This window comes from Amycolatopsis sp. NPDC101161 (assembly GCF_044768185.1).
Classification (GTDB): Bacteria; Actinomycetota; Actinomycetes; order Mycobacteriales; family Pseudonocardiaceae; genus Amycolatopsis.
Map to the genome: position 1 here is coordinate 334,592 of NZ_JBIWPI010000005.1, position 113,421 is coordinate 448,012.

Annotated in this window: 97 protein-coding genes, 1 tRNA gene and 2 pseudogenes (1 of these 100 running past the window's edge); 61 read left to right on the plus strand and 39 right to left on the minus strand. The window is 71.1% G+C overall.

The window, feature by feature from the left end; genetic code table 11:
* Window positions 1-62: 62 nt before the first annotated feature.
* Window positions 63-135 (minus strand) — tRNA-Ala (locus ACIRSS_RS35005).
* 275 nt (window positions 136-410) lie between these two features.
* On the opposite strand from ACIRSS_RS35005, the gene ACIRSS_RS35010 reads away from it, so the two are divergent.
* From ACIRSS_RS35010 to ACIRSS_RS35055, 10 genes are all read left to right on the plus strand, one after another.
* Window positions 411-2,588 (plus strand): RICIN domain-containing protein, encoded by a 2,178-nt coding sequence (locus ACIRSS_RS35010; protein ID WP_400902645.1) that lies wholly within the window; start codon window positions 411-413, stop codon window positions 2,586-2,588.
* Between the two features lie 149 nt (window positions 2,589-2,737).
* Window positions 2,738-3,307 carry an HdeD family acid-resistance protein gene (locus tag ACIRSS_RS35015; protein ID WP_400902647.1) on the plus strand — a complete coding sequence of 190 codons (570 nt, stop codon included), beginning with the start codon at window positions 2,738-2,740 and terminating at the stop codon, window positions 3,305-3,307.
* A gap of 13 nt (window positions 3,308-3,320) precedes the next feature.
* The gene (locus ACIRSS_RS35020; protein ID WP_400902650.1) at window positions 3,321-4,250 is read left to right on the plus strand and encodes a ribonuclease Z; all 930 of its coding nucleotides are present in this window, start codon (window positions 3,321-3,323) and stop codon (window positions 4,248-4,250) included.
* Between the two features lie 10 nt (window positions 4,251-4,260).
* Window positions 4,261-5,913: an FAD-dependent oxidoreductase gene (locus ACIRSS_RS35025; RefSeq protein WP_400902652.1), complete on the plus strand. Its 1,653-nt coding sequence runs from the start codon at window positions 4,261-4,263 to the stop codon at window positions 5,911-5,913.
* Window positions 5,910-7,331: an ATP-binding protein gene (locus ACIRSS_RS35030; RefSeq protein ID WP_400902654.1), complete on the plus strand. Its 1,422-nt coding sequence runs from the start codon at window positions 5,910-5,912 to the stop codon at window positions 7,329-7,331. Before ACIRSS_RS35025 ends, ACIRSS_RS35030 begins: the two co-directional genes overlap by 4 nt.
* Window positions 7,331-8,824, plus strand: coding sequence for a carboxylesterase/lipase family protein (locus ACIRSS_RS35035; RefSeq protein WP_400902657.1), 1,494 nt, complete (start codon window positions 7,331-7,333; stop codon window positions 8,822-8,824). Before ACIRSS_RS35030 ends, ACIRSS_RS35035 begins: the two co-directional genes overlap by 1 nt.
* 83 nt (window positions 8,825-8,907) lie before the next feature.
* On the plus strand, window positions 8,908-9,984 hold the full coding sequence (locus ACIRSS_RS35040; RefSeq protein ID WP_400902659.1) for a hypothetical protein: 1,077 nt from the start codon (window positions 8,908-8,910) through the stop codon (window positions 9,982-9,984).
* Window position 9,985: 1 nt separating this feature from the next.
* Window positions 9,986-11,113: a toxic anion resistance protein gene (locus ACIRSS_RS35045; protein WP_400902662.1), complete on the plus strand. Its 1,128-nt coding sequence runs from the start codon at window positions 9,986-9,988 to the stop codon at window positions 11,111-11,113.
* Window positions 11,110-12,720, plus strand: a complete 1,611-nt coding sequence (locus ACIRSS_RS35050; RefSeq protein WP_400902664.1) for a substrate-binding domain-containing protein — start codon at window positions 11,110-11,112, stop codon at window positions 12,718-12,720. The genes ACIRSS_RS35045 and ACIRSS_RS35050 overlap by 4 nt, the downstream gene beginning before the upstream one ends.
* Entirely contained in the window at window positions 12,717-13,283 is a 567-nt protein-coding gene (locus tag ACIRSS_RS35055) for a hypothetical protein (protein WP_400902666.1), read from the plus strand. Before ACIRSS_RS35050 ends, ACIRSS_RS35055 begins: the two co-directional genes overlap by 4 nt.
* Window positions 13,284-13,343: 60 nt before the next feature.
* On the opposite strand, the gene ACIRSS_RS35060 is transcribed toward ACIRSS_RS35055, so the two are convergent.
* From ACIRSS_RS35060 to ACIRSS_RS35070, 3 genes are all read right to left on the minus strand, one after another.
* A complete protein-coding gene (locus ACIRSS_RS35060) occupies window positions 13,344-14,156 on the minus strand; it encodes a hypothetical protein (protein WP_400902668.1) in 813 nt (270 codons plus the stop codon).
* Window positions 14,157-14,737: 581 nt separating this feature from the next.
* Complete coding sequence (locus ACIRSS_RS35065; RefSeq protein WP_086675346.1) at window positions 14,738-14,992, minus strand: hypothetical protein; 255 nt, start codon at window positions 14,990-14,992, stop codon at window positions 14,738-14,740.
* 243 nt (window positions 14,993-15,235) lie between these two features.
* Entirely contained in the window at window positions 15,236-16,138 is a 903-nt protein-coding gene (locus ACIRSS_RS35070) for an ornithine cyclodeaminase family protein (RefSeq protein WP_400902671.1), read from the minus strand.
* 42 nt (window positions 16,139-16,180) lie between these two features.
* Here ACIRSS_RS35070 and ACIRSS_RS35075 point away from each other — a divergent pair, with 42 nt between their 5' ends.
* From ACIRSS_RS35075 to ACIRSS_RS35090, 4 genes are all read left to right on the plus strand, one after another.
* Window positions 16,181-16,792, plus strand: coding sequence for a pentapeptide repeat-containing protein (locus tag ACIRSS_RS35075; protein WP_400902674.1), 612 nt, complete (start codon window positions 16,181-16,183; stop codon window positions 16,790-16,792).
* A gap of 29 nt (window positions 16,793-16,821) precedes the next feature.
* Window positions 16,822-17,421 carry a sulfite oxidase-like oxidoreductase gene (locus ACIRSS_RS35080; protein ID WP_400902676.1) on the plus strand — a complete coding sequence of 200 codons (600 nt, stop codon included), beginning with the start codon at window positions 16,822-16,824 and terminating at the stop codon, window positions 17,419-17,421.
* Window positions 17,391-18,134, plus strand: coding sequence for a ferredoxin reductase (locus ACIRSS_RS35085; RefSeq protein WP_400902679.1), 744 nt, complete (start codon window positions 17,391-17,393; stop codon window positions 18,132-18,134). The genes ACIRSS_RS35080 and ACIRSS_RS35085 overlap by 31 nt, the downstream gene beginning before the upstream one ends.
* A 126-nt stretch (window positions 18,135-18,260) precedes the next feature.
* A complete protein-coding gene (locus tag ACIRSS_RS35090) occupies window positions 18,261-20,846 on the plus strand; it encodes a fibronectin type III domain-containing protein (RefSeq protein WP_400902682.1) in 2,586 nt (861 codons plus the stop codon).
* Window positions 20,847-20,854: 8 nt separating this feature from the next.
* Here the strand turns inward: ACIRSS_RS35090 and ACIRSS_RS35095 are convergent, their stop codons facing one another.
* Together ACIRSS_RS35095 and ACIRSS_RS35100 are read right to left on the minus strand one after the other, a co-directional pair.
* The gene (locus ACIRSS_RS35095) at window positions 20,855-23,257 is read right to left on the minus strand and encodes a LuxR C-terminal-related transcriptional regulator (RefSeq protein ID WP_400902685.1); all 2,403 of its coding nucleotides are present in this window, start codon (window positions 23,255-23,257) and stop codon (window positions 20,855-20,857) included.
* The gene (locus tag ACIRSS_RS35100; protein ID WP_400902688.1) at window positions 23,254-24,384 is read right to left on the minus strand and encodes a molecular chaperone DnaK; all 1,131 of its coding nucleotides are present in this window, start codon (window positions 24,382-24,384) and stop codon (window positions 23,254-23,256) included. The genes ACIRSS_RS35095 and ACIRSS_RS35100 overlap by 4 nt, the downstream gene beginning before the upstream one ends.
* Window positions 24,385-24,687: 303 nt before the next feature.
* On the opposite strand from ACIRSS_RS35100, the gene ACIRSS_RS35105 reads away from it, so the two are divergent.
* The 3 genes from ACIRSS_RS35105 to ACIRSS_RS35115 all read left to right on the plus strand — a co-directional run bounded on the left by ACIRSS_RS35105 (window position 24,688) and on the right by ACIRSS_RS35115 (window position 28,786).
* Complete coding sequence (locus ACIRSS_RS35105) at window positions 24,688-25,701, plus strand: IniB N-terminal domain-containing protein (protein ID WP_400902691.1); 1,014 nt, start codon at window positions 24,688-24,690, stop codon at window positions 25,699-25,701.
* Window positions 25,702-25,802: 101 nt separating this feature from the next.
* Window positions 25,803-27,587, plus strand: a complete 1,785-nt coding sequence (locus ACIRSS_RS35110; RefSeq protein ID WP_400902694.1) for an isoniazid inducible protein IniA — start codon at window positions 25,803-25,805, stop codon at window positions 27,585-27,587.
* Window positions 27,584-28,786 carry a GTPase gene (locus ACIRSS_RS35115; protein WP_400902697.1) on the plus strand — a complete coding sequence of 401 codons (1,203 nt, stop codon included), beginning with the start codon at window positions 27,584-27,586 and terminating at the stop codon, window positions 28,784-28,786. The genes ACIRSS_RS35110 and ACIRSS_RS35115 overlap by 4 nt, the downstream gene beginning before the upstream one ends.
* Before the next feature lie 88 nt (window positions 28,787-28,874).
* Here ACIRSS_RS35115 and ACIRSS_RS35120 read toward each other — a convergent pair.
* Both ACIRSS_RS35120 and ACIRSS_RS35125 read right to left on the minus strand, forming a co-directional pair.
* Window positions 28,875-29,155: pseudogene (locus ACIRSS_RS35120) on the minus strand (IS481 family transposase); the annotation flags it as partial.
* A pseudogene (locus ACIRSS_RS35125) lies at window positions 29,047-29,414 on the minus strand (RidA family protein). The pseudogenes ACIRSS_RS35125 and ACIRSS_RS35120, both read right to left, overlap by 109 nt.
* Before the next feature lie 36 nt (window positions 29,415-29,450).
* Here ACIRSS_RS35125 and ACIRSS_RS35130 point away from each other — a divergent pair.
* The 3 genes from ACIRSS_RS35130 to ACIRSS_RS35140 all read left to right on the plus strand — a co-directional run bounded on the left by ACIRSS_RS35130 (window position 29,451) and on the right by ACIRSS_RS35140 (window position 31,905).
* On the plus strand, window positions 29,451-29,753 hold the full coding sequence (locus ACIRSS_RS35130) for a winged helix-turn-helix transcriptional regulator (RefSeq protein ID WP_400904007.1): 303 nt from the start codon (window positions 29,451-29,453) through the stop codon (window positions 29,751-29,753).
* A gap of 65 nt (window positions 29,754-29,818) precedes the next feature.
* The gene (locus ACIRSS_RS35135) at window positions 29,819-31,363 is read left to right on the plus strand and encodes a long-chain fatty acid--CoA ligase (RefSeq protein ID WP_400902700.1); all 1,545 of its coding nucleotides are present in this window, start codon (window positions 29,819-29,821) and stop codon (window positions 31,361-31,363) included.
* On the plus strand, window positions 31,363-31,905 hold the full coding sequence (locus ACIRSS_RS35140; protein ID WP_400902703.1) for a TetR/AcrR family transcriptional regulator: 543 nt from the start codon (window positions 31,363-31,365) through the stop codon (window positions 31,903-31,905). Before ACIRSS_RS35135 ends, ACIRSS_RS35140 begins: the two co-directional genes overlap by 1 nt.
* On the opposite strand, the gene ACIRSS_RS35145 is transcribed toward ACIRSS_RS35140, so the two are convergent.
* Window positions 31,902-32,297: a TIGR03618 family F420-dependent PPOX class oxidoreductase gene (locus tag ACIRSS_RS35145; protein WP_400902706.1), complete on the minus strand. Its 396-nt coding sequence runs from the start codon at window positions 32,295-32,297 to the stop codon at window positions 31,902-31,904. The genes ACIRSS_RS35140 and ACIRSS_RS35145 overlap by 4 nt on opposite strands.
* Before the next feature lie 155 nt (window positions 32,298-32,452).
* Between ACIRSS_RS35145 and ACIRSS_RS35150 the strand changes: the two genes are divergently transcribed.
* Both ACIRSS_RS35150 and ACIRSS_RS35155 read left to right on the plus strand, forming a co-directional pair.
* Entirely contained in the window at window positions 32,453-33,658 is a 1,206-nt protein-coding gene (locus ACIRSS_RS35150) for a glycosyl hydrolase family 8 (RefSeq protein WP_400902709.1), read from the plus strand.
* Window positions 33,659-33,727: 69 nt separating this feature from the next.
* Window positions 33,728-34,309 (plus strand): NADAR family protein, encoded by a 582-nt coding sequence (locus tag ACIRSS_RS35155; RefSeq protein WP_400902712.1) that lies wholly within the window; start codon window positions 33,728-33,730, stop codon window positions 34,307-34,309.
* 165 nt (window positions 34,310-34,474) lie between these two features.
* On the opposite strand, the gene ACIRSS_RS35160 is transcribed toward ACIRSS_RS35155, so the two are convergent.
* Window positions 34,475-35,458, minus strand: a complete 984-nt coding sequence (locus ACIRSS_RS35160; RefSeq protein ID WP_400902714.1) for a Gfo/Idh/MocA family protein — start codon at window positions 35,456-35,458, stop codon at window positions 34,475-34,477.
* Window positions 35,459-35,554: 96 nt separating this feature from the next.
* On the opposite strand from ACIRSS_RS35160, the gene ACIRSS_RS35165 reads away from it, so the two are divergent.
* Genes ACIRSS_RS35165 through ACIRSS_RS35185 form a run of 5 tightly spaced genes read left to right on the plus strand, consistent with a single transcriptional unit; the run spans window position 35,555 to window position 40,276 of the window.
* Window positions 35,555-36,502 carry an ABC transporter substrate-binding protein gene (locus tag ACIRSS_RS35165; protein ID WP_400902717.1) on the plus strand — a complete coding sequence of 316 codons (948 nt, stop codon included), beginning with the start codon at window positions 35,555-35,557 and terminating at the stop codon, window positions 36,500-36,502.
* On the plus strand, window positions 36,489-37,367 hold the full coding sequence (locus ACIRSS_RS35170) for an amino acid ABC transporter permease (protein WP_400902720.1): 879 nt from the start codon (window positions 36,489-36,491) through the stop codon (window positions 37,365-37,367). Before ACIRSS_RS35165 ends, ACIRSS_RS35170 begins: the two co-directional genes overlap by 14 nt.
* Window positions 37,360-38,127 (plus strand): amino acid ABC transporter ATP-binding protein, encoded by a 768-nt coding sequence (locus ACIRSS_RS35175; RefSeq protein ID WP_400902723.1) that lies wholly within the window; start codon window positions 37,360-37,362, stop codon window positions 38,125-38,127. The genes ACIRSS_RS35170 and ACIRSS_RS35175 overlap by 8 nt, the downstream gene beginning before the upstream one ends.
* On the plus strand, window positions 38,124-39,842 hold the full coding sequence (locus tag ACIRSS_RS35180) for an aminotransferase class V-fold PLP-dependent enzyme (protein WP_400902726.1): 1,719 nt from the start codon (window positions 38,124-38,126) through the stop codon (window positions 39,840-39,842). The genes ACIRSS_RS35175 and ACIRSS_RS35180 overlap by 4 nt, the downstream gene beginning before the upstream one ends.
* A 44-nt stretch (window positions 39,843-39,886) precedes the next feature.
* Window positions 39,887-40,276: a hypothetical protein gene (locus tag ACIRSS_RS35185; RefSeq protein WP_400902729.1), complete on the plus strand. Its 390-nt coding sequence runs from the start codon at window positions 39,887-39,889 to the stop codon at window positions 40,274-40,276.
* On the opposite strand, the gene ACIRSS_RS35190 is transcribed toward ACIRSS_RS35185, so the two are convergent.
* Window positions 40,261-40,617, minus strand: a complete 357-nt coding sequence (locus tag ACIRSS_RS35190) for a hypothetical protein (RefSeq protein WP_400902731.1) — start codon at window positions 40,615-40,617, stop codon at window positions 40,261-40,263. The genes ACIRSS_RS35185 and ACIRSS_RS35190 overlap by 16 nt on opposite strands.
* 179 nt (window positions 40,618-40,796) lie before the next feature.
* On the opposite strand from ACIRSS_RS35190, the gene ACIRSS_RS35195 reads away from it, so the two are divergent.
* The 6 genes from ACIRSS_RS35195 to ACIRSS_RS35220 all read left to right on the plus strand — a co-directional run bounded on the left by ACIRSS_RS35195 (window position 40,797) and on the right by ACIRSS_RS35220 (window position 46,466).
* A complete protein-coding gene (locus ACIRSS_RS35195) occupies window positions 40,797-42,383 on the plus strand; it encodes an alpha/beta hydrolase (protein ID WP_400902733.1) in 1,587 nt (528 codons plus the stop codon).
* A gap of 154 nt (window positions 42,384-42,537) precedes the next feature.
* Window positions 42,538-43,437, plus strand: coding sequence for an ABC transporter ATP-binding protein (locus tag ACIRSS_RS35200; RefSeq protein WP_400902736.1), 900 nt, complete (start codon window positions 42,538-42,540; stop codon window positions 43,435-43,437).
* Window positions 43,434-44,165 carry an ABC transporter permease gene (locus tag ACIRSS_RS35205; protein ID WP_400902739.1) on the plus strand — a complete coding sequence of 244 codons (732 nt, stop codon included), beginning with the start codon at window positions 43,434-43,436 and terminating at the stop codon, window positions 44,163-44,165. The genes ACIRSS_RS35200 and ACIRSS_RS35205 overlap by 4 nt, the downstream gene beginning before the upstream one ends.
* A 57-nt stretch (window positions 44,166-44,222) precedes the next feature.
* Window positions 44,223-44,843: a hypothetical protein gene (locus tag ACIRSS_RS35210; RefSeq protein WP_400902742.1), complete on the plus strand. Its 621-nt coding sequence runs from the start codon at window positions 44,223-44,225 to the stop codon at window positions 44,841-44,843.
* The gene (locus ACIRSS_RS35215; RefSeq protein WP_400902745.1) at window positions 44,840-45,151 is read left to right on the plus strand and encodes a transcriptional regulator; all 312 of its coding nucleotides are present in this window, start codon (window positions 44,840-44,842) and stop codon (window positions 45,149-45,151) included. Before ACIRSS_RS35210 ends, ACIRSS_RS35215 begins: the two co-directional genes overlap by 4 nt.
* 1 nt (window position 45,152) lies before the next feature.
* Window positions 45,153-46,466, plus strand: a complete 1,314-nt coding sequence (locus ACIRSS_RS35220; protein ID WP_400902748.1) for a DNA polymerase IV — start codon at window positions 45,153-45,155, stop codon at window positions 46,464-46,466.
* 3 nt (window positions 46,467-46,469) lie between these two features.
* Here the strand turns inward: ACIRSS_RS35220 and ACIRSS_RS35225 are convergent, their stop codons facing one another.
* The 5 genes from ACIRSS_RS35225 to ACIRSS_RS35245 all read right to left on the minus strand — a co-directional run bounded on the left by ACIRSS_RS35225 (window position 46,470) and on the right by ACIRSS_RS35245 (window position 51,962).
* Window positions 46,470-47,555, minus strand: a complete 1,086-nt coding sequence (locus ACIRSS_RS35225; protein WP_400902751.1) for a glycoside hydrolase family 88 protein — start codon at window positions 47,553-47,555, stop codon at window positions 46,470-46,472.
* Between the two features lie 70 nt (window positions 47,556-47,625).
* Window positions 47,626-48,294, minus strand: coding sequence for a FadR/GntR family transcriptional regulator (locus ACIRSS_RS35230; protein WP_400902754.1), 669 nt, complete (start codon window positions 48,292-48,294; stop codon window positions 47,626-47,628).
* A gap of 2 nt (window positions 48,295-48,296) precedes the next feature.
* A complete protein-coding gene (locus tag ACIRSS_RS35235; RefSeq protein ID WP_086671686.1) occupies window positions 48,297-49,322 on the minus strand; it encodes an ABC transporter permease in 1,026 nt (341 codons plus the stop codon).
* A 64-nt stretch (window positions 49,323-49,386) separates the two neighbouring features.
* Window positions 49,387-50,925 (minus strand): sugar ABC transporter ATP-binding protein, encoded by a 1,539-nt coding sequence (locus ACIRSS_RS35240; protein ID WP_400902758.1) that lies wholly within the window; start codon window positions 50,923-50,925, stop codon window positions 49,387-49,389.
* 62 nt (window positions 50,926-50,987) lie between these two features.
* Window positions 50,988-51,962: a substrate-binding domain-containing protein gene (locus tag ACIRSS_RS35245; RefSeq protein ID WP_400902761.1), complete on the minus strand. Its 975-nt coding sequence runs from the start codon at window positions 51,960-51,962 to the stop codon at window positions 50,988-50,990.
* A gap of 369 nt (window positions 51,963-52,331) precedes the next feature.
* Between ACIRSS_RS35245 and ACIRSS_RS35250 the strand changes: the two genes are divergently transcribed.
* Window positions 52,332-53,453 (plus strand): CapA family protein, encoded by a 1,122-nt coding sequence (locus tag ACIRSS_RS35250; protein ID WP_400902764.1) that lies wholly within the window; start codon window positions 52,332-52,334, stop codon window positions 53,451-53,453.
* 193 nt (window positions 53,454-53,646) lie between these two features.
* Here the strand turns inward: ACIRSS_RS35250 and ACIRSS_RS35255 are convergent, their stop codons facing one another.
* The 4 genes from ACIRSS_RS35255 to ACIRSS_RS35270 are packed head-to-tail and all read right to left on the minus strand — an operon-like array spanning window position 53,647 to window position 57,603.
* Window positions 53,647-54,663: a family 2 encapsulin nanocompartment cargo protein polyprenyl transferase gene (locus ACIRSS_RS35255; RefSeq protein WP_400902767.1), complete on the minus strand. Its 1,017-nt coding sequence runs from the start codon at window positions 54,661-54,663 to the stop codon at window positions 53,647-53,649.
* Window positions 54,660-56,039 (minus strand): family 2B encapsulin nanocompartment shell protein, encoded by a 1,380-nt coding sequence (locus ACIRSS_RS35260; RefSeq protein ID WP_400902770.1) that lies wholly within the window; start codon window positions 56,037-56,039, stop codon window positions 54,660-54,662. Before ACIRSS_RS35260 ends, ACIRSS_RS35255 begins: the two co-directional genes overlap by 4 nt.
* Window positions 56,036-56,200, minus strand: coding sequence for a hypothetical protein (locus ACIRSS_RS35265; RefSeq protein WP_400902773.1), 165 nt, complete (start codon window positions 56,198-56,200; stop codon window positions 56,036-56,038). Before ACIRSS_RS35265 ends, ACIRSS_RS35260 begins: the two co-directional genes overlap by 4 nt.
* The gene (locus ACIRSS_RS35270) at window positions 56,200-57,603 is read right to left on the minus strand and encodes a family 2B encapsulin nanocompartment shell protein (protein WP_400902776.1); all 1,404 of its coding nucleotides are present in this window, start codon (window positions 57,601-57,603) and stop codon (window positions 56,200-56,202) included. The genes ACIRSS_RS35265 and ACIRSS_RS35270 overlap by 1 nt, the downstream gene beginning before the upstream one ends.
* A 413-nt stretch (window positions 57,604-58,016) precedes the next feature.
* Here ACIRSS_RS35270 and ACIRSS_RS35275 point away from each other — a divergent pair, with 413 nt between their 5' ends.
* From ACIRSS_RS35275 to ACIRSS_RS35285, 3 genes are all read left to right on the plus strand, one after another.
* Window positions 58,017-58,781, plus strand: coding sequence for a hypothetical protein (locus tag ACIRSS_RS35275; protein WP_400902778.1), 765 nt, complete (start codon window positions 58,017-58,019; stop codon window positions 58,779-58,781).
* Window positions 58,778-60,067: a DUF6923 family protein gene (locus ACIRSS_RS35280; RefSeq protein WP_400902781.1), complete on the plus strand. Its 1,290-nt coding sequence runs from the start codon at window positions 58,778-58,780 to the stop codon at window positions 60,065-60,067. Before ACIRSS_RS35275 ends, ACIRSS_RS35280 begins: the two co-directional genes overlap by 4 nt.
* A gap of 92 nt (window positions 60,068-60,159) precedes the next feature.
* A complete protein-coding gene (locus ACIRSS_RS35285; protein WP_400902784.1) occupies window positions 60,160-61,722 on the plus strand; it encodes an esterase-like activity of phytase family protein in 1,563 nt (520 codons plus the stop codon).
* Here the strand turns inward: ACIRSS_RS35285 and ACIRSS_RS35290 are convergent.
* Entirely contained in the window at window positions 61,719-62,735 is a 1,017-nt protein-coding gene (locus ACIRSS_RS35290) for an autoinducer 2 ABC transporter substrate-binding protein (RefSeq protein ID WP_400902787.1), read from the minus strand. The two genes, ACIRSS_RS35285 and ACIRSS_RS35290, sit on opposite strands and share 4 nt — an antisense overlap.
* 514 nt (window positions 62,736-63,249) lie before the next feature.
* On the opposite strand from ACIRSS_RS35290, the gene ACIRSS_RS35295 reads away from it, so the two are divergent.
* Entirely contained in the window at window positions 63,250-63,705 is a 456-nt protein-coding gene (locus ACIRSS_RS35295; protein ID WP_400902790.1) for a DUF4396 domain-containing protein, read from the plus strand.
* 35 nt (window positions 63,706-63,740) lie between these two features.
* Here the strand turns inward: ACIRSS_RS35295 and ACIRSS_RS35300 are convergent, their stop codons facing one another.
* The 3 genes from ACIRSS_RS35300 to ACIRSS_RS35310 all read right to left on the minus strand — a co-directional run bounded on the left by ACIRSS_RS35300 (window position 63,741) and on the right by ACIRSS_RS35310 (window position 69,459).
* Window positions 63,741-64,976: a glycoside hydrolase family 88 protein gene (locus ACIRSS_RS35300; protein WP_400902792.1), complete on the minus strand. Its 1,236-nt coding sequence runs from the start codon at window positions 64,974-64,976 to the stop codon at window positions 63,741-63,743.
* Window positions 64,977-65,223: 247 nt separating this feature from the next.
* Window positions 65,224-66,438: a hypothetical protein gene (locus ACIRSS_RS35305; protein ID WP_400902795.1), complete on the minus strand. Its 1,215-nt coding sequence runs from the start codon at window positions 66,436-66,438 to the stop codon at window positions 65,224-65,226.
* 87 nt (window positions 66,439-66,525) lie between these two features.
* Entirely contained in the window at window positions 66,526-69,459 is a 2,934-nt protein-coding gene (locus ACIRSS_RS35310) for a BTAD domain-containing putative transcriptional regulator (protein ID WP_400902798.1), read from the minus strand.
* Between the two features lie 112 nt (window positions 69,460-69,571).
* On the opposite strand from ACIRSS_RS35310, the gene ACIRSS_RS35315 reads away from it, so the two are divergent.
* The 3 genes from ACIRSS_RS35315 (at window position 69,572) to ACIRSS_RS35325 (ending at window position 73,686) form a co-directional block, all read left to right on the plus strand.
* Window positions 69,572-70,228, plus strand: a complete 657-nt coding sequence (locus tag ACIRSS_RS35315; RefSeq protein WP_400902801.1) for an SH3 domain-containing protein — start codon at window positions 69,572-69,574, stop codon at window positions 70,226-70,228.
* Window positions 70,229-70,260: 32 nt separating this feature from the next.
* Window positions 70,261-71,832: an alkaline phosphatase D family protein gene (locus ACIRSS_RS35320; RefSeq protein ID WP_400902803.1), complete on the plus strand. Its 1,572-nt coding sequence runs from the start codon at window positions 70,261-70,263 to the stop codon at window positions 71,830-71,832.
* Window positions 71,833-72,204: 372 nt separating this feature from the next.
* On the plus strand, window positions 72,205-73,686 hold the full coding sequence (locus ACIRSS_RS35325; protein ID WP_400902806.1) for a glycoside hydrolase family 28 protein: 1,482 nt from the start codon (window positions 72,205-72,207) through the stop codon (window positions 73,684-73,686).
* A 55-nt stretch (window positions 73,687-73,741) separates the two neighbouring features.
* On the opposite strand, the gene ACIRSS_RS35330 is transcribed toward ACIRSS_RS35325, so the two are convergent.
* On the minus strand, window positions 73,742-74,929 hold the full coding sequence (locus tag ACIRSS_RS35330) for a glycoside hydrolase family 105 protein (RefSeq protein ID WP_400902809.1): 1,188 nt from the start codon (window positions 74,927-74,929) through the stop codon (window positions 73,742-73,744).
* A gap of 398 nt (window positions 74,930-75,327) precedes the next feature.
* Between ACIRSS_RS35330 and ACIRSS_RS35335 the strand changes: the two genes are divergently transcribed.
* Window positions 75,328-77,100: an alpha-L-fucosidase gene (locus ACIRSS_RS35335; RefSeq protein ID WP_400902812.1), complete on the plus strand. Its 1,773-nt coding sequence runs from the start codon at window positions 75,328-75,330 to the stop codon at window positions 77,098-77,100.
* Here the strand turns inward: ACIRSS_RS35335 and ACIRSS_RS35340 are convergent.
* A complete protein-coding gene (locus tag ACIRSS_RS35340) occupies window positions 77,079-78,311 on the minus strand; it encodes an MGH1-like glycoside hydrolase domain-containing protein (RefSeq protein WP_400902815.1) in 1,233 nt (410 codons plus the stop codon). The genes ACIRSS_RS35335 and ACIRSS_RS35340 overlap by 22 nt on opposite strands.
* Window positions 78,312-78,370: 59 nt before the next feature.
* Here ACIRSS_RS35340 and ACIRSS_RS35345 point away from each other — a divergent pair, with 59 nt between their 5' ends.
* Window positions 78,371-79,849 carry an ROK family protein gene (locus ACIRSS_RS35345; RefSeq protein ID WP_400902818.1) on the plus strand — a complete coding sequence of 493 codons (1,479 nt, stop codon included), beginning with the start codon at window positions 78,371-78,373 and terminating at the stop codon, window positions 79,847-79,849.
* Window positions 79,850-80,142: 293 nt separating this feature from the next.
* Window positions 80,143-82,074 (plus strand): protease pro-enzyme activation domain-containing protein, encoded by a 1,932-nt coding sequence (locus tag ACIRSS_RS35350; RefSeq protein WP_400902821.1) that lies wholly within the window; start codon window positions 80,143-80,145, stop codon window positions 82,072-82,074.
* A 53-nt stretch (window positions 82,075-82,127) separates the two neighbouring features.
* Here the strand turns inward: ACIRSS_RS35350 and ACIRSS_RS35355 are convergent, their stop codons facing one another.
* Window positions 82,128-83,678, minus strand: a complete 1,551-nt coding sequence (locus ACIRSS_RS35355; protein ID WP_400904008.1) for a sensor histidine kinase — start codon at window positions 83,676-83,678, stop codon at window positions 82,128-82,130.
* 240 nt (window positions 83,679-83,918) lie between these two features.
* On the opposite strand from ACIRSS_RS35355, the gene ACIRSS_RS35360 reads away from it, so the two are divergent.
* From ACIRSS_RS35360 to ACIRSS_RS35370, 3 genes are read left to right on the plus strand one after another with little or no spacing between them, the layout of a single operon-like run.
* Window positions 83,919-85,280 (plus strand): purine-cytosine permease family protein, encoded by a 1,362-nt coding sequence (locus tag ACIRSS_RS35360; protein ID WP_400902824.1) that lies wholly within the window; start codon window positions 83,919-83,921, stop codon window positions 85,278-85,280.
* Window positions 85,281-85,324: 44 nt separating this feature from the next.
* A complete protein-coding gene (locus ACIRSS_RS35365) occupies window positions 85,325-85,996 on the plus strand; it encodes an SDR family NAD(P)-dependent oxidoreductase (protein WP_400902827.1) in 672 nt (223 codons plus the stop codon).
* Complete coding sequence (locus tag ACIRSS_RS35370) at window positions 85,993-86,988, plus strand: S-adenosylmethionine:tRNA ribosyltransferase-isomerase (RefSeq protein WP_400902830.1); 996 nt, start codon at window positions 85,993-85,995, stop codon at window positions 86,986-86,988. Before ACIRSS_RS35365 ends, ACIRSS_RS35370 begins: the two co-directional genes overlap by 4 nt.
* A gap of 662 nt (window positions 86,989-87,650) precedes the next feature.
* On the opposite strand, the gene ACIRSS_RS35375 is transcribed toward ACIRSS_RS35370, so the two are convergent.
* Window positions 87,651-88,034 (minus strand): hypothetical protein, encoded by a 384-nt coding sequence (locus ACIRSS_RS35375; protein ID WP_400902832.1) that lies wholly within the window; start codon window positions 88,032-88,034, stop codon window positions 87,651-87,653.
* Between the two features lie 20 nt (window positions 88,035-88,054).
* Complete coding sequence (locus ACIRSS_RS35380) at window positions 88,055-88,471, minus strand: hypothetical protein (protein ID WP_400902835.1); 417 nt, start codon at window positions 88,469-88,471, stop codon at window positions 88,055-88,057.
* Window positions 88,472-88,655: 184 nt separating this feature from the next.
* On the opposite strand from ACIRSS_RS35380, the gene ACIRSS_RS35385 reads away from it, so the two are divergent.
* The 6 genes from ACIRSS_RS35385 to ACIRSS_RS35410 all read left to right on the plus strand — a co-directional run bounded on the left by ACIRSS_RS35385 (window position 88,656) and on the right by ACIRSS_RS35410 (window position 93,659).
* On the plus strand, window positions 88,656-89,714 hold the full coding sequence (locus tag ACIRSS_RS35385) for an ABC transporter substrate-binding protein (protein ID WP_400902838.1): 1,059 nt from the start codon (window positions 88,656-88,658) through the stop codon (window positions 89,712-89,714).
* Window positions 89,715-89,733: 19 nt separating this feature from the next.
* Window positions 89,734-90,525 carry an ABC transporter ATP-binding protein gene (locus ACIRSS_RS35390; protein ID WP_400902840.1) on the plus strand — a complete coding sequence of 264 codons (792 nt, stop codon included), beginning with the start codon at window positions 89,734-89,736 and terminating at the stop codon, window positions 90,523-90,525.
* A complete protein-coding gene (locus ACIRSS_RS35395) occupies window positions 90,512-91,396 on the plus strand; it encodes an ABC transporter permease (RefSeq protein ID WP_400902845.1) in 885 nt (294 codons plus the stop codon). Before ACIRSS_RS35390 ends, ACIRSS_RS35395 begins: the two co-directional genes overlap by 14 nt.
* 78 nt (window positions 91,397-91,474) lie before the next feature.
* Window positions 91,475-91,807: a DUF1761 domain-containing protein gene (locus ACIRSS_RS35400; RefSeq protein ID WP_400902848.1), complete on the plus strand. Its 333-nt coding sequence runs from the start codon at window positions 91,475-91,477 to the stop codon at window positions 91,805-91,807.
* Window positions 91,804-92,619: an SMP-30/gluconolactonase/LRE family protein gene (locus ACIRSS_RS35405; RefSeq protein WP_400902851.1), complete on the plus strand. Its 816-nt coding sequence runs from the start codon at window positions 91,804-91,806 to the stop codon at window positions 92,617-92,619. Before ACIRSS_RS35400 ends, ACIRSS_RS35405 begins: the two co-directional genes overlap by 4 nt.
* A 98-nt stretch (window positions 92,620-92,717) precedes the next feature.
* Window positions 92,718-93,659, plus strand: a complete 942-nt coding sequence (locus ACIRSS_RS35410) for an acyl-ACP desaturase (RefSeq protein WP_400902854.1) — start codon at window positions 92,718-92,720, stop codon at window positions 93,657-93,659.
* Window positions 93,660-93,798: 139 nt separating this feature from the next.
* Here ACIRSS_RS35410 and ACIRSS_RS35415 read toward each other — a convergent pair whose 3' ends face one another.
* Window positions 93,799-95,370 carry a DEAD/DEAH box helicase gene (locus ACIRSS_RS35415; RefSeq protein ID WP_400902857.1) on the minus strand — a complete coding sequence of 524 codons (1,572 nt, stop codon included), beginning with the start codon at window positions 95,368-95,370 and terminating at the stop codon, window positions 93,799-93,801.
* Window positions 95,371-95,606: 236 nt separating this feature from the next.
* Here ACIRSS_RS35415 and ACIRSS_RS35420 point away from each other — a divergent pair, with 236 nt between their 5' ends.
* Genes ACIRSS_RS35420 through ACIRSS_RS35435 form a run of 4 tightly spaced genes read left to right on the plus strand, consistent with a single transcriptional unit; the run spans window position 95,607 to window position 99,184 of the window.
* Window positions 95,607-97,313, plus strand: a complete 1,707-nt coding sequence (locus ACIRSS_RS35420) for an acyl-CoA dehydrogenase (RefSeq protein WP_400902860.1) — start codon at window positions 95,607-95,609, stop codon at window positions 97,311-97,313.
* Between the two features lie 41 nt (window positions 97,314-97,354).
* Window positions 97,355-98,125 carry a 2-keto-4-pentenoate hydratase gene (locus ACIRSS_RS35425; protein ID WP_400902863.1) on the plus strand — a complete coding sequence of 257 codons (771 nt, stop codon included), beginning with the start codon at window positions 97,355-97,357 and terminating at the stop codon, window positions 98,123-98,125.
* Between the two features lie 29 nt (window positions 98,126-98,154).
* Window positions 98,155-98,766, plus strand: a complete 612-nt coding sequence (locus ACIRSS_RS35430; RefSeq protein ID WP_400902865.1) for a VOC family protein — start codon at window positions 98,155-98,157, stop codon at window positions 98,764-98,766.
* A 4-nt stretch (window positions 98,767-98,770) separates the two neighbouring features.
* Complete coding sequence (locus ACIRSS_RS35435; protein ID WP_400902868.1) at window positions 98,771-99,184, plus strand: hypothetical protein; 414 nt, start codon at window positions 98,771-98,773, stop codon at window positions 99,182-99,184.
* A gap of 58 nt (window positions 99,185-99,242) precedes the next feature.
* On the opposite strand, the gene ACIRSS_RS35440 is transcribed toward ACIRSS_RS35435, so the two are convergent.
* Window positions 99,243-101,627 (minus strand): Tex family protein, encoded by a 2,385-nt coding sequence (locus tag ACIRSS_RS35440; protein ID WP_400902871.1) that lies wholly within the window; start codon window positions 101,625-101,627, stop codon window positions 99,243-99,245.
* Window positions 101,628-101,772: 145 nt separating this feature from the next.
* Between ACIRSS_RS35440 and ACIRSS_RS35445 the strand changes: the two genes are divergently transcribed.
* Entirely contained in the window at window positions 101,773-103,248 is a 1,476-nt protein-coding gene (locus tag ACIRSS_RS35445; protein WP_400902873.1) for a chitinase, read from the plus strand.
* Window positions 103,249-103,303: 55 nt separating this feature from the next.
* Here ACIRSS_RS35445 and ACIRSS_RS35450 read toward each other — a convergent pair whose 3' ends face one another.
* Window positions 103,304-104,446 (minus strand): epoxide hydrolase family protein, encoded by a 1,143-nt coding sequence (locus tag ACIRSS_RS35450; RefSeq protein WP_400902876.1) that lies wholly within the window; start codon window positions 104,444-104,446, stop codon window positions 103,304-103,306.
* Between the two features lie 61 nt (window positions 104,447-104,507).
* Between ACIRSS_RS35450 and ACIRSS_RS35455 the strand changes: the two genes are divergently transcribed.
* Window positions 104,508-105,020: a CGNR zinc finger domain-containing protein gene (locus ACIRSS_RS35455; protein ID WP_400902879.1), complete on the plus strand. Its 513-nt coding sequence runs from the start codon at window positions 104,508-104,510 to the stop codon at window positions 105,018-105,020.
* Between the two features lie 3 nt (window positions 105,021-105,023).
* On the opposite strand, the gene ACIRSS_RS35460 is transcribed toward ACIRSS_RS35455, so the two are convergent.
* The 3 genes from ACIRSS_RS35460 to ACIRSS_RS35470 all read right to left on the minus strand — a co-directional run bounded on the left by ACIRSS_RS35460 (window position 105,024) and on the right by ACIRSS_RS35470 (window position 109,291).
* Window positions 105,024-106,682, minus strand: a complete 1,659-nt coding sequence (locus ACIRSS_RS35460; protein WP_400902882.1) for a GMC oxidoreductase — start codon at window positions 106,680-106,682, stop codon at window positions 105,024-105,026.
* Window positions 106,682-108,145 (minus strand): flavin-containing monooxygenase, encoded by a 1,464-nt coding sequence (locus ACIRSS_RS35465; protein ID WP_400902885.1) that lies wholly within the window; start codon window positions 108,143-108,145, stop codon window positions 106,682-106,684. Before ACIRSS_RS35465 ends, ACIRSS_RS35460 begins: the two co-directional genes overlap by 1 nt.
* 75 nt (window positions 108,146-108,220) lie before the next feature.
* Window positions 108,221-109,291, minus strand: coding sequence for a winged helix DNA-binding domain-containing protein (locus tag ACIRSS_RS35470; RefSeq protein WP_400902888.1), 1,071 nt, complete (start codon window positions 109,289-109,291; stop codon window positions 108,221-108,223).
* Between the two features lie 103 nt (window positions 109,292-109,394).
* Between ACIRSS_RS35470 and ACIRSS_RS35475 the strand changes: the two genes are divergently transcribed.
* Window positions 109,395-110,450 carry an AraC family transcriptional regulator gene (locus ACIRSS_RS35475; RefSeq protein WP_400902891.1) on the plus strand — a complete coding sequence of 352 codons (1,056 nt, stop codon included), beginning with the start codon at window positions 109,395-109,397 and terminating at the stop codon, window positions 110,448-110,450.
* On the opposite strand, the gene ACIRSS_RS35480 is transcribed toward ACIRSS_RS35475, so the two are convergent.
* Window positions 110,371-111,042, minus strand: coding sequence for a TetR/AcrR family transcriptional regulator (locus ACIRSS_RS35480; RefSeq protein ID WP_400902893.1), 672 nt, complete (start codon window positions 111,040-111,042; stop codon window positions 110,371-110,373). The genes ACIRSS_RS35475 and ACIRSS_RS35480 overlap by 80 nt on opposite strands.
* A 171-nt stretch (window positions 111,043-111,213) precedes the next feature.
* On the opposite strand from ACIRSS_RS35480, the gene ACIRSS_RS35485 reads away from it, so the two are divergent.
* Window positions 111,214-111,525, plus strand: a complete 312-nt coding sequence (locus ACIRSS_RS35485; RefSeq protein WP_400902896.1) for a hypothetical protein — start codon at window positions 111,214-111,216, stop codon at window positions 111,523-111,525.
* A 4-nt stretch (window positions 111,526-111,529) separates the two neighbouring features.
* On the opposite strand, the gene ACIRSS_RS35490 is transcribed toward ACIRSS_RS35485, so the two are convergent.
* The 3 genes in view from ACIRSS_RS35490 to paaI are tightly spaced (each overlapping or abutting the next) and all read right to left on the minus strand, a layout consistent with a single transcriptional unit that may run on beyond the window.
* Window positions 111,530-112,123, minus strand: coding sequence for a TetR/AcrR family transcriptional regulator (locus tag ACIRSS_RS35490; protein WP_400902897.1), 594 nt, complete (start codon window positions 112,121-112,123; stop codon window positions 111,530-111,532).
* Entirely contained in the window at window positions 112,120-113,397 is a 1,278-nt protein-coding gene (paaK, locus tag ACIRSS_RS35495) for a phenylacetate--CoA ligase PaaK (protein ID WP_400902899.1), read from the minus strand. Before paaK ends, ACIRSS_RS35490 begins: the two co-directional genes overlap by 4 nt.
* Window positions 113,394-113,421: the 3' end of a hydroxyphenylacetyl-CoA thioesterase PaaI gene (paaI, locus tag ACIRSS_RS35500; RefSeq protein ID WP_400902902.1), read on the minus strand. 389 nt of this gene lie beyond the right edge of the window; only the last 28 of its 417 coding nucleotides appear in the window; its start codon lies beyond the right edge, outside the window; it ends in the stop codon at window positions 113,394-113,396. The genes paaK and paaI overlap by 4 nt, the downstream gene beginning before the upstream one ends.

Below are 113,421 nucleotides of genomic sequence, written 5' to 3' on the forward strand. Positions count from 1 at the left end.
GGGAACGCAGAAAACCCCTCCGACCAGCCAAAACGACTGAAACGAAGGGGTTTCGTACGATGTGGAGCTAAGGGGACTCGAACCCCTGACCCCCTCACTGCCAGTGAGGTGCGCTACCAGCTGCGCCATAGCCCCGGAGCGAAGCTCGGCTCCGCATCTCGTGTGTCCATACATTACACCCCGCCCAGCCACCCTCCACGCGGGGGTCCCCACAGTCACTCCATGCCACTGACCTGCGTCTTCACACCTTATTTTTAGTCGTGTATTGACTCCCGGATGTGGCCGCCGTTACATTTTGCGCGGTTGTGACGCCGAGGTCCCCGCCCGTTACGCCGCGTCTACCCAGACCGGGCACGCCTCTGCCGTTTCCTGCTCTACGAACGCCGCTCACGCGGCAGAGGAGGTTTCGCATGAAGAGGACGCTGGTGCTGCTGTCCGCGGCATTATCCCTGGTCGCGGGCGCCGCGGCCGTCCCGAGAGCCCAAGCCGCCGTCACCCCGGACGGCTGGTACACCGTGACCGCCGCCAACAGCGGGAAGTGCGTCGATGCCCGGGCCGCCGGGACCGCCGACGGCACCGTCGTGCAGCAGTACTCCTGCAACCAGACCGCCTCGCAGCAGTGGCAGTTCCAGTCGACCGGTGACGGCTACTTCCGGGTGAACGCCCGCACCAACCCGGCCGCGGCCTGGGATGTCACGAACGTCTCGACCGCCGATGGTGGCCTCGTGCAGCTCTGGACCTACGGAGGCGGCGCCAACCAGCAGTGGCAAGCCGTCGACGAGGGGAACGGCCGCTACCACTTCGTCAGCCGCAACAGCGGGAAGTGCCTCGACGTGCCCGGTGCCTCCGCCGCCGACTCGGTGCAGCTGCAGCAGTACGCCTGCAACGGCACCGCCGCCCAGTCCTTCACCCTGAACCCCGTGAACACGACCCAGCCCGGCCAGCCCGACTTCGGCCCGAACGTCGTCGTCTTCGACCCCTCCATGTCGAGCTCGGCCATCCAGAGCCGGCTGAACAGCATCTTCAGCCAGCAGGAGCGCAACCAGTTCGGCAGCCAGCGCTACGCCGTCATGTTCAAGCCGGGCACCTACGCCAACGACGTCAACGTCGGCTTCTACACGCAGGTCCTCGGCCTCGGCCTGAGCCCCGACGCCGTGACGATCAACGGCGCCGTGCACGTCGAGGCCGACTGGTTCCCGCCGCAGAACGCCACGCAGAACTTCTGGCGCGGCGCCGAGAACCTGTCCGTGAACCCGAACGGGGGCGCCGACCGCTGGGCCGTCAGCCAGGCCGCGCCCTACCGCCGCATGCACGTCCGCGGCGACCTGCAGCTCGACGACGGCGGCTGGGCCAGCGGCGGCTGGATCTCCGACACCAAGATCGACGGCCAGGTCCGCTCCGGCTCGCAGCAGCAGTGGATCTCCCGCAACTCGCAGTTCGGCAGCTGGAACGGCTCGAACTGGAACATGGTCTTCGCGGGCGTCCAGGGCGCCCCGGCGAACACCTTCCCGAGCCCGCCCTACACCACCGTCGGCCAGACGCCGGTCGTCCGCGAAAAGCCGTTCCTCTACATCGACGGCGCCGGCAACTACCAGGTCTTCGTCCCGAGCGTGAAGACCAACGCGGCCGGCACGACCTGGGCGAACGGCACCGCGCCGGGCACCTCGCTGCCGATCGACCAGTTCTACATCGCCAAGCCCGGCGCCACCGCCGCGGACATGAACGCGGCGCTCGCCGCCGGGAAGAACCTGCTGGTCACGCCCGGTGTCTACCACCTGAACCAGGCGCTGCACGTCACCCGGCCGGACACCGTCGTGCTCGGCCTCGGCATCGCCACGCTGGTGCCGGACGGCGGCGTCACCGCGATGAACGTCGACGACGTCGACGGCGTCAAGGTCGCCGGCCTGCTGATCGACGCCGGCACGACCAACTCGACCACCCTCATGCAGGTCGGCGCGGCCGGCTCGGCCGCCGACCACACGGCGAACCCGACGTCGCTGCACGACGTCTTCTTCCGGATCGGCGGCGCCGCCGTCGGGAAGGCGACGAACAGCCTGGTGGTCAACAGCAACAACGTCATCGGCGACCACATGTGGATCTGGCGCGCCGACCACGCCGACGACAACGCCTACGTCGGCTGGACGACCAACACCGCCGACAACGGCCTCACGGTCAACGGCAACAACGTGACGATGTACGGCCTGTTCGTCGAGCACTACCAGAAGACGCAGGTCGTCTGGAACGGCAACGGCGGCCGGACGTACTTCTTCCAGAACGAAATGCCCTACGACGTGCCGAACCAGGCCGGCTGGATGAACGGGTCGAGCAAGGGCTACTCCGCCTACAAGGTGGGCCCGAACGTCACCAGCCACGAGGCGTGGGGGCTGGGCAGCTACTGCTACTTCAGCACCAACCCGTCCGTGGCCAGCGCTCACGCGTTTGAGGCGCCGAACACCGCGGGTGTCCGGTTCCACGACATGGTGACCGTGTCGCTCAACTACCAGGGCACGATCACGCACGTCATCAACACCACGGGTGACACGACCCCGGCCGGCACCAAGCCGGTCAACCTGGTCGGCTACCCCTGAGCAACCGGCGTGCGCCGTGGTGGCGGCCGCGGCGCACGCCGGTCCTAAGTGTCCGGACACAGTGGACGCGTGGCCCAAACGGGTGGTGAACCGAGCCGGCCAGGCCTTTTGCCGCGATACTGGGTGCCCCGACACCCGAGGAGCGACTCATGACCTCCTTCGCAGCCTTCTCCGTCGTCGAACCCCGCCAAGCCTGGCCGATCGCCGCCGTCCGCGGCGTGTTCGCCCTGCTCTTCGGGCTCTTCGCACTGATCTGGCCGGGCGAGACGGTGCTCGTCCTGGCGATCCTGTACGGCGTGTACGCGATCGTCGACGGCATCGGCGCCCTCATGCAGGCCTTCCGCGGAGGTGACACCGCGCACCGCGCCGCCTACGGAATCCTCGGCGCGCTCGGCATCATCGCCGGAATCCTCGTCCTCGTCTGGCCCGGAATCACGGTTCTGCTGCTGGCCCTGCTGGTCGGCCTGTGGGCGATCGTCACCGGCGTCGCGGAGATCGCCGCGGCGATCCGGCTGCGCAAGCAGATCCAGGGCGAGGCGTTCCTCATCGCGGCCGGTGCGCTCTCCGTGATCGCCGGCATCCTCATCGTGATCAACCCGATCGCCGGCGCGTTCGGCATCGCGCTGCTCGTCGGCATCTACGCGCTGATCTACGGGATCATGCTGCTGGTGCTGGCCTTCCGGTTGCGCAAACTGGGGGACACCACCCCCGCCGCCTGAGTAGCGTGCGGGGGTGTCGACCCGCGAACTGGTGGTGCTGGGCACCGCGAGCCAGGTGCCCACGCGCCTCCGCAACCAGAACGGCTACCTCCTGCGCTGGGACGGCGAGGGCATCCTCTTCGACCCCGGCGAAGGCACCCAGCGCCAGATGCTGCGGGCGGGCGTGGCCGCCACGGACGTCACGCGCCTCTGCGTCACGCACTTCCACGGCGACCACAGCCTCGGCCTGCCCGGCGTGATCCAGCGGCTCTCCCTGGACAAGGTCCAGCACCCGGTCCACGCCCACTTCCCGGCTTCCGGTGCCCACTACTTCGAGCGGCTGCGGCACGCGACGTCGTTCTACGAGACGGCTGACCTGCGCGAACACCCGATCGCCGAGGACGGGCCGATCGCCGTCGGGGCCAAGTTCACCCTCGAAGCCCGGCGCCTGAGCCACCCCGTCGAGGCCTTCGGCTACCGGCTGACCGAGCCGGACGGCCGCACGATGCTCCCCGGCAAGCTGAAGGAACACGGCATCAGCGGCCCGGACGTCGGCAAGCTCCAACGCGAAGGGCGGCTGGGGACCACCAAGCTGGAAGACGTCAGCACGCCCCGGCCGGGCCAGCGCTTCGCGTTCGTCATGGACACCCGCCTCTGCGACGCGGTGTACGCCCTCAGCGAAAACGCCGACATGCTCGTCATCGAGGCGACGTTCCTCGCCGACGACACCCGGCTGGCGAAGGACTTCGGCCACCTGACCGCGCGGCAAGCGGCCCGCGTCGCCGCCGAATGCGGTGTCCGCCAACTGGTCCTGACGCACTTCTCGCAGCGCTACCCCGATCCGGCGCGCTTCCTGGAGGAGGCGAAAGCCGAGTTCGACGGCGAAATCGTCGTGGCCGAGGACCTGGAGCGGGTCCAGGTGCCGAAACGCCGGTCCTCCCCAGCGGACCACCGGGCGCCGTAGGCTGCACCTCGTGAGCCAGCCGATCCTGACGACCGTCGACGACGATCCCGCCGTGTCCCGCTCGGTCGCCCGCGACCTGCGGCGCCGGTACGGGAAGGACTACCGCGTCATCCGTGCCGACTCCGGCATGGACGCGCTCGAAGCGCTGCGCGAGATCAAGCTGCGAGGCGACGCCGTCGCGGCCATCCTCGCCGACTACCGGATGCCGCAGATGGACGGCATCGCCTTCCTCGAGAAGGCGATGGACCTGTTCCCGCACGCCCGCCGCGCCCTGCTGACCGCCTACGCCGACACCGACGCCGCGATCCAGGCGATCAACGTCGTCGACGTCGACCACTACCTGCTCAAGCCGTGGGACCCGCCGGAGGAGAAGCTCTACCCGGTGATCGACGCGCTGGTCGAGACCTGGAAGGCGGTCGGCGACCGGCCGGTCGAGGAGGTCAAGCTCATCGGCCACCGGTACAACTCGCCGTCGTTCCAGATGCGCGACTTCCTCGCCCGCAACGCCGTGCCGTACCGCTGGTTCTCCGTCGACGACGACGAAGGCCGCCGGATCCTGCAGGCCGCCGACGCCACCGAGCAGGACATCCCGGTCATCGTCACCCCGGACGGCACGGTCCTCAAGAACCCCAGCGGCGGCGAGATCGCGGACGCGGTCGGTTTGTCGACCCGCCCGGCGCAGGAGTTCTACGACCTCGTCGTGATCGGCGGCGGCCCGGCCGGCCTCGGCGCGGCCGTCTACGGCGCGTCCGAGGGCCTGCGCACGGTGCTCGTCGAGAAGAAGGCCACCGGCGGCCAGGCCGGCACCAGCTCCCGCATCGAGAACTACCTCGGCTTCCCGGACGGCGTCTCCGGTGCGCAGCTGACCGACCGGGCGCGGCGCCAGGCGCAGAAGTTCGGCGCCGAGGTGCTGACCGCGCGCGACGTCGTGGGCCTCGAAGCGCGCGGCTCGTCCCGGGTCGTCACCTTCGGCGACGGCAGCGAGATCGCCGCGCACTCGGTGATCCTGGCCAGCGGCGTCACCTACCGCGCGCTGGACGCCGAGGGCATCGAGGAGCTCACCGGCCGCGGTGTCTACTACGGCTCGGCCGCGACCGAGGCGCCCGAGTGCAAGGGCGAGCACGTCTACATCGTCGGCGGCGCCAACTCCGCCGGCCAGGCCGCGGTGTTCTTCTCCCGGCACGCCAGCGACGTCACGATCCTCGTCCGCGGCGAGTCGCTCGAGTCGTCGATGTCGCACTACCTGATCGAGCAGATCGCCGGCATCGAGAACATCCACGTCCGCACGCACACCACGGTCAAGCAGGCCCACGGCGACGAGCACCTCGAGCGGCTCACGCTGTGCGAGAACGGCGTCACCGAGACGGTCGACAGCGGGCACCTGTTCATCTTCATCGGTGCCGCCCCGCGCACCGACTGGCTCGGCGAGGGCATCCACCGCGACGAGCACGGCTTCGTGTGCACGGGTCCGGACCTGACGGCGAACGCGCAGCGGCCGGCCGGCTGGCCGCTCGACCGTGATCCGTACTACCTCGAGTCGTCGATCCCCGGGGTGTTCGTGGCCGGTGACGTGCGGTCCCAGTCGGTCAAGCGGGTGGCGTCCGCGGTCGGCGAGGGCGCGATGGCCGTGACGCTGGTACACCGGTACCTGGAGGAACAATGAGCGCACTGCCGCGGGAAGAGCTTCGCGGGCTCTTCCTTTTCGAACACCTTTCCGAGGCGCAGCTCGACTGGGTCGTCGACAACGCCGTGCTCGAGGAGTACGAGGGCGACTCGACGATCATCAGCGAGGGCGGCGAGGCGACCTGCTTCTACGTCCTGCTCGGCGGCGCCATCCGGATGACGCGCCTGGTCAGCGGCACCGAGGTGGAGACCAACCGGTCCGACCAGCGCGGCGCCTACTTCGGCGCGACGCAGTTCTTCGTGCACCAGGACGACGACCACCGCTACGGCGCGACCGTGCGGGCGCTGTCCGACGTCACGCTGCTCGCGCTGCCGTCGAAGGAGTTCTCCGTCGAGTTCCGCAGGTGGTTCCCGATGGCGACGCACCTGCTGGAGGGCATGTACCTGGGGTGGCGCAACAGCGACACCGTGATCGGGTCGCGGCGCCGGCTGCTAGCCCTCGGCGAGCTCTCGGCCGGCCTGACGCACGAGCTGAACAACCCGGCCGCGGCCGCCGTCCGGGCGACGTCCGCCCTGCGCGAACGCGTCGCCGGCATGCGTCACAAGCTCGCCTTCCTGGCCAAGAAGGACATCGAGCCCGAGCTGCTCTACCAGCTCATCGACGTCCAGGAACGCCTGGTCAAGCAGGTCGCGCAGGCGGAGAAGCTGACCGCGATGCAGCAGGCCGACCGCGAGGACGAGATCGGCGACTGGTTCGACGACCGCGGCATCGACGGCGGCTGGGACCTCGCCGACATCTACGTCCGCGCCGGCCTGACCACGGTCGACCTGGACAACGTGCTGGAGCAGGTGGGCGACACCTTCATCGACGGCGCCGTCCGCTGGCTCGCCTACGCGCTCGAGACCGAGATGCTGATGGGCGAGATCGAGGACTCCACCACGCGGATCTCCGCGCTGGTCGGCAAGGCCAAGCAGTACTCCCAGATGGACCGGGCGCCGCACCAGTGGGTCGACGTCCACGACGGCCTCGACTCCACGCTCGTGATGCTGTCCGGCAAGATCGGCGGCGGGATCCGCGTCGTCAAGGAGTACGACCGCAGCCTGCCGAAGATCCCCGCGTACCCTGCCGAGCTGAACCAGGTCTGGACGAACATCATCGACAACGCCCTGGGCGCGATGAAGGGCGAGGGCACGCTGACGCTGCGCACCTGGCGCGTCGACGACCAGATCCGCGTCGAGATCGGCGACACCGGCCCCGGCATCCCGGCCGACATCAAGCCGCGGATCTTCGAGCCGTTCTTCACGACCAAGCCGGTCGGCGAGGGCACCGGGCTCGGCCTGGACATCTCGTGGAAGATCGTCGTCGAACGCCACCAGGGCGACCTGCGCGTCGAGTCCGAGCCCGGGAACACCCGGTTCGAGGTCTGCCTGCCGACGGTCGAGCAGGCCTCGCTCTGATGGCATCCGTCCCGACGGTCACGACCGAGCTCGGGGCGCTGGTGGGGCTGGCGGGCGACGGCGTCCGCGTCTGGCGCGGGATTCCGTACGCCCGTCCGCCGGTCGGCGAGCTGCGGTGGAAGGCGCCGCAGCCGCCGTCGCTGTCCGGCGGTGTGCACGTCGCGACGGAGTACGGGCCGCACGCGATGCAGTCGCCGGACCCGATGAACCCGGCCGCCGTGTGCGACGAGGACTGCCTGTACCTCAACGTCTGCACGCCCGAGGGGCCCGCGCCCGACGGCGGGTGGCCGGTGCTGTTCTGGCTGCACGGCGGCGGCTACCGGGTCGGGCACGGCGAGCAGCTGGGCGACGGCGAGGAGTTCGCGCGCGCCGGGATCGTCGTCGTCACGATCAACTACCGGCTCGGCTCGCTCGGCTTCCTGCACCTCGCCGGGATCTTCGGCGAGTCCGAAGCGGACGCCGGGGTGTGCGGGTTCCTCGACCAGGTCGAGGCCCTGAAGTGGGTGCGGCGCAACATTTCCGCGTTCGGCGGCGACCCGGAGCGGATCACCGTCTACGGCGTCTCGGCGGGCGCGAAGAGCGTCGGGAACCTGATGGGCAGCCCGCTGGGCCGGGGGTTGTTCGCGCGGGCCATCAGCAGCAGCGGTGGCGCGGACCACGTGGCGACGCCGGACGCCGGGACCGCGCTGGCGCGGCGGCTCCTCGACGAAGTCGGCTGCCACGACCTGGGCGCGCTCAGGGCGTTGCCCGCCAAGGAGTTCGTCGAGGCGCAGGAACGCATCCTGTCCGGACTGCAGGCGCTGTGGCTGTGGCGCCCGACGCTGCACCCGCGCGTGCTGCCGGAGGTGCCGGTCGAGCCGATCCGCCGGGGGAGCGCGGCCGGAATCCCTTTGCTAGTCGGCTGCAACAGCAACGAGGGCAGCACGTACGCGCTGATGCTCGGCGACGACGTCGCGACGGCGCCGGCTTCCGGTGTGCTCGAAGGCATCCTCGGCCGCGAAGGCACTTCGCACCTTCTCGAGACGTACCTTCGCCGCGTCCCCGACCTGAAGTCCGCGAAGATCGCCGCGATGGGCGACGAGCGCTACGGCATCCCGACGCAGCGCCTGGCCGACGCGCAGTCCGCGCACGCGCCCGTCCACCGCTACCGCATCGACATCGCCGCGCCCGGCGTCCCCGAACAGCTCGACGGCGGCCACGGCACCGAGACGACGATGGCGTGGAAGACACCGCTGCCGCTCGCTTCGCAGGGCTCAGCTGTCAACCCGAAGCGTGAGCGCGCCGCGTTGCTCATCCACCGCGCCTGGGTGCGGTTCGTCCGCGACGGCGTCGCGGACGCCGACGGCCCCGAGTGGCCGCCCTACGGGCCCGAACTCCGGCCGGTGCTGGTTTTCCGGGAAGACACCGATCTGGTGCTCGATCCACGCTCCGACGAGCGGAAAGCCTGGGGCGACACGGAATGGGCGTCGGGGACCTGGTTCCCGGTGACCTGAGACCGTTCCTTCACCCGCCGTTCACTTCGAACCGGCTCGCTCCCGCGTCCAATGAGCGAAAGCCCGTCGAGGGGAGTGGCTGAGTGAAACGCCGGGTGTCGATCGGACTGGCCGTGGTGCTGCTGCTGGCCGTCGTGGGGGTGATCATCTGGGGTCGCGGTGACGACAGCGCCGCGGGCTCCACGACGACCGTGCGCGGGGTGATCGGTTCGGAGAAGCAGGCCTTCTTCACCGACCAGCGCGTCGTCGACGCCTTCGCGCGCCACGGCCTGAAGGTCGAGGTCGACACGGCCGGGTCGCGGCAGATCGCGACGACCGTCGACCTCGGGAAGTACGCGTTCGCGTTCCCCTCGTCGTCGCCCGCGGCGCAGAAGATTCAGCGCGACCGCAAGGTGACCACGGTGTACACGCCGTTCCAGTCGCCGATGGCCGTCGCCTCCTTCGAACCGATCGTTTCCTTGCTGCGGGCCAACGGGGTCGTGCACAAGGGCGCCGGCGACTACGACGTCCTCGACATCGCGAAGTACCTCGACCTGGCGAAGGCCGGCACGCGCTGGGACCAGCTGCCCGGCAACACCGCCTACCCGGCCCGCAAGAACGTCCTGGTCACGACGACCGACCCGCGCGAGTCGAACTCCGCGGCGATGTACCTGTCGATCGTTTCCTTCGTGGCCAACGGGAACGCCGTCGTGAGCACGCCGGAGCAGGAGGCGAAGGTGCTGCCGACGGTGGCGAAGCTGTTCCTCGACCAGGGGTACACGCAGAGCAGCACCGAAGGGCCGTTCGAGGACTACTTGTCGGCGGGCATGGGCAAGACGCCGCTGGCGCTGATCTACGAGTCGCAGTTCGTCGGCCGCGTGGTGAGCGGCGACGGCTCGATCCGGCCCGACATGCGGATGCTCTACACCGCGCCGACGGTCTACTCGAAGCACACGCTGGTGCCGTTGACCGGCGACGGCGACAAGGTCGGGCAGCTCCTCGCGACCGATCCCGAGCTGGGCAAGCTCGCCGCGACCTTCGGGTTCCGCACCACGAACCCGCAGCTGTTCGCCGAGGTCGCCGCGCCGGCGCACGCGCCCGCCGATCTCGTGGACGCCGTCGAACCGCCGTCGTTCGAAACGCTCGAGCGGCTGCTCGACGCCGTCGGCAAGCAGTACTGACATGGACTTCTCGCTCACCCCGCCCGAGCCGGTCGCGGCGATCCCCGTCGAGCGTGCGGCCGGACTGATCACGCTCAGTTCCGAAACCCGGTCGGTAGTCACCGTTCGCGCTTCGGAGTTCGCGTCCCGGCTCGAAGCTCTCGACGTCCGTTCGCCGGAGTTCACCGACCTCCTCGACGAGCTGCTGACCGTCGGCGAAGCCGACATGCGCGCGGCGGCCGGCGTCGCGGGAACGATGCTCGACCGGTCGTTGCGCAGCGCGGCGTCGCCGCAGGACGGCGTCACGACGAGCCTCGCGAGCCTGCGCCGGACCGTCGCCGAGCTGGACCCGGCGAAGCTGCCACTGACCGGCCGGAAGCTGCTGGGGGTGTTCCCGGCCGCGGCCGGCGCGAAGCGGGCGCTGGACCGCTACCGCGCGGCGAACGAGCCGGTCAACGCCCTGGTCGTCGACCTGCGCGGCCGCCAGGACGTCCTGCGCCGCGACAACGCCGCGATCAAGGGCGAGCGCGAGCGGCTGTGGAAGGTGATGGGGAAGCTCGCCGAAGCGGCCGCCCTCGCCGAGGCCGTCGACAGCGCGATCGAAGCGCAGGCCGGCGTCTTCGACCTGACGGATCCGGGGCGCGCCAACGCGTTGCGCGCGGACGTGCTGTACCCGATCCGGCAACGGCACCAGGACCTGCTGACGCAGCTGGCGGTCAGCGCGCAGGGCTACCTCGCGCTGGACCTGGTGCGCAAGAACAACGACGAGCTGATCCGCGGCGTCGAACGGGCGGTGTCGACGACGGTGTCCGCGCTGCGGGTCGCGTTGCTGGTCAGCGGGGCCCTGGCGAGCCAGCGGGACGTCCTCGACGAGGTCGCGGCGCTGCAGGCGACCACCGACGGGCTGATCCGCGCCAACACCGAGCTGCTGGACCTGCAGTCCGCGGAGATCCGCAAGGCGAGCAGCGACCCGGCCGTCGCGACCGAGACGATCCGCGCGTCGTTCGACCGGATCTACGCCTCGATCGACGCGATCGACGGGTTCCGCGCCGACGCCGTCCGCACGATGGCCGCGACCGTCGAGTCGCTGTCCGGCGAGATCCGCCGCGCCGAAGACCACTTGCGGCGTTCGCACGAGGGGGAAGCATGAGGAAAGTCTGGGCGCTCGCCTTGAGTGCTTTGTTGCTGGCGGGGTGTTCCGACTCGTCGTCCGCGCCGCTGGGCGAGCCCGAGCCGGGGACGTTGCGGATCCTCGCGGGCAGCGAGCTGGCGGACATGCAGCCGGTGCTCGACGCGGCCGCGCAGGCCACCGGTGTCAAGGTCAAGTTCACCTTCACCGGCACCCTGGAAGGCGCCGAAGCGCTGGCGAACGGCAGCGTCGACGGCAAGTACGACGCCGTGTGGTTCTCCTCGAACCGTTATCTCGCGGGCATTCCCGAGGCGGCGAAGCGGCTCGGCAACCAGGTCAAGATCATGAGCTCGCCGGTGGTGCTCGGGCTGGCGTCTTCGGTGGTGCAGCGGCTGGGCTGGGCGGGCAAGCCGGTCAGCTGGGGCGAGATCGCCGCGCAGGCCGGGAAGAAGGCGTTCAGCTACGGGATGACGGACCCGTCGGCGTCGAACTCCGGGTTCTCGGCGCTGGTCGGCGTCGCTTCGGCGCTGGCCGGCGCGGGCAACGCCATCGACGCCCAGCAGATCGCTTCGGTGACTCCGCAGCTGACGCAGTTCTTCAGCGCCCAGGCGCTTTCGGCCGGCTCGTCGGGCTGGCTGTCGGACGCCTACACGCGGCGCGCGACCGGCCAGGACCCGGGGCAGAAGGTCGACGGGCTGATCAACTACGAGTCCGTGCTGCTCTCGGCGAACGCGTCCGGGAAGCTGCCCGAGCCGTTGACGCTGGTCTACCCGAGCGACGGCGTCGTCACGGCGGACTACCCGCTTTCCCTACTGGCTTCCGCCGGTGACGACGCGCGGTCGGCGCACCAGCGGCTTTCGGACTACCTGCGCACGCCCGACGTCCAGAAGCGGATCATGGACACGACGCAGCGGCGGCCGGTCGTGCCGGGGGTCGCGCTGGGGCCGCAGTTCACGGCGCGCGACCTCGTCGAGCTGCCGTTCCCGGCGACGCAGCAGGCCGTGGACGCGCTGCTCCAGGCGTACTTCGACAAGATCCGGCGGCCGTCGCGGACGCTGTACGTGCTGGACACGTCCGGGTCGATGAAGGGCGACCGGATCGATTCGCTGCGGAACGCGCTCGTCGGGCTGACGGGCGCGGACACGTCGTTGACCGGCCGGTACCGGCGGTTCCGCAGCCGGGAGGAGGTGACGATGCTGCCGTTCAACACGGTTCCTTCGCGGGCTTCGACGTTCACCGTGCCGGAGCAGGATCCAGCGGCCGAGCTGGCGCGCATCAAGGCGTTCGCCGAGGGGTTGACGGCCGGCGGCGGGACGGCGATCTACGACAGCCTTTCCGAGGCCTACCGGGTGCTGGAACCGTTGGCGTCGCGCGATCCGGACCGGTTCACCTCGATCGTCCTGATGACCGACGGCGAGAACGCGAACGGCTCGTCACTGTCCGACTTCCAGGCGTCGTTCGGGTCGCTGCCGCCGGCGATGAAGCAGGTTCCGGTGTTCACCGTGCTGTTCGGGGAGGGCAGCGGCGACGAGCTGGCCCAGGTCGCCGGGGCCACCGGCGGGAAGGTGTTCGACGCGCGCAAGGTCCAGCTGTCCGACGTGTTCCAGGAGATCCGCGGGTACCAATGATGCTGCGTTATCTGGGGTCGAACAAGAACCTGCTCGGCTGCGTCGGTGGCCTGGTCGGCGTCGTGCTGTACGTGACCGGGGTGGTCGGGTGGTTCTGGCCGTTCGTCGTGGTGGCGTTGTACTTGGCGGGTGCTTTGCTGGCGCCTTCCGAGAAGGTCCGGTTGGTGCCGGACACTTCGGCCGAGCTGCGTTCTTCTTTGGAGACCTTGCTTTCGCGGGTCTCTTCGCAGGCGTCGCGGATGCCCGCGTCTACTGTGGACACCGTGGGCCGGATCGCGGCTATCTTGCGGGACCTGCTGTCGGATCCCGCGCGGCTGGCCGCTGATCCCGATCTCCAGCACGCTGTCGTTCGTCTTGGACGGACCGATTTGCCGCTGTCGCTGGAGACTTACCTGAATCTACCGTGGTGGTTCGCTTCGCGGCGGGCCGGCGCGGGCGAGGAACTGGTGGCCCAGCTGGGTTTGCTCGAGGCGGAGGCGCACCGGGTGGCCGAGCGGTTCTACGCCTCCGAGGTCGACCGGCAGGCCGATCACACGCGGTATCTGCGCGACCGGGACGTGTGAGTTTCCGGCCCTACCCTTGTGAGTGATGACGTTCGAACGCGCGTTCGAGTAGCTTCGAGTTCATGGACGCGAACCGAGTTTCGGCAAGGTCAGGGTCACCGCTGCGGTGGTCAACCAGCTCAGCAGATCGGCGAGAGGAATGCGGGAAAGCCGTTCCGGCCACTCTTCCGCGACGGTGTGCAGCACGAGTTCGTCGTGCCGAGGTTCCACCTTGGTCAGCTTCGTGCCGGGTGGGAGTTCCGGCAGGGGAAGCACGATGGGGTGAAAGCGCTTCGGTGGGCGGAGCTGCCGCTGTCCGATGTGGAGAGTCCGCGGGACGAGCACGACGGCGTCGTCTTCCACCTGGGCTTCCAGTGTCAGGTGGCCCCAGTGGGGTTTCTTGGCCCAGTGGATCTGGAGCAGGCCGCTGTCCGCCGGGGCGGCCACGATCCCGGGCCGGACCTTCGCCACCCTTTCGCGGAGCACGTCCGCGGAGACGGCGATCCGCAGCTCCACGCGGGCCGGCTTGGCGGCGGGCGTGGGAAGTGAGCGGAGGCGGACGTCTTCGGCGAGCACGGTGACCCGGCGCAGCGGAATGCTGCCCCCTTCGGGTTCGGGCCAGTCGACGTCTTCGGCGACGATGCGCACGTCGCCGACGCGTCCGGTGGCCAGCCGCAGGCTGTCGGCGGGGTAGTCGAGCTCGGCGAGCGTCAGGCCGACTTCGCGGTCCCCGACCTTGGCGGTCAGTCGCCGCCCGACGAGCTGCTCGGTGACGGTCCGCACCAGCGCGGCGGGGGTGACGGGAACGTTCGGGAGCAGCGAACGCCCAGCGGCGGCCAGCCCGGCCAGCTCAGGCCAAGGTGACCAGCCGTCGAACCACCTGCCGTCAGTCATCAGTCCAGTGTCGCTGACGGCGGGGAAGGGTGCCGAGGGCAGGTAACGCAAAAGGAGGTTTCTCACCCGGCGGTTATCCGTGGGGGCAGGTATTTGCTGTGCATGGCGGGGCCCGTGATCGCCTCGGACGCTGCGCCTGTGCTACCGGCTGCTGGCCGTGGTGCACGGCCAGCTCGCCGCCGAAATCCCCGCCGGCTGGCAGGTTCGCGAGGTAGTGGGGGTGTTCGTTCCTGCGTGGCGGCCGGAGTTCCACGAGCGAGGCTCAACCTCGCGCGGCGGCCGGTGACCATGGCGGCGGCCGCGGGTGCTCGTGCGCGGCCCGTGAGTGCCACAGCGGCGCCCCCCGGGCGGCATGTGTGCCCGTATGGCGGCTGCTGTTCCCGGTTGCGCCCAGGAAGCGGGCGTGTCCGCGCCAGCCGTTGTGCCACACCGGCCGCGCGCGGGATCTCGCACCCGCGTCCCGCCTTTCGGGCCGCGTCAGGACGTGGTCCGCCGGCAGGTGGCAGATCGTGAGCCACCTGCCGCCACCGGAGGGGGCAGTGACGGCAGGTGGCAGCTCGAAGGGCGACGTCGCCCGCCGGTCACCGGCCCGCGAAGCGGGCGATGATGCCGGTGACGACCAGCCAGAACACCGCGGCCAAGCCGAAGTCGAGGATGACCTGCAGGCTGCCGTTGTCCACGTTGAACAGCCCCGGCCAGAACAACGCGAGAGGGACCGCCAACGACTTGATGAAGATGAAGAAGGCGTTGCCGGCATTGGCACCGGCGAGCACCATGATCATGTAGAGAACTTCGATCCCCGCGAAGATCGCGCCGATCGCCGTGATGACCCGCACGGCCGTGTTCCGTCTGGTGGTGGTTCGCCAAGGAGACATGTCCGGAAAATTCCCGGAACGGGTGACCGATCAAACGCTCAATCCCCAAGATTGCGCCGTTCGGCCGCTCCTCGTCGCTCTCCGCCGCTCCATTCGGACGCTCCGTGAGCCCTCAGCGCGTCCCAGCAACCCAGTCTCGCGTCGCGAGGCGCGCGCGTCTGGCCGCCGGCGGTGCGTCGCCGAGCTGGACCGGCCAGCCGCCCGTCACCGCATCCCGGCGTCACCCAGCAACTTCGCGATGGCCCAGTCCTGCACCGCGAGGCCCACCGACTTGAACACCGTCCGCCCACTCACCGCCGGCGGCCTGCGCAACGCATCCCCGAGCTCGACCAACGAAGACCGCGCCACCAACCCGTTGTCCACCGCGTGGATCACCTCACCGGCCTCCTCGAGCACCGCCTCGACCTGATCCACCACCACGCACTCCGCACGCCGGAGCAACTCGGCCGGAAGCTCCCGCATGGAAGGCAGGTACGACCCGATCGCATTGACGTGAACCCGCGGCGGCAAGTCGTCCACATCGAACAGAGGAGTCGACGATGACGTAGCACAGCAAACGATCTCCGCGTCGGAGACGGCGTCCGCGGCCGACGACGCCACCCGCGTCGCCACAGCCGGGAACTCGGCGCTCATCCGCTCCGCGAAGGCGTGCGCGCGCGGCTGCGAGCGGCCGAACACCGCCAGCCGGCTCAGGGGGCGGACCGCGGCCACCGCGCGTACCTGGTCGGCGGCCTGTGCGCCCGTGCCCAGGAGCGCCAGGCGGCCGGCGGACGGCGGGGCCAGCAGGTCCGTCGCCACACCCGACGCCGCGCCCGTGCGGAGCGTTGTCACCTCGATCGCGTCCGCGACGATCTGGCCCGCGGCCGTGTTCCACACGAGCGTTCCGAGGATCATCGGGGTTCGGCCGGCGACCAGGCTGAGCGTCTTCACCACCGTTGTCGACGTCGGTGTGTGGCACGCGCTCATCACCAGCGTCGTGCCGCCGCCGAAGGACAACCGTTGTGGCACCACGAAATGGCCGGCGGCGAGGTCGAGGAAGGCCCCGCGCACCGCGTCGATCGCGGCGGTCATCGGCACGGCCGCCCGGACGGCGTCGGCATCGAGCATGTGCGGACCCTTCGACATCGGCGACCCGGCTAGCCTGACGGGGTGTCCGATGCCGCGCAAGATCCACCCGTGGAAGAACAGCGGTTCGTCCGCGACGACTGGTACGGAGAGGAGATCACCGGACGGCACTACGTGCGCTGCGAGTTCCTCGAGGTCGACCTCTCGGAGGCGCAGACGCGGAACGCGGTCTTCACCGACTGCGTGTTCGGGAACGTGCGGTTCAACGCGTCCCGGCACACGGACTCCGCCTTCACCGGCTGCGCCTTCAAGCGGTGCAACTTCTTCGACGCCGAGTTCACCGGGTGCAAGCTCGTCGGCGCGACGTTCAGCGAGTGCGAGCTGCGGCCGCTGCGGGTCACCGGGGGCGACTGGTCGTTCGCCGGGCTGGCGGGGGCCGACCTGCGGTCGGTCGCCTTCCACGGGGTGCGGATGCGCGAAGCCGACCTCACCGGGGCGAACTGCGGCGACGCCGTGTTCGCCGACGTCGACCTCTCGGGCGCGATGCTGCACGCCGTCAAGCTGCCGCGCGCGGAGCTGCGGGGCAGCGACCTCTCGGCGCTCGACCCGGTGAACGCCGACCTGGCCGGCGCGATCGTGTCACCCGAACAGGCTGCGGTGCTCGTCACGTCGCTCGGGCTGCGCGTCCGGGCGTAGGCTCGGGCCGACCGGGAAGGGAGGGCCGCATGGGCGTCGTGACCCCGGGGTTCCACGGCCGGGCTCGCAGCGGCAACCCGCGGCTGCCACCCGGGCAGTACCTCGCCGAGGACTTCCCCGTGCTGTCGGCCGGGCCGACTCCGCGCGTGCGCACCGAGACGTGGGAGTTCACGGTCACCACCGAGACCGGCGAGAAGCACGCCTGGAACTGGGCCGAACTGATGACCCTGCCCAGCGAGAAGCCCACGGTCGACATCCACTGCGTGACCCAGTGGTCCAAACTGGACACCCGCTGGCGCGGCGTCGCGGTGGACACGCTCGTCGGCGGGCTCGACACGTCCGCCGACTACGTCATGGTGCACTCCTACGGCGGCTACACGACGAACCTGCCGCTGGCCGACCTGCTCGACGGCCAGGCCTGGATCGCCTACGAGTACGGCGGCAAGCCGCTGACCCCCGAGCACGGCGGCCCGGCGCGGCTGCTCGTGCCGCACCTGTACTTCTGGAAGTCCGCGAAGTGGGTGCGCGGCCTGGAGCTGAAGACCCGGGACGAGCCCGGCTTCTGGGAGAACGTCGGCTACCACGACTACGGGGATCCATGGCGCGAACAGCGGTATCAGGGCGACTAGCCTGGCGGGTCGCCCGCCTGGCCGAAATCCGAGACGAGACGCCGACGGCCCGCACGCTCGTCTTCGACCTGCCCGGCTGGCCGGGTCACCTGGCGGGCCAGCACGTCGACGTCCGGCTGACCGCCGCCGACGGCTACCGCGCGCAGCGCAGCTACTCGCTCGCCGCGCCCGCCGATGGTGACCGGGTCGAGCTGACGGTCCAGCGCGTCGCCGACGGTGAGGTGTCCGAGCACCTCACCGGGCCGTACGCGGTCGGCGACCCGGTCGAGATCCGCGGCCCCGTCGGCGGCTGGTTCGTCTGGCGGCCGACAGACCCCGAGCCGGTCCTGCTCGTCGCGGGCGGTTCGGGCATCGTGCCGCTGATGGCGATGGTCCGGGCGCGCCGGGCGGCCGGCGTGCGGACGCCGTTCAAGCTGATCTACTCGCTGCGCACCCCGGCCGAGCAGTACTACGCCGATGAACTTCGCACGCCGGTGGCGGGCCTGGACATCACCTACGTCTACACGCGCGAGCTGCCGGAGGGCCGCCCCGGTATCCCGCGGCGCATCGACGTGGCGACGCTCAACACGGCGGGCTGGCCGGCGGAGTTCGGAGCGGCGTGCTTCGTCTGCGGCCCGACGGGCTTTGTCGAGACCGTGGCCGACATCCTGGTCGCGCTCGGCCACGACCCACACCGCATCCGCACCGAGCGGTTCGGCCCCAGCCGCGACTAGCGGGCCACCCATCTGATGAATAGGTGACAAGACGCCCCGCTGAGCGGGAACTTGTCGACATCGGCCGTCAGAGATCCTATGTTTCGTCTCATGCTGACGAAGTGGGGCTCAATGCGGTGCCGCACCGTGGTGACCGTTCTCCTGGGGGCGGGCGCGCTGCTCGCCGCGACCGGCCCGGCCGCCGCCGCGGATCCGGACTCCGCTGATCGCGATGTCTACGTCTCGCCCACCGGCTCCGACCACGCTCCGGGCACCGCGTACCGGCCCGTGCGGACCGTCGGCAAGGCACGCGACCTCGTGCGCCAACGCGCGCCGCACCTGACGCGCGACCTCACCGTGCACCTCGCTCCCGGCGTCTTCCGGCTGGCGGAGCCGCTGCGCCTGGACACCCGGGACTCGGGCGGCAACGGCCACCGCGTCATCTGGCAGGGCAGCGGCGACACCGAACTGAACGGCGGGGTGCGCGTCACCGGCTGGCGGCCGGTCCCGGGCCGGCCCGGGCTGTTCGCCGCGGCCGCGCCCGCGGGGCTCGACAACAGCCGGCAGCTCTACGTCGACGGCGTCCGCGAACAACGCGCGCGCGGCCCGCTACCGGTGACCGTGAAGGCCACCGCCACCGGCTACACCGCGAGCGCCGATACCCTCGCGCACTGGCGCAACCCGAAGGACATCGAGTTCGTCTACACCGCCGGCGAAGCACTCTGGAACATCCAGCGCGACGGCCTTGGCCAGTGGACCGAGCCGCGCTGCCCGCTCGCCGCGGCCGACGGCACGACCGTCACCATGGCCCAGCCATGCTGGGACAACTCGACCAAACGCGTGCTCTTCCCGGACATCCCCGGCCGCAGCGTCAACATGGTCGGCCCGGCCGACCTCACCAACGGCCGGCACCCGACGTACGCGGAAAACGCCTTCGAGCTGCTCGACACCCCGGGCGAGTGGTACCTCGACCGGGCCGCCCACGTCGTCTACTACCTGCCGAAGCCGGGTCAGGACCTGCGCCGCGCCGACGTCGAGGTGCCGGTGCTGGAGAAGCTCGTCGACGCGCGGGGAATCCACGACGTCGCCTTCCGCGGGCTGCGCTACTCCTACGCGACGTGGCTGACGCCGTCGTCGCCGGAAGGCTTCTCCGAAATCCAGGCGGGCTACACGATCACGGGCGCCGACGGCTGGGCGACCCAAGGGCTCTGCCAGTTCGTCCCCGGCGGCACCTGCCCGTACGCGTCGTGGACGCGCGAGCCCGCGAACGTCGCCGTGTCGCACGGGCAACGCGTCGAGTTCAGCGACAGCGTGTTCGCGCACCTCGGCGGCGCCGGGCTGGACCTCATCGACGGCACCAAGGAATCGCAGGTCCGCGGCGACATCTTCACCGACATCTCGGGCAACGGCGTGCAGCTCGGCGGAGTCGACAAGCCGACCACGGACACCGACGCCGACGTCGTGCGCGACATCGCCGTGACCGACAACCACCTCTACGGCCTGCCGCGCGAATTCCACGGCGGCGTCCCGATCGTCAACGGCTACACCGTGCGGAACACCCTGTCCCACAACCAGATCGACCACGTCGGCTACTCGGCGATCTCCGTCGGGTGGGGCGGCTGGCCGGACAAGATCCAGCGCCCGGCGACGCCGAACCTGTCGCACGACAACGCCGTCTCCGACAACCTGATCTTCGACTACATGCTGATGCTCGACGACGGTGGCGGCATCTACACCCAAGGCATCACCGGCACCTCCCTCGACGACGGCGAGAAGGTCACCGGCAACGTGATCCACGACCAGTGGGGGCTGGGCAAGGGCGTCTACACCGACAACGGCAACACCTACGAGACGATCCGCGGCAACGTCCTGTACCGCACGGCGTACTTCAACGTCGGCACGGTGCACGTCGACTACCGCGACGGCCTCGGCAACAACGACCCGACGCTGACCGAGGGCAACTACTGGGAGCAGGGCGACCGGGACAAGGTCGACAAGGGCGCGATCACCCGTGGCAACACGATCCTCGGTACCCCGTCCGACGCACCGCCGGCGATCGTGGCGAACGCGGGCCTGGAACCGGCGTACCGCGGCCTCCTCACCCGCCGGGTCGGCGGATCCGCCCCGGCCGAAGCCCCGTCGCGAGTGGGCACGTTCGCGGCCGTCGGGAAGCTCTACGCCACCTGGAACCCGACCTTCGCGTTCAACAACGCCCCGGTGACGGACTACGTCGTCACCGCCGCGGGCGGCGGCCGCACCTTCTCGACGTCGATCTCGGCAGCCGACTTCGCGAAGCGCGCCTACGCGGAGGTGCCCGGCCTGACGGACGGGACGGCGTACACGGTCACGGTCGCGGCCCGCAACGCTTACGGCACAAGCGAACCCTCGCTCGCCGCGGCCCCGGTGACCCCGGGCCCGAAGGCGGGAACGCCACCGGGAGTCCCGACGAGCGCCCGGGCCTTGCCGAGCGCTACCGCGGCGTCGATCCGCTGGAACCCACCCGCGGCCACGGGGGACACCCCGGTGCTGGGCTACACGATCACGGTCTCCGACGGCCGCACGATCACCGTGGAGGGCCGCGACGCCCTGGTGACCCAGCCGACGATCAAGGGCATGACGAGGGTCGTGGACAACCTGAAGCCGGCGACGGCGTACACGTTCACGGTGGCGGCGGTGACGGCGACCGGAACCGGCCCCGCCGCCACCTTCACCGCGACGACTTCGGCGGCCTGACAGGAAAGCTAAGGGGCGTCGGGCCGGGAGAGCAGCTCTCGCAGGGTCGCGAGCAGCTCGCGCCGGTCCGACGCCCCCAGCTTGCCGCGGATGCGGGCCATGTGGTGCTCGACCGTCTTGCCCGAGATGAACAGCTTCGACCCGGCCTGCTTGTACGTCAGCCCTTCGACGACCAGCCGCGCCACTTCGAGCTCGCGCTCGCTCAGTGCCGCGAGCCCCGTCCCCGCCGCCGCGGGCTCGGTCGTCCCCGGCTCGCGGCGGGCCGCCGTGCCCTGGAACTGGCGGGCCGCCTCCAGCAGCTGGACCATCGCCTTGCGGTCGGACGTGCGGATCGCCGCCTGGCCCGCCAGGCGGGCCGCGTCCCAGCGCAGGCCGAGGTCGTGCATCTCCGCCGCCGCGGCCGCGATGCCGTCCGGGGCGAACTGGCCGCCCAGGACCGACAGCCAGCACTGGGCCGCGGTCGCCAGCGCGCTCGGGTAGCGGCCGCAGTGGGCGTGCGTCGTTAACGTCGCCAGGTGCGCCTTCGCCGCCTCCGCGTCCTCCAGCGTGATCGCCGCGTGGAGCTCGTGCCACACCAGCGAGACCGTCCACAGTGGAGGTTCGCCGAGCCGGGCCAGCAGCGCGTGGGCGCGTTCGAGCTGGCCCGAGATCTTCGCGAACGCTCCGGTGCGGGCGGCCGCGATCGCCAGCTCGCCCAGGGGCAGCAGGCCGAACAGGTCCGTCTGCTGCCGCATCGAGGCCTGGTACGCGCGGTTCCACGACCGCTGCAGCCCGACGAGGTCGCTCGCGCGCCGCGCCAGGCCGAGCTCCAGCGTCGCGAAGAACAGCTCGTCGCGCGCTTCGAGGGTCCGTCCGGCCACGGCGTCGCGGTGCTCGGCCGCCGTCGCGAGGTCGCCCGCCGTCATCGCCACCCAGCCCAGCAGCAGCCGGTGGCGGACGGCCAGGAGGTCGCCGCCGATGCCACCGTCGAGGGCCCGCGTCAGCACCGACTCCGCCAGCGCCAGCTCGCCCGTGTGCAGCGCCGCGAGCGCGGCCAGCGCCGCCGGGCTGTCCGGCAGCAGCGTGCCGCCCAGCGCCGGCTCCAGCATCGCCGCCGCGCCGAGCAGCGTCGACAACGTCTCCGTCGCGCAGCCGGCCACCGAATCGGCGATCCCGCGGGCCATCCGGGTGGCCGCGCCGGCGAACAACGTCGGCGCCACACCGGGGGCGGGGGAGTCGAGGAGCCGCTGGGCGCCGGCCAGGTCGCCGGTGCCGACGAGCGCGATCGCCGCGAACGCGTCGGCCCCGGCCCAGGCGCCCGCGCCGTCCGGGGAGGTGCGGGACGCCCAGTGGTACAGCTCCGCGCTGCGGGCCAGCTCGCCGCGGTGCGCCAGCACGGTCGCTGCGATCGCCGCGCCGGCCGCGCGGGTCCCGGCGTCCGGGTCGCCGAGCATGCCGTCGCCGAGGCGCAACGCCGTGTCGAGGTCGCCCGACAACGCCGTCGCGCGCGCCCAGCCCGTCGTGACGGCGGAGGAGCGGTCGCCCGCTTCGGCGGCCGCTTCGAACAGCCGCGTCGCCAGCCGGGCGTCCGCGGGCAGGGCTTCGGCGGCCGCGGCGGCGAACGCGGCCGCGGCGGACGCGCCCGCGCTGCCCGTGCCGAGCAGCGACCGCGCCAGGTCGAGCACCGGCAGGCCGTTCGCCAGCTGCAGCTCGACCAGCCGCTGCACCGTCGTGAGCCGGCGCGCGGGCGGCCCGAAGTCGCGGACGGCGGCCGCGGCCAGTGGCGGCAGCGTGTCGTCCGGGCCGAGCAGCCCGGTCGCGCGGGCGGCGTCGACGATCGCGGGCAGCCGGTCGGGCTCGCGGTCCAGCAGCGCGCACAGCAGGTCGAGGTTGCGCCCCGCCCCGGCTTCGGCCGCGATCAGGTAGCGCAGGACGTCGTCGTCGAGCTCGTCCAGCTCCGGCCGGAAGTCCTCCAGCCGGCCGAGCAGCTCCCGCTCGGCCAGCCGCGGCACGCCGCCGCTGCGCGCGTGCAGCTGGGCCGCCGCGTCGGGGTCGGCGGGCGCACCGGTCACGGCCGTCATCAGCCGCGCGACGTCCTCGACGCCGAGCGGGCCGAGCTGCAGCAGCGTCCAGGCGGCCGACACGGGGGCCGGCCGGTGTGCGACGACGATCGGCCCGTCGGCGCCGGTGAGCAGCTCCTCGAGCTGGTCGGGGGCCAGCCGGTCGGCGTCGTCGACGAGCAAGGCCTCGACACCGGCTTCGCGGTAGCAGCGGTCGAGCGCGGCGAGCAGCACGCTCTTGCCGTAGCCGCCGGGCGCGACGACGGCGAGCCGCAGCGGCGTGGCCGGGGCGGCCGCGACCTGGTCGAGCAGCTGCCGGGCGGCCGGGTGCACGGGGACGAGCGGGGGGACCTGCGTGAGCAGAGTGTTCAACAGTGACCTTCACCGGAGGGGGCGCCGGGGCGGGCGCAGTGGCTCGGGGCGGGGGACGGGTCGGGGCCGGCGGTGGCTTCGCGGGCGGTGAGGGTGATGACGACGGCCGAGACGGCCGCCGCGAGGACGAGAACGGCGGCGGCGAGGGGGCGCCGCCGCCGGAACAGGTTCAGCGGGGTGGCGCGCTCGGGCAGCTCGAACGGCGTGATGTCGACCGGCGGCCGGGGTGGCCGCTCGCCGAGGTCACCGAGCGTGTCCACCTGGGGGAGCAGGGTGGTCTCGACGGCGGGGGGTTCGTGCGGGGCACCCCGGTGGTCGGCGCGCAGCGCCGCGAGGGCGGCCGCGCCGAGCGCGGTGGCCGCCGGCGGAACCGGTCCCGCGAACACCGGGCACGGCGGCCGGGCGGGCAGCGCGTGCGGCGGGACGTCGCCGCAGAAGACCACGCCGGCGAGCCCCTTGGGGGACGTCGAAGCCGCGCCGGCGAGGGCGAACAGCGTGCTGAGCGCCGCGGCCGGGGCCACGCCTTCGGCACTGGACGCGGGCTGCCACCCGCTCGCGCCGGTGGCCGTGGCCAGCGTGACGTTCACGCCGTCCGCGCCGAACTCGCACACCCCGGCGAACTGCGCGCCGGGGCCGGGGACGGGCAGGTGCGCGCCGAGCGCCGCGATCGAGCCGGGGACCAGCGTGACCGCGGTGAACCCGGCGTCGGCCAGGGCGCGGCGCAGCACGTCGCGGCGGTAGCCGCCCCAGTCGCCGGGGTGGGTCAGCACCAGGTGCTGCGGGGGTCCGCCGAGCAGGTTCGCGGCGTGCTCGGCGATGCCTTCGACGAGCACGGTGGTCAGCGTCTCTGGCGGGAACGGCTCGCCTTCGACGAGCATCGGCACGTCGTCGCCGATCCGCCGGTGGAAGCCGGTGAGCAGCCGGGACGGGACCCGGGCGCCCGCCTGCGCGGCCGCGTCGCCGGTGAGCAGGTACCCCTCGTCGTCCAGGAACAGCGCGGACGCGGCGGCCGGGGTCCGTTCACCCAGCCAGAGGGGTTCGGGCTCGCCCCAGCCGGGGCCTTGACGTCGGCAGGTCGCGGCGTGGGTCCGCCCCTGTGCCACATCGATCCCGAGGACGTAGGGCAACGGCGCTTCCTCCTCACCTCGCGGGGGCCGATCGGGGGTGCGGAATCCCCCTAGGGCTCCGGGCATCCTCACCCAAACGGGTTAGTCAAGCAAGTGGTTGGAGGGATTAAACCCAACTGAGTGCGTCTCGGATGAGCCCCTAACTCCCTAACGATGACATATCGATCCCCTATCGGCTGACTGGCCCGCGACTCGGAGTGATCCCCGATGTGCGTGGGGGGACCGGCTCCCTAACTTGATGTCGGAGCAGCGGTCCCTGCGGTCGCTGCTGTCCCCCGAACCACCGGACCAGGAGAAATCCCCATGGACTCCGTGCAGACGTTGCACGACTTCGCTCTGAACCTGCTCAACGACCCGACCGCGCTCGCGGCCTTCGGGACGGACCCGCAGGGCGCCCTCGCCGCCGCTGGTCTCGGTGACGTCAGCGCCGCCGACGTGCACGAGGTCATCCCGCTGGTGCTCGACTTCGTGCCGGTCGACAGCCTCCCGGCCGTCGGTGGCCTCCCCGCTGTCGGTGGCCTCGGCGACCTGGCCCCGGTCGGCACCGACGCCCCCGGCATCCAGGGCGCGATCGACCAGCTCACCGCCCTCACCGCGGGCCTCGGCCTGCCGGCCGCCCCGGAGCTGCCGGGTGTCGGCGACCTCGGTGTCGGCGAGCTGCCGGCCGTGGGCCAGCTGCCCGCCGTCGGCGCGCTCCCGGGCGTGAACGACGTCACCAACGCCGCCAACGTGACCGCGCTCGCGGGCAACGTGACCGGCGCCGTCCTCGGTGGCGACCTGGCGAACGGCCTCGACTCGGCCGCGCTGACCAACCTCACCGCCGCGCCGGCGTACCTGACCGACGCCAACCAGATCGCGCCGCTGACCACGCTGGCCGAGCAGCCGGTCGTCGGGGCCGTCGGCACCGCGCACACGATCGGCACCGAGGTGCTGAGCACCGCGTCCGGCCCGGCCAACGAGGTCGCTTCGCACGCCGGTGACCTCACCGGCACCGTGGGCCACCTCACCGGCTCGGTGACCCACGTCGGTGACTTCACCGGCATCCTCAAGGGCACCAGCGACCTCGACGTGAAGCACGTCACCGGCGAGGTCAGCCACGCCGTGCACGGTGTCACCGACGTCACCGGCGTCGTGAGCAACGCCACCGGCATCAACGTCGACCACAACGCCGTCGGCGGCGTCGGCGAGCTCGCCAGCGGCAACGCCTCCGCGGTCCACGACGTGGTCTCCGACGTGGCGGACGTCAGCCACAACGCGCTGGGCAACCTGCACATCGGTGACGTGGCGTCGAACAACGACATCCACATCGGGCACTGATCCCCGAACCGGTCACCGGTGCCCGTCCCGCGGTCTGGGTGCAGCCGCGGGACGGGCACCCGGTGTGCGCACGGGGAGTAAACCGGGGACACTCGTCCGCTGTGACCGCACCGGCTTGGCTCGAAGTGCTCAACGAGACGCTGGACGCGTGCCGCACGCACGGCCGCGCAGATCTCGCCGAGCGCCTCCGCAGACGTCGAGACGCCCCCGAGGGGCAGATCCGCCTCGGCGTGCTCGGCTTCCCCAAACAGGGCAAGGGATACCTGCTCAACGCGGTGCTGAACGCGCCCGTGTGCGCCGTCGGCGACGCCGCGACCCCCGAAGTCCCCACCGAAATCGGCTACGCCCCCGAACCCGCCGCCACCCTGGTCAGCCGCTCCCTCGAACGGACTCCCGTCGCGGTCGAACGGCTCAGCGGTGAGCTCGGCGCCCGGCCGGCCGGCACGCTCAGCCGCGTCGAGGTCGGCGTGCCGCGGGAGCTGCTTTCCGCCGGGCTCGTCCTGGTGGACACCCCGTCGGTCGGCGACCCGCGGTCGCCGCGCACCGCCGCCGCGCTCGACCTGCTCGCCGAAGCGGACGCCGTGATCCTCGTCTCCGACGCGACCGCGCCGCTCAGCGCGGCCGAGCTCGCGCTCGCCCGGCACGTGCGCACCTGGTGCCCGCACGTCGTGCTGGCGCTCACCAAGATCGACGCCTCGCCCGGGTGGCGGGCGGTCGCCGAACGCGACCGCGGGATGCTGGCCGAGGCCGGCGTCGACGCGGCGGTCCTGCCGGTTTCGGCCGTCGTGCGCCAAGCCGCCGCGAAGGCGGGTGACGCCGAGCTCAACGCGCGTTCGGGCTTCCCCGAGTTACTCACGTGGATCGCCGAACAGGCCGCGCGGCCGCCGGAGCAGTCCCGCGCGCTGCTCGCCGCTGTCGGGGTCCGCGCCGCCGCGGCGGAGCTCGTCGAGTCGCTGCGCGACCGCATCGAGGCTGCCGGGCAGGACGCCGGGCTCGGCCAGGCCGCGCTGCTGCAGCGCGCGCAACGCCGGGCCGACGACCTGCGGCGGCAGAACACCCGGTGGCAGAACCTGCTTTCCGACGAGATCACCGACCTCATGGGTGACGTCGAGTACGACCTGCGCGAACGCACGCGCAAGATCGTCAACACCATCGACCAGACCTTCGACGAGGGCGACCCGGCGAAGGTGTGGGACGAGTTCGCGCCGTGGCTGGACAACGCGCTGGCCGAGGCGATCGAGACGAACTACGCGTGGCTGACCGAGCGGGCGCAGTGGACCGCGCAGGCGGTCGCGGCGTGCTTCGGGGCGCAGTACGACCACGCGCTGCCCGACCTGCCGCTCGACGGCTCGGGCGTGGAAAGCCTCGACGACGTCCGGCGCCCGAAGATCGAGAAGTTCAAGATCGGCCAGCAGGCCTTCACCGGCCTGCGCGGCTCGTACGGTGGCGTGCTGATGTTCGGCCTCGTGACGAGCCTGCCGTGGCTGGGCCTGCCGCTGATCAACCCGGTCTCGATCAGCGCCGGCGCGGCGTTCGCGGTGAAGACGATCCGCGACGAGGGCGGGATGCGGCTGCAGCGTCGCCAAGCCGTCGCCAAGCAGGCCGCCCAACGGCACGTCGACGACGTCTTCCTGCGGTTCAGCAAGGAAAGCCGCGACGCGATCCGCGTCGTGCAGCGGCGGCTGCGCGACCACTTCACCGGCCTGGCCGAGGACCTCGCGGACGAGCTGACGCGCGAACGCGAGACGATCATGGCCGGCTCGGCCGAGCGCGAACGCAAGACCGGGCACATCCGCCGGGAGATCGACCGCCTGGCCGCGCTGCACCAGCGCGCGGGCGAGCTCGGCACGATCGCCGGGCGGAAGCGGCGGGAGCTTTCGGCGTGACCCAGGACGTCCGCGACCTGCTGCACGCCGCGGCCGGGCTCTACCGCGAAGACCCGCGCGCTTCGGCACTCCTGCACGACTGCCTCGACCGGCTCGAGCAGCCGCTGCGCGTCGCGTTCACCGGGGCGCCGTCTTCGGGCAAGTCGACGCTCGCCGCCGCGCTCGGCGAATGGCCGACGCGGGCGCTGCGCGACCTCGTGCTGCTCGACGACCCCGGACCGGCCGACGACTTCCCGGACGCGACCGTCCGGCTCGTGCGGCACCTCGAGCCGGACGAGCTCGCGGCGGCGCACCCGCCGGGCGGCTCGGCCTTCGCGCGGCAGAGCGCGGTCAACTCGGTGCTGGTGCTGTCCCGCGCCGACGAGGTCGGCGCGGGCCGGATCGACGCGTTGCTGACCGCGAAGCAGCTCGCGCGCCGGGCGTGGCGCGAAGACCCGCTGTGCACGGGGTTCCTGGGCGTGATCGCCGTCGCGGGCCAGCTGGCCTACGGCGGGCGGTCCCTGCGTGACGACGAGTTCGACCTGCTCGCCGCGTTCGCCGCGGTGCCGCGTGAAGAGCTGGAACGGCACGTGCTTTCGGTGGACTCGTTCACCGACCCGGCGTTCCCCGGCCCGATCCCGGTCGAGACGCGGCGGTCGCTGGTGGTCCGGTTCGGCATGTTCGGCGTCCGGCTGGCGCTGACGCTGATCCGCACCGGCTGCGACGACCGCCTCAAGCTGTCGGCGGAGCTGGTCCGCCGCAGCGGTCTCGGCGAGCTGCGGGACACCCTCGCCGGGTGTTTCGTCGCGCGCGCGGAGGCGTTGAAGGCGCGCACGGCGGTCATCCGGCTGGAGGCGTTGCTGGCGGCCCAGCCCCGCCCGGGCGGCGACCGGCTGGTGTCCCGGGTGGAGCGCTTCGCGGCGGCCGCGCACGACTTCCGCGAGCTGCGCCTGATCGCGGACATCACCGGCGGCCGCACGGCGTTGTCCGGCGAGCCCGCGGAAGAGGCGATCCGCTTGCTGGGCGCGCAGGGCACGGCCCCGGCGGACCGGCTGGGCCTGGAGCCGGACGCGGACCCGGCCGACATCTACGACGCGGGCCTGGACGCGCTGCGCCGCTGGCGCCACGAGGCCGAGCGGCCGGACAAGCCGCACGCGGAGCGGACGGCGGCGCACGTCGTGGTGCGGTCGACCGAGGGACTTTTGGCGTTGTTCGCCTAGCTGGTAAGGCCGGGTCCGTTTCGGAGTGATCCCCAGCTCAGCGCAGGCCTCGCGCCAGGCGTGGAACCGGTCGGCATCGCGGCGCTTGCCCCGGTGTCGCGGCCCGGTTGCGGGCGCCTTGGGCGCGGCCGACGAACCGGTGTGATCGTGTGCGTAGCGGCGCGGCGGTTCGCCGGTGACCCGGTCGATCCGGGACAAGCGGTTGATCCGGCAGCGGGTCAGCACCGCATGCACCGTCGAGGCGGGCAATCCGAGCCCGCCTAGAGGACCGCGGTGGCTTCGATCTCGACCAGGTGCTCGGGGACGTCCAGCGCGGCCACTCCGATCAGCGTGGCCGGCGGTTTCGCGGTGGTGCCCAGTTTCCTGGCGGCGCGCGCGATCCCGTCCAGCAGCTCCGGCATCCCGTCCGGCGTCCAGCCGACGACGTAGTACGTCAGTTTCGCGATGTCGTCGAACGAACCGCCGGCCGAGGCCAACGCCGTGGCGACGTTGAGCGTGCACTGCTCGACCTGCGTCGCGAGGTCGCTTCCGGCCGCCCAGTCGACCTGCCCGGCGACGAGCTTCGTGCTCGACGCGATCGCCACTTGGTGTACACGTCGATCTCAGGCAGCTCCGGCAGGTTCAGGATGCGGACCTCTCCCGCGCGGATTCCCTCGCCCGCGAGATCTTCTCCGACGTCGCCAACAAGTGGGCGTTCCTGATCATCGAGACCCTCGGCGACCACACCCTGCGCTTCAGCGAACTGCGCGACGCCGTCGAGGGCATCAGCCACAAGATGCTCACCCAGAACCTGCGGATGCTGGAGCGCAACGGTCTCGTCGAGCGCGAGGTGCACCCGAGCGTGCCGCCGTGGGTCGAGTACACCCTCACCGAACCGGGGCAGGGCGGCCCGGCACCGGTTCGAAGCCTGACGCGGCAAGAAGAAACCGATCGCGCGGCCGCCTCGGCGGTCACTGTCCGGTGTTGACTCCCGGCCGGTCGCGACGCACCATAGACCGGTCTATGGTCAGCGCCGGCCGAAGGAGCACCGCCATGCCCGAAGACGTCCGCCCCCGGGTCCGGTTGTTCGGCGAGCTCCTGGCGCACTGGGCGCGCGAACGCCCCGGCGACACCGCGCTGATCTTCGGCGACCGGCAGTGGGCCTGGGCCGAGTTCGACGAGCGCGTGCAGCGGCTTTCGGGCGCGCTGACCGCCGCCGGGGTCGGCAAGGGCGACCGCGTCGCCTTCGTCGACAAGAACCACCCCGCCTGCCTGGAAACGACTTTCGCGGCCGCCGGGGTCGGTGCCGCCGACGCCGTGGTCAACTGGCGGCTCTCCGGCGACGAACTCGCCTACGTCCTCAAGGACGCCGGCGCGAAGGTCGTCTTCGTCGGCGCCGAGCTGGTGCCCGCGCTCGACGCCATCCGCGACCGGCTGCCCGCCTTGGAACGCGTGATCGTCGTCGGCGGTGAGCACGACGAGTACGAGGCCTTCCTGACCAGCGCGGCGCCGTACACCGCGTCCGACCTGGACGAAGACGACGGCGTCCTGATCATGTACACCAGCGGCACCACCGGTTTCCCCAAGGGCGCGGTGTTGACCCACCGCAGCGTCATCGCGCACGGCCTCGCCGCCGGCACGGCGTTCCCGATCGGGGCCGGCGACGTCAACCTCGTCGCCATGCCGCTGTTCCACGTCGGCGGCAGCTGCTACGCCGTTTCCGGGTTCCTCTACGGCGAACCGTCCTACCTGACGCGCGAGCCCGACGCGGCGTCGCTGTTCGCTGCACTGCAGGCCGGGATCACGCACGCTTTCCTGGTGCCCGCCGTGGTCGCCGGGATCGCGCAGGCCGGCGAGGCCGCGCTCAAGGCGTTCTCGCGGCTGAAGTACCTCTGCTACGGCGCTTCACCGATGCCGCTCCCGTTGCTGCGCACCGTGCTCGCGGCCTGGCCGGACGTCCGGTTCGCGCAGGTCTACGGCATGACCGAGCTGTCCGGCGCGGTCACCGCGCTGGACCCGGAGGCCCACCGGGACACGACGCGCCCCGAACGGCTGGCGTCGGCGGGCACCGCACTGTCCGGTGTGGACATCCGGATCGTCGACCCCGTCACTCAGGAAGACGCCGAAGTCGGTGAAGTCTGGATCCGCACCCAACAGCGGATGGCCGGCTACCTCGGCAAGCCGGAGGCCACCGCAGAGACCATTGTGGACGGCTGGGTGCGGACCGGCGACGTCGGGCGCCTCGACGACGGCGGCTTCCTGTTCCTCGAAGACCGCGTCAAGGACATGATCATCACCGGCGGCGAGAACGTCTACTCGCCCGAGGTCGAGCGCGTCGTCGCGGAGTTCCCCGGCGTCACCGAGGTGGCCGTGATCGGCGTGCCGGACGACCGGTGGGGAGAGCAGGTCAAGGCCGTCGTCGCCGGCGACCAGCTCGACGCCGACAAGCTGATGGAGTTCTGTCGCGAACGGCTGGCCCACTACAAGTGCCCGCGCAGCGTCGACGTCGTGGAAGCGTTGCCGCGCAACGCGACCGGCAAGATCCTCAAGCGTTCACTGCGCGAGCCGTACTGGCGGGACCGGGACCGGAACGTCTGATGCCGGCGGTGACGCGGCAGGCGTACTTCGAGGCCGCGCTGGACCTGCTGGCGGAGCACGGGTTCACCGAGCTGAACGTGGGCCGGCTCTGCCGCGCCCTCGGCGTCACGAGCGGGTCGTTCTACCACCACTTCGGCGGCTGGCCGGGGTTCGTCGAGCGGCTTCTCGAGCACTGGGAGAACCGGCAGGTGCTCATCCTGCGGGAGCGGAACTTCGGGACGGGCGGGCCGTCGGCGGACTTCGCCGCGCTGATGGACCTGACGCTCGGGCTGCCGCACGAGGCCGAGGCCGCCATCCGCGCGTGGGCGGCGAACGACGAAACCGTGCGGGCGGCGCAGAAACGCGTCGACTCCGCGCGGCTGCGGACGGTCGGGACGGCGGTCAAGGGCATCGTCGGCGACGGCGACCTCGCGCGGACGCTGACGTCGCTGGGCATGGCGATGCTGGTGGGCCACCAGCAGCTCGCGTCGGCGGGGGAGCACAGCGAACTGGCGACGCTGCTGGCGGAGTACACCCGGCTGGTGCACGCCCGCGCGTGCTAGGCGTTGCCGAGGACCCGGGTCACCGTGATCTCCAGGACCACGCGCTGCGGGTTCGGCTTGGGCTGCCGGTAGCGGGCGGCGTAGCGGTTTTCCGCGTCCCGCACGGACTCCGGGTCGTCGCGCAGCACCGCGCGTCCCTCCAAAGTGGACCACTTCGGGCCTTCGAGCTGGCAGACCGCGACGGGCACGCCCTCGGCGCCCGCGGCGCGGACCATCCGGGCCTTGACGGACGTGCCGAAGGTGATCACGCGCGCGAGTCCGGTCTCGAAGTCCACGGTCACGCCGACCGCGACGACGTGCGGGGTGCCGTCCGGCCGGACCGTGGTGAGGGTGGCCAGCCGGCGCTCGGTCCAGAACGCGCGGAAGTCGGGGCCGCGGTCGTCGATCATCATGGGTCCACGCTAGTCCGTCCGGGTGCCTCGGCGGGGTGCGGGACCACTCACGGTCATAGTAAGGAAAGTTTCCTAACAGTCTTGACCTCCTCTTGAACCTTCTGTCACGCTCACATCGCCCTCGCCGCAGCCAACGATGTCCTTACGGAGGAGCGATGAAGAAGATCGTCCGGGCGGTGGTGGCTACGGCCGCGCTGGCCGCCGGGCTGCTGAGCGTGCCCACGACCGCCTCCGCGGCCGGCACGCCGTACGTGCCGGGGACCCTGCGGCCGTCCGTCTCGCAGGCCACGCAGGACGCCGCGCTGCAGAAGTACTACGACTTCTGGAAGAAGAACTTCCTGACGACCAAGTGCGGCAGCGGCACCTACGCCGTGCTGTCCAAGGACGCCGACCACTCCTTCGTCGCCGAGGGCGAGGGGTACGGCATGACGATCTCGGCGATGATGGCGGAGAAGGACCCGCAGGCCCGCGCGATCGTCGACGGGATCCTGAAGTTCGTGAAGGCGCACCCGTCGGTCAACAACAAGGACCTGCACGCGGCCGAGCAGGATTCGAACTGCAAGAGCGTCAACGGCAGCGACTCCGCCACCGACGGCGACCTCGAAATCGCTTACGGCCTGCTGATCGCGGACAAGAAGTGGGGCAGCACCGGCTCGGTCAACTACAAGGCCGAGGCCGTCCGGATCATCAACGCGATCAAGAAGAGCGAGGTCAACGGCACCACGAAGTTCACGCTGCTCGGCGACTGGGGCAACGACGCGCAGTACAAGAACAGCTCGCGTTCATCGGACTGGATGCCGGGCCACCTGCGCGCGTTCGCCGCGGCGACCGGCGACAGCTTCTGGGACCAGGTGCGGACGCGCTCGGAGACGGCGGTGAGCCAGCTGCAGTCGTCGTACGCGCCGAACACGGGCCTGCTGCCGGACTTCGTGGTGAGCACGAACTCGACGCCCAAGCCGGCGCCGTCGAACTTCCTCGAGGGCCCGTACGACGGCAAGTACAGCTGGAACGCGTGCCGCGACCCGTGGCGCCTGGGCGCGGACGCGATTTCCGTCTCCGGCAGCGCGGCGACGGCGCAGGTCCGCAAGATGAACACGTGGATCAAGTCGGCGACGGGCGGCGACCCGGCCAAGATCCAGAGCGGCTATTCCTTGTCGGGTTCGAAGACGGAGAGCGGCCAGCACCCGTGCTTCACGGCGCCGTTCGCGGTGGCGGCGATGACGGACGCGGGCAGCCAGGCGTGGCTGGACAAGCTGTGGACGGCGATCTCGACCTGGTCCCCGGACGCGACGGACTACTACGGGACGGGCATCACGATCCAGGTGTTGCTGATCTTGAGTGGCAACTACGTGGCTGCATAGGTTGCGAACCGGCTGCCTCGTGCCGTATTTCGGGTGCGTGGCGGCCGGTCTGTGCGTGAGACTGGCGGCATGACCGGTCATCCGCGCAGCGTCGAGGAGCTGACCCGCGCGCTCGACGCGGGGAAGCGGTTCAAGTACGTCCACTTCTGGGGGCACCAGCCGCCCCGCGGCGGCGGGGTGGGCGCGGGGTGCTTCAGCCAGTGGTGGCCGGCGCCGTTCGTGGTCGACGGCCATCGGTTTGCCACCGCCGAGCACTACATGATGTGGCGCAAGGCGAAGCTCTTCGGCGACGACGAAGTGGCGGCGCAGGTGCTCACCGCGGTGCACCCGAAGCAAGCCAAGGACTTTGGCCGCCGGGTGCGGCGGTTCGACGAGGAAGCTTGGGTGGCGCACCGCTACGGGATCGTGGTCGAGGGAAACGCCGCGAAGTTCGCCCAGCACCCCGAGCTGGGGCAGTACCTGGGCGGGACCGGCAGCAGGGTGCTCGTCGAAGCGAGCCCGGTCGACCGGGTGTGGGGCATCGGCCTCGCGGCGGACGATCCGCGGGCCGAGAAGCCGCGCGCTTGGCGGGGCCTCAACCTCCTCGGCTTCGCGCTCGCGGACGTCCGGGCTCAGCTCGGTTCGCGTACCGGCAGCCCCGCCGCCCGGTAGATCTCGGTCATCGCGCACCACGCCTGGGGGGCTGGCGGCCGGGTGCTCGCCGAAGCGAGTCCGGGCGACTGCTTCTGGGGCCGCGGCGGACGATCCGCGGGCCGGCAAGCCCCGCGCTTGGCGGGGCCTCAACCTCCTCGGTTTCGCCCTCGCGGACGTCCGGGCTCAGCTCGGTTCGCGTACCGGCAGCCCCGCCGCCCGGTAGATCTTGTCGATCACCGTCATCGTCTCCACCGCGTCCGCCGCCGATGTCTTCACCGGCGTTCCCTCCAGGACCGCTGCCGCGAACGCGTCCAGCTGGTACTCGTACGTTGCCCGGCGGGGGAACTTCTCCGTGCGCCGCGCGCCGTCGGTTCGGACCGTGAACCGGTGGTACGCCTGCGGCATCAACGGGTTGACCACCCGGATCGACCCGCGTGAACCGGTCACCGCGGCGCTGATCCGGAGTACCGACGACGACCACATCGAGCACGTCACCCGGCCCGAGTGGCCCGACGGGTACGCCAGCTCCGCCGTCATCGCGCGGTCGACCTGGGGCGACCGCAGCTTCGCGGACGCCGAGACCACCGAAGGCGTCTCGCCGCCGAACAACCGGGCCATGTGGACCGCGTAGCACCCGGCGTCCATCGTCGCGCCGCCCGCCAGGGCGTAGTCGTACCTGATGTCCGAGAACTTCGGCAGTGGGAAGCACACCGCCGTCTCCACGTGCTCGAGCTTTCCCAGCTCGCCCGATGCCACGATCTCCTCCACCCGCAGCGCCAGCGGGTGGTAGCGGTAGTGGAACGCCTCCATCACGACGCGGCCCGAGGCGTCGGCCAGCGAAGCGATCTCCCGGGCCTCCTCCGCGTTCGCCGTGAACGGCTTCTCGCACAACACGTGCTTGCCCGCCTCCAGCGCGGCCCGCGTCCACTTGCCGTGGAGGCCGTTCGGCAGCGGGTTGTACACCGCGTCGATCTCCGGATCCGCCAGCAGCTCCTCGTAAGACCCGTACGCGGCCAGGATCCGATGCCGGGAAGCAAACGCTTGCGCGCGATCGAGAGACCGCGCGGCGACGGCCGTCACCGAGACCGAAGAGTTCGAAGAAGCGGGCTTGACCAGGGCAGCGGGGGCGATGCGAGCCGCCCCCAGGACGCCGATCCGCAGGCTCATGCCGCGAAGCTAGCACCGAATTGGATTTCAACAGCCAGTTGACCTCTTCAACAACGAGTTGTAGCGTTCCGGCCAGCCGAACAGTGGAGGTCCGTTATGTCCCGTTGTCGTGCCGCACAGGCAGTGCTGCTCGCGAGCCTGGCCGTCCTCGTGACGGCCTGCGGTGGTGGTCCGGACGGCGCGGGCGGGACGTCGCAGGCCGCCGGCGCGCCCGCCTCCGGCATCCCGGACACCGCCGCCATCGTCCAGGGCGTGCAGAAGGACGCCCAGCTCAACGCGGCCCTGCCGGACAACGTCAAGCAGGCGGGCCTGCACCTGGCGTCGAACCTGCAGTCCGCGCCCAACAACTTCTACGCCGCCGACGGCAAGACCCCGATCGGCTACGAGGTCGACCTCGCCAAGGCCATCGCCGCCAAGCTCGGCGTCCCCGTGACCCACCAGGACATGGCGTTCGGCTCGCTCATCACCAGCCTCCAGTCCGGCCGCATCGACCTGACCATGGCCGGCATGAACGACACCAAGGCCCGCCAGGCGCAGATCGACTTCGTCGACTACTTCACCTCGGGCATCACGATCATGATCCGCAAGGGCAACCCGGACGGCATCACCGGCCCGGACACCCTCTGCGGCAAGAACGTCGCCGTCGTGCAGGGCACCAGCCACCAGAAGTTCGCCGAAGCGCAGAGCACCAAGTGCACGCAGGCCGGCAAGCCCGCGCTCACCGTCACCGCGACCGACAGCGACAACCAGAACCAGAACCAGCTGCGCACCGGCCGCGTCGCCGCGATCCTCAACGACCTGCCCAGCGCCGTCTACATCTCGCGGACGGCAGGCGACGGCAAGTTCTTCGAGGTCGTCTCGGGCGAGCCGATCGAGGGCGGGCCGTACGGCATCGGCGTCAACAAGCAGAACACGCCGCTGCGCGACGCCGTCCAGAAGGCGCTGCAGGCCCTGATCGCCGACGGCACCTACGGCAAGATCCTGCAGGCGTGGGGCGTCGAGCAGGGCGCGATCAAGGAGGCCGCGGTCAATGGCGGCTCCTGAGCCACTGCCGATCGTCCGGCTCCGCCACTGGGGCCGGTGGGTTGCTGCCGTGATCATCCTCGCGCTGCTCGTCCTGCTGGGCATCGCGCTCGGCAACGCGCAGATCGCGTGGAGCCAGGTCCCGGACTTCGTCTTCTACAAGGTGATGGCGACCGGCCTGCTCAACACCGTCGTGCTGGCGGTGCTGTCCCAGGCCGTCGCGATCGTGCTCGGCATCGTCATCGCCCTGCTGCGCCGCAGCGCGAACCCGGTCGCGCGGTGGTTCGCCGCCGGCTACATCTGGATCTTCCGCGGGCTTCCGGTGCTGCTGCAGATCCTGCTCTGGTACAACCTGGCGCTCGTCTTCCCGGTGATCGACATCCCGTTCCTGGTCCACGAGCAGACGAACGTGCTGATCAGCGCGTTCACCGCAGCGTTCCTCGGCCTGGCGCTCAACGAAAGCGCGTATATGGCCGAAATCGTCCGCGCCGGGCTGAACAGTGTGGACAGTGGCCAGACCGAGGCGGCGAAGTCGATCGGCATGACGCCGGCCGCGACGCTGCGCCGGGTCGTCCTGCCGCAGGCCATGCGCGTGATCATCCCGCCGACCGGCAACGACTTCATCAACATGCTCAAGGGCACGTCGATGGCGTCGGTGATCGGCGTGACCGAGCTGATCCACGCGGCCAACAACATCTCGTCCAACAACCTCCTGGTGATGGAGACGCTGCTGGCCGCGGCCGTCTGGTACATGGTCGTCGTGACCGTCGCCGGGGTCGGCCAGCACTACCTGGAACGCTCGTTCGGGCAGGCCGACCGCGGGCCGCTTTCCCGCGCGGGCAAGGCGTTGCGCGGGGTGCCGTTGGTGAGGAGTGCCCGTGTCTGAACCGCTGTTGCGCGCTGTCGGCGTCAAGAAGTCCTACGGCCACACCGAAGTCCTCGGCGGCATCGACCTGGACGTCCACAAGGGACAGGTCGTCTGCCTGCTCGGGCCGTCCGGCGCCGGTAAGAGCACGTTCCTGCGCTGCATCAACCACCTCGAGACGATCGACGCCGGCCAGATCTGGGTCGACGGCGAGCCGATCGGCTTCCGGCAGCGCGGCGGGAAGCTGTACGAGCTGCGCGAACGCGAGGTGGCGCGCCAGCGCCGGGACATCGGCATGGTGTTCCAGCGGTTCAACCTGTTCGCGCACCGCACCGCGCTGGAGAACGTCGTCGAGGGGCCGATCCGGGTGCTCGGGGTCAAACCGGACGAAGCCCGCAAGCAGGGGCTCGCGCTGCTGGACCGCGTCGGGCTCGCGCACCGCGCCGACGCCTACCCGGCGCAGCTGTCCGGCGGGCAGCAGCAGCGCGTCGCGATCGCCCGGTCGCTGGCGATGAAACCCAAGCTGATGCTGTTCGACGAGCCGACGTCGGCGCTCGACCCGGAGCTGGTCGGGGAGGTGCTGGAAGTGATGAGTACGTTGGCGGGGGAGGGGATGACGATGGTCGTCGTGACGCACGAGATGAGCTTCGCCGCGGAGGCCGCCGACGAGGTGGTGTTCCTGGCCGACGGCGCGGTCGTCGAGACGGGACCGCCTGATCAGGTCCTCAGCGCGCCGAAGCACGAGCGCACCCGGCAGTTCCTGGCGAGGATCCTCGCGTGACGCGGATTTCGCCCCGGTACCTGCTCCAGTTCGACGAGCCCGCCGGCTACCTCGACTTCGCCCGGTTCGGCCCGCCGTCGCACGCGGTGCTCGACACGACGGCCGCCCTGCTCGACCAGGCCACCACGGCCGGTCCGTCCACAGTGGACGAGCTGATGCGGCAGGAGATCCGGGCCAAGGCGGCCGCGGCGCGGCTGTCCGGTTCGGACACCGACCACACCGTGCTGCTCCCGAACACCAGCCTCGGGCTGTTCCAGGCCGCGTTCCACAGCGCCGGCGAAGTGCTGGTGTCGGCGGCGGAGTTCCCCGCCAACACCTACCCGTGGGCGCGCGCCGAACAGGCCGGGCGGCTGCGCGTCCGCCGGCTGACCAGCGGTTACGTGACGCCCGAGCGCGTCGCCGAAGCGCTGACGCCGGAGATCACGACGGTCAGCGTCAGCGCGGTCGACTTCCGCACCGGCTTCCGCGCCGACCTCGCGGCCCTGCGCGACGTCGTCGGCGACCGGCTGCTGGTCGTCGACGGCATCCAGGGCTTCGGCGTGGTCGAGGAGCCGTGGGAGGTCGCCGACGTCCTGGTCGTCGGCGGCCAGAAGTGGCTGCGCGCGGGCTGGGGGACCGGCTTCGCGGTGCTCTCCGACCGCGCGTTGGAGCGGATGGACCCGGTGCTGTCGGGCTGGACCGGCGCGCGCGACCCCGGCCTGTTCGACGACGAGATCCACCCGCCGGACGCGACCGCGCAGGCCTGGTCGATCTCCAACCTCAGCCCGATCACGTCCGGCGCGTTCGCCGAGGCCCTCGAACTGGTCGAGGACGCCGGCGTCGGTGCCATCGCGGCTCGGATCGCCGAGCGGCTGGGCGCGTTCGAGGACGTGCTCGCGTCCTGCGGCGCCGAAGTCGTCTCGGCTCGTGAACGGCGGGCGGGAATCCTGGCGTTCACGCTGCCCGGCCACCCCGCCGAGCAGGTCGGGGCGGCGCTGGCGAACGCGGGGATCGCGGCGACCGTGCGGCCCGAGCACGTCCGGCTGTCACCGCACGCGTCGACGCCCGCGGCGGCCGCCGACCTGCTCCGGGAAGCGTTGGAGACGCTGACGAAACCGCGCGAACCGCTGGTCGTCCCGGCCGCGGGCGCGACGACGCACGAGGTGCTGACGGCGTTGGTGCCGGCGATCCCGGGCCTCGCGGCGATGCTCGGGCCGGGCAACGAGGTGCTGCTGCACGACCTCAGCCGGCTGCCGGACTCGATCGTCGCGATCGCGGGCGACCTGACCGGCCGCAGCGTCGGCGGCCCGATGACGGACCTGCTGCTCGGCTTGGTCCGCCGCGGCACGACCCAGGACCTGACGAACTACCGCACGCACGGCCCGGACGGCCGCGCGATCCGGTCGTCGACGCTGTTCCTGCGCGACGCCGACGGGGTCGCGGTCGGCTGCCTGTGCGTCAACAGCGTCGACGCGTCGGCTTCGGCGGGCGGCAACGGGGAGCCGGAGACTTTCCCACCGGACGTCGACAGCCTGCAACGGTTCCTCGTCGACCGTGCGGTGACGAAGGCGGGGATCCCGGTGGACCTGATGAAGAAGCGGCACAAGGCGGCCGTGGTCCGGGAGCTCGACGAAGCCGGTTATTTCCTGATCAAGGACGCGGTCGACCACCTGGCCGGCCGCCTCGACGTCACGCGGTACACGATCTACAACTACCTCAACGAAATCCGTGCCTGATCGGGGCCTTGCCCACGATCGTCCGGGAGCGCACCATGGCGCGCATGACCGAACCGGACACTCGGCGCGCGGTGCTCAGCATCGAGGCGCCGGACGCCGACGAGGAGGAGCTGGACCGCCTCGCCCGCCGGTTGCGCGCGGAGCTGGGGGAGCTGGACGTCGACCTCCACGCGCTGCCGGCCGAGGCCCCGGCGGGCGCGAAGGCGGCGGACCCGGTGACGGTGGGCTCGCTGCTGGTGGCGTTCAGCGCGGCGGGCGGCGTGTTCCCGGGCCTGGTGGAGACGCTGAAGGAGTGGCTGGGCCGCCAGGCGGGCAAGCACAAGATCAAGGTGACGATCGACGGCGACACGGTGGAACTGGAACGCGCGACGACAGCGGAGCGGCAGCAGCTGATCGAGGCGTTCGTCCAGCGGCACGCTCAGGGAGCCGGGTAGGCGCCGATCGGGCACCGCCAGCCGGTCTTGGCGTCGGTCCAGCAGGCCGCACCATCGACCACGGCCGCCACGGCGGGACGCGCGGTGCCGGGAACCGGCGGCAGCCCGACGCGGAGGTTGTCGGCGACGAAGTCCTGGAACCGATCGGCGACGTCGCACAGCGCGCGAGCCGGGCTGTCGTGCCGGGCCGCGAAGCCGAAAGCGGTCCCGTCGGCCGCCGTGAGCAGCACCCGGTAAGCGTCCTCTTCGGCCGACACCGACCAGGTCACCGCGCGGATCCACGCGGCGGATTCCCGGTCCGGTGCGCCCGCGGCGAAGTCGCGAGCCACGTCGCCGAACATCGAGGCTCCTCTCGACCGGTCCCTCCATTTAGGACTTCCGCCTCACCGTAGAGCGCCCCGGACGCCCGGTGCATCCGATTTCCGCCTTTAGTAGGGCCGTGCCCGCTTGCCCTGCCCGAAGACCCGTGCCCGGGTCTAGGGTTCTCCCGCCCGAAGTCGCAGGGGAAAGGGAGAAAACAGTGAGACGTGCCGTAATCGCCGCGGTCGTCGCCGCGGTGGCGTCCGCGCTCGTGGCCGCGCCGGCCGCGAGCGCCGCCGCACCGGCCGCGACCGCCGCGCCGGCCGCCGGGACGATCGCCTGGGGGCCGTGCACCGATCCCACGCTCGTCGCCGCCGGTGCCGAATGCGGGTTCCTGAGCGTGCCGCTCGACTACTCGAAGCCGCACGGCGACCGGATCCAGCTCGCCGTCGACCGCGTCAAGCACAAGGTCCCCGACGCGCAGTACCAGGGCGTCATGCTGACCAACCCCGGTGGCCCCGGCGGTTCCGGCCTGCTGCTGGCCACCCGCGGGCCGCGCGTGCCCAACCACGCCGGGGACGCCTACGACTGGATCGGCTTCGACCCGCGCGGCGTCGGCTCGAGCAAGCCCGCGCTGAGCTGCGACCCGAACTACATGGACTACAACCGGCCGGTGTACGCGCCGTTCACCCCGCAGCTGGAGAAGACCTGGCTCGCCCGCTCGAAGGGCTACGCCGAGGCCTGCGCGAAGAACAACCCGAAGGCCCTGCTGGAGAACATGAAGACGACCGACACGGTCAAGGACATGGACTCCATCCGCCAGGCGCTCGGGCAGAAGCAGCTGAACTTCTACGGCTACTCCTACGGCACCTACCTCGGCCAGGTCTACGGCACGCTCTACCCGAAGAACGTGCGCCGGATGGTCCTCGACTCGACCGTCGACCCGCGCGGTGTCTGGTACGGCGACAACCTGAACCAGGACGTCGCCTTCGACAAGAACATCCTCATCTGGTTCGGCTGGCTCGCCCAGCACGACGACGTCTACCACCTCGGCAAGACCCAGGCCGCGGTGCAGCGCGTCGTGAACGAGCAGCTGCTGAAGACGTCCTTCAACCCCGCCGGCGGCGTGATCGGCCCGGACGAGATCCTCGACGTCATCCAGCAGGCGAGCTACTACCAGCTGCGGTGGACGCTGCTGGGTGACGCGCTGTCCCGGTTCGTCAACAAGGGCGACTGGCAGAACTGGAAGACGCTGTTCGAGGCCTTCGGCGGCCGCGGCGACGACAACGGGTACGCCGTCTACCTCGCCGTCCAGTGCACCGACGTCCAGTGGCCGCAGAGCTGGAACCAGTGGAAGCGCGACAACTGGCAGACGTTCGCCAAGGCGCCGTACTTCACCTGGCAGAACGCCTGGTTCAACGCGCCGTGCCTCTACTGGCCCGCCAAGGCCGGCAAGCCGACCGACGTCGACGGCAAGGGTGTGCAGAGCGTCCTGATGATCGACGAGACGCTCGACGCGGCGACGCCGTACCCGGGCAGCCTCGAGATCCGCAGCCGCTTCCCGGGCGCTTCGCTGATCGCGGAGCCGGGCGGCACCAGCCACGCGATCACCCCGCGCGGCAACGCGTGCGTCGACAACAAGATCGCCGACTACCTGGCGACGGGCGCGCTGCCGGCTCGCAAGCCGGGCCGCACGGCCGACGTCGAGTGCGCCCCGCTGCCGCAGCCGACGCCCCCGGCGCCGACCGCGGCCAAGGCCGACGTCGCGGCCACGCAGGGTCTCGTGTCCGGGCGGTTCACCGGCTGACCTGCGAAAACCACTCCTGGACGGGGTGTCGGGCCCAGTGCCCGGCACCCCGTCTTTTTCGCTTTCTCACACCGGGGGCTTTGAACCTGAGTGGACTTTGTGTTACAAAGTGCGAGTCGAGTTTGCGTTTCAAAGTTCAGAAGGGAGGGACGCCATGACTGGGGGACCGGCGTTCACACTGCGGGGCCTGACCAAACGGTTCGGTGGGGTCACCGCCGTCGACGGGGTGTCCGTCGAAGTCGCCCGCGGGGAGGTCGTCGCGCTGCTCGGGCCGAACGGCGCGGGCAAGTCGACCACCGTCGACATGCTGCTCGGGCTGACCAAGCCGGACGCGGGAGGCGTCACCGTCGAGGGTGGCAGCCCGCGCGAGGCCGTCGACCGGGGGCTCGTCGGCGCCATGATGCAGAACGGCGCCCTGCTGGGCGACGCCACGGTCGGCGAGATCGTCGACCTGATCGTCTCGACGCACGCGAACCCGCTGCCGGCGAGCGAGGTGATCGCCCGCGCGGGCCTGGAGAACCTCGTGAAACGCCGCTGCGGCAAGCTGTCCGGCGGCGAACGCCAGCGCGTCCGGTTCGCCCTCGCGCTGGCCGGCGACCCGAAGCTGCTCGTGCTCGACGAGCCCACCGCCGCGATGGACGTCGACGGCCGGCGCGCGTTCTGGGCGGCCATCCGCGAGTTCGCCGCCGGCGGCCGGACCGTGCTGTTCGCGACGCACTACCTCGCCGAGGCCGAGGACTACGCCGACCGCGTCGTGCTGATGCGCCACGGCGTGGTCGTCGCCGACGGGCCGGTCGCCGAGGTCCGGGCCGCGGTGTCCGGGCGGGTGCTCAAGGCCGCCGTCCCGGGGGCCACCGAAGCCGACCTGGCGCGGCTCGCCGGCGTCACGAGCGTCCAGCTGCGCTCCGGCCGCGCCGAGCTGGCCTGCGCCGACTCCGACGCCGCCATCCGGGCGCTGCTGAAGGAGTTCCCGGGGGCGTCCGACATCGAAATCACCGCGCTCGGGCTCGAAGAGGCCTTCCTGGCGCTGACCGCCGAGGAGGCCGCCGCGTGAACACCACCTACCTGAGCCTGGAGATCAAGCGGATCGTCCGCAGTCCCCAGTTCACGATCTTCACCATCGGCATGCCGCTCGCGATGTTCCTGCTCTTCGGCTCGATCTTCGGCAAGTTCGTCACGCCGAACGGGCTGGCGTCGAACGTCCAGACCATGATCAACCTGGCCGCGTACGGCGCGAGCGGCGGCGCGCTGTTCACCGGCACCCGGGTGGCGCAGGAACGCACCGACGGCTGGCAGCGCCAGCTGCGCCTGACGCCGATGCGCGGCCCGGGCTACCTGGTCGTCAAGGTCATCTCGGCGATCGCCGTGGCGCTGCCGGTGCTCGTGGTGCTGTTCGTCGCGGGCCTGGCGATGGGCGTCGAGATGACGGCGGCCCAGTGGGGCCTGGTGCTGGTGTCGCTGTGGCTGGGCGTGCTCCCGTTCGCCGTGCTCGGCCTGGCCATCGGTCTGTTCGGCAAGGGCGACACGGTCGGCGCGGTCACCGGCGCGCTGATGATGCCGCTGGGCATGCTCGGCGGCCTGTGGATCCCGCTGTGGGCCCTCCCGGACTGGATGGCCACCCTGGCGCACTTCTTCCCCACGTTCTGGCTCGGCCGGCTCGGGGTCGAACCGCTGGTGCACGCGGGCGGGATGGCCCTCGCGGTCGTGGTGCTGGCGGGCTGGCTGGTCGTGCCCGCACTGGTGGTCGTGCGCCGGTTCCGGCTGGACACGGCCAGGTTGTGAGTGCTTGTTAACCTCCGTGCAGTACTGAGGGGTCTGCGCGGACGAAGGGCGGAGAGGGTGGACGACGAGCCGTTGTCGGCGGAGGAGTCGCTGAACCTGATCGCCCAGCAGAACCGGCGCAACCGCCGGGAACTGGGCGGAGGCCCCGCGCGCATGCTCGCCGCGTGGGCCTTCGCCTGGATCGTCGGGTGGGGCTTCACCTACTTCGCGACGCAGACCGCGAGCGTGCCCGGCTGGATCGGCGGGGTGCTCGTCGCGGTGCTGTTCGTCCTTGCGATCACCTACACCGCCTACGTGAGCGCGCGGGCCGGCCGGGGGATCCGCGGCCCGTCGAAGACCGTCGGCGCGATGTACGGCTACAGCTGGGCGCTCTCCACGATCGGGCTGACCGTCATCGACATCCGGGTCACGCAGTTCGGCGCGCTGACCTCCGACCAGGTGTCGCTGCTCTGGTCGGGCACCTGGCTGCTGCTGACCGGGGTCATGTACCTCGCCGGCGGCATGCTCTGGCAGGACAAGCTGATGTACGGCCTGGGCGCGTGGATGATCGTGTCGGCCGCGCTGAGCGTGCTGGTCGGGTTCCCGGCGAACTTCCTGGTGCTCGCGATCTGCGGCGGCGGCGGGTTCCTGCTCGGCGCGATCGTCTACTTCGTGCGCGAGAAGTCCGGGCGCCGATGAGCGAACTGCCGCAGCTCGACCCGGTCATCCACGCCCAGGCGCGGCTGCGGGTCACGGTCGCGCTCGCCGGGCTGCACGCCGGCGACCAGATCACCTTCCCGCGCCTGCAGCAGCTCCTCGACATGACCGCCGGCAACCTCTCGACGCACCTGCGCAAGCTCGAGGACGCCGAGTACGTCGAGATCACCAAGGCCTACGAGCACCGCACGCCGGTCACGCTGGTCAAGCTGACCGCGGCCGGCCGGGCGGCGTTCGAGAGCTACACCAAGGCGCTGCACCAGCTGCTGGACGCCACCGGCGGGGACTGACGTGGCCCGCTGGGTGATCCACCTCGACCTGGACGCCTTCTACGCGTCGGCCGAGCAGCTCACCCGCCCGACGCTGGCCGGGCGCCCGGTGCTCGTCGGCGGCACCGGACCCCGCGGCGTCGTCGCGGGCGCGAGCTACGAGTCGCGCGCGTTCGGCATCAAGTCGGCGATGCCGATGGCTCAGGCCCGGCGGCTGCTCCCGGCGAACGGCGTCATCGTGCCGCCGCGGTTCCGCGTGTACGAGCGGCTCAGCCAGGAGGTCTTCGCCGTCGTCACGTCGGTGGCGCCGCTGCTGGAGAAGATCTCCCTCGACGAGGCCTTCGCCGAGCCGCCGGCGCTGGCCGGGGCCTCCTTCGACGACGTCACGGCGTTCTGTGCCTCGCTGCGGGCCCGGATCCGGGCGGAGACCGGGCTGGTGGCGTCGATCGGCGCGGGCAACGGCAAGCAGATCGCCAAGATCGCCTCCGACGAGGCCAAACCGGACGGCCTGCTGGTGGTGCCGCAGGGCACCGAACGCGAGTTCCTCGCGCCGCTGCCGGTGCGCGCGCTGTGGGGGATCGGGCCGGTGGCCGAGGGGAAGCTGCGGTTCATCGGCGTCCAGACGCTCGGGCAGCTGGCGGCACTGTCCGAACAGGACGCCGTCGCGACGCTGGGCGGGGTGGTCGGCCGCGACCTGCGCCGCCTGGCGACGGGCTTCGACGACCGCCCGGTGGCCGACCGCGGCGAGACCAAGCAGGTCAGCGCGGAAACGACGTTCGACACGGACATCATCGACCTGGCGACGCTGCGCGCCGAGGTGCGGCGGATCGCGGTGGGCGCGCACAAGCGGCTGGTCAAGGCCGAGCGGGTGGCCCGCACGGTGGTGATCAAGCTGCGGCACACGGACATGCACACGGTGACCCGGTCGGAGACGATCTCGGCCCCGACCGACGACCTGGCCGAGCTGTCGGCGGTGGCGGAAAGGCTGCTGCTCGACCCGGCGGAGTTCGGCGGGATCCGCCTGGCCGGCGTCGCGTACAGCGGATTGTCGGTGCCGCACCAGGACGCGCTCTTCACCCTGGCGGCGCCTTCGGTGCCTTCGACGTCGACGGTGGTGTCGTCCGCCCCGGCGCCGGCGGCGGCCCCGCCTTCGGAGTGGCGCCAGGGCGACGACGTGGTCCACTCCGAACACGGCACGGGCTGGGTGCAAGGCGCGGGCCACGGCCGGGTGACGGTCCGCTTCGAGCACCGGACGAGCGGTCCCGGTGTCGCGCGCACCTTCCTCCAGTCGGACCCGGCCTTGACCCGCGGCGATCCCGGGGACTGCCTCAAGTAGGCCCTACTCCGCCGAGCAGCCCTGCAGCTTCGCCACTTCCTGGCCGGCGATCAGGAACGCGCCGACGCCGAACGCCGACGTGTCGGTCGCGTGAGCCGTCGCCGGGCGGTCGCCCACCGGCTGGACGTAGCCCACCAAGCCGTTGGGCTGCAACGCCTTCGTCGACAGCGCCGTCCACGCCTTGTCCACCACCGGGCGGTAGCGCGACGCGTCCAGGACGCCCGCCGTGATGCCCCAGCCGATGCCGAACGTGAAGAACGCCGTGCCGCTCGTCTCTGGACCGCCGTGGTCCCACGGGTTCAGCAGGTCGGCGTTCCAGAAGCCGTCCCGGCGCTGGACCAGGGCCAGCGTGGCCGCCATCTTCTTGAACACCCGCAGGTACTCCGGCCGGCGCGGGTCGTCCGCCGGCAGCACCTGCAGCACCTTCGTCAGGGCCGCGAACGCCCAGCCGTTGCCGCGCGACCAGAACACGCCCGAGCCCTTGAACCGCTCGTCGCGGTACCACAGGCCGGTGAACTCGTTGAACAGCTTGTGTTCCGCCGTCCGGTACAGCTTGTCCATCGCGTCCAAATAGGACGGATCCTTGTCGATGAGGCTCATCCGCGCGAACGACGGCATCGCCATGTTCAGCGCGTCCACGTAGTTCCAGTAGTCGCGGTGTCCCGCCTGCACCGACGCGACTTCGTCCTTGATGCGCGTGCGGATCGAGTCGAGCGAGATCTCCGGGTGGAAGTAGGTGTAGAGGTCCAGGTACGCCTCGCCGGCGGCCTGGTTGTCCGGGAAGAACGGCCGCTTCGGGTCGAGCGGTAGCTGGTAGCCGTTGGCCTGCGCCCACGGCAGCGTCTTGTGGTTCGACTGGCCGGTGGTCCGGACCAACGCCAGGTTGCCGACGTGGAACGTCGCGTTCTGCCAGTCCGGCGCCGCGAGGTTCGTGCCGTTGGTCACCCAGTAGTTGCCGGCGGCGACCATCTGGCCGGTGATCGGGCAGGCCGGGGTGGTCTCCGCGGTGGCCGCCGGAGCGGAGAGCAGGCTGCCTGCCACCGCGGCGGCCGCGAGCACGCCAAAGCCACGAATACCCGGGAAACGCATGGAAGCGTCCTCCTCAGCACGTCATGGCGGCGGTCATCCGCAGCGAGTGAAGCGCTTCCCGCTGGACGTGTCAAGGTGCCGGTGAGCGGTACGGCGCAACGGTTTCCAGCAGCCGGCGGGCCGCGGACTCGGCGCCGTCGGCGTTCTTCGCGAGCACCAGCGTCAGCACCCGGGAATGCGCGACGAGCTCCGGCGGCTCGCCGTGCGCCCGCAGCGCCGCGACGACCGGGACTTGCAGTTGCGCGATCAACGCGTTCCCGGACGCGCGGATCAGCGCCGCGTGGAACCGTGAATCGGCCTCCCGGAACGCTTCCGCGTCGGCCCGTTCGACCGCGTCGGCCATCAGCTCGTAGGCCGCGGCCATCGCCGAAAGCTCGTCCGGACGCCGGTGCTGCGCGGCCATCCGCGCCGCCTGCGGCTCGATCGCCAGCCGCAGCTCCGCCAGCTCACGCAGGTGCCGGGGCCGGTCGGGCCCGTTGACGCGCCAGGCGATGACGTCCGGGTCGATCGCGTCCCACGCGTCGGGCGGCAGCGTCCACGTGCCGACCCGCGGCCGCGCGGTGACCATGCCCTTGGACTCCAGCACGCGCAGCGCTTCGCGCACCACCGTCCGGGACGCGGCGAAGCGCCGGCCGAGCTCCTCGGGGACGAGCGGCTGCCCGTCCCCGAGGACGCCTTCGACGATGAGCCTGCCCAGTTCGTCCACGATCCGGGCGTGGAGGTTCCGCGGCGCGCCCACCGCTACTCGGGCAGGCCGACGCGACGCTCCCCGCTGCGCAGCTGCTGCAGCACGACCGCGATCACGAGCAGGGCGCCGTGGGCGACGTTCTGCCAGAACGGGTTGATGCCCAGCCCGGACATGCCGTTGTCGAGCACGCCCAGGATGACCACCGCGAGCACGGTCGAAATGATCGATCCGCGGCCGCCCTTGAGCATCGTGCCGCCGAGCGCGGCGCCGGTGACGGCCTGCAGCTCCAGGCCCTCGGACCCGGAGACCGGCTGGCCCGAGCCGGTGCGCGCGGTGATCAGGATGCCCGCGACCGCCGCGACCACGCCGGCCAGCGCGTACACGCCGATGATGTACCGGTTGATGTTGATGCCGGCCAGCCGCGCGGCGGTGTCGTTGCCGCCGATGGCGTAGACGTTGCGGCCGATGTCGGTGTACTTCAGCAGGAAGTGCAGCAGCGCCGCGACGATCAGGAACACCCACACCAGCGACGGCAGGCCCAGCACGGATCCCTTGGCCAGGAAGATGAACAGGTCGTCGCCGCCGGTGTAGCCCTGCGACTTGCCGTCCGAGATGACCTGCGCGACGCCCTTGTAGGTGGCGAGCATGGCCAGCGTCGCGACCACCGGGTTGACCCGGCCGAAGATGATGATCATGCCGTTGATCAGGCCGCAGACGATGCCGATGCCGATCGCGGCGAGGATGCCGACCTCGGCGTTGCCGGTCGAGGTGAACACCATCGCGGAGATGACCGACGCGAGCCCGGCCATCGAGCCGACCGAGATGTCCAGCGCGCCCAGGATGATCACCAGCGTCTGGACCAGGGCCAGCAGCCCCATGATGGTGATCGCGCTGCCGATGAGCAGCAGGTTGTTGGTGCGCAGGAAGTTGTCGTTCAGGATGCTCAGCAGGACGATCAACGCGATCAGCGTGATGATCAGGCTGGAGTTCTGCACGCCGATGCCGGTCAGCACCCGGCGCGCGGCGCTCGGTTGTGCCGGAGCGGCCGGGGCCGAGGTTTCCTTGGTGGGGGTGCTCATGCGCCGACCTCGCTGACGCTCGGCACGGCTACAGCTGTGTCATTCGATTCGTTCGCAAGCTCACTCATGCGCCGATCTCCTGGGCTTCTTCCACGGCTGGTTCGGTTTCGGGGATGGCGAGGGTCAGCACGGCTTCCTCGGTCGCGTCTTCGCGGCCGATCTCGCCGGCCAGCCGCCCGGCCCGCATGACGAGGATGCGGTCGGCGAGCGTCAGCACCTCGGGCAGGTCGGAGGAGATGACCAGCAGCGCGATGCCTTCCGCGGCGAGGCCGTCGATGATCCGGTAGATCTCGGCCTTCGCGCCGACGTCGACCCCGCGGGTCGGCTCGTCGAGGATCAGCAGCTTCGGCCGCCGCGCGAGCCAGCGCGCGAGGACCGCCTTCTGCTGGTTGCCGCCGGACAGCTTGCGGACTTCCTGCTCCATCGACGGCGTCCGCACGCGAAGCTCGTTGATGTACTCCTCGACGAGCGCGCGTTCCTTCGCCCGCTTCACCACGCGGAAGCGGCGAAGGCGGTCGAGGACGGCGATGGAGACGTTGTCGCGTACGGACCGCTGCATGAGCAACGCGTCCGTCTTGCGCTCTTCGGGCGCGAAGCCGATGCCCGCCTTCACGGCGTCACCGGGGTTGTGCGCGCGCAGGCGCTTCCCGTCGAGCGTGACGGTCCCGGACCGGATCGGCAGGTCGCCGACGATCGCGCGGGCCAGCTCGGAGCGTCCCGCGCCGACCAGCCCGGCCAGGCAGACGACCTCGCCCGCGCGGACCTGCAGCGAGATGCCGGTGACGTCGTCGGTCGTGACGTCGTCGAGCTTCAGCACGACGTCGCCGGTGTCCTGCGTGACGCGGCGCTCGAGAGCCGAGAGGTCGCGGCCGATCATCATCCGGACCAGGCCGGGCTCGTCGGTCTCCGCGACCTGCTGGACGCCGACGAGCTTGCCGTCGCGCAGCACGGCGACGCGGTCGGCGAGCTGGAAGATCTCCTTCATCCGGTGCGAGACGTAGACGACCGCGACGCCGCTGTCGCGCAGCCGCCCGATCAGCCGGAACAGCGCCTCGACCTCGTGCTCCGACAGCGACGACGTCGGCTCGTCGAAGGCGATGACCTTCGGCGGGGTGGCCGCGGTGAGCACGCGCAGGATCTCGACGAGCTGGCGTTGCGCGGGGGAGAGGGCGACGCCGAGCGTGGCCGGGTTGAGGACGCCTTCGAAGCCGTACTCGACGAGCGCGTCGTGCGTGGCCTTCATGAGCGTGCGGCGGTTGAACACCCGCCCCTTCGCGGGGAGCTCGCCGACGAAGACGTTCTCCGCCACCGAAACGTGCGGGATGATCTCGGGCTCCTGGTAGATCACGCGGACCCCGGCGGCCATCGCCGCGCGCGGGGTGTCGAACGCGACCTCGGTGCCGTCCAGGAGGAGCCGGCCGTCGTCGGGGCCCTGGTCGCCGGAGAGGACGCGTAGCAGCGTCGACTTCCCGGCGCCGTTCTCGCCCATCAGCGCGAGCACCTCGCCGGAGCGGAACTCCAGCGAGACGTCGTCGAGGGCGGTGACGCCGGAGAAGCGCTTGCCGATGCCCTCGACGGCGAGCGCGGCAGGAGAGCTGGACATGATCGCCCTTCGAGCGGTGGAGCCCGCGGGCGGTGCGCTCGGCACCGCCCGCGGGAGTTCGGTCAGGTGCAGTTGACGCCGGCCTGCTTGTAGTTGTCCTTGTTGACGATCGTGGTCTTCGCGATCGTCTCCGCGGGCAGCGCCTTGCCGTTCTTCACCTTGTCGACGAGGACCTGGATCGCCGAGCGGCCGACCTCGGCGCCGGAGATGTAGAGCGCGGACTTGTTGCCGGTGTCCTTGCCCGCGGCCCAGTCCTTGCAGTCGAGGTACGCGCCGAGCCCGACGCCGATGATGTTGTTCGCCTGCACGCCGGAGTTGGCCAGCGCGGTGACGACACCGGTCTCGTTCTCGTCGTTGCAGCCCCAGACGACCCAGTGCTTGACGCCGGGGTTGGAGCCGATCACGGCGCCGGAGCGGTTCTGCGCGTCGACCGGGGAGTTGTCGGTGCCGACGTCGATGACCGGGACGTCGGCGCCCGCGGCCTTGGCGAACGCCGACTTCGCGGCGGTGACGCGGTCGGTGCAGACGCTCAGGTCCTGCTTGTAGGCGCTGATGATCTTGGTGTCGGCGGCGGTCCAGCCGGCGGCCTTGAACAGCTTCCCGGCCTCGGTGCCGACCGAGTCGCCCATCTGGCTGCCGTTGAAGCCGACGAACGGGGCCTTCGCGCCGGTGCCGTCCTTGATGACGTCGTCGGAGGCGATCAGCGGGATGCCGGCGCTCTTGGCCTTGTCGATGACCTGCGGGCCGATGGCCTGGTCGGGGACGACGATGGCGACGCCGTTCGCGCCCTGGGCGACCGCGGCGTCCAGCTCGGTGATCGCCTTGTTGGCGTCCTGGCCGAGGTTGACGACCTTGAGCTCGACGCCGAGTTCCTTCGCCTTCTCCTGGGCCCCCTGCGCCTGCTCGACGAAGTACTGCTGGTCACCCTGTTTCTGCAGGTAGTAGAGGGTGATCTTGCCGTTGGCCGGCGCCGACTGCTGCGGGGCCGCGGTGTCTTTGCCCGAGGAGCACGAGGCCATCAGAACACCGGAAATCAAACAACAACCAACAGCGCTCCAGGCGCGCAGCCTGTGCGAGTGTGGGGACATCGTTGCTCCCAAGGAGGCCGGGGGTCGAGTGGCGCGCGCGGGCGCCGCGAGTGACTGGTATTACAAAACACCCGTTCGTGGAGCGTCAAGCCGCAGTTAGCGGAGCGATACCTACTCTGTGTAGTTGCATCGTGGCATGAGCGAGGGCCATTTATCGTATTTTTTCCGCGCTGTCCTGCGCGTTGTCCGGTTTTGTCCTGTGCGAATGTTCTGATCGGTGTTGTCGACTGTGGTGGAAGTTTTTGGTGACCGGGATGCCGTCTCTGCCGGTTTCGCCCGACTGGCAGGATGGCCGGACACCGTCTGCGAGGGGGACCGATGACCAAGCTCCGCGTCGCCGCGCTCGCCGGCGTCGCCGTCCTGGCGGCCGGGTGCAGCAGCGCGCCGCAGTCCGGTCCGGCGCCGACGCCCTTCCCGGAAACGCCGTCGTCTTCAGCTGCTCCGGACGGCTCCTTCAGCGTCGTCGCGACCGGCGACGTCCTGATCCACCCAGCGCTGACCGAGCAGGCCGAGGCCGACGGCGGCGGCAAGATCGACTACCGGCCACTGCTGGCCGGGATCAAGCCGCTGATCTCCGGCGCCGACCTCGGGATCTGCCACCTCGAGACACCGCTGGGGCCGGAAGGCGGCCCGTACAGCGGCTACCCGTCGTTCAGCGCGCCGCCGGAGATCGCCGACGCGCTCAAGGAAACCGGCTACGACACCTGCTCGACGTCGTCCAACCACACGATCGACCAGGGTGCGGACGGCGTTAAGCGGACGCTCGACAAGTTGGACGAGACAGGGATCAAGCACACGGGTTCGGCGCGGTCGGCCGCGGAGGCGGCGAAACCGCTGGTGCTGGACGTCAACGGCGTGAAGGTCGCGCAGGTGTCGTACGCGTTCGGGTTCAACGGCATCAAGGTCCCGGCGGGCAAGCCGTGGCTGGCCAACCAGATCGACGTCGACGACATCCTGGCGGCGGCCCGCAAGGCGCGCGAGGCGGGGGCGCAGGTGGTGATCGCGAGCTTGCACTGGGGCGTGGAGTACCAGCACGACCCGACGGCGGAGCAGCGGGCGCAGGCCAAGAAGATCCTGGCGTCGGAGGACATCGACCTGATCGTCGGCCACCACGCGCACGTGGTCCAGCCGTTCGAGAAGATCGGCGACAAGTGGGTGGCGTACGGGCTGGGAAACAGCGTGGCCCGCCACTCGGACCCGCGCGGCGACACGGAAGAGGGCGCGGCGGCCCGGTTCCGGTTCGTGCGTGAGGGGGATCGGTGGAAGGTCGACAAGGCGGAGTACGTGCCCACGCTGATCAAGCTGGACGCGCCGATCCGTTTGGTGGACTTGTCGACTTCGTCGGCGTCGGCGCAGGTGACGAAGGCCCTGGGTGACACGGACAAGAACATTTTGAGCTTGAAGGCGGACAAGGACGGCTTGACCCGACCGGGGAAGTGAGGGACCGGCGGGGAAGCAGGGGCTGCCCCGCCGGTCGGGCGCGGTCGGGCGGGTTGCGCCAACCCCGCCCGCCGGCCCGCCGATCCGGCGGAGTGGGTGGCGCTGCTCCGCCGACCCGCCCCGGCCGACCCGCCCGCCGAGCCCGCGGAGTTGGTGGCGCTGCCCCGGCGTCCAACTCGCCCGCGAACCCTCCCTAGTGCGTGCGGGTCGTGATCAGCCGGGCCAACGACGCCAGCTCCGCCGCCGGCCGGGGCACAGGGTTGACCGCCGCCAACTCCCGCAGCCCCTTCGCCACCAACGCCGCCGCCTGGGCCTGGCTCCACTGGCGGCCGCCCGCCTCGTCGACCAGCTCCGCCGCGCGGGACAGCTCCGCGTCGGAAAACGGGTCCGTCCGCGCGTACAACTCCGCCAGCTCCGCGCCCGCCGCTGTTCCCGATGACAGCGCCGTCACCACCGGCAGCGACTTCTTGCGGTTCTGCAAATCCGAAAACACCGGCTTGCCCGTCTCCGCGGGGTCGCCCCAGATGCCGAGCAGGTCGTCCACGTGCTGGAACGCCAGGCCGACCGACCTGCCGAACTCCCCGAACCGCGCCACCGCCTCCGGCCGCCCCGCGAGCAGCGCGCCCAGCTGGCACGCCGCTCCGATCAGCGCCGCCGTCTTGCCGTTCGCCATCCGGATGCACTCCGCCGGCGTCACGTCGTCGCGCTGCTCGAAGTCCACGTCGGCCGCCTGGCCTTCCAGCAGGTCCAACACCCCCTGCGACAGCAGCTTCGCGCCCTCCGGCGAAAGCTGCTCGAACGCCACGCTCAGCAACGCGTCCCCGGCGAGCACCGCGGGCCCGGTGCCGAACACCGTCCACGCCGTCGGCCGGTGGCGACGGGTCGTGTCGCCGTCCATGACGTCGTCGTGCAGCAACGAAAAGTTGTGCACCAGCTCGACCGCGACGGCGGCGGGCACGGCGGCCGCGGGGTCGCCGCCCGCCGCTTCCGCGCACAGCAACACGAGCGCCGGCCGCAGCGCCTTGCCGCCGTCCGCGGCCGACGGCTCACCCCGTGCGTCCTCCCACCCGAAGTGGTAGCCGGCGATCCGCCGCATCGCGTCGGGCAGCCGGTCGGCCGCCGTGCGCAACGCGGGATCGACCAAGCTCTTGCTCCACGCGAGGACGTCGGCGAGCGGCCGGGCGGCGGTCCGGGAGTCCATGGTCGTCATGAGCGGCCGATCTCGACGTCGTCCAGGACGCCGAGCGCGTCCGGCACCAGCACCGCGGCCGAGTGGTAGGCACTGACCAAATAGGACGTCACCGCGCGGTCGTTGATGCCCACGAACCGGACGTTGAGCCCGGGCTGGTACTGGTCGGGGAGTTCCTTGGGGCGCAGGCCGATGACGCCGGCGTCGTCTTCGCCGGTGCGCATCGCGAGGATCGACGTGGTGCCGGTGTCGGTGATCGGGATCTTGTCGCACGGCAGGATCGGTACCCCTCGCCAGGCGATGACGCGTTTGCCGTCGAGGAGGGTGGTGTCGGGGTAGACGCGGGCGCGGGTGCATTCGCGGCCGAAGGCGGCGATCGCGCGGGGGTGGGCGAGGAAGAACTTCGTCTTGCGGCGTCGGCAGAGCAGGTCGTCGAGGTCCAGTGGGGTGGGTGGCCCGGTGCGGGTGGTGAGGCGGTGTTTGAGGTCGACGTTGTGCAGGAGCCCGAAGTCGGTGTTGTTGACCAGTTCGTGTTCTTGCCGTTCCCGCAGCGCTTCCACGGTGAGCCGCAGCTGTTGTTCGAGCTGGTTCATCGGGTTGTTGTAGAGGTCGGCGACGCGGTTGTGGACTCGCAGCACGGTTTGCGCGACGGCGAGGTCGTACTCGCGTGGTGATGGGTCGTAGTCGACGTAGGTTCCCGACAGGATCGGTTCGCCGTCGTGGCCGGCGGACAGGTCGATGGCGGCCTCACCGGCTTTGTTCGCCGGTTTTCGTGGCCGCGCAACGGCTTCGGCCACGTGCGCCCGCAGCGGTTCGGACCGGCCGTTGAGCCGCGCGTACGCCGTGGCCGGGAGCACCAGCGCGATGACGCGGGTGGCGGCGCGGGCGGTGAAGGGCCAGGTGGCGTCGTCGCGGGCGAGGAGTTCGGCGCCGAAGTGGTCGCCGTCGGTGATCGTGCCGAGGGTGACGTCGTCGCCGTATTCGCCGCGGCCGTGCTGGGTGACTTTGCCGTGGGCGAGCAGGAACAGGGTGTCCAGGGGTGTGCCGGCGTCGACGATGGTGGCGCCGGGTTCGTATTCGCGTTGTTCGAACGCGTCGGCCAGCGCGGCCAGTGCTGTTTCGTCGCCGAAGCCGCGCAGGAGTTCGAGTTCGGTGAGTTCGGCGGGGACGACGTGGACGCGGGCGCCGGTGGTGTAGAAGGAGACTTTGCCGTCGCCGACGGTGTAGGTGAGGCGGCGGTTGACGCGGTAGCTGCCGGCGGGGACGTCGACCCAGGGCAGCTGGGTGAGCAGCCAGCGGGTGGTGATGCCGCGCATCTGCGGCGGGGTTTTGGTCGTGGTGGTCAGCGTCCGCGCGGCTCTGACGCCGAGCGACAGCTGTTCTTCGGTGACGGTCAAGGGTTCACGCGCCGATCGGGTTCGGGTGCGGTGGGCCGGGGCACGACGCGGGCGGCGGCGGTGCCGAGCCCGGTCGGCCCGAAGGCCGACGGCGGCAGGCCGGGCCCGGGCCGCGGCGGTTCCGCGTCGGGCTTGCGGGGCGGGGTCGCCGGTTCCGTCATCACGCCTCCCGGCCGAGTTCGACGCTTTCCAGCACCGCCAACGCGTCCGGCACCAGCACCGCCGCCGAGTAATACGCCGACACCAGATAAGAAATGATCGCCTGTTCGCTGATGCCCATGAACCGCACGTTCAGCCCCGGCTGGTACTCATCCGGCAGCCCGGTCTGGTGCAGCCCGACCACGCCCTGGGCTTGTTCGCCGGTGCGCATGAGCAGGATGGAGCTGGTGCGGGTGTCGGAGACGGGGATCTTGTTGCACGGCAGGATCGGCACCCCCCGCCACGCCGGGACGTGGTGCCCGCCCAGGTCGACCGCGTCGGGATAGAGCCCGGCTTTGGTGCACTCCCGCCCGAACGCCGCGATCGTCTTGGGATGGGCCAGGAACACCGCCGGGTCCTTCCACACCAACGCCAGCAGCTCGTCGAGGTCGTCGGGGGTGGGTGGGCCGGTGCGGGTGGGGATGCGCTGGGCGAAGTCGGCGTTGTGCAGCAGCCCGAACCCGGGGTTGTTGATCAGTTCGTGTTCCTGGCGTTCCCGCAACGCCTCCACCGTCAGCCGGAGCTGCTGTTCGATCTGGTTCATCGGCTGGTTGTAGAGGTCGGCCACCCGCGAGTGGACGCGCAGGACGGTTTGGGCGACGGAGAGTTCGTATTCGCGGGGTTGGGCGTCGTAGTCGACGAAGGTGCCGGGCAGGGTGGGTTCGCCGTCGTGGCCGGAGGCGAGGGAGATTTCCGCTTCGCCGTGGTCGTTGCGGGCGGTGGCGCCGCCGGCGACGTAGGCGTCGAGGTGGGCTTGCAGGGTCTCGGAGCGGGCGAGGACGTCGTCGAAGGCGGGGCGGGGGAGGGTCAGGACGGTGCAGGTGGTGACGGCTTTGGCGGTGAATTCCCAGATCCCGTCGCGCTGGATCAACGTGTGGTCGCCGAAGTAGTCGCCGTCGGCGAGGGTGCCCAGGACGGTTTGGTCGCCGTAGGCGCCGGTGCCGGCTTTGGTGATTTTGCCGTGGGCGATGAGGAAGACCTGGTCGGCGGGGGAGCCGAATTCGACGAGGGCGTCGCCGGGGTGGTAGGTGTGCTGGGTGAAGCGGGCGGCGAGTTCGGTGAGGACGTCTTCGTCGTCGTAGCCGCGCAGGGGGGCGAGTTCGCCGAGTTCGGGTGGGATGACGCGGACGTCGGTGCCGGTGGTGGTGAAGGTGACGCGGCCGTCGCCGACGGAGTAGGAGAGGCGGCGGTTGACGCGGTAGGCGCCTCCGGAGACTTCGACCCAGGGGAGGATCTTGAGCAGCCAGCGGGAGGAGATGCCTTGCATCTGGGGGACCGACTTGGTCGTGGTGGCCAGGGTGCGGGCCGCGGCCCGGCCGAGGCTCAGTGGTGCCTGGTCGGTGTCCACCGGGTCGGTGACGGTCACAGCGAAAACCACCCCATCATTCGGAAGCCGGAATTGCCCGAGACTGGCAACGAAGAATCAACATAGCAACGGCGTCCACGCGCACAATGACACGATCGAGTCAGCGGCGCGATCACCCGGTTGGTTTCCGGCCATTTCGGGCACTTTCCCGTGCCGGGCGCCGTCCGTTCATCACCCGCCGTCCGCGGCCGTCACCCGGTCGTGAAAATCCTTGCTCATAAGGGGAATCAGTCGTCGCGATGAGGAGCCACGACGGCCACCCCGGCGCCGGTCGACTGCGCCGAACCGGCTATGGTCGCGGCCTGGGTGAGGCCACTTGGATGAAACCGACAATTCCTGGTTGTCCGTCCGGAAATGGGTGGCTAACTTGAGCGATCCGGCGGTGGGTTTCCGCCGGGTGCGAAAGGACGTGGATGAACATCTTCGTGGCCGGCGGGCTCTGGGTGGCCGGCGCGGCCGTCGTCGGGGGCGTGATCGCGTACCTGGTCCGCCGGTTCGGCTGGGACGAGGGGCGGCCCGACAACAACGACGCGGCGGGCCAGGTGTTCACCATCGTCGGCGGGCTGCACGCGGTGCTGGTCGCGTTCGTGCTCATCTCGCTGTTCGACTCGGTCGGCTCGGCGAGCCAGGACGCGCAGACCGAAGCGGACAGCCTGGTCGCGGCGACGTGGGCGGCCGACGCGCTGCCGGCCGAGACGAAGGACCGCGTGCACCAGCTCGCCGTCGCCTACGCGCAGACCGTCGAGCAGCAGGAGTGGCCGCGGCTGGCCGACGGCGGTGCGATACCCGCCACGGGCTGGACGCAGCTGGACCAGATGCGCCAGGCCGTCGCGGCCGCCACCGTCGACGGCGACTGGCAGATCGACCGCAAGACCGAGGCGAGCAACCAGCTCTGGGCGGTCTACCAGGCCCGCACGCAGCGGCTGAACAACGCGGGCGGCGGCGGGGTCGGCGCGGTCGTCTGGTTCGCGCTGATCCTCGGCAGCCTGATCACCGCGATCCTGCTGCCCAACCTGTTCGGCGGCACGCGGCTGGCCGCGCACATCATCATCGTCTCGACGCTGGCCGGCACGATCACGTTGCTGCTGTTCGCGATCTACCAGCTGCAGAACCCGTTCAGCGGGGGAGCGAAGGTGCCGGCGGAGGCCTTCAGCGGCGCGCTGGACCGGCTGGCTTGACCGGCGCGCGGGCCCGCTGGGCGGCGATGCTCGGCGCGGCGGCGGCGGTTTCGGCGGTGCTGGCGGCGACGGGCTGGCTCGCGCCGTCGCGGCATCCGGCCGCCGCCCAGGAGCCGATCGGGTGCACGATCCTGCAGGCGGAGAACGAACGCGACGGCGCGCCGACGACGTTGCGGCTGCTGTCCTTGCCCGGCGGGACCACGAAACGCCTGACCCAGGCCGGGTACTGGATCAACGCGATGGGCTACTCGGCGTCGCAGGGCGTCGTCTACGGCGTCGCCGACGGGACGCGCCGCGGGCGGTACGACCACGGTTCGCACGCGGTCCGGGTCGACGCGTCGGGGGCGGTGACGGACCTCGGCGTGGTCGGCCGCGCGGGCGCGCGGCGTCCGGTGTGGAGCCAGGTCACCGGCGCGACGGCGGGTGCGATCGACGGAAACCGCTGGTACGTCCGGCAGGACAGCGATCTGTACACAGTGGACATCGACCCGGCGTCGGCGGACTACGTGCGGGTGGTGCACCGGACGGCGCTGCGGCCGGTGTCGCTCGCGGTGGGCGTGGACGACTTCGCGTACGACTCGGCTTCCGGTCTGCTGTACGGGGTGTCGACGACTTCGCGCGGCGACGGCTCGGTGGTGACGCTGGACCCGTCGACCGGGAAGGTCGAGGTGGTGCCGGGGTTGCGGTTCCCGCGCGGGGGAGCGTACGGATCGGTCGTGCTGGCGCCGGACGCGATCTACGCGACGGCCAACCGGGACGGGCGCCGGAGCGTGACCTACCGGCTGCCCCGGGACGGCTCGGGCCCGGCGGTCGAGGTGGCGACCGGGCCGGCTTTGGTGAGCGGGGACGCGGCGGGGTGCTTCGCCGAGGCACCGGCGCCGCCACCGCCGCCACCGCCCCCACCGCCGCCTCCCACGTCCATCGCGGAGTCGCCGGAACCCACGACTCCGCCGCCGACCTCGAGCACGCCGGCGCCCGAGCCACCGCCGTCGCCCGAGCTGCCACCGCCGTCGCAGCCGCCGCCGGTGGAGCAACCGGCGGCGGTGGCCCCGACCCCGACCCCGACGCCCACCCCCACCCCGACGCCGGTGGCCACGCCGGCGCCGAGGGCCGTGGCGCCGCCCGCACCGCCGTCGAAGCGGCGCGTGCAGCCGACGAAGAAGCCGGCGCCGGTGGTCCAGGACACGGCGGTGCGCGTCGGGAAGCAACGTCGCTGGGGCCTGACCGCGTTGATCCTGGTCCTGGGCGGCGGCGCGGCGGTGTCCCACGTCCGCCGGCACCGTTAACGCGCTGGTCGTCTCGAAGCCAGCCGATGTCCACTTCGGCCACGAAGACTCCTCCTCCGGCGCGGTCCACGCGCCGGAGGAGGAGAAACGGGATGAAGCGGGTAACGATCGCCCTGGCCGCCGGGGTGCTGGCCCTGCCACTGGCCGCCGGACCGGCGCAAGCGCACGACCACGGGCCGCGCGCGAAGGACGACCACCTCCGCGCCCACGCCGGGCGGACCCTGACCGCGGACGTGCTCCGCAACGACCGCGGCACCGCCGTCGTCCGGCACACCGCCGCCGCGCACGGGACCGTCGACCTCGGCGCCGACGGCACCCTCCACTACACGCCCGCCCCGGGCTTCACCGGCCGGGATTCCTTCACCTACACCGTTTCCGACGCCGTGAAGCTCTACCCGACCCACCTCGCGCCGCTCGCCACGATCGGCGGCGTGGCGATCACGGGCGGCGCGTACGGTTCCGCGCTCACCCCCGTCCCCGGCGAGGAGGACGAGGTCTACGGTCTCACCGACCGCGGCCCCAACGTCGACGCGCCCGGCGGCGGCAAGATCGAACCGCTGCCCGCCTTCACCCCGGCCATCGGGAAGTTCCGGCTCCGCGACGGGAAAGCCGTGCTGGAGAAGGCCATCCCGTTGCGCGCCGCGGACGGCACCCCGTACAACGGCCAGGTCAGTCCGCTCGCCGACACCGGCGAGAAGATCGTCGACCTGAACGGGAACGTCCTGCCGAAGTCCGCGAACGGTTACGACTCCGAAGGCCTGGTCGCGCAGAAGGACGGGACCTTCTGGGTCTCCGACGAATACGGCCCCTTCATCACCCACTTCGGCCGCGACGGCCGCGCGATCGAGCGCCTCTCGCCGTTCGACGGCTCGCTGCCGGCCGAGCTGAAGTACCGCGTGCCGAACAAGGGCATGGAAGGCCTCGCGCTGACCCCGGACGGCCGGACGCTCGTCGGCATCATGCAGTCCGCGCTGCAGCAGCCCGACCTGACGAAGAAGCCGGGCAACGTCACCACGCTGCGGATCGTCACCGTCGACCTGCGGACCCGCGCCACCCACGAGTACCTCTACCTGCTCGACGACCCGGCCACCACGAGCACCGCGGTCAGCGAGATCACCGCGCTCTCGGCCACGCGCTTCCTCGTCGACGAGCGCGACGGCAAGCCGGAGCCGGGCGCGTACAAGAAGCTGTACGAGATCGACCTGACCGGCGCCACCGACGTCGGCCCGCAGGCCGCGGGGTACGACGCCGCCAAGGGCGGCGTGCTGGTCGGCGGCAAGAGCATCGACGCCTACGTCGGCAAGGACAGCACCGCCGACGCGACGAAGGACCTCGCCGCGGCCGGGATCACGCCGGTGAGCAAGAAGCTGTACCTGGACCTCGGCGCCCTGGTCACCGGCCTGGACCCGAGCGGCGGCTTCTTCGGGCACGACAAGGTCGAAGGCGTCGCGACGACCGACGGCGGCCGCACGCTCGTGATCAGCAACGACAGCGACTTCGGCGTCGACGGCGTCACCAACGCGGCGCCGCCGTACGCGCTGCACCCGAAGACGCTGCCGGACGGCCGTCAGGACGACGGCGAGTACCTCGCGGTCGACACGACCAAGCTCCCCGCGGCGACGAGCACCGCGACGGTGACGATCGACGTGCGCTAGTACTTGAACTGGTCGACGTTGTCGGCGGTGATGAGCAGCGGATCGCCCAGCAGGACGGTCTTCGACGTGGCGTCGTACTTCACCGCCGGCAACTCCAGGCTCACCTTGTTGACCGGCTGGAGCGCCTTGCCGTCGGCGACCTGCTTCGCCGTCCACGCGGTCAGGTAGCCGAGCGACTCGACGTTCCACAGCACCGACTGCGAGCACGAGCCGTCGAGCAGGTACGGCTTGATCGCCTGCGGCGTCCCGACGCCGACGGTGAACACCTGCCCGATCTTCTGCTGCTCGCGCACGGCCTTCGCGACGCCGGGCGCGGACGTCGTGCACTCGCCGACCAGGCCGGTGAGGTTCGGGTGGCGGGCCATCAGCTCCTTGGCGAGGTTCGTCGCGGTGTCCTGGTCCTCACCCGCGTACAGCGTCTCGACGAGCTGGGCCTTCGGGTAGTGCTCGGCCGCGTACTCCTTCTGGACCGAGATCCAGGTGTTGAGGTTCGCCGCGGCCGGTCCGCACGAGACGATCGCGTACTCGCCGGTGCCGCCGGTCCGCTTCATCAGCGCGTCGGTGAGGGCGGTGCCGATGCCCGCGGCGGTGGCCTGGTTGACGAACACCTCGCGCTGCGTGCCCGGCGCGTCGGTGTCCGAGGTGAGCACGTGGATGCCCTTCGCGCGGGCCTCGGCGATCACCGGCGCGAGCGCGGCGGGGTCGTTCGGCGCGACGACGATGACGTCGGTCTTCTTGGCGATCAGGTCGCGCACGATGCGCACCTGCTCGTCGGGGTCGACGGTCTTGGGGCCGACCGTGGACCACTGCACGCCCAGCTGCTTGGCCGCTTCGAGGCCGCCGGTGTTCATCGCCTGGAAGTACGGGATGCCGTCGACCTTCGGCACGAAGGCGATCCGCGTCGGCGCCGGCCCGGGCGCGTTGCCCAGCTGTTCCGAGCAGCCCCCGAGCGCGAGCGCCGCACCCAGCAGCAGCGTCGCGACCAGCCGGAACGTCTTCGTCGGCCCTCGCATCCCCACCCATTCCTCAGGACTTTCGATCGGTCTGCGCACGGTGGAGACCAAGGGGGAAGGTAGGGCCCCGCGTAACGGTGGTCAACGGGATGTGCGCAAAGGGTTACGGAAGTGAGTTCTACCTCGTGGCTTTCTGGCGGAAGTTCGCTGGTCCGGCGGTGTCGGCTACTTTGGGTGACGGTGGGCGTCCGGTCCGTGTGTGCCCGCTGGCTGCTGCCGTGCGCGCTGGCGGTGGTGGCGATGGACCACATGTCGGCGGGTCATGAGGCCGCGCGCCCGGTTCCGATGGCGGCCGCTCACCACTGCACGACAGGCGACCTCGGCACGTTGCTCGACGCCGCCTACGACCGGAGGTGGCCGATGCTCATGGTCGACCACTACCGCGGCGCGACCGACATGGCTCGCACCGAAATCGGCCAGGGCGCCGACTCCGGCGTGGTCACGGCGCGCCCGGGACCACGGTGTGGCGTGCGAGACACGCGCGTGGATACCCTGTGGGGGTATAGTCACCGGCATGAACGAACAGCACGGAGCTTCGTGGGCGACAGCGATCCAGGCGACCCTGCACTGCCTGACCGGCTGTGCGATCGGTGAGGTGCTCGGCATGGTCCTCGGCACGGCGTTCGGCCTGCACAACGCGGCGACCGTCGTCCTGTCGATCGTCCTCGCGTTCGTCTTCGGCTACGGCCTGACCATGCGGGGGGTGCTGAAGTCGGGGCTGGCCCCGGCGGCGGCGTTCAAGGTCGCGCTCGCCGCGGACACCGTGTCGATCGCCGTCATGGAGCTGATCGACAACACGGTCGTCGTGGCGATCCCGGGGGCGATGGACGCCGGCCTCGCCAATTTCCTCTTCTGGCTGGCGCTGGTGCTCTCGCTGGCGATCGCGTTCGTCGTCACCGTGCCGGTCAACAAGTGGATGATCGGGCGCGGCCTCGGCCACGCGAAGGTGCACGCGCACCACCAGCACTGACGGTCCGGGGAGGTGGCGGCCTCCCCGGTCAGGGGTCAGACGCTCGACAGGTCGACGGCGCGGTCGACCTTCGCCCGGTCGAGCACCCGCAGGATGCCCTCCAGCAGGTAGTAGTCGGCGTAGGGGAGCGACACCTCGATGCCGTCCTCGGCCGGCCGGTTGCGGGTGCAGCGCGCGACGCTCGCCTCCGCCCGCGTCGACTTCGTCGTCAGGCACGTCTGCGAGATCGCCGAGAGGATGCGCAGGGCGGCGTCGCGGTACTGCGGGCGGTGCGTGAGCTCGGCGAGGTCGAGCAGGCCGCAGGCCATGACCACCCCGGCGGACGCGTCCTTGACGTCGTTCGGGGCCTGCGGCGCGAGGTAGTCCCAGACCGGCACGTGGTCCGGCGTCAGGTGCGACAGCGCGAAGTCCGCCAGGCGCCGGGCCGTGGTCAGGAACTCCTTGTCGCCGGTGCGGCGATAGATCGTCGTGAACCCGTAGACGCCCCACGCCTGCCCGCGCGACCAGCACGACGTCGGGCTGTAGCCCTGCACGGTGTTCGGCCCGATCGGCGCGCCGGTGACCGGGTCGAAGTCGAAGACGTGCGGGGTCGAACCGTCCGGGCGGACGAAGTTGCGCTGCGCGGTCTTCGCGTGCGCGACGGCGATTTCGAGGTACTGCGGATCTCCGGTCTGCTTGCTCGCGAAGGCCAGCAGATCGAGGTTCATGATCGTGTCCATGATGACGCGGCCCGCGTTGTTCGGGTCGTTCAGCGCACCCCAGGCGCGGATGAACTTCCCGGCCGGGTTGTACCGCTTGATCAGTGACGACGCGGCCTGCACCGCGCCCGCGCGCCACTTTTCGTCGCCGGTGAGCCGGTAGGCGGTCACCCACGACGGGTAGAAGAGGAAACCGAGGTCGTGCGTACTGGTGTCGTTCTGGCGCGGCGCGAGTTTCTCCGCGGACGCCAGCGCGAGGGTCTTGAATTGTTCGTCACCGCTGTGCAGCCAGGCCAGCCACAACTGGCCGGGCCAGAATCCGCCGACCCAGTCGCCATTCTGCGAATAGGTCCACTTTTCGAACTTCGTGCCGACCGGAAACGCGGTGACGCCGGGCGCCACCGCGCGGAGTTTGGAGACCGCGTAATCGGCCGCTTGGCGGAGCGTCCGGGTAGCCGATGCCTGGTCGGAGGCATCGAATGTGGCCGCCGAAGCGGCCATCGGGGTGCTGGCGCTCGCCGCCACCGCGGCACCGGCCGCGGTGGTCAGCAGGGTTCTCCGGGTAACGCTCACAGGTGCCCGCCATTCCGTGTGGGGAAATGCTCCAGGTTCCCGGAAGTTTTCCACAACGGACTGGCGCTTGTACACCCGGCGGATAGTCGTTCACGGTTGTGAATTCATGTCCCGATAAGCGGGATATTCGCATTGTGGTGGGACCGCGGAAAGGGCGAAGGCCCGGTGGGGGACACCGGGCCTTCGCGTTATCGCGGGGGTGAGGGCAGTCAACCACGCGATGCTCGGGGCTCGCTCGAGCCGCGGTTCAGCAGTGGGGCGCGACCGGGAGGTCGGAACCCGTCTGCAGGTAGGTGTCGGAGACGTAGTGGCCGGGGCCGATCCGGTCCCAGATCGTGCTGGTGCCGAAGGTGCCGGTGACGCTGTCGCCGTTGACGTAGCACTCGATGGTCACCTTGGCGTAGTTCGCCGCGAGCCCCTTGATGGCGGCCGAGGTGCTCGCGCTCGCCCGGACGTTCATCGGGTCGCCGGCGGTCTTCACCGTGCCGGTCGGGCCGGTGCCGGTCCACAGGTAGCTGACGTTCACGTAGCCGTTGTCGGACATGCCGAGGCCGTCCCAGAACACGCCGTCGGCGAGGTCGATGCCCGCCGGGTTCTGCACCGTGCGGCCGGAGTCGTCCTTCTTGTTGTTGTAGCCCTGCAGGTACGCGGCCTGCGCTTCGGGCGTGCCCTGCGGCAGGTCCTTGAACTCCGAGCGGACCGACGCCGGGTTCCAGTAGTCGTCCCGCTCGTTCCACGGGCCGATTTCCCACACCGGCGCGTACTCGCAGCGGCTGCCGTCGGTGCGGCAGACGCGGGCGGTGTAGTTGCCGGTTCCCTTGGGGGACACGGACTTCCCGGAGGGGAAGGAGACGAAGTGGTCGTGGCTGGTGATGACGTGACCGTTGGCGGTGGTGCCCCCGACGAGGCCTTCGCGGGTCCCGTAGACCTTGTAGGTCGACGCGGCGGTGGCGGCGAGCGCGTTTACCTGCGGAGTGCTGCCGGCGCTCAGCGAGACACCGCTGACGGACGGGCGGACACCGTCGGTGTCGCTGTGCAGGCCGATGCGCACCTGCACGGAGCTGACGCTGCTCTTGAACGCCGTCCCGGCGGGCGTCCACTCGGTCCAGTCGTCGGCGCCGGTGCGGCCGCGGACGTCGACCTCGACCGAGGTGCCCTTCGGCGTGTCGGCGGTCAGCTGCGCGTCGACGCGGTTGGCGGGCGTGCCGAGCGCGTGCTCGGCGGTGATGAGGCTGCCTTCGCTGCCCGCGAAGACCCGCGCGGTCCTGTGCCACGCGGCGTCGGCCAGGGTCAGCGTCCCGCCCGCGCCGGTGACGTTGACGTCGTCACTGTCCACGGTGGACAGGTTGGCGGTCCAGCTCGCGCTGGTGGCGGCCTGGGCGGGGGCTCCGGCCAGCGCCGTCACCGCCCCGGCGGCCAGGACCGCCGCGGTCACGCGGCCGGCCTTCATGATCCGGATCATCCCCGGTTCTCCTCTCGCACTCGTTCACTCGAACGTGGCGAAAGGTTGGCTGGGTGGCGTACATGATCCGTACAAGCAGGTTGTGCGTCAGGCCGAAACTATGTGCGGCCGCTCCTCAACCGTCTCCACCGCCTCCGGCGGCCGCGACGAAAGCTCCCGCCAAATGGCCAACGCCCGCTCCGAATAGTCCCGAGACCGCTCCGGCTGCGACAACGCCCGATGCAGCTCACCGAGCAACTGCGAAACCTCGGCCTCCGACCGCCGGTCCCCGTTGCGGCGGTGTACCGACAGCGAGTTCACCAGCAGCAGCTGCGCGTGCGCGAAATCGCCGCTGTGCAGGCACAGCTCGCCGAGGTTCTGGTTCGCGTACCCCACGCAGTGGTCGTCGCCCAGTTCGGTGAAGATCGCGATCGCCTGGTCGACGTGCTCGCGGGCCGCCGCCAGGTTGCCCTGGTGCTGGAACAGCAAGCCCAGCCTCTTGTACGCGTGGGCCTCGCGGTGGCGGTCGCCGATCGCCGCCGACAGCTCCAGTGCGTCCGTGAACCAGCGCTTCGCCGCCGCGTAGCAGCCGCGCGACATCCAGACCGCTCCCGCGCCCAGCCTCGCCACCGCTTCGCCGTTCGGGTCGCCTTCCTCCGCGAACAGCTTCAGCGCCTCGTGGCAGTGGTCCAGCGCCAGGTCGTCCTCGCCGTCGATGCGCAGGATCGTCGCCAGGCCGGTCAGCGCGATCGCCACGCCCTGGGCGTCGCCGACGCGCTCGAACAGCGCCTTCGACTCCGCGAACGCCACCCGCGAACCGGCGTATTCGTCCTGGTAGAGCAGGTACTGCCCGCGGTTGCGCTGCACGATCGCCTCCGCGCGCAGCGACCCCGTCCGGCGGGCCGCCTCGAGCGCGATCGTGTGCGTGCTCTGCCAGTCGTCCTGGTGGCCGCGCAGGTCGAAGTACGGCGTCAGCGCCGACGCCAGCTGCCACGCGAGGTCGTCGAAGCCGTGCGAAGCGGCCAGCGAAACCGCCGCGACGCTCGTGTGGCGCTCGGCCGCGAACCACGCCGCCGGGTCGTCCGGCAGCACGTCCGCCGGTACCTCCGGCCGGGGCAGCTCCTCATCGCGGTACATGCCGAAGAAGTGCAACGGCATCCGCCCCGCGGCCTCCAACGCCAGCGCGAGGTAGCCCTCCAAGACCCGCCGGAGCCCGGCACGCGTCTTCGCCGCGTCACTCTGCTCCGCCAGCTCCACGGCGTACACGCGCAGCAAGTCGTGCAGCCGGTAGCGCGGCTGCCCGGCCGAATCCGACCCGACCAGCTCGACGAGGTGGCCGTCGACCAGCACGTCGAGGACGTCTTCGGCGTCCCGGCGGCCCAGCACCGCCGCGACCGCCCACGGCGGGAACTGGACCGGCCCCAGCAGGCCGAGCCCGCGGAACGCCGTCGCCGCCGACATCGGCAGCAGGTCGTAGGACAGCGTCACGCTCGCGCGGACGGCGAGGTCGCCGACGCGGAGCTCGTCGAGCCGCCGGTGTTCGTCGTGCAGGCGGTCGGCCAGCAGCCGCAGCGTCCAGCCCGGCCGGTGCGTCAGCTTCGCCCCGGCCACCCGGATCGCCAGCGGCAGGTGCCCGCACTGGCGCAGGATCGCCGCCGCGCTCTCCGGCTCGGCGGCCACCCGCTCGGCGCCGACGATGCCCTTCAGCAGCCGCGCGCCCTCGGCCTCGGGCAGCAGGTCGACGTCGACCGGCTTCGCCCCGGCGAGCCCGGGCAGCCGGATCCGGCTCGTCACCAGCACCGCGCACGCCCCGGCGCCCGGCAGCAGCGGACGCACCTGGGCGGCGCTGCCGGCGTCGTCGAGCACGACGCACATCCGCCGCCCGGCCAGCCGCGACCGCAGCAGCGCCGAGCGCTCCGCCGGCTCCCGCGGCAGGCCGGCGTCCGGGATGCCCAGCGCGCGCAGCAGTTCGGCGAGCACGCCCATCGGCGCGCGCGGCGACGACGACGTCCCGGCCAGGTCGACGTGCAGCTGCCCGTCGGGGAAGTCGTCGCGGACCGCGTGCGCGACCCGCACCGCGAGCGCCGACTTCCCGACGCCGGGCGCACCGGAGAGCACGACGACGGCCGGCGTGCCCGAGTCCGCGCGCTCGCGAAGCAGGCCGACGACCTCGCGCAGCACGTCGTCGCGGCCGGTGAAGTCCGGCAGGTCCAGCGGCAGCTGGCAGACCGGCACGAACTCCGCCGCGCGCACGGCGGGCGCGGTTTCGGAGACCAAAGTCGCCCGCAGTTCGCGCAGCCGCGCGCCGGGTTCGGCGGCGAGCTCTTCGCGCAGGACGCGCTCGGCCGATTCGTAGGCTTCGACGGCGTCCGCGGTCCGCCCGGCCGCGCGCAACGCGACGATCAGCTGCGCCCACAGCTCTTCGCGCAGCGGGTGCTCGGTGACCAGCCCGCGCAGCTCGGCGACGGCCTCGCCGCCGCGGCCGAGGTCGATCCGCGCGCGCAGGCGCTGTTCCTGGACGGACAGGCGGAGTTCGGTGAGCCGGGCGACGGTCGCGCCCCAGCTGTGGTCGTGCGGCAGTCCTTCGAGGACTTCGCCGCGCCACAGCGCGTCGGCCCGGTCGAGGAGCTTGAGAGCGCTCTCGGCGTCGGCGCGGTCGAGCGCTTCCCGCGCTTCACCCGCCAAGGCCGTGAAGGCGAGGTGGTCCAGCTCTTCCGGCGACGCGGTCAGCAAGTAGCCGGAGGCCCGGCTGCTGATTCGGTCGCCCAGGTCGGGGTCGATCTCGGCGAACCGTCTTCGCAGGGAATGGACGTACGTCCGGATGTTCGCCGCGGCCGAGCGCGGCGCCGATTCCGGCCACAGGACCTCGACCAGCACGTCGGCGGACACGACGACGTTCGGCTGCAGCGCCAGCGCGGCCAGCAGCAGCCGGGGCTTCGGCCCGCCGAGCGGGATCACCCGCCCGGAAGCGGTGACCTCCAGCGGTCCGAGGACGCGGATGGTAAGCGAGGTGGCCTCAACCTGCCCGATGAGTTCCCCCATGACCGGATGCTATGGCCCGTTCGACCCCGTGGGCTAGATCCATTCGGAGTGTCTGGGCAGGCCCGTGGGCGGTTTGTACGAGTCGTGTACGAGCCCCGGTCACGCTCCCGCCATGAAGCGTTCGAACCTCCGGCGTATGGCCGGCTTAGGGGTCGTGCTGGCGACGGTCGGCGCGTTCGCGGTGGGCGGCGCGCTCGAGGCGTCGGCCGCCGCGACCGGCACGGTCAAGACCGCGGGTGACCCCCTCAACGTCCGCCGGGCCCCCACCGCGAGCGCCACGGCCGTCAAGACCGTCGCGAACGGCGCGTCCGTGACCATCGACTGCCAGACGACCGGCACGTCGGTGACCGGGACCTACGGCACGGGCACGTTGTGGGACTACGTGCCCGCGCTCGGCGGGTACATCTCGGACACCTACGTCTACACCGGCTCCGACCAGCGGGTCGCGCCCGACTGCGGGGTCGGCTCGGGCAGCGGCCAGTGCGCCGGCGCGTGCGCGGGGGAGGGCCAGTACCGCTCGTCCGACTCGCACTTCCTCGTCTACGACACCGACGCCGACGGCTACTCCGCCGTCGTCGCGTACTGGCTCAAGGGCGGTGCCGGGCCGTTCTACGTCTGGAACTCCGGCGGAGACGGCACGAAGGTCGACAAAGCCGTGAGCGTCCCGCACGGCGGCTGGGTCTTCTACAAGGTCTGCGTCGCGAACTACACGACGGGCAAGCCCGACCTCAAGTCCTGCAGCGACGGCATCACCGACTTCGCGGCCTGACCGCGGCTCCCCTCCCCGAAAGGCTTTCCGACATGGTTCAGGTCAACCGGCGCAAGGTGCTGCTCGGCGGGCTCGGCGCGATCACCGCCACCGCGGCGTCGGCCGCGCTGCCGTCCTGGGCGAACGCCCGCACCACCGCGGCCGCGCCCACCATCCACGACCCCTTCCAGCTCGGCGTCGCCTCCGGCGACCCGCTCCCCGACAGCGTGGTGCTGTGGACGAGACTCGCGCCGGCGCCGCTCAACCCGGACGGCTTCGGCGGCATGCCGGACGCCACCTACGCGGTCGACTGGGAGATCGCGAACGACCAGGCGTTCACCTCGGTCGTGCAGAGCGGTTCGGCGAGCGCGGTCCGCGCGTCCGGGCACAGCGTCCACATCGAGCCCGTCGGCCTGCAGCCGGCGCGGGAGTACTTCTACCGCTTCAAGACCGGCGGCTACACCTCCCCGATCGGCCGCACGCGCACCGCGCCCGCCGCCGGCGCCGCGGTCGACCAGCTCAAGTACTGCTTCAGCTCCTGCCAGCACTGGGAGGAGGGCTACTACCACGCGTACAAGGGCATCGTGGCCGACGACCCGGACCTGGTGCTGTTCCTCGGCGACTACATCTACGAGAAGAAGTCGGGCCGGGCCGCGCAGGAGCGCAACCCGCGCAGCCTCGCGTTCACCGAGGACGTGACCACGCTCGCGCAGTACCGCGCCCGCCACGCCCAGCACAAGACCGACGCAGACCTGCAGGCCGCGCACGCGATCGCGCCGTGGATCGTGGTGTTCGACGACCACGAGGTGATGAACAACTGGAACGGCACCACCTCGCCCGCCACGGCCGCGCGCAAGGCCGCCGGGTTCCAGGCGTTCTACGAGAACACCCCGATCCGCTCGACGGCCAAGCCGAACGGCTCGTCGATCCAGCTGTACCGCCAGTTCGTCTGGGGCAACCTGGCCCGCTTCCACATGCTCGACACGCGCCAGTACCGCAGCGCCCAGGTCGCCGACCCGTCCGGCGACGCCGGGCCGGCCTGCACGGACATGCGCAGCACCTCGCGCAGCATCCTCGGCAGCACCGAGGAAGCCTGGCTGCTCAAGCAGTTCGAGTCGCACCCGACCACGTGGGACTTCCTCGGCCAGCAGGTCTTCTTCGCCACCCGCGACGGCGACGGCGACAAGGCCACCTGCGAAAGCCCCGACTCCTGGCAGGGCTACGAGGCCTCCCGCAACCGGATCCAGCAGGGCTGGGTCGACCGCAAGATCGCCAACCCGGTCGTGCTCACCGGCGACGTCCACCGGCACTGGGCGGCCGACCTGCGGCTGGACTACTTCGACCACAGCGCCCCGGTCATCGGCTCCGAACTGGTCACGACGTCGGTCACGAGCAACAGCGACACCGCGAGCGCGCCGAGCTCGACCTGGTACGCGAACAACCCGCACGTCAAGTACTGCAAGGGCGAGCGCGGCTACGTCCGCGTGACGACCACGCCGTCCCAGACGCGGGCCGACTTCATGACGACGTCCGACACCAGTGTCTACGACCCGGCGGCGGTCGTGATCAAGAACGACCGCAGCTACGTGGTGCAGGCGGGGCGCCCCGGCCTGCAGCAGGTCTGAGGCCCGGGCACCGCCGATCGGGTGTTCCCCTGCCGACGTCCGGGCCCGGGTCCGGCTGGGCCACCCGGGTCATGCCGGATTCATGGTCCGGACCATGACGAACGCACGGTTTCGCCGGGCCCGGCGAAGGTAGACTGCGGGAATCCCGAATGGACGCCGGCGCCGGCCCGGTGTCCCCGCCGCGGCGGTTTCCGGCCTCACGAACACCGGGGGGACCCGCGTCCGACTGGGGGTGGCGCGGGTCCCCCGGGCCCCACGGAATGGTTTCGCGCCGCTTTCCCGGCGATCTTGACACCCCGCTCGCGGCGCTCGTAGGCTGAGTGCTCCGCCGTCATGCCAGCATTTCCCGTATCCATGACAAGGCGGTTCCCCGTGAAAAGATTCCTGCTCATCTCGTGCGCGGTGGCGGGACTGGTGGTGGCCGGAGCCGGCGTCACCACCGCCGCGCCCGGCGGCGTTTACGACGTCAAGGACTACGGCGCCAAGGGAAACGGGTCGACGAACGATTCCGGCGCCATCGACAAGGCGATCACGGCCGCGAACGCGGCGGGCGGCGGCACGGTCCGGTTCACCTCCGGCACCTACAAGTCGGCCAACACCGTCCACTTGAAGAGCAACGTGACGATCCAGCTCGACGCGGGCGCGACCATCTCCGGGTCGAGTGCGGACAGTTACGACAAGGCCGAAGCGAACCAGTGGGACAGCTACCAGGACTACGGCCACAGCCACTTCCACGACGCGATGTTCTACGGCGACAAGCTGACGAACATCGGGTTCACCGGCGCCGGGACGATCGACGGCGGCGGAAACCTCATCACCGGCAACCCGAAGTCCGGCCAGGCCGACAAGATCCTGTCGCTCACCCGCTGTGACGGTCTCACGCTGTCCGGGATCAAGCTGCGCCGCGGCGGGCACTTCGCGGCACTGATCAACGGGTGCACGAACGTCGTCTCCGACCACCTGACGATCGACACGGCGAACGACCGCGACGGCTGGAACATCATCAGCACGACGAACATCACGATCACCAATGCGACGATCGCGGCGAACGACGACGCACTCGTGTTCAAGAGCGACTACGCGCTCGGCGCGAAACTGCCGAACGGGAACGTCACGGTGAACAACGCGAAACTGTCGGCGGTGTGCTGCAACGCGCTGATGTTCGGGTCGGAGACGTGCGGTGACTTCACCGGTTACCAGTTCTCGGACATCACGATCACCGGTGCGCACAAATCGGGCCTCGGCATCGTTTCGATGGACGGCGCGAAGATTTCCGACGTGCACTACCGCAACATCACGATGTCCGGCACGTACTCGCCGATCATGATGAAGATCGGCACGCGCAAGAGGTGCGGCAACAACCCGGGCGTCGGCTCGATCAGCGGCATCACCTTCGACAACGTCACCGGCACGCACACGGGCACGAACTTCAGCCCGACGATCTGGGGTGCGGACGGCTCCCACCGCGTCTCGGACGTGACGTTCACCGGCGTCCACCTGAACGTCCCGGGGGGCAACGGCACCATGGGCACCGGCGTCCCGAGCAACAACGCCACCGACTACAACCCGAAGAGCATCGGCACGCGGCCGTCGTACGGCTGGTACGTGCACTACGGGTCGGGCATCAAGTTCGTGGACAGCTCGGTCGAGTTCGCCAAGGACGACGGCCGCCCGGCGAGCATCGTCAACAACAGCTCCGACGTGACGTTCGACCACTTCACGGCGGAGAAGGGGAGCAAGAGCCCGTTCGACATCGGCTTCCAGACGGTGACGGGCTACTGCGTCAAGAACTCGGCGACGACGTCGGGTTCGGCCCTGCGGGTGAACACCTCGGGGTCCAGCTCGAACTGCTGATACGAAGGGGCCCCGGCTCGTGAGCCGGGGCCCCTCCTGCGGCGCGCCTGCGTGGTCAGTGCGAATACTGCTCGTTCATGATCAGGAACGCGCCCAGGCCGTGGAAGTCGTTCGTCTTGCGGGCCCGGGCGTAGTAGTACGACAGGTCGCCGACGTTCGTGCCCTCGCAGATGTCGGTGATGTTCGTCAGCCCGTCCGAGCCCACCGACACCTTCTTCAGCACGCCGGCGTAGCCGCGGTCGGCCACCGCCTGGTAGGACGACGGCAGGTAGCCGCGCTGCACACCGCGGGCCATCGTGAACGTGTACATCGACGACGCCGACGTCTCCAGCCAGTTCTTCGCGTCCCCACCGCGGTCGACGACCTGGTACCAGCGGCCGGTCGCGGCGTCCTGGTAGCGCTGGTAGCCCGCCGCCAGGAACTGGACGATCTCGATCAGCGCGGGCCGCCGCGGGTGGTTCGCCGGGAGGACCTCGAGGATGTCGATCGCCGCCATCCCGAACCAGCCGATCGCGCGCGCCCAGTGGTACTTCGAGTGGTGGCCGGCGCCGGAGGCCCACGACTCGGACCCGTCCTCGTCGTAGGCGTGGTAGAGCAGGTTCTTCGCGGGTTCGCGCAGGTGGCTGAAGTAGACGACGAGGTTCTTCGCCGACTCCTCGAAGCAGTAGCCGCCGTCGCCGAACGCCGCGCCGTACAGCGCGAGGAACGGCTGCGCCATGTAGACGCCGTCGCCCCACAGCTGGCCGACCTTGCTCGTGGCGTGGAACATGCCGCCGTCGGACGTGCGCGGGTAGGCCGGGAAGCGCTTGCGCAGCTGGTCGGCCGCCGTCTTGTACTTCTTGCGGCCCGTCTCCGCGAACAGCAGCGGCAGCATCTGGCACGAGCGCATCGAGTCGAGGTTGGTGAAGCTGTTCGAGATCCCGCTGTCGGTGATGAAGCGGTCGTACCACGCGACGATGTAGTCGAGGTACTTCTTCTCGCCGGTGCGCTTGTAGAAGAGGTACTGGCCGTAGAGGTACAACCCGAGGGTGTAGCCCCAGCCGCCGATCTTGTCCGGCGTGTAGCGCTTCATCGTCGAGTCGATGACGGCGCGGGACCAGTCCGCCGGCGGCGCCGCGCCGCCGATCGGGGGAAGCCGGTCCGCCGCGCGCGCGACGGGACCCGCCGCGGCAAGGGCGCCCAGTGCGCCCAGGGTGCCGGCCAGAACCGCGCGCCGGGTGGGGCGAAGGGGGTGCTCGGACATCCGTTGTCCTTTCGTGCACGGGCCCCGGTGAGCGGGCAGTCCCGGAGCGGGGCACCGCGGAAGACGGTGCCCCGCCCCGGAATAGGTGGCCGGGATGCCGATCCGCCGTCCGTCGGCATCCCGACCGGCTCTGGGGTGGGGGCGCGGCGTGCTGCCCTGGTCGCCGGAGCGGTGGGGGAGAGCGAAAGCGCTCTCTGGGGAAACATTTACCCGCCTCGGAGACGCCAAGTCAAGAGAGATCGGATCTCTCGTCTCATATATCAGATATTTAACCCGGTTGGCCGCAGTGGTGATGTACCGGCCGCTGGGACGTCGGGAAAAGGTCGGATCTCAGTCTTGACCGTGCCTTCGAACCAGGAGTACACCACCGGGTGGACCAGACCACTTGGAGGTCGCTGATGTCAGCTCGTTTCCTGCGCCGGGTCTTCGCCGTGTGCGCTTCGCTGCTGGTGGTGGCCGGGCTCGCCGCCGCGCCCGCGTCGGCCGACCTGCAGAAGCCGTCCCAGCAGTGGCTGCGCGACAGCCAGGCGGGCTTGTTCCTGCACTGGGGCATGCGCACGTCCCCCGGCTACACCAGTTGCAGCGCCTGGGAAAAGGCGATCACCGACGGCGGGTGGAATCCCGGCTACTGGGTCACCGAGGCCAAGAAGCTGCACGCGTCGTACCTCGTGCTGGCGTCGTTCCACAGCCGGCTCGGCTACTCGCGGGCGTGGCCCTCGAAGATCCCGGGCAGCTGCAGCACCAAGCGGGACTTCCTCGGCGAGCTGGTCGCGGCGGCGAAACCCCAGGGGCTCAAGGTCATCCTCTACATGACCAACGACGCCCAGTGGCACGACGAGGGCGGCCACGAGTGGCTCGACTCGGCCGGCTACTCGAAGTACAAGGGCAAGACCGTGAACCTCGACACCCAGGACGGCTTCGGCCAGTTCAGCTACGACAACTTCTTCGAGGTCATGAAGAACTACCCCGACCTCGGCGGGTTCTGGATCGACAACGACAGCGACTACTGGCTGTCGCACAACCTCTACCAGCAGATCTACCAGCAGCGGCCGGACTACCTGCTGAGCAACAACAACGAAGACACGCCGATCATGGACACGATCAGCAACGAGCAGAAGACCGGCATGACGCCGGCGTACGACTACCCGCAGGCGACCTACACGGCGATGCCGCGGCTCACCGAGGCGTGCTTCAAGCTGCCCGACACCGGCTCGTGGTGGTACGGCGGCTCCAACTCGGCGGTGAACAAGGCGCTGAACATCGGACGTCTGGTGACGAACTCGGGGTCGTCGATCAAGTCCCTGATGGCCGAGACGGCGATGGTGAACGGCAAGTTCCCGTCGAACCAGGAGGCGTTCAACAACTTCGCGTCCGGTTACCTCGACGCGATCTGGGAGTCGCTCGGCGGCACCGAGGGCGCCGGGTACATGTACGGCGGCATGCAGCCCGGCTTCTGGAACGACGGCGCGCACGGCGTGATCACGATCAAGGGCGCGACGCAGTACGTGCACGTCCTGACCAAGCCGTCGGGCAGCACCCTGAAGATCCGCGACAACGGCTACCGCGTCTCGAAGGTGACGAACCTGCGCACCGGCGCGGCGATCTCCTTCGGCCAGGGCGGCGGCAGCCTGACCCTGACGGGACTGTCCGGGTGGGACACCTACGACACGGTCTTCAAGGTCGAGACGGCCGGCCGCACCGGCACGTACGACCCGAAGACCGTGACGCTCAAGGCGAGCGCGTCCGCGAGCGGCCACAGTGGACAGGCGGCGAGCGACGGTGACTACCTGACGTACTTCGACAACGGCAAGACCCTGCCGGTGAACCTGGACTACGACCTCGGGTCGGCGAAGAAGATCCAGTACCTCGGCCTCAACCAGCGCGAGGACTCGGTCAGCTACGCCCGCTCGGCCAGTGAGCAGTCGGCGCGGATCAAGGCGTACCAGGTGTTCGTGTCGAGTGACGGCAAGAACTGGGGGAGCGCGGTGAAGTCCGGGACGCTCCCGAGCCACCGCGGCGTCCAGTTCGTCGACCTCACGGCGGTGACGGCGAGGTACGTCCGCCTGCAGGTGACGAGCACGTACGCGGCCTCGAGCGACAGCACGCGCTACAAGCGCCTGCGGATCGACGAGACCTGGGTGGGTTCGGACTACGCGACGCAGGCGGGCTGAGCCAGCAGGTCCAGGGTCAGCGCCGCGGTCCAGCCGAACGACCGGGCCCCGTGCCCGGCGCCGGTCAGCGGGTCCACGTACTCGGCGAAGTCCGTCCGCAGCGCCGTCTCGACGAGGTCGGCCCGCAGGTGCTCGGCCAGGGCGTGCTCGCCGTGGTGCAGCAGCCCGAGCCGGACCAGCCAGCCGACGTTCGCCCACGACGGGCCGCGCCAGTAGCGGCCCGGGTCGAACGCCGGCGCGGTCAGGTCGTGGCTCGGGACGCCGTGCACGCGCCCGAGGCCGAACCGCGGCCCGGTGGCCGTCGCCAGCAGGGCCGGGGCGACGGCCAGGTCGGGCAGCAGCAGCGGCAGCAGGCCCGCGCACGTGTACTCCGGCAGCCGCGAGCCGGTGCGGACGTCGCGGGCGAAGAAGAAACCGTCGTCCCACAGCGTTTCCTGCATCGCCTTGGCGACGCGCGCGGCGGACTCGCGGTGCGCGGCGGCGGCCGCGGGCAGGCCCAGCTCGCCGGCGATCTCGGCCAGCGCGAGCTCGGCGTCGGCCAGCAGCGCGTTGAACCCCGGGTCTTCGACGACGAACTCGCCGAAACCTTCGTAGCCGTGGTCGCGGTAGTCCGTCGCGAGCCGGACGTACCGGCCGTAGTCCTCGTCGCTCGGGCGGTCCTCGGCGGCACCGTGCTGCAGGTCGCGGCGGACGAACCCGGTCGACGGCGTGACGCGCGAGAGCGGGCCGTCCCAGGCCGGGCTGTTGTCCATCCCGGACTCCCACGGGTGCACGATCGCCGCCAGCCCGCGCCCGCCGGCGTCCCGCGAACGGCGCAGGTACTCGTGCCAGGCCCGCAGTTTCGGGTACAGCGTGGCGAGGAACGTGCGGTCGGGTTCGGCCTGGTGCACCGCGAGCACGGCCCGCGCGTGCACCGGCGGCTGGATCAGCCCGGACGTGCGCCCGGCCCGCCAGAACGACGGGCCGGGGAAGTACGCCTCGGCGGGCGTGTCCGGGTTGAAGAGGATGTGCGGGACGCGGCCGTCGCGCCACTGCGCGGAGAACAGCGTCAGCAGCTCGCGCCGGGCCCGCGCGGGGGCCGAGTGGCGCAGGCCGATCGCGATGAACGCCGAGTCCCAGCTCCACTGGTGCGGGTAGAGCGAGCGTGAGGGCACGGTCGACGAGCCGAGCCAGTTCCCGTCCAAGACCGCCGCGGCTCGTGTTACATCCATATGTCCAATCTATCTCCGGCTTGTGTATTGTCAATGGACAAAAGTCCGGGAGGAGCGGGATGCCGACCAGTGCGGGTGAGCTGCTGCAGCTGGTCCGGAGCGAGCGGGCGACGACCCGGAAAGCGCTCCTGACCAGTACGGGGCTGTCCCGCACGACGCTCACCGCCCGGCTGGACCAGCTCCTCGGAGCGGGCTTGCTGGCCGAAGACGGCCACGAGGACTCGACCGGCGGCCGCCCGGCGCGCCACCTGCGCTTCGACGACGGGCACGCGGTCGTCCTGGCGGCGAGCATCGACACGATGCACGCCGAGGCGGCGGTGACGGATCTGGCGGGCAGGCGGCTGGCGCATCGCGCGGGTGAGCTGCGCGTCGCGGATGGGCCGGAGGCGGTGCTGGATCGAATCGCGGAGTGGTTCGAGGCGATGCTCGCCGAGGTGGGACGGCCTGGGGGCGGCCTCCAGGGGCACTCGCCCGGCGAACCGCGGCTGGCGGGGCAGGTGCCCGGCGGGCCGGGTGGCGTTGTGCGGGCCGGGCCCGGCCTGGCTGGCGCGCGCGGTGGCGCAGTGGGGGGCAACCCCGGCTCAGATGGGGGGCCGGGTGGCGTTGCGGCGACCGGGCCAGGCTTGGTCGGCGGGCACGGTGGCGCAGCGGCGGACAACCCCGGCTCAGCTGGCGGGCCGAGTGGCGTTGCGGGGGTCAACCCCGGCTCAGCTGGCGGGCAGGCTGGCATCGCGGGGGCCGAGCCCAGCTCAGCCACCCGACCACGCGGCGCCGCGGGAGCCGGCTGGCCACCGGTGTGCGGCATCGGCATTTCCGTGCCTGGCCCCGTCGAACCCGGCCGCACCTGCGTCACCCAGCCGCCGATCATGCCCGGCTGGGACGGCTACCCCATCGACACCCACCTCGGGCCGCGCTTCGGTGCCCCCGTGCTGGTCGACAACGACGCCAACCTGATGGCCCTGGGCGAGCACCGCGCCCGCTACCCGGACTCCCCGGCCCTCGTCGTGGTCAAGGCGTCCACCGGCATCGGCGCGGGCCTGGTGATCGGCGGCGAGGTCTACCGCGGCGTCGACGGCGGCGCCGGCGACATCGGGCACGTCCGCCTGCCGGACCACCCGGAGGCGCGCTGCCTGTGCGGCTCGACGGGCTGCCTCGCGGCGGTCGCCGGCGGCGGCGCGCTGGCCGCGCGGCTGACCGAGCTGGGCCTGCCGACGACGTCGGGATCGGGCGTCCGCGAGCGGATCCTGGCCGGCGAACCGGCGGCGGTCCGCCTGGCCGAAGAAGCCGGGCGGCAGGTGGGGGAAGTGCTGGCGACGCTGGTCTGCGTCGTCAACCCCGGCGTGCTCGTGGTGGCCGGGGACCTCGCCGAGCCGCATTTCGTCGCCGGCGTCCGCGAAGTGCTCTACCGGCGGGCGCTCCCGCGCTCGACGCGGAACTTGCGCATCGAGATCGGTGGGCGCGGTCAGGCGATCGACGGCGCCGTGGCGATGGTCGTGGACGCGCAGTTCTCCCCGGCAGCCGTGGACAAGCGCCTCTGACGGCCGAACTACCGCCACTCCCGGACTGTCCGGTGTGGACGGAGCAACCTACTTTGGTAGGTGGCAGGAGGCGAACCCGCGTGTTCCGCGATACGGACCCGAACCGGACTTACCTCGCATACGGCCTCATTCCTCGCGTTTTCCGTGCGACAAATCGGATTTCGGTACCACGCGTGAATTCGCGACCAGATAACGGTTCCGCAAGTACTTCCCCGCGAGCGGAACACCGATCTAGTCTCGTCCGGTGTTCCAGGCCCATTTCCTGGGGGCCGCTTTCGAAGAGGGAGATTTCTGTGCGAAGAAGCTCCACCCTGCTCCTTTCGCTCGCGGTGGTGGGTGGCCTGACCGGCGCCCTGCCGGCGACGGCGTCCGCGCAGGGGCGTCAGGACATTCCGCAGTCGCACCCGTTGTGGGCGAACGCGCAGGCGAAGGTCGCCGACACGGCGGCCTCGTCGAAGCTGAGCTTCCGGGTCTACCTGAACCAGCGCGACAACGCCGGCGCCGAAGCGCTGGCGCAGGCCGTGTCCGATCCGGACAGCACGACCTACCGCCAGTACCTCAGCCCGGACCAGGTGCGTGACCGGTTCGCGGCGAGCGACGCCACGGTGAACGCCGTCAAGGCGTGGCTGACCGGCAACGGCTTCAGCATCGGTGACGTGCCGTCGAACCGCGCCTACGTCGAGGCCACCGGCACCGCCGACCAGACGCAGAAGGCGTTCGACGTCAAGCTGGCCAAGTACAAGGTCAAGGGCCAGACCCTCCGGGCCGCCGACAAGAACCTGTCGGTGCCGGCGAACCTGGCGAACGACGTCCTCGGCGTCGTCGGTGTCGACCAGGCGACCAACCTGTTCAAGCCCGACCACGCGACCGGCTCCGCGACGCCGGCCGACGTCCCGCCCGGCCCCGGTTTCCGCAACGCGCGGCCGTGCAGCGCCTACTACGGCGAGAAGATCGACACCACCGATCCCGCCTACAACGGCCAGCACCTGCCCTACGCCCCCTGCGGCTACACCCCGGCGCAGCTGCGGTCGGCCTACGGCGTCGACAAGGTCGGCGCGGACGGCAAGGGCACCACGATCGCCATCGTGGACGCGTTCGCCTCGCCGACGATCTACTCCGACGCGAGCACGTACGCGAAGAAGAACGACCCGCAGCACCCGCTGAAGCAGAGCCAGTTCAAGCAGCACGTCTTCCCGGCGAACCCGGTTCTCGAGCCGCCGGACCAGTGCGACGCGGCGGGCTGGTACGGCGAGGAGACCCTCGACGTCGAGGCCGCCCACGGTCTCGCACCGGGTGCCGACATCCTGTACGTCGGCGGCGAGTCCTGCGAGGACAACGCCCTCGACGTGGCGCTGAACTACGTGATCGCCGGCCACAAGGCCGACATCGTGTCGAACTCCTACGGCGACACCGGCGAAGACATCCCGGCCGACGAGGTCAAGGTCTTCAACCAGATCTCGCTGCAGGCGGTGCTCGAGGGCATCGGCGTCTACTTCTCCTCGGGCGACAACGGTGACGAGGTCGCGCGCCTCGGCACGCCGTCGCCGGACTTCTCCGCCTCGGCGCCGTGGATCACCGCGGTCGGCGGCACGTCCATCGCGATCGGCAAGGACGGCAAGCGGATCTTCGAGACCGGCTGGGAGACCAGCAAGTCGCTGCTGACCAACGGCGTCTACGGCCCGGCCAAGTACACCAGCGGTTCCGGTGGTGGCACGAGCCGGCTGTTCCCGCAGCCCTTCTACCAGAAGGGTGTCGTCCCGGACGCGCTGGCGAAGAAGAACCAGACCGGCAACAACAAGGGCCGCGTCGTGCCGGACATCTCGGCGATCGGTGACCCGAACACCGGCTTCCTGGTCGGCCAGACGCAGACCTTCCCGGACGGCGCCTACTACGACCAGTACCGGATCGGCGGCACGAGCCTCGCGTCGCCGGTGTTCGCCGGCATCATGGCGGTGGCCGACAGCTTCGACCACTTCCACCACGGCTTCATCAACCCCGTGATCTACAAGCTGACCTCGCGCACTTCGGCGATCAGCGACGTGAAGCACGTGGACGCCGCGGTGGAGCGCGTCGACTACGCGAACTCGGTCGACGCTTCGGGTGGTCTGCTCACCTCGGTGCGCACGCTCGACTACCAGGGCCTGACCATCCACACCACCCCCGGCTACGACGACGTGACGGGTCTCGGCACGCCCAACGGGCTGCTGTTCCTGCTGCTCGTCTAGTCAGTGCTCCGTGAAGGGCATCCTCGTGGCTACGAAAGCCACGAGGATGCCCTTCACGGCTTTTCGGCGACCAAGGGAATGACGGCGCTCACCGCGGTGCCGCCGTCGCCGCTGACCACGGCGAGCTCACCGCCGAGCGCCTGGACGCGGTCCCGCAGGCCCGCCAGGCCCGTGCCGCCTTCGATGTCCGCGCCGCCGACGCCGGTGTCGGTGACGGCCACCCGCAGCTCGGCGCCTTCGACCGCGATCCGCACGTTCACGCGGTCGGTCTGCGCGTGCTTCATCGCGTTCGTCAGCGCCTCCGACGCCACGAAGTACGCCGTCGCCTCGACCGCCGAGTCCAGCCGGGGCACGGTGCCGACCGTCAGGGCCACTGCCAGCGGGATCCGGTCGGCCAGCGACCGGACCGCCGCCACCAGCCCCGCCTCCGTCAGGATCGCCGGGCGGATGCCGCGCGCGAGCTCGCGCAGCTCCGTGATCGCCGTCTGCAGCTCGTCGACCGTGCCGGACAGCAGCGCCCGGACCTCGGTGGGCAGCGCCGGGCCGTACCGGCGCCCGGCCATCCGCAGCAGCAGCACGACGCTGACCAGCCGCTGCTGGGCGCCGTCGTGCAGGTCGCGCTCCAGGCGGCGGCGCTCCTCGTCGCCGGCCGCGACGAGCCGGGCCCGCGACGCCCGCACCTCGGCCAGCCGCTGCTCGAGCTCCGCGGTGAGCCGCTGGTTGTCGAGCACCAGCCCGGCGGCCGCGTTGAGCGCGTCGATCGAGCGGCTGTCCTTCCACACCTCGTCGTCCTGCACCAGCGCCGCCAGCCCGGTGCCGTCGCGCTCCAGCAGCAGCCGGATCATCTCGGCGTTGCCGACGCGGGCGCGCAGCACGCCGGCCAGGAACGCCAGCGGCCACAGGCAGAACAGAACCCGGTAGACCTGCAGCAGCGGCGCCGACAGCGGGTGGCCGTCGCCGAGCGCGGTGCCGGCGCCGGACGCGAGCGCGCCGAACAGCGCGATCGCGATCACCGGGGACAGCAGCCGCCGCTGGGGCAGCTGCCCGGTCAGCCACCGGTAGAGGAGCACGACGATCACCCCGGCGCTGATCACCGTGGCGGCGAGCTCCAGCACGCGGTCGGCGAGCACCGCGCTCGCCGGGGTGGTCGAGACCGCCAGCAGGTCGCGCGGGTCGTCGCTGACCAGCAGCCCGAGCACGCCCAGCGCGAACACCACCACGTAGGCCCCGCCGACGAGCAGCCGTTCCCAGCGCGACCGGAGCCTGCCGTGCGGGAACGCGAGCACGAGGTGCGCGATCACCGGGCTGGACGCGGCGCGCAGCGGCACGGCGATCGTGTACAGCACGGGGCTGCGCGTGAACTGCAGGTCCTCGAGGAACACGGCGATCCCGGCGAGCGCGATGAGCACGCCGATCGGGTTGGCCGGGCGCCGCACGTGCGCGACCGCGCCGGCGAGCAGGAACAGGAACCCGGTCGTGGTGCTGAGCGCCGTGTCGAGCGCGGAGTGGCTGCCCTCGCCCGCCTTGAGGGTCAGCGCGGTGACGCCGAGGGCGAAACCGGCGGCCAGCAGGCCGGTCATCGCCGGCGTCCGCGGATGCTGCACCACGCAACCCTCCCGGTGTGCCTCGCCGGGCAGTGAGCCTTGTTCAGCCGTCGCCCGACGCATGGCTTTTGCCTGGACCGGCGGTCGGCGATCGGGGCGCGGCGGGCTAACCAGAACAAGGCTCATCCTGGCGCGTGCGTGGAGCGGTCCGGCAGCGGCTAACCGTGATTCGCCCGTTCGGGCCGTCGCGTTACACCACGCGGGCGCGCTTTAGGGTGATCTGCGGACAGGAGGCAGCACATGAGCGGACTGGGTGCCGAGGTCTTCGGCGGGCGGATGCCCACCGGCGGCCGTGACCTGGCGATCGAGACCCACGGCATCAAGCCGGTTCCGGAGGGCAACCGGTTCGGGCGCCCGTGGCGGCTGTTCAGCGTGTGGTTCGCGCCGAACCTGACCATGACGGCGGTGTTCACCGGCACGCTCGCCGCGTCGCTCGGCCTCGGGTTCTGGACCGGCCTGGCGGCGATGCTCGCCGGCACCGTGCTGGGGTCGCTGCCGGTGGCGTACCTGTCGACGTGGGGGCCGCGCACCGGCACCGGCCAGCTGCCCCTGGCGCGGCTGCCCTTCGGCGGCGGGGTGGTGCTGCCGGGGCTCGTCCAGTGGCTCGGCTCGATCGCCTGGGACGCGCTGGTCGGCCTGTTCGGCGGCGAGGCCCTGGCCGAGCTGACCGGGCTGCCGTTCTGGGCCGCGGTGCTGATCGTGCTGGTGCTGCAGTGCGCGCTCGGCGTGTTCGGCTACGCCCTGATCCACCGCGTCCAGGCGGTGATGAGCGTGCTGCTGGTGCTCGCGTTCGCCGCGCTGGCCGTGAAGGTCCTTTCCGGACACCCGATCGCCGCCGCGAACACGGCGTCGGGCGCCGACCTCGCGGGCGGGATCGTGCTGTTCACGACGATCACCTTGTCGCTGGCGATCTCCTGGGCGCCGTACGCGTCGGACTTCAGCCGCTACCTGCCCGTTTCGACGTCGTCGCGGTCGGTGTTCTGGGCGACGCTGCTCGGCCTCGTCGCGTCGTACGCGATCGGCGAAGGCCTCGGGCTCGCGCTGGGGTCGTCGCTGGGCGACCAGACGGCGGCGGGGGTCGCGCACCTGCTCGGCGGCGGGTTCCTGGGCGCGCTGGCGCTGGCGGTGATCGCGCTCGCGGCGGTGTCGTCGAACGCGATGAACGACTACAGCGGCTCGCTCGCCCTGCAGACCGTCGGCGTCCGGCTGCGGCGCCCGGTGTCGGCGGTGGTCGTCACGGTGCTGGCGTTCGCGCTGATCCTCTGGATGCACAGCGGCGACCTGTCGGCGAAGTTCGAGAACGTGCTGCTGTTCGTGAGCTACTGGATCCCGCCGTTCCTCGGCGTGGTCGTCCCGGACTGGCTCGCGCGCACCCGCGGCGGCCGGCGGGTGGACGTCCTGGCGTCGACGTCCGTGCGGCCGTGGGCGGCGCTGGTGGCGTTCGTGGTGGGCTTCGGCGCGGCGGTGCCGTTCATGAACACGTCCCTCTACACGGGACCGGTGGCGGCGGCGCTGCACGGCGCGGATCTCGCGTACTACGTCGGTCTGGTGGTTTCGCTGGCAGCGTATTTCCTGCTGCGGCGCCGCATTGACCTCAAGTAATGTAGAGGTTTGACGATGGTGTGGTACCCCTCGAAGGAGGAACCATGCCAACCGCACTCGTCACCGGAGCATCCGCGGGCCTGGGCCGCGCCCTCGCCGCCGCCCTGGTGAGTCGCAAGTGGACGGTCGTCGGCGACGGCCGCGACGCGGCCGCGCTTTCGGCCGCTGCCGGGGAGATCGGCTTCACGGCCGTTCCCGGCGACGTCGCCGACCCGGCCCACCGCGCGTCCCTGGCCGAGGCCTGCCCGTCGCTCGACCTGCTCGTCAACAACGCCAGTTCGCTGGGGGTCAGCCCCTTGCCGCCGCTGGGCGGCTACCCGTTGGCGGAACTGGAAAAGGTCTACCGCGTCAACGTCTTCGCGCCGCTGGCGTTGACGCAGCTGCTGCTGCCCGCGCTGACGGCGGCGCGGGGCACGATCATCGACCTCAGCTCGGACGCGGCGGTCGAAGCGTACGAGGGCTGGGGCGGCTACGGCTCGGCGAAGGCAGCGCTCGACCAGGTCACGGCGGTGCTGGGCGCGGAGAACCCGGAGTTGGCGGTGTACGCGGTCGACCCGGGCGACCTGCGCACGGCGATGCACCAGCGAGCGTTCCCGGGCGAGGACATCTCGGACCGGCCGCTGCCCGCGTCGGCGGTCCCGGCGTTCCTGCGGTTGCTGGACGAGCGTCCCCCGAGCGGCCGCTACCGCGCGGCGGACCTGCTGGTGCCGGCATGAGCATCCGGTTCGACCTGCCCGCGGAGCTGTCGGCCTCGGCCCCACCGGAGGCTCGCGGCGTCGCGCGCGACGGGGTCCGCTTGCTGGTGGCGTCGCCCGCGGGAGTCCACCATTCGGTGTTCTCGTCGGTGGGCTCGTTTCTGTCGGCGGGCGACTTGCTGGTGGTGAACACGTCGGCAACGCTCCCGGCGGCGGTGGACGCCACCCGCGACGGGCGTCCGATCGCGGTCCACTTTTCGACGTCCCTCGACGACGGTTCGTGGATCGTCGAGCTGCGCACTCCGTCGGGCCCGCTGTTGGACGGCCGCGCGGGAGAGCAGGTGTCGCTGCCGGAGGGCGCGTCGCTGACGTTGCTGGAGCCAGTCGCCTCGGGTTCCCGGCGCCTGTGGCGGGCGACGGTGTCGGTGGAGGTCCCGCGCCTCCTCGCGACGGCGGGGCGTCCGATCCGCTACGGGTACGTGCCGGGGACGTGGCCATTGGCCGATTACCAGACGGTGTTCGCCCGAGAGCCGGGAAGCGCGGAGATGCCCTCGGCGGCGCGGCCGTTCACGGCGTCGTTGGTGACGCGGTTGGTCACGGAGGGGGTGTTGTTCGCGCCGCTGGTGTTGCACACGGGGGTGTCCTCGCCGGAGGCGGGCGAGCCCCCGCAGGCGGAGAGGTACCGGGTGCCACCAACGACCTCGGCGCTGGTGTCGTGGGTCCGTTCGCGAGGAGGCCGGGTGATAGCGGTGGGCACAACGGCGGCGCGAGCATTGGAGTCGGCCGCTGACGGCTCGGGTGCCGGATGGACGGAGCTGGTGCTGGGCCCGGATCGCCCGGCTCGTTTGGTGGACGGGATCGTGACGGGGTTGCACGCCCCGGACGCGTCGCATCTGTTGTTGCTGGAGGCGGTGGTCGGCCGCGAGCTGGTCCAGCGCGCGTACGACGCGGCGGTGGAGCGGAAGTACTTGTGGCACGAGTTCGGCGACGTGTCCTTGTTGTTGCGCCGCTGACCTGCCCGCCTTCTTTGCCGAGGGTGGGGAGGCCGCGGTGGCTGTCGGCGGGTCTGCGATCCGACGGTGGTCTGGTGGCAGTGGCCCGGCCCACAGCCACTGGGCACACCCAAACCTGCGGGCTGCCCGGCCGCGACGTGCCGCTGCTGCTGGGCCGCCGCCGGTCCGCCGCCCACACAAGACCCCGCCTTCCCTGGGGGCCTGCCCGCTTCCAGCGTATCGAGCCGGGCCGACGAAAAGCCGCGTGAAACCACAGCCCGGGCGGGCTCATCCACATCACGCCCGGGCTGTGGAAAACTCGGGCGCTGGTTTCGGGGCGCCACAGTCTGTCGCCCACAGCGCAGCTGTCCGTGATCGCCACTACGGCGATCCGTCTGCCCACGGTCGCGCCTGCCGTCAGCCAAGACGCAGTGTGGCGTTGTTGCCAAGCCGCTGATCCGTCGCCGCTCATGCAGACCCGAGGGTCGCCTAATTGGGGGACTTTCGGCAGGCCTGGCGAGGCCGCGGCGAGGAGTCTCGGCGCGACTTCGCCAGGGCCCTGGCGTGGCAGCAGATGGAAGTGGCCGACGTGCCGGCCCCTCCCCAGGAACTTGCACGCCAAGTCAAACCACAGCCCGGGCGGGCTAATCCACATCACGCCCGGGCTGTGGACAACTCGATGGCTAGTTCCGAGCCTCCGAGCGTCGCCGCGAGCGGAGCAGGCCGAACCCGGCCACCACCGCGATCCCGAACCCCACCCCGGTCACCACCGAAGCCACCAAACTCGCCGTCGCGGTCGCCAACCCGAACGCCCCACCCAGGTAAACCGGGATGCTCACCGCCACCGGCAGCCAGTTCCGCAACGCGAAAGCGCGGTCCGACGCCACCCACAGCACCAGCGTCACCGCCGCCCCGGTCAGCACCGGGATCGCCCACACCACCAGGCTCGTCACCGCGTCCATGCCGAGTGACCTGAGCCACTCGAACGTCGCCTGGCCCATTCCGATGAACAGCACGACCAGCGCCACGCGGACGCCGGTGGCTCCCTGGCCCCGTCGGCTCGTCATGTTCCCTCCCGAATACGTCGTCACTCGTACCACGTTCGGGTGATGGAAGAGGTTGCCTCGGAGCGCCGGGCGGTTCGCCACTGCACGGCCGCGAACGCCAGGAAGACCAGCAGCGGAACGGTCATGAACACGAGCACGAACTGGTGACCCGGGGTCGCCGAGCCGGTGACCAGGCCGGACACCCCGAGCACGGTCGCCGGGACAGCCCCACCGAGCAGCGGAACCGCCAGGCGGGCCCGGCCCTTGCCCGTGCGCCACCAGTAGAGGAGGCCACCAGCCAGGCAGAGCAGGTCCAGGGCGACCACCAGCACCACGGCCGTCCACTCGCCGACGCCGAGCGAGGTCAGCCAGTCGGCCCCGATCGGGCTGAGCGCGCCGCCCGCCCACGTCGCCAGCGCCACCAGGACCACCAGCCGGATTTCCGCCACTGTCTTCATCGCTCCCCCTCGAAGTCGTCGAGAGCACCACGCGCGAGCGGGCCGGATGGTTGCCTATAGGCGCACCCCGCGACCGATGTCAAGGAATCTCAGCCGATTTCCCGAGATGCGGATGGCTATGCGCCCCAGTGGGTGACCGTGCGAACCTCGCCCCCGACACCGACCCCCGAAAGGCGACCTCGACGTGCGCACCCACCACAGAACCCGCTTCCTGGCCTCGGCGCTGGCCGCCCTGACCGTCGTGGGCGTGCTCGCGGGCTGTTCCCGGGCCGACAGCACCGCCGCCCCGGCCGCGAACCAGGGGTCCGCCGGCGAGGTGCGGCTCGGCTTCTTCCCGAACGTCACGCACGCGCCCGCGCTGATCGGCGTCAAGAAGGACTTCTTCAAGCAAGAGCTCGGCTCGACCAAGCTCACCACCCAGACCTTCAACGCCGGCCCCGAAGAGGTCAACGCGCTGCTCGGCGGCTCGCTCGACATCGCCTACATCGGCTCCGGCCCGGCGATCAACGCCTTCACCAAGTCCAAGGGCGCCATCCAGCTGGTCTCCGGCGCCGTCTCGGGCGGTGCTCAGCTCGTGGTCAAGCCGGACATCACCAGCGTCGACCAGCTCAAGGGCAAGACGATCGCCACGCCGCAGCTGGCCAACACCCAGGACGTCGCGCTCAAGAAGTTCCTCGCCGGCAAGCAGCTGACCGACCAGGTCAAGATCACCAACCTGGACAACTCCAAGACGCTCGACGCCTTCAAGAAGGGCGAGCTCGACGGCGGCTGGCTGCCCGAGCCGTGGGCCTCGCGGCTGGTGCTCGACGCCGGCGCGAAGGTCCTCGTCGACGAGAAGGACCTGTGGCCGGGCGGTCGGTTCCCGACCACCGTCGTCATCGTGCGCAGCGAGTTCCTGCAGCAGCACCCGGACACCGTCAAGGCGGTCCTGAAGGGCCAGCTGGCCGCGATCGACTGGGCGAAGGCCAACCCGGCGGACGCGAAGACGGTCGTCAACGGCGCCCTCAAGGAGTTCGCCGGCAGCAGCCTGAGCCAGGGCGTCATCGACCGCGCGTTCTCCGGCATCGAGCTGACGACCGATCCGATCCCGGCCGAGTTCCCGCAGCTCGCGCAGGACTCGGTGACGGCCGGCGTGGTGAAGTCGGCGGTAGCGTTGAAGGGCTTCGCCGACTTCGGGCCGCTCAACGACGTCCTCAAGGAGAAGAACCAGCCCGCCGTCAACGCGCCCGAACTCGTCAAGTGATCCCGAGAGGCAGCCAGCGATGACCACGACCCTCCCGACCGGCCGGAGCAGCTTCACCGGCGCGACCGCGGTCCGGCTCGACGGCGTCCGCAAGACGTTCGGCCCGGCCGGGCGGGCGGTCGTCGCGCTCGACGGCGTCGACCTCACGGTCGCGCCCGGCGAGTTCGTCTGCCTCCTCGGCGCGTCCGGCTGCGGCAAGAGCACGCTGCTGAACCTGGTCGCGGGGCTCGACGCGCCGTCGGCGGGGGAGATCACGCTGAACACGTCCCGGCCCGCGGTCATGTTCCAGGAGGCCGCGCTGATGCCGTGGCTGACCGCGGCCCGCAACGTCGAGCTGCCGCTGCGGCTGGCCGGTTTCGGGCGCGCCGAGCGTCGCGAAAAGGCCGCCGAGCTGCTGGACCTGGTCCGGCTGAACGGCGCGGGCGGCAAGCGGCCGCACGAGCTGTCCGGCGGGATGCGGCAGCGCGTCGCGCTGGCCCGCGCGCTGGCCGCGACCCTGCGCGTCGGCGGCGACCCGGAGCAGGCGCTGCTGCTGATGGACGAGCCGTTCGCCGCGCTCGACGCCATCACCCGCGACGTCCTGCAGGGCGAGCTGCTGCGCGTCTACCGCAGCACCGGCACGTCGGTGCTGTTCGTGACCCACGACGTGCGCGAGGCCGTCCGGCTCGGGCAGCGCGTGGTGCTCCTGTCGTCGCGGCCGGGCAAGGTCGTGCGCGAGTGGACGGACGTCCCGCTGGCCGACGCCGAGGAGCTCACCGAGGAGATCACCGGGCACCTGCGAGAGGTGATCAGCACCCATGCCGCAGCTTGACCAGTCCGCCGAAGACGACCTCGACGCGGTCGGCGCCGGACTGGACTCGCTCGACGCCCCGCCCGGCGAGCGCCGCCCGAGCTTCTGGAAGCGGTTCGCCTGGGGTTTCCTGCCCCCGGTGCTCGCGCTGGCCCTGCTGGTGGTCGTCTGGCAGATCCTCTGGGCGGCGGCGTTCTGGTCGGAGGCCCAGCTGCCCGCCCCGATCGCGGTGTGGAACGAGTTCTGGGGCATCGTCGTCGACGGCAAGGTGTTCGGCTTCGTCTGGACGTCGGTGCACCGCGCCGCGCTCGGCTTCCTCGCGGGGGTGGTGATCGGCACGCCGCTCGGCCTGGTGGTGGCGAAGGTCCGGGTGGTCCGCGCGGCGCTCGGGCCGTTGCTGACGGGGCTGCAGAGCCTGCCGTCGGTGGCGTGGGTGCCGGCGGCGATCCTGTGGTTCGGTATCAACGACGGGGCGATCTACTTCGTCGTGCTGCTGGGCTCGGTGCCGTCGATCGCGAACGGCCTGGTGTCGGGCATCGACCAGATCCCGCCGATCCTGCCGCGGGTGGGCCAGGTGATGGGCGCGAACCGGCTGTCGTCGGCCCGCCACATCCTGCTGCCGGCGGCGCTGCCGGGGTTCTTGGCGGGGTTGAAGCAGGGCTGGGCGTTCTCGTGGCGCTCGCTGATGGCGGCGGAGCTGATCGCGTTGTCGCCGCAGCTGGGTGTCGGGCTCGGGGCGTACTTGAACCAGGGCTCGTCGCTGAACAGCATCGAGACGGTGATCGCGGCGATCTTCCTGATCCTGCTGGTGGGGATCGGGATCGAGCTGCTGGTGTTCCGGCCGCTGGAGCGGGCGGTGCTGCGGGCTCGCGGGCTGACTTCGTCGCTTTAGGAAATCATCGCCGGACGATGTCGAAGCCGGATCCTCGGCGTCGACGTCCCCTTCGAAAGTCGACGAAGGGACTGGGCGATGGTTCTCGCGTACACGCTGTTCGGAAAGGTCTGGGCCCAGCTCAGCGCGGCCGGCGCCGAGGCACGGCCGTCGCCGTGGCGGATGGGCGCGGAGTTCGGCCGGACGCTCGTCCTGGTGACGGCTTTCGCGGTGCTGGCTTCCGCCGCCGGTGTCCCGGGCGTCCCCGGCGCGCTCGGCTTGGCGCTGCTGGCCTGGGCCGGCTTCCCGGTGGTCATCCTGGCCGGCTCGGTGCTCCACGAGCGCGTCCCGGTGCGCCTCGCCGCCTTGCACGCCGGCGACTGGCTGGCCAAGATCGCCGTGGTGGCCCTGGTCCTGGGGGTGTGGCGATGACTTCCGTCCTGCTCGAAGGCATTGCCTTCGGCGAGTCCCCGCGCTGGCACGGCGGGCGGCTCTGGTTCGCCGACTGGCTGGCGCACGAAATCGTCGCCGTCACCCCCGCCGGGCAGCGCGAGGTCGTCTTCCGCGCGGACTTCCCGACGATGCCGATGTGCTTCGACTTCCTCGACGGCGAGCCACTCGTCGTGTCCTCCGCCGACGGCCTGCTGCTCCGGCTCACGGAATCCGGCGTGAAAACCCACGCCGACCTGGGCGAGCGTGGGTTCAACGAGATCGTCGTCGCGCGCGATGGCGGCTGCTACGTCAACGGCGGCGGCTTCGACCTGATGGCCGGCGAGGAGTACCGGCCGGGCTCGATCCTGCACGTCACGCCGTCGGGTGAAACGCGCCGCGTGGCCGGCGACATCGCCTTCGGCAACGGCATGGCCCTGACGCCGGACGGCTCGACGCTGATCGTGGCCGAGTCCTACGCCAACCGGCTCACGGCGTTCACCGTGCTCCCGGACGGCGGCCTCGCGGACCGCCGCGTGTGGGCCGACCTCGGCGACGGCGCGCCCGACGGCATCGCGCTCGACGCCTCGGGCGCCGTCTGGGTGTCGGACGTGCCGCACCGGTCGTGCACGCGGGTGCGGGCCGGGGGAGAGGTCCTCGAACGGCTCGAATTCGAACACGGCTGCTTCGCCTGCGCGCTGAGCGAGGACACGTTGTACCTGGTCACGCAGGAATGGCGCGGCCTCGACGGCGTCGGAGGGGAGCGGACCGGGCGGATCCTGACGCACCCGGTCGAGGTCGGCCGAGCCCGGTGACATCGGTCACGGAACGATGCCCGGCCGGCGTTCGTTGACGGTACCTACGGCACCGTAACTTACGGTTGCGTAGCCCCGACCCCCGGAAGGACGTGCGCATGACCGTCTCCGAGAGCACCGCGCTGATGTACGAGCTGGAGGGGACGGTCGAGGAGAACCTCAACCGCCACCTCGCCGCCGCCCAGGAGTGGATGCCGCACGAGTTCGTGCCGTGGAGCGAAGGCCGGAACTTCGCCGACCTCGGCGGTGAGGCGTGGGACCCGGAGCAGTCGCGGGTCACGCCCATCGCGCGGACCGCGCTCGAGGTCAACCTGCTGACCGAGGACAACCTGCCGAGCTACCACCGGGAGATCGAGCGCGCCTTCGGCCGCGACGGCGCCTGGGGCACGTGGGTGCACCGCTGGACGGCGGAGGAAGGCCGGCACGGCATCTGCATCCGCGACTACCTGCTCGTGACGCGGGCGGTCGACCCGGTCGAGCTCGAGCGGATGCGCATGGAGACCATGCAGGCCGGCTACGAGACCGGCGACAAGCCGCTACTGCGGGTCTGCGCGTACGTCTCGTTCCAGGAGCTCGCGACGCGGCTGTCGCACCGCAACACCGGCCGCTACACCCAGGACCCGCTGGCGGAGAAGCTGCTGACCCGCGTGTCCACGGACGAGAACCTGCACATGGTCTTCTACCGCAACCTGGTGAAGGCGGCGTTCGAGATCGCCCCGGACGCGACGATGCGCGCGATCACCGACGAGGTCCTCGACTTCGCGATGCCCGGCGCGGTCATCCCCAGCTTCGCCCGCAAGGCGGCGCTGATCGCCAAGGCCGGCATCTACGACCTGCGCATCCACCACGACGACGTCGTGCAGCCGCTGCTGCGGTACTGGAAGGTGTTCGACCGGACGGGGTTCGGCGAGGTCGGCGAGACGGCCCGCGAGGAGCTCGCGGCGTTCCTCAAGACCCTCGACACGCAGGCCGCGCGCTTCGAGGAGCGTCGCGACGCCGCGGCCGCCCGGGCCGCCGCTCGCGGTCTCCCGGCGCTCTGAAGCCCGGCGCACGACCAGCCGCGGCAGACCCTCGCCCGCGGAAGGCCGCAGCCGAGGCGCCGTGGCTCGGCCGCACCGGCCCCGGACGTGGCGAAGGCCGCCTCGGAGAATCCGAGGCGGCCTTCGCGAACCCTCTGGCTCAGCGGCCGGCGCGCCGGGCGCCCGCGCGGGTGCCCGACGAGAACGCCGCCGCGCCGCCCGAGCGGTTGCCCGTCGCCGCGGCCCCCGAACGCCGGGCACCACCGCCGGCGGGGGCACCCGAGCGCCGGGAAGCGCCGCCGGCAGCGGCACCGCCCGCGCGGCGGGACCCGCCCGAAGCGGCGGCGTCCGACCGGGGAGCGCCTGATCGTCGCGAGCCACCGGAAGCCGGGCCGCCCGCGTTGCCGCCGGAACGGCCGGAGCGGGGCTGCTCTTCACGCCGCGTCCGGGCCTGCTGGCCGCCGCGGTTCTCCTTGGGCGCCGCACCCCGGCGCCCACGCCCGGCACCCGGGGCCGCGCCCGAAGCCGTCACCTTCTTCGGCCGGTTGTCCACCGCCGGCGCCTTCGAGAACGTCCGCTCGCCCGGGGCCAGCTCCGCCAGCAGCGGGTGACCCGGGCCGAGCTGGGTCGTCGTCGGCTTGATGCCGGCCTTGCGGGTGAGGTCGCGCACGTCGCGGACCTGCGCGTCCGTCATCAGCGTCACCACCGTGCCCGACGCCCCCGCGCGCGCCGTGCGGCCCGAGCGGTGCAGGTACGCCTTGTGCTCGACCGGCGGGTCCGCGTGGATGACCAGCCGGACGTCGTCGACGTGGATGCCGCGCGCCGCGATGTCCGTCGCGACCAGCGTCTTCGCGGTGCCGGAAGAGAACGCCTCGAGGTTGCGCGTGCGCGCGTTCTGGCCCAGGTTGCCGTGCAGCTCGACCGCCGGAACGCCCGAGGCCACGAGCTTGCGCGTCAGCGCCTTCGCGCGGCTCTTCGTCCGCGTGAAGACGAGCGTGCGGCCCGGCGCCGCGGTGAGGTCGACCAGCACCGGCAGCCGGTGGGTCTCCTCGAGGTGCAGGACGTGGTGCTCCATGGTCGACACCGGCGACTGCGCCGAGTCGACGCTGTGCGTGACCGGGTCGCTCATGAAGCGCTTGACCAGCACGTCCACGCCGTTGTCCAGCGTCGCCGAGAACAGCAGCCGCTGGCCGCGCGACGGCGTCTGGTCCATGATCCGCCGCACCTCGGGCAGGAAGCCCAGGTCGGCCATGTGGTCGGCTTCGTCCAGCACGGTGATCTCGATCGCGTCGAGCTTCACGTGCCCGGAGCGTATGTGGTCGGCGAGCCGGCCGGGGCAGGCGACGACGATGTCGACGCCGTCGCGCAGCTTCGTGATCTGCGGGTTCGCGCTGACGCCGCCGAAGATGGTGGTCGTCTTGAGGCCCAGCGGCTTGGCCAGCGGCAGGATCGAGGCCTCGATCTGCGTCGCGAGCTCGCGGGTCGGCGCCAGGATCAGCGCGCGGGGACGCCCGGGCTTGCGGCGCGTCGGGCCCGCGGCGAGGCGGGCCAGCACGGGCAGGACGAAGCCGTAGGTCTTGCCGGAGCCGGTCCGGCCGCGGCCGAGCACGTCACGCCCGGCGAGGGTGTGCGGCAGGGTCGCCGCCTGGATGGGGAAGGGCTCGGTGACGCCCTGGGTGGCCAGCGCGGCCACGAGCGGGGTCGGCAGGCCGAGTTCAGCGAATGTGCTCATAAGTACTTGCGGGCACGCTTGTGCCCTGGTCTCCATAACCTGAGAAGGGTTGTCCTGCCCGGCGCAGACCGGTCAACGGCCGCGGCGCGTGGTAGTCGACAACAGCAGCGGGCCGAGGCAGAACTGAGCGGCCCGCAAGATCAGTGTACCGAACGGGGGTGACCTAGCCCCAGTGAGATTGCCCGCACTCTGGGGGGCTTGCTAAGTTACCCGTCGGTAATCGAGGAGGACCACCCATGCTGCTGAACCCGCACGAGTACGACCCGGCCCACTTCGACGCGGAGACGCGCCGGCTGCTCCGGGCGACCATCGACTGGTTCGAACAGCGCGGCAAGGCGAAGCTGACCGAGGACTACCACAACCGCGTCTTCTACGCGGACTTCCTCGAGTTCGCGGGCAAGGAAGGCCTGTTCTCGACGTTCCTGACGCCGTCGGCGAACGGAGGTGGCAACCCGGACAAGCGCTGGGACACCAGCCGCGTCGCCGCGCTGTCGGAAATCCTCGGCTTCTACGGCCTGAACTACTGGTACCCCTGGCAGGTCACGATCCTCGGGCTCGGCCCGGTGTGGCAGAGCGGCAACGACGTCGCCCGCAAGCGCGCGGCGGACGCCCTCGACGCCGGCGGCGTCGGCGCCTTCGGACTGTCCGAAAAGGACCACGGCGCCGACATCTACTCCTCGGACCTGGTGCTGACCAAGGACGGCGACGGCTACCGCGCCACCGGCTCGAAGTACTACATCGGCAACGGCAACTGCGCGCGCACGGTGTCGGTCTTCGGCCGCATCAACGGCGTCGAAGGCCCCGACCAGTACGTCTTCTTCTACGCCGACTCCGAGCACCCGAACTACCACGTGGTCAAGAACGTGGTGCCGTCGCAGATGTACGTCGCCGAGTTCCGGCTCGAGGACTACCCGGTGCACGCGGACGACATCCTGCACGTCGGCGCCGAAGCCTTCAGCGCCGCGCTGAACACCGTCAACATCGGCAAGTTCAACCTCTGCTTCGGCGGCATCGGCATGGCGACGCACTCGCTGTACGAAGCCATCACGCACGCGCACAACCGCGTGCTCTACGGCAAGCCCGTGACGAACTTCCCGCACGTGCGCCGCGAGTTCGTCGAGGCCTACGCGCGGCTGACGGCGATGAAGCTGTTCTCCGACCGCGCCGTCGACTACTTCCGCAGCGCGAACCCGGACGACCGCCGGTACCTGCTGTTCAACCCGATCACCAAGATGAAGGTGACGACCGAGGCGCAGAAGGTGATCGGCCTGGTCGCCGACGTCGTCGCGGCCAAGGGCTTCGAGGCCGACACCTACCTCGCGATGTCCAAGAACGACATCGACGGCCTGCCGAAGCTCGAAGGCACGGTGGCCGTCAACCTCGCGCTGATCGCGAAGTTCATGCCCGCGTACCTGTTCGCGCCGCAGGAGTACGCGCCGGTCGGCACGCGCACCGACGCCGCGGACGACGAGTTCCTCTTCCGGCAGGGCCCCGCGCGCGGCCTGTCGAAGATCCGGTTCCACGACTGGAAGACCGCGTACGCCGAAGCCGCGCACATCCCGAACGTCGCGCTGTTCACCGAGCAGGCGGGCTACCTGGTCAAGCTGCTCACCGAGGCGGCGCCGGACGAGGCCCAGCAGGCCGACCTCGACTTCGGGCTCGCGCTGACCGAGCTGTTCACGCTGATCGTCTACGGCCAGCTGGTGCTGGAGCAGGCGCGGATCACCGGCCTCGACGAAGAGGTCGTCGACCAGATCTTCGCCGTGCTGGTCCAGGACTTCAGCGCCGCGGCGGTGGACCTGAACGGCAAGGCGAGCTCGACCGACGCCCAGCAGGCGATCGCGCTGGCCGCGCTGCGCAAGCCGGTGGTGGACGCGGAGCGCTTCGAAAACGTCTGGGCGCGGGTCCGGGCGCTTTCCGGGGTCTACGCGATGAACCCCTAAGCCGATCGACACGCGGTCTCCCGGTTGGCAAGATCACGAGCGTGAACCGAGAGCGGGCGGCGGAGCTGATCTGGGACGCGTGGCAGACCGGGAAACGCCTCGACGGACTGCCCGCGGACGCCCGCCCGCGGGACGCGGCCGAGGGCATGGCCGCCCAGGCCGCGCTCGCCGAGCTGGCCGGGCCGGTGTCCGGCTGGAAGATCGCCGCGACCACCGCGTACGCGCGGCAGTACCTCGACGTCCCCGGCCCGCTGCCCGGGGTGATGTTCGAGCGGTTCCGCCACGCCGAGGGCTCGCTCGTGCCCGCCGACACGATGACGATGGGGGTCGCCGAACCCGAGTTCGCCTTCCGGCTCAAGGCCGACCCGGGGTCGTCGCCGTCGCTGACCGCGGTGCTCGACGCCGTCGACACGATGTTCCTCGCGCTCGAGATGCCGGACAGCCGCTACACCGACCACCAGCACGCGGGCGGTCCGCAGCTGCTGGCCGACGTCGCGTGCGCGGGCCGGTTCGTCGAGGGGCGGCCGGTGCCGGGCTGGCGCGACCTCGAGCTGCCGCGGCAGCAGGTCGTCCTGCACGCCGACGGCGAGGAGTTCTCGCGCGGCAGCGGCAGCCTGGTGCTCGGCGACCCGCGGCTGGCGCTGCACTGGCTGGCGATGGAGCTGAGCCGCCACGGCCGGTCCCTGCGCGCGGGCGACGTCGTGACGACCGGGACGGCGACTCCGCCGTGCCCGATCCACGCCGGCGGCCACGTCGTCGCCGACTTCGGCGCGCTGGGCAGCGTCGAGGCGCGGTTCGCCGGGGGAGGGTAATTCGCCGGTTCCGGCGCTATCGTCGGCGCGTGGGCGAGCGCGGCAGGCCACGGCACCCCGACCGGCTGACCCCCGCCGAGTGGCGGGTGGTCGACGCGGTCCGCCACGGCCTGAGCAACGGCGAAATCGCGCGGCGGCGCGGAACCAGCCGGGACGCGGTCAAGTTCCACGTCGGCAACGCCGTCCGCAAGCTCGGCCTGGCCGGGCGGGCCGAGCTGCGCGCGTGGCGCGGCGCCCCGGCGGACAGCGCGCTCGGCCGGGCTTCCGAGGAGGAACCGATGCTGGGACCGATCGGGCAGGTTTCGCGGACTGTCACCGACCTCGCGCGGGCGAAGGAGTTCTACGGCGAGGTGCTCGGCCTCCCGCACCTATACACGTTCGGGGACTTGGCGTTCTTCGACTGCGACGGCGTCCGGCTGTTCCTGACGACCGGCGAGCCTCGCGGAGGGGAGTCAGTGCTGTACTTCACTGTCCCGGACATCAACGCCGCCTACGACACGCTGCGCGCGAAGGATGTCGAGTTCCTCGGCGCACCGCACCTGATCTTCCGGCACGAGTCCGGCGTCGAGGAGTGGATGGCGTTCTTCGCCGACCCCGACGGCCACACCACCGCGATCATGAGCCAGGTGTCGCTAGGGTGATCGGGTGCTGACGTTCCGTGCCGGGTTCCTCGTGCTCGCCGCGGTCGTCCTGCTGCTCGACGCCGGGTTCTGGTGGTTCGCCCACGCCCAGCACCGGACGACCGCCCGGATCGGCTTCTTGGTGGCGTTCGTGCTGCTGCTGGCGCTGCTCGCGGCGGCCGCGGGGCTGGTGCGGTGGGAGGTCGCGGCCCCGCTCGCCGCGGCGTCGACATCGGGCCTGTTCTTCGTCGGCGCGGCGGCGATCTTCAGCGTGGGCATCGGGTTCCTGCTGGCCGCGGTCTTGGAGGCGGCGCTGCTGCGCAGGCTGGTGCTGGACGCGTCCCCGACGGGCTGGCGCGGCGGCACCGGGCTGATCAGCGCGTCGGCCGCGGTGGTGCCGATGGCGCTGTTCGCGATGGGGCTGTCCGCGTTGCGCTGACCCCGCGGATGAAGGCGGGCCATCACCCCAACGGGATGGCCCGCCGTCGTCGCACGTCCTACTTGCCGAACCCGGCCCGCCGCAGGGCGTCCGCCATGGAGCCGCTGCCGCCGGAGCCGGAGTTGCCGCCCCGGTTGCCGCCGCCGCCCGAGCCGCCGCGCTGGCCGCCGCCACCGGAACCGCCGCGGCGCTGACCACCGCCGCCGCCGCCCTGACCGCGATCCCGGCCGCCCCCGCCACCGCGGTTACCCGAGGAAGCACCCGGCTCGTCGTCCAACCGCAGCGTCAACGAAATCCGCTTCCGCGGCACATCGACGTCCAAGACCTTGACCTTCACGATGTCCCCGGGCTTCACGACTTCCCGCGGATCCTTCACGAAGTTCTTCGACAGCGCCGAAACGTGCGCCAGGCCGTCCTGGTGCACCCCGACGTCGATGAACGCCCCGAACGCCGCCACGTTCGTCACCACACCCTCGAGCCGCATCCCCGGCTTCAGGTCCGAGATCTTGTCGACACCCTCGGCGAACGTCGCCGTCTTGAAGGCCGGGCGCGGGTCGCGGCCCGGCTTGTCCAGCTCGGCCAAGATGTCCGTCACCGTCGGGAGACCGAACGTCTCGTCCACGAAGTCGGCGGGGCGCAACGACGACAACGTCCGCGTGTTGCCGATCAGGGAGCGCAGGTCCGTGCCCGTCTTCGACAGGATGCGCCGGACCACCGGGTACGCCTCCGGGTGCACCGACGACGAGTCCAGCGGGTCGTCGCCGTCCGGGATGCGCAGGAAGCCCGCGCACTGCTCGAACGCCTTCGGACCCAGCCGCGCGACCTCCTTCAGCGCCGTCCGGGAACGGAACGGCCCGTTCGTGTCGCGGTGGGAGACGATGTTCTCCGCCAGCCCCGTCGTGATGCCCGAGACCCGGGTCAGCAGGGGAGCGGACGCCGTGTTGACGTCGACGCCGACCGCGTTCACGCAGTCCTCGACCACCGCGTCCAGCGAGCGCGACAGCGACACCTCGGACAGGTCGTGCTGGTACTGCCCGACGCCGATCGACTTCGGGTCGATCTTCACCAGCTCGGCCAGCGGGTCCTGCAGCCGGCGCGCGATCGAGACCGCGCCGCGCAGCGAGACGTCCATGTTCGGCAGCTCCTGCGAAGCGAACGCCGACGCCGAGTACACCGACGCGCCCGCCTCGGACACGACGGCCTTCGTCAGGTTCAACGACGGGTGCTTCTTGATCAGCTCCTGGGCCAGCTTGTCCGTCTCGCGCGACGCCGTCCCGTTGCCGATCGAGATCAGGTCCACCTTGTGCCGCGCGCACAGCGCCGCGAGCTCGGCGATCGACTGGTCCCACTTGTTCGCCGGCTGGTGCGGGTAGATGACGTGGGTGTCGACGACCTTGCCGGTCGCGTCCACCACGGCCACCTTGACGCCGGTGCGGAAGCCCGGGTCGAGGCCCATCGTCGCCCGCGTGCCGGCCGGCGCGGCGAGCAGCAGGTCGCGCAGGTTCGACGCGAACACGCGCACGGCGTCGTCCTCGGCCGCCTGGCGCAGCCGCATCCGCAGGTCGATGCCCAGGTGCAGGAGGATCTTGGTGCGCCACGCCCAGCGCACGGTGTCGCCGAGCCACTTGTCGCCCGGGCGCCCCTCCTGCTTGATGCCGAACTTCGCCGCGATGCGGTGCTCGTAGTCCGTCGGGCCGACCTGCGGCTCGTCGGTGGGCTCGTCCGGCGACATCGTGAGGTCGAGGACCTCCTCCTTCTCGCCGCGCAGCATCGCGAGGATCCGGTGCGAGGGGAGCTTCGTGTACGGCTCGGAGAAGTCGAAGTAGTCGGAGAACTTCGCCCCTTCCTCCTCCTTGCCCGCGCGGACCTTGGCGACCAGGTGGCCCTGGCCCCACATCTTCTCCCGCAGGTCACCGATGAGGTCGGCGTCCTCGGCGAAGCGCTCGACGAGGATGGCGCGGGCGCCGTCGAGCGCCGCCTGCGCGTCCGCGACGCCCTTGTCCGCGTCGACGAACACCGCCGCGGCGGCCTGCGGATCCGTCGACGGGTCGTTCAGCAGGCCGTCGGCCAGCGGCTCGAGACCCGCTTCGCGCGCGATCATGGCCTTCGTGCGGCGCTTCGGCTTGTAGGGGAGGTAGATGTCCTCCAGCCGCGACTTGGTGTCCGCCGCGAGGATCGAAGCTTCCAGGGCGTCGTCGAGCTTGCCCTGGCTCCGGATCGACTCGAGGACGGCGAGCCGGCGCTCGTCGAGCTCCCGCAGGTAGCGCAGCCGCTCCTCGAGCGTGCGCAGCTGCGCGTCGTCGAGCATGCCGGTGACTTCCTTGCGGTAGCGCGCGATGAACGGCACGGTCGACCCGCCGTCGAGCAGGTCGACGGCGGCCTTGACCTGTCCTTCGCGCACGCCCAGTTCTTCGGCGATCTTCTGCTCGACCGACACGCTCACTGCAACACGCTCCTGCTTCGCCTGGTTCCGATCGTCTCATTCTGCCGTTTCCGCCACCCCGACTTTCGGATGGGGCTCCTTGACATTCAGATTGGTCTAGTCCATTTTGTGGTGACCTGCCTCACCGCCTTCGTGGAGGTCGCCCGTGGTCCCCAAGGTTCGTCTAGCCCTGCTTTCACTACTTTCCGTGGTCGCGCTGAGTCTCGGCGTGACGTTCGTCCTCGCCGGCAACGCCGCGGCGGCGAACATCCTGGCCAACCCGGGCTTCGAGTCCGGCACCTCGGGCTGGACCTGCACCTCCCCGGCGACCGCAGTGAGCACCCCGGTCCACAGCGGGAGCCAGGCGCTGAGCGCGACGCCGACGTCGTCGGACAACGCGCAGTGCTCGCAGACGCTCACCGTCTCGGCGAACACGGCGTACAAGCTGTCGGCGTGGGTCCAGGGCAGCTACGTCTACCTGGGCGTTTCCGGTTCGGCGACGACCAGCACGTGGACGCCGGGCACCAGCGGCTACCAGCAGCTGTCGCTGAGCTTCACGACCGGCTCGAGCACGTCGCTGACGGTGTACCTGCACGGCTGGTACGCCCAGCCGACGTACTACGCCGACGACGTCAGCCTCGACGGCCCGGGCACCCCGCCGCCGACGACGCCGACCACGCCCACCACGCCGACGACGCCCCCGACCACCACGACCCCGCCAACGACGACCACGCCGCCGCCGACCCAGGGTGACCTGCCCAAGCACGTCCTGACCGGCTACTGGCAGAACTTCTACAACGGCGCCAAGGCGCTGAAGCTGGCCGACGTCCCGGCGAAGTACAACATCATCGCGGTGTCGTTCGCGGACGCCACGGGCACGCCGGGCGCGGTGAGCTTCACGCTCGACTCCGGCCTGTCGTCGCAGCTCGGCGGCTACACGGACGCGCAGTTCAAGGCGGACATCAAGACGGTCCAGGCGCGCGGCCAGCGGGTCATCATCTCGGTCGGCGGCCAGAACGGCACGATCAGCGTGAGCGACTCGACCTCGGCGAACAACTTCGCGAACAGCGTCAAGTCGCTGATCTCGAACTACGGTTTCGACGGCGTCGACATCGACCTCGAGAACGGCATCAACGCCACCTACATGGGCCAGGCGCTGCGCAGCATCTACAACGGCGGCGGCAAGGTCATCACGATGGCGCCGCAGACGATCGACATGCAGTCCACGCAGGGTGGCTACTTCCAGCTGGCGCTGGGCATCAAGGACATCCTGACGGTCGTCAACATGCAGTACTACAACTCCGGCTCGATGAACGGCTGCAACGGCAACGTCTACTCCCAGGGCACGGTCGACTTCCTGACCGCGCTGGCGTGCATCCAGCTCCAGGGCGGCTTGCGGGCGGACCAGGTCGGCCTCGGCCTGCCGGCGTCGTCCCAGGCGGCCGGCGGCGGGTACCAGGCCCCGGCCAACACGGTGTCGGCGCTGAACTGCCTGGCCCGCGGAACGTCGTGCGGCAGCTTCAAGCCGTCGGCGACGTACCCGTCGATCCGGGGCGCGATGACTTGGTCGATCAACTGGGACGCGTCGAACGGGTACGCGTTCGCCAACACGGTCTCGGCGGGGCTCGCGAGCCTGCCGTGACCGTGCGCTGAGGAAGGCCCTCCCGGAAGCGCGGCCGGGAGGGCCTCTCGCGTGCTCAGCGGTAGGGGCGGAAGAACTCGCGCAGCTCCGCCGCGTACAGCTCGGGCTCCTCGAACGGCGCGAAGTGGCCACCCCGCTCGGGTTCGGTGACCCGCGCGAGGTTCGCCGTCCGCTCGAGCCACGCCCGCGGCGGCGGCAGGATGTCGCCGGGGAACAGGGAAAAGCCGGACGGCACCTCGACGCGCTCGGCGCGCCGGGCGGGCGGGATCGCGGCGTTCGCGTGGTACATCCGCATCGACGAGCCGATCGTCCCGGTGAGCCAGTAGATCGTCACGTTGGTGAGGATCTCGTCCTTCGTGAAGCTCCGCTCGATGTCGCCACCGCAGTCGCTCCACGTGCGCATCTTCTCGACGATCCACGCGGCCAGCCCGGCCGGGGAGTCGGTCAGCCCGAAGGCCGCGGTCTGCGGCTTCGTGCGGTGCATCGCCGCGTAGGCGCCCTCGGCCGCGCCCCAGCCCGGCCACGCGGCCAGCCAGTCCCGTTCCTCGGGCGTGAGGTCCGCCGGGTCGCCGGTGAAGACCGGCGAGAGCGCGTCCATCCGGTGCAGCGCCACCACCCGCTCGGGGTGGTCGAGCGCGAGGAAGCGGCCGACGTGGCTGCCGATGTCCCCGCCTGCCGCGCCGAACCGCTCGTAGCCGAGCGTGGTCATCAGCTCGGCCCACATCGCGGCGACGGCGACCGGATCGACGGGGGCGCCCGGGCGGTCCGAATACCCGTAGCCCGGCATGTCCGGCACCACGACGTCGAACGCGTCGGCAGGGTCGGCGCCGTGCGCGCCGGGATCGGTCAGCAGCGGGACGACCTTCGCGTAGCGCCAGAACGAGTCCGGCCAGCCGTGCGCCAGGAGCAGCGGCAGCGCGGTTCCGGACGGCGCCTTCGCGTGCACGAGGTGGATTCCGAGACCGCCCACCGAAGTGCGGAAGCGGGGGAGCCGGGCGAGGGCGGCCTCCTGCGCGGGCCAGTCGAACCCGTCGGCCCAGTACGCGACCAGCTCACGCAGGTAGTCGAGGTCGGTGCCCAGTGCCCAGCCGGCGTCCTCGGGTGCGTCCGGCCACCGTGTCGCGCGCAGCCGGGCGCGGAGGTCCTCGATGGCTGACGGGGTGGTTTGCGGACTGAACCGCTCGATGGAGTTCGACACCACTGAAAGCTATAACTGGTGTTGCCGTTCGTCAACACCAGTATCGCGTTACAGTGGTGTCATGGGTGGTGACCTGACCTTGGTCGAGCAGTTCCTCAACACGCTCGACGAACGGACTTTCCGCCGGCACGGGCAGCAGCACGTGGCCGGCGACCGCTTGACTTCGGTCGAGGACCTGTCCGGCTGGCTCGAGCAGCACGATCTGGCGGGGCGGCCGCTGTCGCCGGCCGACCTGACCGCCGCCGTCGCCCTGCGCACCGCGCTCCGAGCGGCGCTGTCGGATGACGCGGAAGCCGCGAAAGCCCTGGCCGGCTTTCCGCTGCGGCTGACTCCCGACGCGTCCGGAACGCTGCGGGTCACCGCCGTCAGCGGCGTGCCCGGTCTCGACGAGGTGGTCGAAGCAGTGGCGGCGAGCGTCGCGTCCGGCGGCTGGCACCGCATGAAGCTGTGCGCGGCGGAGGACTGCCGCTGGGCCTTCCACGACACCTCGCGCAACGGCGGTGGCCGCTGGTGCCACATGGAAGCGTGCGGCAACCGCACCAAGACGCGCGCCTACCGCCGCCGCGCCGACTGACGGCTAGACCGGCGTGATCGGCAGCCTCAGCGCGCCCGGCGCCTCCGCCGGCACCACCGGGTTCTTCGGCGCCACCGGCGCGACCCGCTGGTACGGCGAACCCAGCGAAGGCCGCGGGTCGGCTTCCCCGTGGTTCGGCCAGAACGCCATCGCCCGCTCGGCCTGCGCGGTGATCGTCAGCGACGGGTTCACGCCCAGGTTCGCCGTGATGGCCGACCCGTCCACCACGTGCAGCCCGGGATACCCGTAGACCCGCTGGTAGGGGTCGATCACGCCCGACTCGGCCGAGTCCCCGATCGTGCAGCCGCCGATGAAGTGGCCGGTGATCGGGATGTTCGCCAGGTCCGTCCACGCCCCCTGAGGCAGCCCGCCGATCTTCTCCGCGACCCGGCGCGTCACGTCGTGCCCCGCCGGGATCCACGACGGCGACGGCGCGCCCGCTCCCTGGCGGGTCGTCATCCGGCGGCCGAACAGGCCCCGTTTCGTGTACGTCGTCACGGAGTTGTCGAGCGTCTGCATCACCAGCAGCCCGATCATCCGCTCCGACCACCGGCGCGGGTTGTGGATCCGCAGCAGGTCCCGCCGGGACCGCCACAGTTCACGCAACCCCAGCACCCAGCGGCGGCGGCCCGGCTCGCCGTCCACCAGCACCGTCGCCATCAGGCCCATCACGTTGCTGCCGCGCCCGTACCGCACCGGCTCCACGTGCGTCACGTCGTCCGGGTGGATCGACGACGTGATCGCGACCCCGCGCGTGTAGTCCGTGTCCTCTCGCAACGACCGGGCCGCCAGCACGGCTTCGGAGTTCGTCCGGGCCAAGAGCCCGAGCCGGGGCGACAGCCGTGGCAGAGTTCCGTTGTCGCGCAAGCGGTGCAGCAGCCGCTGCGTCCCCAGGGCGGCCGCGGAGAACACCACCTGCGACGCGGTGAACGTCCGGCGGGACAGGCCGCCGGTCCGCCGCGTGTCGACCGCGTACCCGCCCTCGATCGGCCGGACGGACACCGCGGTGGTCAGCGGGTGGACGGCCGCGTCCGCCTGTTCGGCCAGGTAGAGGTAGTTCTTGACGGTCGTGTTCTTCGCCCCGACCCGGCACCCGGTCATGCACTCGCCGCACAGCGTGCAGGAGGTCCGCAGGGGACCGGCGCCGCCGAAGAACGGGTCCACCCCGGACTGTCCGAAGTAGACGCCGACCGGCGTGCGGCGGTACGTGTGCCCGATGCCCATGTCCGCGGCCACCTCGGAAAGCACCCGGTCCGCGGCCGTCGTCGCCGGGTTCTCGACCACGCCCAGCATCCGCTTCGCCTGGTCGTAGTACGGCGCGAGTTCGGACTTCCAGTCCGTGATGTGCGCCCACTGCGGGTCGGCGTAGAACTTGTCCGGCGGTTCGTACAGCGTGTTCGCGTACACCAGCGAACCGCCGCCGACGCCGGAGCCGCTCATCACGAACGTGTTCTTCAGCAGCGTCAGCCGCTGGATGCCGAAGCAGCCCAAAGCGGGCGCCCACAGGTACTTGCGCAGCCGCCACGACGTCTTCGCGAACTCGTCGTCGGCGAACCGGCGGCCGGACTCCAGCACGCCGACGCGGTAGCCCTTCTCGGTCAGCCGCAACGCCGTGACGCTGCCGCCGAACCCGGACCCGATGACCAGGACGTCGTAGTCCATCACGCCACCACTCGGTAGTCGCCCACGTCGAGGCGCCGGGTCCGGCGGTCGTACTCGGTGACCAGGCCCGGCCAGTTGGTCGTCACCCGGCCGTCGGCCTGGCGGTACCAGCTCGTGCACGCGCTCCAGACGCTGCGGCCCAGCCGGTTTTGGACCTCCCGGTCGTAACGCTCTTCGACGTCCGGCCGGACGTCCACATAGGACACGCCGGGGCGGGTGAGCTGTTCCACCGCCTGGCGGATGTAGCGCGCCTGGCGCTCGATCATGTAGATGATGGACCCGGCGCCGAGGTTGGTGTTGGGCCCGTAGACGCAGAACATGTTCGGGAACCCGGGCACGGCCATGCCCAGGTACGCCCGCGCGCCGCCGGCCCACTCGGCCCGCAGCGACCGGCCGTCGAGCCCGGTGACCTCCATCGGGCCCAGGAACTCCGTCGCGGCGAACCCGGTCCCGTAGACCAGGATGTCCGCCTCCAGCTCGGTCCCGTCCTCGACGCGGACGCCGCTCTTCGTGATCTCGGTGATCCGCCGCGTCTCGACGTCGACGTCCGGCTGCGCCAGCGCGGGCAGGTAGTCGTTGGTGAACAGGATCCGCTTGCAGCCCAGGGGGTAGGCCGGCTTCAGCTTCGCGCGCAGCTCGGGGTCCTTGATGTGGCGGCGCCGCAGCTGCGCGGTCCGCAGCTCGAACATCTTCGCCAGCAAGGGGTGCTTGGTCATCGCGTAGGTCGCGTACTCGGCGAGCAGGAAGATCCGCAGCCGGCCGAGCAGCTGCGTGGGCGGCAGGTGCTCGAACAGCCAGTGCTGCCATCGCCGGTAGCTCGGATCGGACTTCGCCATGACGTACGGCGGCGTGCGCTGGAAGACCGTGACGTGCCGGGCGTGCTTGCGCAGCTCGGGCACGAACTGGACGGCGCTGGCGCCGGTCCCGATGACGGCGACGCGCTTGCCGGTCAGCTCGACGCCGTGGTCCCACCGCGCGGAGTGGAAGGCGTCGCCGGCGAAGCTCTCGCGGTTCGGGATGTCCGGCAGCGCGGGCCGGGACAGCTGCCCGACGGCCGGGACGAAAACGTTTGCCTCGTACGTTTCGCCGCTCTTCGTCTCGACGCGCCAGACGCCGCGGCCGGCGTCGAACGCGGCCCCGGTGACCTCGGTCCGGTACCGGATGTGCGGCCCGAGGCCGTACTTGACGATGACACGGCGCAGGTAGGCCAGGATGTCCGGCTGGTGCGAGAACCGCTTCGGCCACCGCGGGTTCGGCTCGAAGGAGTACGAGTACAGCGGCGACGGGATGTCGCACGCGGCGCCGGGGTAGGTGTTGTCCCGCCAGACGCCGCCGGCCTCGGTCGCGCTCTCCAGGATCGTGAAGTCGGTGAACCCGGCGCGCTTGAGCTCGACCGCCGTCCCGATGCCGCCGAACCCGGTGCCCACGATCAGCACCGACGGCCCCTTCGCCGAACTACTCATGGAGAAAAAGCTACGCAGCGGACGCCTGTGACAACAGGCCACGAACGGTCACTCGATCGAGAATTCCGGCCAGCTTCACGCCGAAGGCAGGATCCGCACTTCCCGCGTCTCGGCGGCCGGCTCCGCCCACGTCACGAGCTGCCCGGCCGCGCTCTCCAACGCCCCCACGTCCCGCTTCGGCAGCTTCTCGAACGGCGACAGCTCCAGCACGGCCGCCTTGCGCTCCTTGCGCAGCTCCCAGAACCCGCGCACCTGCCCGCCGACCAGCAGGGTGCCCTTGACCAGGCCGTTCTGGGTGATCACGCGCTTGCGGTACTCGTCGGAGATCACCCGCGTCCGGTCCGCGAACGACAGGATCATCTGGTCGAACGGCCCGAGCAGCCGCGGCGGCGCCGGGGTGTCCTCGTCCGGCACCGTCAGCTCGGGCAGGTCCAGCAACTCGCGCCCGTCCGGGTCGCGGTAGCGCCGCAGGTCCATCGACGCGGCCACCTCGCCCAGCCGGGTGATGCCCGCCCACGCCTGCACGTCCGCCACCGACGCCGGCCCGAACGCGCGCAGGTACCGCGCGATGAGCGAAGCGGGCGAAGGCGGCGGAAGCGCTTCGCCGACCCACTCGTCGAGACACGCGTACGTCGTCTGCCCGGCCTTGCCCCAGATCGCCCGCGGCGGAGTCTGGACCAGCGGCAGCCGCGCTCGCGCCAAGTGGGTCAGGGAGGCCGCGGGGACGTCCCACCGCTCGGCTAGCGAAGCACCCAACGCCGTGCTCGACAACGGCGAGCGCGAAAGCAGCTCACGTGCCGCGGAGGCGATCTCGGCGTGGTCCAAGCCGGCCAGCGGACGCGCGTGCTGCGTGTTCGTCTTCAGGTCGCGCTCGTAGAGCACCTGGACGACCGGCCGCCACGCCAGCGCGTCGGCCGCGGTCACGAGGTGGACCGTGCCGCGCATCAGCGCGATCCGGACCACCCGGCGTTCCTCCAGCAGGGAGGCCAGCTCCGAAGGCCGGAACCCGTGCAACCGCGACCACAGCGCGAAGTACGGCGGGAACGGCGCCTGCGCCTGCAACCCGGCCAGGTGCTCCACCGCGTCCAACGCGGACATCTTCGCGCGGCGCAGCAGCAGCTGGCGCTCCAGCGTCGCGCGGTTCATGGCCCGCCTGCTCAACGTCTCCACGCCGTCACCCTAACGATCACCCCGGACAGTTCCGGTCCTCGATTCGACGCCCGCGCGGCCGTCATCCATAATTCCGGCCATGGCCGAGCTCGCCGCGCCCGCCGTCGGGGACTGGGACTTCCCGCGCGGCACCGCGAGCATCGAGCTGATGACCCGGTTCGCCGCCGACCGCGGTCTGCCCGCCGAAAAGCTCCTGGCCGCGACGACGCTCTCGCCGGAGCTGCTCGCCGACCCGTCGGTGCAGGTCGACGCGCGGCAGGAGCTGGCCGTCGTCCGCGCGCTGGCCGAGCTGGACGGCTCCGACGCGACGGCGCTCGAGCTCGGGCGCCGCTACCGCGTCAGCACCTTCGGCATCTTCGGGTTCGCCTGCATCAGCAGCCCGACGCTGCGCGATGCGATGCTGTTCGCCCTGCGCTACTTCGACCTCAGCTTCGCCTTCTGCATCCCGCACGTCGAGGTGGCCGGCGGCAAGCTGACGCTGGAGCTCGACGACAGCCGCGTGCCCGCCGACGTCGCCCGGTTCCTCGTGCTGCGCGACCTGGCCGCGATCTTCTCGGTCATGCACGACCTGCTGCCCGAGATCACCTTGGAGGACCTGAGCTTCCGGCACGAACGGTCCACAGTGGACCCGTACCGGGCCGCGTTCGGCGTGCGGCCGCGGTTCGGCGCCGACGCCTGCCGCGCGACGCTCGACCCGGCGCTGCTGGCCTTGCCCCTGCCGCAGGCGAACGACCAGACCGTCGCCCTGTGCGCCGCGCAGTGCGAAGCGCTCGTCGCGCGCAAACGCCGGCGTTCGGGCATCTCCCAGCAGGTCCGCGAGCGCCTGGTCCGGCTCGGCGGTGTCGACGCGGGCATGGACGAGATCGCCCGCCAGCTGACGCTCAGCACGCGCACGCTGCGGCGGCGCCTGACCGAAGCCGGCACCAGCTACCGCGCGCTCGTCGACGAAGTCCGCCAGACGCTGGCCGAGGAGCTGCTCGACACCGGCGTCCTGTCCGTCGAGGACGTCGCGTACCGGCTCGGGTACGCCGAGGCGTCGAGCTTCATCTACGCGTTCAAGCGCTGGACCGGGATGACCCCGGCGGCGTTCGCCCGGCGCTTCCGGGCCGCCCGGCAAGCACCGCCGGGTAGGTGAGCTTCAGCAGGTTGAGGATCGAATCGGTGAGGAAGGTGCGCAGCGCCGCGCGGTCGAGCGTGCCGCGGATCAGCCACTCGCGCGACGCGGCCCGCAGCAGCCCGCCGAACGACCGGATCATCGCGCGCAGCTCGTCCCGCCCCTCGGTGACGTCGGTCATCAGCGCGGCTTCCAGGACGCGGTCGGCCGCGACTTCGTCGGCCTCCAGCATGATCCGCTCGATCTCCGGGTCGCGGCCCGCGGACTCCGGGCCGATGACCGTCAGCCAGGCGTCGCGGTTGCGGTCCACGACGTCGATCCACCGCTCGACGCCGATCGCCAGCCGGTCCTCCATCGTGGTGTCCGGCAGCGCTTCGGTGACCGGCGCCGGCACGATCATCAGCTGCCGCACCACTTCCAGGTAGAGCTCGCGCTTGCCGCCGAAGTAGTGGTTGATGAGCGGGCGCGCGACCCCGGCGGCCTCGGCGATGTCCGAAGTGGACACCGACGCGTAGCTGCCGGCGCCGAACAGGTGCCGCGCGGCGGCGAGGATCTCCGCCCGCCGTTCGGCCGGTTCGAGGCGGCGCCGCCGCGGCCGCGTCCCACTGGTCATCCGCCCAGCCTCGCCGGGGATCGGCATGCTGTCAACAAGTAGTTGACCCTACGTCAAAAGGTTCGTTTCGCCGGAGGGACCGTCGTTACGCAACCGGAACAACCCGCCGGTAACTCCCCGGCGTCCGGATGCGACGAGACGGCAGGGACCCGCGACCGGTGGTAGGAGCAGATGACCGAAGAAGGCGCGCCGATCCGGCCGGCCGGACGCTGGGTGAGCGTCCGCCTGCAGCATCGCCACGTCAGCTTCGACGAGGCCTTCGAGCCGGACGAACCCCTCCCGGACGGCGACTGCGCGGACGAGGGATCGCTGTCGTACTCCGGAATCGTGATCACGGGCTACGACGACGGTTCGAAGGTTTCCGAGCGCTGGATCCCGCTCGGGGTGGACCCGTCCGAAGCGGACGACGAGCGGTTGATCGAGCAGCTGCGCGACGCCCTGCTCTGGCAAGCGGGGCGCCCGCCCCAGACCGCCGGGGACTGACCGGTCACGACCCGGTGCGCAGGCCCTCGAAAGCCACCTTGCACACCGCGTCCGCCACTTCGGTCGCCGCCGAGCCCCGGCGCGGCTTGTACCACTCGATCAGCGAGTTCACCATGCCGAAGATCAGCCGCGCGGTCACCGACGGGTCGACGTCGGGGCGGATGTCGCCCTCGGCCTCCGCCTGCTTCACCAGGTCCGTCACCAGCCGGTCGAACTCGCGCCGCCGCGTCAGCGCCGCCCGTTCGACCTTCGTGTTGCCACGCACGCGAAGCAGCAGCGTCACGAACGGCAGCCGGTCGGCGAGCACCAGCACGCTGCCGCGCACCAGGTGCTCCAGCCGGTCGATCGCGCGGCCGTCCAGCTGGTCGGTCGACGCGGCGACCTCGAACAACCCGTCCAGGGCCCGGTCCACCGCCAGCCGCAGCAGTTCCTCCTTGCTGGGCACGTGGTGGTAGATCGCGGACTTCGTGATGCCGAGCTTGCGGGAGAGGTCCTCCATGCTCGTGCCGTCGTAGCCGCGCTCGTTGAACAGCTTCACCGCCACCTGCAGCAGCGACTCCAGGTCGTAGCCGGGGCGGCCGCGGCGCGGGGCCGTCACCGCTGCTCCCGCTGGTCGACGATCCGGCGCATCTTGCCCATGGACCGCTCCAGGGTGTCCGGCTCGACGACCTCCACCGACACGGTCACGCCGACGCCGTCCTTGACGCCGCTCACCAGCGTCGCGGCGGCCTGCTCACGCGAAGCGGCCGAAGCGTCGTGACGCGCTTCCACCCGCACGGTCAGGTGGTCGAGCCGCCCGCGCGTCGACCGGACGAGCTGGAAGTGCGGGCTCAGGCCGTCGGTGCGCAGCACGATCTCCTCGATCTGCGTCGGGAAGACGTTGACCCCGCGCAGGATGATCAGGTCGTCGGTGCGGCCGGTGACCTTGGCCATCCGCCGGAACGCCGGCCGCGCGGTCCCCGGCGACAGCGCCGTGAGGTCGCGGGTGCGGTAGCGGATGATCGGCAGCGCCTGCTTGGTCAGCGACGTGAACACCAGCTCGCCGGTCTCGCCGCCACCGAGGACCTCCTCGGAGTACGGGTCGATCACCTCGGGGTAGAAGTGGTCCTCCCAGATGTGCAGGCCGTCCTTCGTCTCGACGCACTCCTGCGCGACGCCCGGGCCCATCACCTCCGACAGCCCGTAGATGTCGACGGCGTCGAGCGCGAACCGCTCTTCGATCTCGGCGCGCATCTGCTCGGTCCACGGCTCGGCGCCGAAGATGCCCACCTTCAGCGACGACGAACGCGGGTCGACGCCCTGGCGCTCGAACTCGTCGAGCAGCGTCAGCATGTACGACGGCGTGACCATGATGATCTCGGGCTTGAAGTCCGTGATGAGCTGCACCTGCCGGGCGGTCATGCCGCCGGACGCGGGGATGACGGTGCAACCCAGCTTCTCCGCGCCGTAGTGCGCGCCGAGGCCGCCGGTGAACAGGCCGTACCCGTAGGCGACGTGCACCTTGTGCCCCGGCCGGCCGCCGGCCGCGTGGATCGAGCGGGCCATCACCGTCGCCCAGGTGTCGATGTCCTGCTCGGTGTACCCGACGACGGTGGCCTTGCCGGTGGTGCCGCTGGAGGCGTGGATGCGGCGCACCTGGTCCTGCGGCACGGCGAACATCCCGAACGGGTAGTTCTCGCGGAGGTCCTGCTTGGTGGTGAACGGGAACTTCGCCAGGTCGGCGAGCTCCTTGCAGTCGTCCGGGTGGACGCCGGCCTCGTCGAACTTCCGCGTGTAGGCGGGCACGTTCGCATACGCGTGCCTGAGCGTCCACTGCAGACGTTCCAGCTGGAGGGCGGCCAGCTCGCCCGCGCCGATGTTCGCCTCGATCATGGTCGGTCCCGTTTCGCGGAGATG

What these genes read in the sequence shown, in the direction of transcription:
- ACIRSS_RS35485 (WP_400902896.1), top strand. Translation starts at nt 111,214, where the DNA reads ATGACCGAAGAAGGCGCGCCGATCCGGCCGGCCGGACGCTGGGTGAGC.
- ACIRSS_RS35010 (WP_400902645.1), top strand. Translation starts at nt 411, where the DNA reads ATGAAGAGGACGCTGGTGCTGCTGTCCGCGGCATTATCCCTGGTCGCG.
- ACIRSS_RS35060 (WP_400902668.1), bottom strand. Translation starts at nt 14,156, where the DNA reads ATGACTGACGGCAGGTGGTTCGACGGCTGGTCACCTTGGCCTGAGCTG.
- ACIRSS_RS35460 (WP_400902882.1), bottom strand. Translation starts at nt 106,682, where the DNA reads ATGGACTACGACGTCCTGGTCATCGGGTCCGGGTTCGGCGGCAGCGTC.
- paaK (WP_400902899.1), bottom strand. Translation starts at nt 113,397, where the DNA reads ATGATCGAGGCGAACATCGGCGCGGGCGAGCTGGCCGCCCTCCAGCTG.
- ACIRSS_RS35310 (WP_400902798.1), bottom strand. Translation starts at nt 69,459, where the DNA reads ATGGGGGAACTCATCGGGCAGGTTGAGGCCACCTCGCTTACCATCCGC.
- ACIRSS_RS35340 (WP_400902815.1), bottom strand. Translation starts at nt 78,311, where the DNA reads ATGGATGTAACACGAGCCGCGGCGGTCTTGGACGGGAACTGGCTCGGC.
- ACIRSS_RS35030 (WP_400902654.1), top strand. Translation starts at nt 5,910, where the DNA reads ATGAGCGCACTGCCGCGGGAAGAGCTTCGCGGGCTCTTCCTTTTCGAA.
- ACIRSS_RS35200 (WP_400902736.1), top strand. Translation starts at nt 42,538, where the DNA reads ATGACTGGGGGACCGGCGTTCACACTGCGGGGCCTGACCAAACGGTTC.
- ACIRSS_RS35400 (WP_400902848.1), top strand. Translation starts at nt 91,475, where the DNA reads ATGGTTCTCGCGTACACGCTGTTCGGAAAGGTCTGGGCCCAGCTCAGC.
- ACIRSS_RS35470 (WP_400902888.1), bottom strand. Translation starts at nt 109,291, where the DNA reads ATGAACCGCGCGACGCTGGAGCGCCAGCTGCTGCTGCGCCGCGCGAAG.
- ACIRSS_RS35420 (WP_400902860.1), top strand. Translation starts at nt 95,607, where the DNA reads ATGCTGCTGAACCCGCACGAGTACGACCCGGCCCACTTCGACGCGGAG.
- ACIRSS_RS35085 (WP_400902679.1), top strand. Translation starts at nt 17,391, where the DNA reads ATGGCGCGAACAGCGGTATCAGGGCGACTAGCCTGGCGGGTCGCCCGC.
- ACIRSS_RS35315 (WP_400902801.1), top strand. Translation starts at nt 69,572, where the DNA reads ATGAAGCGTTCGAACCTCCGGCGTATGGCCGGCTTAGGGGTCGTGCTG.
- ACIRSS_RS35240 (WP_400902758.1), bottom strand. Translation starts at nt 50,925, where the DNA reads ATGTCCAGCTCTCCTGCCGCGCTCGCCGTCGAGGGCATCGGCAAGCGC.
- ACIRSS_RS35035 (WP_400902657.1), top strand. Translation starts at nt 7,331, where the DNA reads ATGGCATCCGTCCCGACGGTCACGACCGAGCTCGGGGCGCTGGTGGGG.
- ACIRSS_RS35235 (WP_086671686.1), bottom strand. Translation starts at nt 49,322, where the DNA reads ATGAGCACCCCCACCAAGGAAACCTCGGCCCCGGCCGCTCCGGCACAA.
- ACIRSS_RS35045 (WP_400902662.1), top strand. Translation starts at nt 9,986, where the DNA reads ATGGACTTCTCGCTCACCCCGCCCGAGCCGGTCGCGGCGATCCCCGTC.
- ACIRSS_RS35055 (WP_400902666.1), top strand. Translation starts at nt 12,717, where the DNA reads ATGATGCTGCGTTATCTGGGGTCGAACAAGAACCTGCTCGGCTGCGTC.
- ACIRSS_RS35455 (WP_400902879.1), top strand. Translation starts at nt 104,508, where the DNA reads ATGGGTGGTGACCTGACCTTGGTCGAGCAGTTCCTCAACACGCTCGAC.
- ACIRSS_RS35190 (WP_400902731.1), bottom strand. Translation starts at nt 40,617, where the DNA reads ATGTTCGGCGACGTGGCTCGCGACTTCGCCGCGGGCGCACCGGACCGG.
- ACIRSS_RS35415 (WP_400902857.1), bottom strand. Translation starts at nt 95,370, where the DNA reads ATGAGCACATTCGCTGAACTCGGCCTGCCGACCCCGCTCGTGGCCGCG.
- ACIRSS_RS35050 (WP_400902664.1), top strand. Translation starts at nt 11,110, where the DNA reads ATGAGGAAAGTCTGGGCGCTCGCCTTGAGTGCTTTGTTGCTGGCGGGG.
- ACIRSS_RS35290 (WP_400902787.1), bottom strand. Translation starts at nt 62,735, where the DNA reads ATGCGAGGGCCGACGAAGACGTTCCGGCTGGTCGCGACGCTGCTGCTG.
- ACIRSS_RS35250 (WP_400902764.1), top strand. Translation starts at nt 52,332, where the DNA reads ATGACCAAGCTCCGCGTCGCCGCGCTCGCCGGCGTCGCCGTCCTGGCG.
- ACIRSS_RS35475 (WP_400902891.1), top strand. Translation starts at nt 109,395, where the DNA reads ATGGCCGAGCTCGCCGCGCCCGCCGTCGGGGACTGGGACTTCCCGCGC.
- ACIRSS_RS35255 (WP_400902767.1), bottom strand. Translation starts at nt 54,663, where the DNA reads ATGACGACCATGGACTCCCGGACCGCCGCCCGGCCGCTCGCCGACGTC.
- ACIRSS_RS35285 (WP_400902784.1), top strand. Translation starts at nt 60,160, where the DNA reads ATGAAGCGGGTAACGATCGCCCTGGCCGCCGGGGTGCTGGCCCTGCCA.
- ACIRSS_RS35145 (WP_400902706.1), bottom strand. Translation starts at nt 32,297, where the DNA reads ATGATGATCGACGACCGCGGCCCCGACTTCCGCGCGTTCTGGACCGAG.
- ACIRSS_RS35330 (WP_400902809.1), bottom strand. Translation starts at nt 74,929, where the DNA reads ATGTCCGAGCACCCCCTTCGCCCCACCCGGCGCGCGGTTCTGGCCGGC.
- ACIRSS_RS35080 (WP_400902676.1), top strand. Translation starts at nt 16,822, where the DNA reads ATGGGCGTCGTGACCCCGGGGTTCCACGGCCGGGCTCGCAGCGGCAAC.
- ACIRSS_RS35185 (WP_400902729.1), top strand. Translation starts at nt 39,887, where the DNA reads ATGACCGAACCGGACACTCGGCGCGCGGTGCTCAGCATCGAGGCGCCG.
- ACIRSS_RS35480 (WP_400902893.1), bottom strand. Translation starts at nt 111,042, where the DNA reads ATGACCAGTGGGACGCGGCCGCGGCGGCGCCGCCTCGAACCGGCCGAA.
- ACIRSS_RS35140 (WP_400902703.1), top strand. Translation starts at nt 31,363, where the DNA reads ATGCCGGCGGTGACGCGGCAGGCGTACTTCGAGGCCGCGCTGGACCTG.
- ACIRSS_RS35395 (WP_400902845.1), top strand. Translation starts at nt 90,512, where the DNA reads ATGCCGCAGCTTGACCAGTCCGCCGAAGACGACCTCGACGCGGTCGGC.
- ACIRSS_RS35150 (WP_400902709.1), top strand. Translation starts at nt 32,453, where the DNA reads ATGAAGAAGATCGTCCGGGCGGTGGTGGCTACGGCCGCGCTGGCCGCC.
- ACIRSS_RS35295 (WP_400902790.1), top strand. Translation starts at nt 63,250, where the DNA reads ATGAACGAACAGCACGGAGCTTCGTGGGCGACAGCGATCCAGGCGACC.
- ACIRSS_RS35375 (WP_400902832.1), bottom strand. Translation starts at nt 88,034, where the DNA reads ATGACGAGCCGACGGGGCCAGGGAGCCACCGGCGTCCGCGTGGCGCTG.
- ACIRSS_RS35135 (WP_400902700.1), top strand. Translation starts at nt 29,819, where the DNA reads ATGCCCGAAGACGTCCGCCCCCGGGTCCGGTTGTTCGGCGAGCTCCTG.
- ACIRSS_RS35105 (WP_400902691.1), top strand. Translation starts at nt 24,688, where the DNA reads ATGGACTCCGTGCAGACGTTGCACGACTTCGCTCTGAACCTGCTCAAC.
- ACIRSS_RS35320 (WP_400902803.1), top strand. Translation starts at nt 70,261, where the DNA reads ATGGTTCAGGTCAACCGGCGCAAGGTGCTGCTCGGCGGGCTCGGCGCG.
- ACIRSS_RS35155 (WP_400902712.1), top strand. Translation starts at nt 33,728, where the DNA reads ATGACCGGTCATCCGCGCAGCGTCGAGGAGCTGACCCGCGCGCTCGAC.
- ACIRSS_RS35215 (WP_400902745.1), top strand. Translation starts at nt 44,840, where the DNA reads ATGAGCGAACTGCCGCAGCTCGACCCGGTCATCCACGCCCAGGCGCGG.
- ACIRSS_RS35305 (WP_400902795.1), bottom strand. Translation starts at nt 66,438, where the DNA reads ATGATCCGGATCATGAAGGCCGGCCGCGTGACCGCGGCGGTCCTGGCC.
- ACIRSS_RS35380 (WP_400902835.1), bottom strand. Translation starts at nt 88,471, where the DNA reads ATGAAGACAGTGGCGGAAATCCGGCTGGTGGTCCTGGTGGCGCTGGCG.
- ACIRSS_RS35410 (WP_400902854.1), top strand. Translation starts at nt 92,718, where the DNA reads ATGACCGTCTCCGAGAGCACCGCGCTGATGTACGAGCTGGAGGGGACG.
- ACIRSS_RS35275 (WP_400902778.1), top strand. Translation starts at nt 58,017, where the DNA reads ATGAACATCTTCGTGGCCGGCGGGCTCTGGGTGGCCGGCGCGGCCGTC.
- ACIRSS_RS35170 (WP_400902720.1), top strand. Translation starts at nt 36,489, where the DNA reads ATGGCGGCTCCTGAGCCACTGCCGATCGTCCGGCTCCGCCACTGGGGC.
- ACIRSS_RS35360 (WP_400902824.1), top strand. Translation starts at nt 83,919, where the DNA reads ATGAGCGGACTGGGTGCCGAGGTCTTCGGCGGGCGGATGCCCACCGGC.
- ACIRSS_RS35225 (WP_400902751.1), bottom strand. Translation starts at nt 47,555, where the DNA reads ATGCGTTTCCCGGGTATTCGTGGCTTTGGCGTGCTCGCGGCCGCCGCG.
- ACIRSS_RS35465 (WP_400902885.1), bottom strand. Translation starts at nt 108,145, where the DNA reads ATGAGTAGTTCGGCGAAGGGGCCGTCGGTGCTGATCGTGGGCACCGGG.
- ACIRSS_RS35405 (WP_400902851.1), top strand. Translation starts at nt 91,804, where the DNA reads ATGACTTCCGTCCTGCTCGAAGGCATTGCCTTCGGCGAGTCCCCGCGC.
- ACIRSS_RS35015 (WP_400902647.1), top strand. Translation starts at nt 2,738, where the DNA reads ATGACCTCCTTCGCAGCCTTCTCCGTCGTCGAACCCCGCCAAGCCTGG.
- ACIRSS_RS35335 (WP_400902812.1), top strand. Translation starts at nt 75,328, where the DNA reads ATGTCAGCTCGTTTCCTGCGCCGGGTCTTCGCCGTGTGCGCTTCGCTG.
- ACIRSS_RS35345 (WP_400902818.1), top strand. Translation starts at nt 78,371, where the DNA reads ATGCCGACCAGTGCGGGTGAGCTGCTGCAGCTGGTCCGGAGCGAGCGG.
- ACIRSS_RS35165 (WP_400902717.1), top strand. Translation starts at nt 35,555, where the DNA reads ATGTCCCGTTGTCGTGCCGCACAGGCAGTGCTGCTCGCGAGCCTGGCC.
- ACIRSS_RS35390 (WP_400902840.1), top strand. Translation starts at nt 89,734, where the DNA reads ATGACCACGACCCTCCCGACCGGCCGGAGCAGCTTCACCGGCGCGACC.
- ACIRSS_RS35070 (WP_400902671.1), bottom strand. Translation starts at nt 16,138, where the DNA reads ATGCTCGATGCCGACGCCGTCCGGGCGGCCGTGCCGATGACCGCCGCG.
- ACIRSS_RS35265 (WP_400902773.1), bottom strand. Translation starts at nt 56,200, where the DNA reads ATGACGGAACCGGCGACCCCGCCCCGCAAGCCCGACGCGGAACCGCCG.
- ACIRSS_RS35160 (WP_400902714.1), bottom strand. Translation starts at nt 35,458, where the DNA reads ATGAGCCTGCGGATCGGCGTCCTGGGGGCGGCTCGCATCGCCCCCGCT.
- ACIRSS_RS35365 (WP_400902827.1), top strand. Translation starts at nt 85,325, where the DNA reads ATGCCAACCGCACTCGTCACCGGAGCATCCGCGGGCCTGGGCCGCGCC.
- ACIRSS_RS35370 (WP_400902830.1), top strand. Translation starts at nt 85,993, where the DNA reads ATGAGCATCCGGTTCGACCTGCCCGCGGAGCTGTCGGCCTCGGCCCCA.